General features: G+C 52.3%; 106 protein-coding genes, 8 tRNA genes, 4 pseudogenes and 1 other annotated feature (1 of these 119 cut by a window edge). Of the genes and pseudogenes, 76 read left to right on the top strand and 42 right to left on the bottom strand.

Going from position 1 to position 115,343, the window contains the following annotated elements:
* The first annotated feature begins 614 nt into the window (after positions 1-614).
* Positions 615-1,588: pseudogene (gene galF, locus BHE81_RS10665) on the top strand (GalU regulator GalF).
* Between the two features lie 315 nt (positions 1,589-1,903).
* Positions 1,904-2,533 (top strand): phosphatase PAP2 family protein, encoded by a 630-nt coding sequence (locus tag BHE81_RS10660; RefSeq protein WP_019705210.1) that lies wholly within the window; start codon positions 1,904-1,906, stop codon positions 2,531-2,533.
* Positions 2,534-3,080: 547 nt separating this feature from the next.
* Here BHE81_RS10660 and BHE81_RS28205 read toward each other — a convergent pair.
* Positions 3,081-3,206: a hypothetical protein gene (locus BHE81_RS28205; RefSeq protein WP_369744290.1), complete on the bottom strand. Its 126-nt coding sequence runs from the start codon at positions 3,204-3,206 to the stop codon at positions 3,081-3,083.
* 286 nt (positions 3,207-3,492) lie between these two features.
* On the opposite strand from BHE81_RS28205, the gene BHE81_RS10655 reads away from it, so the two are divergent.
* The 18 genes from BHE81_RS10655 to ugd all read left to right on the top strand — a co-directional run bounded on the left by BHE81_RS10655 (position 3,493) and on the right by ugd (position 26,198).
* Complete coding sequence (locus tag BHE81_RS10655) at positions 3,493-4,926, top strand: capsule assembly Wzi family protein (protein ID WP_019705209.1); 1,434 nt, start codon at positions 3,493-3,495, stop codon at positions 4,924-4,926.
* A gap of 144 nt (positions 4,927-5,070) precedes the next feature.
* Complete coding sequence (locus BHE81_RS10650) at positions 5,071-6,207, top strand: polysaccharide export protein (RefSeq protein ID WP_019705208.1); 1,137 nt, start codon at positions 5,071-5,073, stop codon at positions 6,205-6,207.
* Position 6,208: 1 nt separating this feature from the next.
* Positions 6,209-6,643, top strand: a complete 435-nt coding sequence (locus tag BHE81_RS10645; RefSeq protein ID WP_001565664.1) for a phosphotyrosine protein phosphatase — start codon at positions 6,209-6,211, stop codon at positions 6,641-6,643.
* A gap of 18 nt (positions 6,644-6,661) precedes the next feature.
* Entirely contained in the window at positions 6,662-8,821 is a 2,160-nt protein-coding gene (locus BHE81_RS10640) for a polysaccharide biosynthesis tyrosine autokinase (RefSeq protein WP_019705207.1), read from the top strand.
* 68 nt (positions 8,822-8,889) lie between these two features.
* Positions 8,890-9,987: a hypothetical protein gene (locus tag BHE81_RS10635; RefSeq protein ID WP_019705206.1), complete on the top strand. Its 1,098-nt coding sequence runs from the start codon at positions 8,890-8,892 to the stop codon at positions 9,985-9,987.
* Entirely contained in the window at positions 9,977-11,188 is a 1,212-nt protein-coding gene (locus BHE81_RS10630; RefSeq protein ID WP_110246522.1) for an EpsG family protein, read from the top strand. Before BHE81_RS10635 ends, BHE81_RS10630 begins: the two co-directional genes overlap by 11 nt.
* A 16-nt stretch (positions 11,189-11,204) precedes the next feature.
* Positions 11,205-12,209: a glycosyltransferase family 4 protein gene (locus BHE81_RS10625; protein ID WP_077250752.1), complete on the top strand. Its 1,005-nt coding sequence runs from the start codon at positions 11,205-11,207 to the stop codon at positions 12,207-12,209.
* A 35-nt stretch (positions 12,210-12,244) separates the two neighbouring features.
* On the top strand, positions 12,245-13,102 hold the full coding sequence (locus tag BHE81_RS10620; protein WP_020723561.1) for a glycosyltransferase family 2 protein: 858 nt from the start codon (positions 12,245-12,247) through the stop codon (positions 13,100-13,102).
* 29 nt (positions 13,103-13,131) lie between these two features.
* Entirely contained in the window at positions 13,132-14,133 is a 1,002-nt protein-coding gene (locus BHE81_RS10615) for a glycosyltransferase (protein ID WP_130943308.1), read from the top strand.
* Positions 14,130-15,572 (top strand): lipopolysaccharide biosynthesis protein, encoded by a 1,443-nt coding sequence (locus BHE81_RS10610; RefSeq protein ID WP_019705203.1) that lies wholly within the window; start codon positions 14,130-14,132, stop codon positions 15,570-15,572. Before BHE81_RS10615 ends, BHE81_RS10610 begins: the two co-directional genes overlap by 4 nt.
* A 33-nt stretch (positions 15,573-15,605) precedes the next feature.
* On the top strand, positions 15,606-16,628 hold the full coding sequence (locus tag BHE81_RS10605; RefSeq protein ID WP_048816439.1) for a cellulase family glycosylhydrolase: 1,023 nt from the start codon (positions 15,606-15,608) through the stop codon (positions 16,626-16,628).
* Positions 16,625-17,602, top strand: a complete 978-nt coding sequence (locus tag BHE81_RS10600; RefSeq protein WP_149888801.1) for an acyltransferase family protein — start codon at positions 16,625-16,627, stop codon at positions 17,600-17,602. Before BHE81_RS10605 ends, BHE81_RS10600 begins: the two co-directional genes overlap by 4 nt.
* 23 nt (positions 17,603-17,625) lie before the next feature.
* On the top strand, positions 17,626-18,780 hold the full coding sequence (locus BHE81_RS10595; protein WP_026008350.1) for a glycosyltransferase family 4 protein: 1,155 nt from the start codon (positions 17,626-17,628) through the stop codon (positions 18,778-18,780).
* An 82-nt stretch (positions 18,781-18,862) separates the two neighbouring features.
* Positions 18,863-20,260: an undecaprenyl-phosphate glucose phosphotransferase gene (wcaJ, locus tag BHE81_RS10590; RefSeq protein ID WP_019705199.1), complete on the top strand. Its 1,398-nt coding sequence runs from the start codon at positions 18,863-18,865 to the stop codon at positions 20,258-20,260.
* 165 nt (positions 20,261-20,425) lie between these two features.
* Positions 20,426-21,832, top strand: coding sequence for an NADP-dependent phosphogluconate dehydrogenase (gene gndA / locus BHE81_RS10585; protein ID WP_000043543.1), 1,407 nt, complete (start codon positions 20,426-20,428; stop codon positions 21,830-21,832).
* Between the two features lie 227 nt (positions 21,833-22,059).
* Complete coding sequence (locus BHE81_RS10580; RefSeq protein ID WP_004180506.1) at positions 22,060-23,475, top strand: mannose-1-phosphate guanylyltransferase/mannose-6-phosphate isomerase; 1,416 nt, start codon at positions 22,060-22,062, stop codon at positions 23,473-23,475.
* Between the two features lie 22 nt (positions 23,476-23,497).
* The gene (rfbK, locus tag BHE81_RS10575) at positions 23,498-24,868 is read left to right on the top strand and encodes an O9 family phosphomannomutase RfbK (RefSeq protein ID WP_004899416.1); all 1,371 of its coding nucleotides are present in this window, start codon (positions 23,498-23,500) and stop codon (positions 24,866-24,868) included.
* Positions 24,869-25,031: 163 nt separating this feature from the next.
* The gene (gene ugd, locus BHE81_RS10570; protein ID WP_000704907.1) at positions 25,032-26,198 is read left to right on the top strand and encodes a UDP-glucose 6-dehydrogenase; all 1,167 of its coding nucleotides are present in this window, start codon (positions 25,032-25,034) and stop codon (positions 26,196-26,198) included.
* A 425-nt stretch (positions 26,199-26,623) separates the two neighbouring features.
* Here ugd and BHE81_RS28695 read toward each other — a convergent pair.
* The 3 genes and pseudogenes from BHE81_RS28695 to BHE81_RS10550 form a co-directional block, all read right to left on the bottom strand.
* Positions 26,624-26,704 (bottom strand): annotated as a pseudogene (locus BHE81_RS28695) (small membrane protein); the annotation flags it as partial.
* Positions 26,705-26,760: 56 nt separating this feature from the next.
* On the bottom strand, positions 26,761-27,729 hold the full coding sequence (locus BHE81_RS10560; RefSeq protein WP_172622142.1) for an IS5-like element IS903B family transposase: 969 nt from the start codon (positions 27,727-27,729) through the stop codon (positions 26,761-26,763).
* Positions 27,730-28,212: 483 nt separating this feature from the next.
* The gene (locus BHE81_RS10550) at positions 28,213-29,217 is read right to left on the bottom strand and encodes an NAD-dependent epimerase (RefSeq protein ID WP_009307461.1); all 1,005 of its coding nucleotides are present in this window, start codon (positions 29,215-29,217) and stop codon (positions 28,213-28,215) included.
* Between the two features lie 1,046 nt (positions 29,218-30,263).
* Here BHE81_RS10550 and rfbA point away from each other — a divergent pair.
* The 7 genes from rfbA (at position 30,264) to BHE81_RS10515 (ending at position 38,325) form a co-directional block, all read left to right on the top strand.
* On the top strand, positions 30,264-31,031 hold the full coding sequence (gene rfbA / locus BHE81_RS10545) for an O-antigen export ABC transporter permease RfbA (RefSeq protein WP_002912373.1): 768 nt from the start codon (positions 30,264-30,266) through the stop codon (positions 31,029-31,031).
* Positions 31,031-31,771 carry an O-antigen export ABC transporter ATP-binding protein RfbB gene (rfbB, locus tag BHE81_RS10540; protein ID WP_004175264.1) on the top strand — a complete coding sequence of 247 codons (741 nt, stop codon included), beginning with the start codon at positions 31,031-31,033 and terminating at the stop codon, positions 31,769-31,771. The genes rfbA and rfbB overlap by 1 nt, the downstream gene beginning before the upstream one ends.
* 15 nt (positions 31,772-31,786) lie before the next feature.
* Complete coding sequence (locus BHE81_RS10535) at positions 31,787-33,682, top strand: DUF4422 domain-containing protein (RefSeq protein WP_019705196.1); 1,896 nt, start codon at positions 31,787-31,789, stop codon at positions 33,680-33,682.
* Positions 33,683-33,697: 15 nt separating this feature from the next.
* On the top strand, positions 33,698-34,852 hold the full coding sequence (gene rfbD / locus BHE81_RS10530) for a UDP-galactopyranose mutase (protein ID WP_110246717.1): 1,155 nt from the start codon (positions 33,698-33,700) through the stop codon (positions 34,850-34,852).
* Positions 34,849-35,742: a glycosyltransferase gene (locus tag BHE81_RS10525; protein ID WP_004890862.1), complete on the top strand. Its 894-nt coding sequence runs from the start codon at positions 34,849-34,851 to the stop codon at positions 35,740-35,742. The genes rfbD and BHE81_RS10525 overlap by 4 nt, the downstream gene beginning before the upstream one ends.
* A complete protein-coding gene (locus BHE81_RS10520) occupies positions 35,743-36,888 on the top strand; it encodes a glycosyltransferase family 4 protein (RefSeq protein ID WP_025983080.1) in 1,146 nt (381 codons plus the stop codon).
* A 120-nt stretch (positions 36,889-37,008) separates the two neighbouring features.
* A complete protein-coding gene (locus BHE81_RS10515) occupies positions 37,009-38,325 on the top strand; it encodes a glycosyltransferase (protein WP_110246716.1) in 1,317 nt (438 codons plus the stop codon).
* A 103-nt stretch (positions 38,326-38,428) separates the two neighbouring features.
* On the opposite strand, the gene hisIE is transcribed toward BHE81_RS10515, so the two are convergent.
* The 9 genes from hisIE to hisL all read right to left on the bottom strand — a co-directional run bounded on the left by hisIE (position 38,429) and on the right by hisL (position 45,668).
* Positions 38,429-39,028, bottom strand: a complete 600-nt coding sequence (gene hisIE, locus BHE81_RS10510) for a bifunctional phosphoribosyl-AMP cyclohydrolase/phosphoribosyl-ATP diphosphatase HisIE (protein ID WP_004200374.1) — start codon at positions 39,026-39,028, stop codon at positions 38,429-38,431.
* A complete protein-coding gene (hisF, locus tag BHE81_RS10505; protein WP_004180497.1) occupies positions 39,022-39,798 on the bottom strand; it encodes an imidazole glycerol phosphate synthase subunit HisF in 777 nt (258 codons plus the stop codon). Before hisF ends, hisIE begins: the two co-directional genes overlap by 7 nt.
* Positions 39,780-40,517: a 1-(5-phosphoribosyl)-5-[(5-phosphoribosylamino)methylideneamino]imidazole-4-carboxamide isomerase gene (gene hisA / locus BHE81_RS10500; protein WP_004175272.1), complete on the bottom strand. Its 738-nt coding sequence runs from the start codon at positions 40,515-40,517 to the stop codon at positions 39,780-39,782. The genes hisF and hisA overlap by 19 nt, the downstream gene beginning before the upstream one ends.
* Positions 40,517-41,107, bottom strand: a complete 591-nt coding sequence (hisH, locus tag BHE81_RS10495) for an imidazole glycerol phosphate synthase subunit HisH (RefSeq protein ID WP_002912227.1) — start codon at positions 41,105-41,107, stop codon at positions 40,517-40,519. The genes hisA and hisH overlap by 1 nt, the downstream gene beginning before the upstream one ends.
* Complete coding sequence (gene hisB, locus BHE81_RS10490; protein WP_004200371.1) at positions 41,107-42,174, bottom strand: bifunctional histidinol-phosphatase/imidazoleglycerol-phosphate dehydratase HisB; 1,068 nt, start codon at positions 42,172-42,174, stop codon at positions 41,107-41,109. The genes hisH and hisB overlap by 1 nt, the downstream gene beginning before the upstream one ends.
* A complete protein-coding gene (gene hisC, locus BHE81_RS10485) occupies positions 42,171-43,232 on the bottom strand; it encodes a histidinol-phosphate transaminase (RefSeq protein WP_004149000.1) in 1,062 nt (353 codons plus the stop codon). Before hisC ends, hisB begins: the two co-directional genes overlap by 4 nt.
* A complete protein-coding gene (hisD, locus tag BHE81_RS10480; RefSeq protein WP_130943633.1) occupies positions 43,229-44,533 on the bottom strand; it encodes a histidinol dehydrogenase in 1,305 nt (434 codons plus the stop codon). The genes hisC and hisD overlap by 4 nt, the downstream gene beginning before the upstream one ends.
* A 39-nt stretch (positions 44,534-44,572) precedes the next feature.
* Entirely contained in the window at positions 44,573-45,472 is a 900-nt protein-coding gene (gene hisG / locus BHE81_RS10475; protein ID WP_002912152.1) for an ATP phosphoribosyltransferase, read from the bottom strand.
* 47 nt (positions 45,473-45,519) lie between these two features.
* Positions 45,520-45,642, bottom strand: a sequence feature (His leader region).
* Positions 45,618-45,668: a his operon leader peptide gene (gene hisL / locus BHE81_RS10470; RefSeq protein WP_004899375.1), complete on the bottom strand. Its 51-nt coding sequence runs from the start codon at positions 45,666-45,668 to the stop codon at positions 45,618-45,620. (Overlaps the previous feature by 25 nt.)
* Before the next feature lie 176 nt (positions 45,669-45,844).
* Between hisL and BHE81_RS10465 the strand changes: the two genes are divergently transcribed.
* From BHE81_RS10465 to plaP, 4 genes are all read left to right on the top strand, one after another.
* Positions 45,845-46,669 carry an SDR family oxidoreductase gene (locus BHE81_RS10465; RefSeq protein ID WP_004152513.1) on the top strand — a complete coding sequence of 275 codons (825 nt, stop codon included), beginning with the start codon at positions 45,845-45,847 and terminating at the stop codon, positions 46,667-46,669.
* 38 nt (positions 46,670-46,707) lie between these two features.
* Positions 46,708-47,598 (top strand): LysR family transcriptional regulator, encoded by an 891-nt coding sequence (locus BHE81_RS10460; protein WP_004175276.1) that lies wholly within the window; start codon positions 46,708-46,710, stop codon positions 47,596-47,598.
* 237 nt (positions 47,599-47,835) lie between these two features.
* Positions 47,836-47,898 (top strand): membrane protein YoeI, encoded by a 63-nt coding sequence (gene yoeI, locus BHE81_RS29125; protein WP_096335043.1) that lies wholly within the window; start codon positions 47,836-47,838, stop codon positions 47,896-47,898.
* Positions 47,888-49,246, top strand: a complete 1,359-nt coding sequence (gene plaP / locus BHE81_RS10450; RefSeq protein ID WP_004148994.1) for a putrescine/proton symporter PlaP — start codon at positions 47,888-47,890, stop codon at positions 49,244-49,246. Before yoeI ends, plaP begins: the two co-directional genes overlap by 11 nt.
* 181 nt (positions 49,247-49,427) lie before the next feature.
* Here the strand turns inward: plaP and BHE81_RS10445 are convergent, their stop codons facing one another.
* Positions 49,428-49,739, bottom strand: coding sequence for an ArsR/SmtB family transcription factor (locus BHE81_RS10445; protein WP_002912109.1), 312 nt, complete (start codon positions 49,737-49,739; stop codon positions 49,428-49,430).
* A 239-nt stretch (positions 49,740-49,978) separates the two neighbouring features.
* Here BHE81_RS10445 and fusA point away from each other — a divergent pair, with 239 nt between their 5' ends.
* The gene (gene fusA / locus BHE81_RS10440; RefSeq protein WP_110246714.1) at positions 49,979-52,081 is read left to right on the top strand and encodes an elongation factor G; all 2,103 of its coding nucleotides are present in this window, start codon (positions 49,979-49,981) and stop codon (positions 52,079-52,081) included.
* Positions 52,082-52,247: 166 nt separating this feature from the next.
* Here the strand turns inward: fusA and BHE81_RS10435 are convergent.
* Positions 52,248-53,611 (bottom strand): IS3-like element ISKpn1 family transposase gene (locus tag BHE81_RS10435; protein ID WP_110246713.1). Its coding sequence is split into 2 segments (ribosomal slippage): positions 52,248-53,143 and positions 53,143-53,611, totalling 1,365 coding nucleotides; the frame shifts between segments, so codons are not numbered across the junction.
* Positions 53,612-53,752: 141 nt separating this feature from the next.
* Positions 53,753-55,177, bottom strand: a complete 1,425-nt coding sequence (gene sbcB, locus BHE81_RS10430; RefSeq protein WP_019724958.1) for an exodeoxyribonuclease I — start codon at positions 55,175-55,177, stop codon at positions 53,753-53,755.
* 180 nt (positions 55,178-55,357) lie between these two features.
* Between sbcB and dacD the strand changes: the two genes are divergently transcribed.
* The 6 genes from dacD (at position 55,358) to cobT (ending at position 60,990) form a co-directional block, all read left to right on the top strand.
* Entirely contained in the window at positions 55,358-56,521 is a 1,164-nt protein-coding gene (gene dacD / locus BHE81_RS10425) for a serine-type D-Ala-D-Ala carboxypeptidase DacD (RefSeq protein WP_004153104.1), read from the top strand.
* A gap of 176 nt (positions 56,522-56,697) precedes the next feature.
* Entirely contained in the window at positions 56,698-57,171 is a 474-nt protein-coding gene (gene sbmC / locus BHE81_RS10420) for a DNA gyrase inhibitor SbmC (RefSeq protein ID WP_002911889.1), read from the top strand.
* Between the two features lie 98 nt (positions 57,172-57,269).
* Complete coding sequence (locus tag BHE81_RS10415; RefSeq protein ID WP_002911885.1) at positions 57,270-58,328, top strand: FUSC family protein; 1,059 nt, start codon at positions 57,270-57,272, stop codon at positions 58,326-58,328.
* A gap of 167 nt (positions 58,329-58,495) precedes the next feature.
* Positions 58,496-58,819 (top strand): DUF496 family protein, encoded by a 324-nt coding sequence (locus BHE81_RS10410; RefSeq protein ID WP_002911883.1) that lies wholly within the window; start codon positions 58,496-58,498, stop codon positions 58,817-58,819.
* A gap of 314 nt (positions 58,820-59,133) precedes the next feature.
* Entirely contained in the window at positions 59,134-59,874 is a 741-nt protein-coding gene (gene cobS / locus BHE81_RS10405; RefSeq protein ID WP_004180482.1) for an adenosylcobinamide-GDP ribazoletransferase, read from the top strand.
* Positions 59,875-59,901: 27 nt separating this feature from the next.
* The gene (gene cobT, locus BHE81_RS10400) at positions 59,902-60,990 is read left to right on the top strand and encodes a nicotinate-nucleotide--dimethylbenzimidazole phosphoribosyltransferase (RefSeq protein ID WP_110246380.1); all 1,089 of its coding nucleotides are present in this window, start codon (positions 59,902-59,904) and stop codon (positions 60,988-60,990) included.
* 42 nt (positions 60,991-61,032) lie between these two features.
* Here cobT and BHE81_RS10395 read toward each other — a convergent pair whose 3' ends face one another.
* Positions 61,033-62,142 carry an adenosylhomocysteinase gene (locus tag BHE81_RS10395; RefSeq protein ID WP_004200363.1) on the bottom strand — a complete coding sequence of 370 codons (1,110 nt, stop codon included), beginning with the start codon at positions 62,140-62,142 and terminating at the stop codon, positions 61,033-61,035.
* A gap of 198 nt (positions 62,143-62,340) precedes the next feature.
* Between BHE81_RS10395 and BHE81_RS10390 the strand changes: the two genes are divergently transcribed.
* A complete protein-coding gene (locus tag BHE81_RS10390) occupies positions 62,341-63,072 on the top strand; it encodes an HPP family protein (protein ID WP_002911879.1) in 732 nt (243 codons plus the stop codon).
* 21 nt (positions 63,073-63,093) lie between these two features.
* On the opposite strand, the gene BHE81_RS10385 is transcribed toward BHE81_RS10390, so the two are convergent.
* Complete coding sequence (locus BHE81_RS10385; RefSeq protein WP_004175282.1) at positions 63,094-63,483, bottom strand: tautomerase family protein; 390 nt, start codon at positions 63,481-63,483, stop codon at positions 63,094-63,096.
* Positions 63,484-63,598: 115 nt separating this feature from the next.
* Between BHE81_RS10385 and BHE81_RS10380 the strand changes: the two genes are divergently transcribed.
* Positions 63,599-64,555 (top strand): LysR family transcriptional regulator, encoded by a 957-nt coding sequence (locus BHE81_RS10380; RefSeq protein WP_020324281.1) that lies wholly within the window; start codon positions 63,599-63,601, stop codon positions 64,553-64,555.
* On the opposite strand, the gene BHE81_RS10375 is transcribed toward BHE81_RS10380, so the two are convergent.
* Both BHE81_RS10375 and shiA read right to left on the bottom strand, forming a co-directional pair.
* On the bottom strand, positions 64,515-65,255 hold the full coding sequence (locus BHE81_RS10375; protein ID WP_020801542.1) for a lipoate--protein ligase family protein: 741 nt from the start codon (positions 65,253-65,255) through the stop codon (positions 64,515-64,517). The genes BHE81_RS10380 and BHE81_RS10375 overlap by 41 nt on opposite strands.
* Positions 65,256-65,301: 46 nt before the next feature.
* Complete coding sequence (gene shiA, locus BHE81_RS10370; protein WP_029602885.1) at positions 65,302-66,621, bottom strand: shikimate transporter; 1,320 nt, start codon at positions 66,619-66,621, stop codon at positions 65,302-65,304.
* Positions 66,622-66,928: 307 nt separating this feature from the next.
* Here shiA and BHE81_RS10360 point away from each other — a divergent pair, with 307 nt between their 5' ends.
* Positions 66,929-67,426, top strand: a complete 498-nt coding sequence (locus BHE81_RS10360; RefSeq protein ID WP_004198821.1) for a molybdopterin-dependent oxidoreductase — start codon at positions 66,929-66,931, stop codon at positions 67,424-67,426.
* Positions 67,427-67,436: 10 nt separating this feature from the next.
* On the top strand, positions 67,437-69,347 hold the full coding sequence (locus BHE81_RS10355) for a putative bifunctional diguanylate cyclase/phosphodiesterase (protein WP_004196289.1): 1,911 nt from the start codon (positions 67,437-67,439) through the stop codon (positions 69,345-69,347).
* On the opposite strand, the gene BHE81_RS28200 is transcribed toward BHE81_RS10355, so the two are convergent.
* Positions 69,344-69,472 carry a hypothetical protein gene (locus tag BHE81_RS28200; protein WP_032444373.1) on the bottom strand — a complete coding sequence of 43 codons (129 nt, stop codon included), beginning with the start codon at positions 69,470-69,472 and terminating at the stop codon, positions 69,344-69,346. The genes BHE81_RS10355 and BHE81_RS28200 overlap by 4 nt on opposite strands.
* Before the next feature lie 97 nt (positions 69,473-69,569).
* Here BHE81_RS28200 and BHE81_RS10345 point away from each other — a divergent pair, with 97 nt between their 5' ends.
* Both BHE81_RS10345 and BHE81_RS10340 read left to right on the top strand, forming a co-directional pair.
* Positions 69,570-69,902, top strand: coding sequence for a DUF1971 domain-containing protein (locus BHE81_RS10345; protein ID WP_002911866.1), 333 nt, complete (start codon positions 69,570-69,572; stop codon positions 69,900-69,902).
* 6 nt (positions 69,903-69,908) lie between these two features.
* Positions 69,909-70,244: a DUF1869 domain-containing protein gene (locus tag BHE81_RS10340; RefSeq protein WP_002911862.1), complete on the top strand. Its 336-nt coding sequence runs from the start codon at positions 69,909-69,911 to the stop codon at positions 70,242-70,244.
* 5 nt (positions 70,245-70,249) lie between these two features.
* Here BHE81_RS10340 and BHE81_RS10335 read toward each other — a convergent pair whose 3' ends face one another.
* On the bottom strand, positions 70,250-71,164 hold the full coding sequence (locus BHE81_RS10335; protein WP_002911860.1) for a LysR substrate-binding domain-containing protein: 915 nt from the start codon (positions 71,162-71,164) through the stop codon (positions 70,250-70,252).
* 131 nt (positions 71,165-71,295) lie between these two features.
* Here BHE81_RS10335 and BHE81_RS10330 point away from each other — a divergent pair, with 131 nt between their 5' ends.
* The 3 genes from BHE81_RS10330 to BHE81_RS10320 all read left to right on the top strand — a co-directional run bounded on the left by BHE81_RS10330 (position 71,296) and on the right by BHE81_RS10320 (position 74,078).
* A complete protein-coding gene (locus BHE81_RS10330; protein WP_110246379.1) occupies positions 71,296-71,871 on the top strand; it encodes a hypothetical protein in 576 nt (191 codons plus the stop codon).
* 192 nt (positions 71,872-72,063) lie between these two features.
* A complete protein-coding gene (locus BHE81_RS10325; RefSeq protein ID WP_004180471.1) occupies positions 72,064-72,900 on the top strand; it encodes an alpha/beta fold hydrolase in 837 nt (278 codons plus the stop codon).
* 206 nt (positions 72,901-73,106) lie between these two features.
* Positions 73,107-74,078 (top strand): sensor domain-containing diguanylate cyclase, encoded by a 972-nt coding sequence (locus tag BHE81_RS10320; protein WP_002911798.1) that lies wholly within the window; start codon positions 73,107-73,109, stop codon positions 74,076-74,078.
* On the opposite strand, the gene BHE81_RS10315 is transcribed toward BHE81_RS10320, so the two are convergent.
* A complete protein-coding gene (locus BHE81_RS10315) occupies positions 74,075-75,178 on the bottom strand; it encodes an AarF/UbiB family protein (protein WP_004200358.1) in 1,104 nt (367 codons plus the stop codon). The two genes, BHE81_RS10320 and BHE81_RS10315, sit on opposite strands and share 4 nt — an antisense overlap.
* A gap of 141 nt (positions 75,179-75,319) precedes the next feature.
* Here BHE81_RS10315 and BHE81_RS28690 point away from each other — a divergent pair.
* A pseudogene (locus tag BHE81_RS28690) lies at positions 75,320-75,406 on the top strand (type II toxin-antitoxin system PemK/MazF family toxin); the annotation flags it as partial.
* A 53-nt stretch (positions 75,407-75,459) separates the two neighbouring features.
* Here the strand turns inward: BHE81_RS28690 and BHE81_RS10305 are convergent.
* A tRNA-Asn gene (locus tag BHE81_RS10305) sits at positions 75,460-75,535 on the bottom strand.
* A gap of 5 nt (positions 75,536-75,540) precedes the next feature.
* On the opposite strand from BHE81_RS10305, the gene BHE81_RS29120 reads away from it, so the two are divergent.
* The 3 genes from BHE81_RS29120 (at position 75,541) to BHE81_RS10295 (ending at position 77,368) form a co-directional block, all read left to right on the top strand.
* Positions 75,541-75,693: a DUF5951 family protein gene (locus tag BHE81_RS29120; protein WP_004225945.1), complete on the top strand. Its 153-nt coding sequence runs from the start codon at positions 75,541-75,543 to the stop codon at positions 75,691-75,693.
* Positions 75,694-75,727: 34 nt separating this feature from the next.
* Positions 75,728-77,164, top strand: a complete 1,437-nt coding sequence (locus BHE81_RS10300; protein ID WP_172622141.1) for an EmmdR/YeeO family multidrug/toxin efflux MATE transporter — start codon at positions 75,728-75,730, stop codon at positions 77,162-77,164.
* A 128-nt stretch (positions 77,165-77,292) separates the two neighbouring features.
* Positions 77,293-77,368, top strand: a tRNA-Asn gene (locus tag BHE81_RS10295).
* 161 nt (positions 77,369-77,529) lie between these two features.
* Here BHE81_RS10295 and BHE81_RS10290 read toward each other — a convergent pair.
* Both BHE81_RS10290 and pmrD read right to left on the bottom strand, forming a co-directional pair.
* Positions 77,530-78,984, bottom strand: coding sequence for an AMP nucleosidase (locus BHE81_RS10290; protein ID WP_004148975.1), 1,455 nt, complete (start codon positions 78,982-78,984; stop codon positions 77,530-77,532).
* A gap of 129 nt (positions 78,985-79,113) precedes the next feature.
* Positions 79,114-79,359 (bottom strand): signal transduction protein PmrD, encoded by a 246-nt coding sequence (gene pmrD, locus BHE81_RS10285; RefSeq protein WP_004141189.1) that lies wholly within the window; start codon positions 79,357-79,359, stop codon positions 79,114-79,116.
* A gap of 272 nt (positions 79,360-79,631) precedes the next feature.
* On the opposite strand from pmrD, the gene BHE81_RS10280 reads away from it, so the two are divergent.
* The gene (locus BHE81_RS10280) at positions 79,632-81,254 is read left to right on the top strand and encodes an alpha/beta hydrolase (protein WP_019705179.1); all 1,623 of its coding nucleotides are present in this window, start codon (positions 79,632-79,634) and stop codon (positions 81,252-81,254) included.
* On the opposite strand, the gene BHE81_RS10275 is transcribed toward BHE81_RS10280, so the two are convergent.
* From BHE81_RS10275 to BHE81_RS10265, 3 genes and pseudogenes are all read right to left on the bottom strand, one after another.
* Complete coding sequence (locus tag BHE81_RS10275) at positions 81,165-82,097, bottom strand: nucleoside recognition domain-containing protein (RefSeq protein ID WP_020723560.1); 933 nt, start codon at positions 82,095-82,097, stop codon at positions 81,165-81,167. The genes BHE81_RS10280 and BHE81_RS10275 overlap by 90 nt on opposite strands.
* 120 nt (positions 82,098-82,217) lie before the next feature.
* Entirely contained in the window at positions 82,218-83,138 is a 921-nt protein-coding gene (locus BHE81_RS10270) for an MDR family oxidoreductase (RefSeq protein WP_258316315.1), read from the bottom strand.
* Positions 83,071-83,896, bottom strand: a pseudogene (locus tag BHE81_RS10265) (TetR/AcrR family transcriptional regulator). The gene BHE81_RS10270 and the pseudogene BHE81_RS10265 overlap by 68 nt, the downstream one beginning before the upstream one ends.
* 591 nt (positions 83,897-84,487) lie before the next feature.
* Between BHE81_RS10265 and BHE81_RS10260 the strand changes: the two are divergent.
* The gene (locus BHE81_RS10260) at positions 84,488-86,122 is read left to right on the top strand and encodes a Na+/H+ antiporter (protein ID WP_004148971.1); all 1,635 of its coding nucleotides are present in this window, start codon (positions 84,488-84,490) and stop codon (positions 86,120-86,122) included.
* Between the two features lie 93 nt (positions 86,123-86,215).
* Here the strand turns inward: BHE81_RS10260 and BHE81_RS10255 are convergent.
* Positions 86,216-86,291: transfer RNA gene (locus BHE81_RS10255), tRNA-Asn, on the bottom strand.
* Positions 86,292-86,621: 330 nt separating this feature from the next.
* On the opposite strand from BHE81_RS10255, the gene nac reads away from it, so the two are divergent.
* The 3 genes from nac to ldtA all read left to right on the top strand — a co-directional run bounded on the left by nac (position 86,622) and on the right by ldtA (position 89,616).
* Positions 86,622-87,539, top strand: coding sequence for a nitrogen assimilation transcriptional regulator NAC (gene nac / locus BHE81_RS10250; protein ID WP_002911729.1), 918 nt, complete (start codon positions 86,622-86,624; stop codon positions 87,537-87,539).
* Between the two features lie 106 nt (positions 87,540-87,645).
* Positions 87,646-88,596, top strand: coding sequence for an HTH-type transcriptional regulator Cbl (gene cbl, locus BHE81_RS10245; protein ID WP_016946075.1), 951 nt, complete (start codon positions 87,646-87,648; stop codon positions 88,594-88,596).
* 78 nt (positions 88,597-88,674) lie between these two features.
* Positions 88,675-89,616, top strand: a complete 942-nt coding sequence (gene ldtA / locus BHE81_RS10240; protein WP_016946076.1) for a L,D-transpeptidase — start codon at positions 88,675-88,677, stop codon at positions 89,614-89,616.
* A gap of 198 nt (positions 89,617-89,814) precedes the next feature.
* Here ldtA and BHE81_RS10235 read toward each other — a convergent pair whose 3' ends face one another.
* The 4 genes from BHE81_RS10235 to mtfA form a co-directional block, all read right to left on the bottom strand.
* The gene (locus tag BHE81_RS10235) at positions 89,815-90,051 is read right to left on the bottom strand and encodes a hypothetical protein (RefSeq protein ID WP_004212965.1); all 237 of its coding nucleotides are present in this window, start codon (positions 90,049-90,051) and stop codon (positions 89,815-89,817) included.
* 300 nt (positions 90,052-90,351) lie between these two features.
* A complete protein-coding gene (locus BHE81_RS10230) occupies positions 90,352-91,104 on the bottom strand; it encodes a LysR substrate-binding domain-containing protein (protein WP_224709691.1) in 753 nt (250 codons plus the stop codon).
* Positions 91,105-91,456: 352 nt separating this feature from the next.
* Positions 91,457-91,532 (bottom strand) — tRNA-Asn (locus BHE81_RS10225).
* A 100-nt stretch (positions 91,533-91,632) separates the two neighbouring features.
* The gene (mtfA, locus tag BHE81_RS10220) at positions 91,633-92,433 is read right to left on the bottom strand and encodes a DgsA anti-repressor MtfA (protein ID WP_004227143.1); all 801 of its coding nucleotides are present in this window, start codon (positions 92,431-92,433) and stop codon (positions 91,633-91,635) included.
* Between the two features lie 90 nt (positions 92,434-92,523).
* Between mtfA and BHE81_RS10215 the strand changes: the two genes are divergently transcribed.
* Positions 92,524-92,613, top strand: a tRNA-Ser gene (locus BHE81_RS10215).
* 272 nt (positions 92,614-92,885) lie between these two features.
* On the opposite strand, the gene ompC is transcribed toward BHE81_RS10215, so the two are convergent.
* The gene (ompC, locus tag BHE81_RS10210; protein WP_002911596.1) at positions 92,886-94,031 is read right to left on the bottom strand and encodes a porin OmpC; all 1,146 of its coding nucleotides are present in this window, start codon (positions 94,029-94,031) and stop codon (positions 92,886-92,888) included.
* Positions 94,032-94,569: 538 nt separating this feature from the next.
* Between ompC and drpB the strand changes: the two genes are divergently transcribed.
* The 4 genes from drpB to BHE81_RS10185 all read left to right on the top strand — a co-directional run bounded on the left by drpB (position 94,570) and on the right by BHE81_RS10185 (position 97,553).
* Positions 94,570-94,851: a cell division protein DrpB gene (gene drpB, locus BHE81_RS10200; RefSeq protein ID WP_019705175.1), complete on the top strand. Its 282-nt coding sequence runs from the start codon at positions 94,570-94,572 to the stop codon at positions 94,849-94,851.
* Positions 94,852-94,893: 42 nt separating this feature from the next.
* A complete protein-coding gene (locus tag BHE81_RS10195) occupies positions 94,894-95,601 on the top strand; it encodes a phosphohydrolase (RefSeq protein ID WP_149888800.1) in 708 nt (235 codons plus the stop codon).
* 76 nt (positions 95,602-95,677) lie between these two features.
* The gene (locus tag BHE81_RS10190) at positions 95,678-97,078 is read left to right on the top strand and encodes a DNA cytosine methyltransferase (RefSeq protein ID WP_074185334.1); all 1,401 of its coding nucleotides are present in this window, start codon (positions 95,678-95,680) and stop codon (positions 97,076-97,078) included.
* Positions 97,059-97,553 (top strand): very short patch repair endonuclease, encoded by a 495-nt coding sequence (locus tag BHE81_RS10185; protein WP_004200342.1) that lies wholly within the window; start codon positions 97,059-97,061, stop codon positions 97,551-97,553. The genes BHE81_RS10190 and BHE81_RS10185 overlap by 20 nt, the downstream gene beginning before the upstream one ends.
* On the opposite strand, the gene yedA is transcribed toward BHE81_RS10185, so the two are convergent.
* Positions 97,528-98,439, bottom strand: a complete 912-nt coding sequence (gene yedA, locus BHE81_RS10180; protein ID WP_004184683.1) for a drug/metabolite exporter YedA — start codon at positions 98,437-98,439, stop codon at positions 97,528-97,530. The genes BHE81_RS10185 and yedA overlap by 26 nt on opposite strands.
* Before the next feature lie 183 nt (positions 98,440-98,622).
* Here yedA and BHE81_RS10175 point away from each other — a divergent pair, with 183 nt between their 5' ends.
* Together BHE81_RS10175 and dgcQ are read left to right on the top strand one after the other, a co-directional pair.
* Positions 98,623-99,534 (top strand): DUF808 domain-containing protein, encoded by a 912-nt coding sequence (locus BHE81_RS10175; protein ID WP_040251752.1) that lies wholly within the window; start codon positions 98,623-98,625, stop codon positions 99,532-99,534.
* A gap of 115 nt (positions 99,535-99,649) precedes the next feature.
* Positions 99,650-101,329, top strand: coding sequence for a cellulose biosynthesis regulator diguanylate cyclase DgcQ (gene dgcQ / locus BHE81_RS10170; RefSeq protein WP_064839217.1), 1,680 nt, complete (start codon positions 99,650-99,652; stop codon positions 101,327-101,329).
* 299 nt (positions 101,330-101,628) lie between these two features.
* Here the strand turns inward: dgcQ and BHE81_RS10165 are convergent, their stop codons facing one another.
* Positions 101,629-101,850: a YodD family protein gene (locus tag BHE81_RS10165; protein WP_002911589.1), complete on the bottom strand. Its 222-nt coding sequence runs from the start codon at positions 101,848-101,850 to the stop codon at positions 101,629-101,631.
* Between the two features lie 133 nt (positions 101,851-101,983).
* Here BHE81_RS10165 and dsrB point away from each other — a divergent pair, with 133 nt between their 5' ends.
* Entirely contained in the window at positions 101,984-102,175 is a 192-nt protein-coding gene (gene dsrB / locus BHE81_RS10160) for a protein DsrB (protein WP_002911586.1), read from the top strand.
* 32 nt (positions 102,176-102,207) lie between these two features.
* Here the strand turns inward: dsrB and rcsA are convergent, their stop codons facing one another.
* Positions 102,208-102,831: a transcriptional regulator RcsA gene (rcsA, locus tag BHE81_RS10155; protein ID WP_023316165.1), complete on the bottom strand. Its 624-nt coding sequence runs from the start codon at positions 102,829-102,831 to the stop codon at positions 102,208-102,210.
* Positions 102,832-103,203: 372 nt separating this feature from the next.
* Here rcsA and yedD point away from each other — a divergent pair, with 372 nt between their 5' ends.
* Positions 103,204-103,638, top strand: a complete 435-nt coding sequence (gene yedD, locus BHE81_RS10150; protein ID WP_004189223.1) for a lipoprotein YedD — start codon at positions 103,204-103,206, stop codon at positions 103,636-103,638.
* Between the two features lie 41 nt (positions 103,639-103,679).
* Here yedD and amyA read toward each other — a convergent pair whose 3' ends face one another.
* A complete protein-coding gene (amyA, locus tag BHE81_RS10145; RefSeq protein ID WP_004189225.1) occupies positions 103,680-105,167 on the bottom strand; it encodes an alpha-amylase in 1,488 nt (495 codons plus the stop codon).
* A 200-nt stretch (positions 105,168-105,367) separates the two neighbouring features.
* On the opposite strand from amyA, the gene tcyJ reads away from it, so the two are divergent.
* From tcyJ to sdiA, 5 genes are all read left to right on the top strand, one after another.
* A complete protein-coding gene (tcyJ, locus tag BHE81_RS10140; protein ID WP_004141135.1) occupies positions 105,368-106,168 on the top strand; it encodes a cystine ABC transporter substrate-binding protein in 801 nt (266 codons plus the stop codon).
* A 95-nt stretch (positions 106,169-106,263) separates the two neighbouring features.
* Positions 106,264-107,250, top strand: a complete 987-nt coding sequence (gene dcyD / locus BHE81_RS10135) for a D-cysteine desulfhydrase (protein WP_004180445.1) — start codon at positions 106,264-106,266, stop codon at positions 107,248-107,250.
* 15 nt (positions 107,251-107,265) lie between these two features.
* Positions 107,266-107,934 (top strand): cystine ABC transporter permease, encoded by a 669-nt coding sequence (tcyL, locus tag BHE81_RS10130; protein WP_002911547.1) that lies wholly within the window; start codon positions 107,266-107,268, stop codon positions 107,932-107,934.
* Complete coding sequence (tcyN, locus tag BHE81_RS10125) at positions 107,931-108,683, top strand: L-cystine ABC transporter ATP-binding protein TcyN (protein ID WP_004151455.1); 753 nt, start codon at positions 107,931-107,933, stop codon at positions 108,681-108,683. The genes tcyL and tcyN overlap by 4 nt, the downstream gene beginning before the upstream one ends.
* 317 nt (positions 108,684-109,000) lie before the next feature.
* Entirely contained in the window at positions 109,001-109,723 is a 723-nt protein-coding gene (gene sdiA / locus BHE81_RS10120) for a transcriptional regulator SdiA (RefSeq protein WP_002911542.1), read from the top strand.
* A gap of 67 nt (positions 109,724-109,790) precedes the next feature.
* Here the strand turns inward: sdiA and BHE81_RS10115 are convergent, their stop codons facing one another.
* Positions 109,791-110,015, bottom strand: a complete 225-nt coding sequence (locus BHE81_RS10115) for a DUF2594 family protein (RefSeq protein WP_002911541.1) — start codon at positions 110,013-110,015, stop codon at positions 109,791-109,793.
* A gap of 461 nt (positions 110,016-110,476) precedes the next feature.
* On the opposite strand from BHE81_RS10115, the gene uvrY reads away from it, so the two are divergent.
* The 6 genes from uvrY to BHE81_RS10085 all read left to right on the top strand — a co-directional run bounded on the left by uvrY (position 110,477) and on the right by BHE81_RS10085 (position 114,008).
* Positions 110,477-111,133 carry a UvrY/SirA/GacA family response regulator transcription factor gene (gene uvrY, locus BHE81_RS10110; protein ID WP_002911539.1) on the top strand — a complete coding sequence of 219 codons (657 nt, stop codon included), beginning with the start codon at positions 110,477-110,479 and terminating at the stop codon, positions 111,131-111,133.
* Positions 111,130-112,962: an excinuclease ABC subunit UvrC gene (uvrC, locus tag BHE81_RS10105; protein ID WP_002911538.1), complete on the top strand. Its 1,833-nt coding sequence runs from the start codon at positions 111,130-111,132 to the stop codon at positions 112,960-112,962. Before uvrY ends, uvrC begins: the two co-directional genes overlap by 4 nt.
* Positions 112,963-113,019: 57 nt before the next feature.
* On the top strand, positions 113,020-113,568 hold the full coding sequence (gene pgsA / locus BHE81_RS10100) for a CDP-diacylglycerol--glycerol-3-phosphate 3-phosphatidyltransferase (protein ID WP_004141115.1): 549 nt from the start codon (positions 113,020-113,022) through the stop codon (positions 113,566-113,568).
* A gap of 150 nt (positions 113,569-113,718) precedes the next feature.
* Positions 113,719-113,794, top strand: a tRNA-Gly gene (locus tag BHE81_RS10095).
* A gap of 40 nt (positions 113,795-113,834) precedes the next feature.
* Positions 113,835-113,908: transfer RNA gene (locus tag BHE81_RS10090), tRNA-Cys, on the top strand.
* Between the two features lie 13 nt (positions 113,909-113,921).
* Positions 113,922-114,008: transfer RNA gene (locus tag BHE81_RS10085), tRNA-Leu, on the top strand.
* Positions 114,009-114,101: 93 nt separating this feature from the next.
* Here BHE81_RS10085 and BHE81_RS10080 read toward each other — a convergent pair.
* Positions 114,102-115,136, bottom strand: coding sequence for a tyrosine-type recombinase/integrase (locus BHE81_RS10080; RefSeq protein ID WP_074385153.1), 1,035 nt, complete (start codon positions 115,134-115,136; stop codon positions 114,102-114,104).
* Positions 115,136-115,343: the 3' portion of a DUF4224 domain-containing protein gene (locus BHE81_RS10075; protein WP_072071868.1), read on the bottom strand. It continues 23 nt past the right edge of the window; only the last 208 of its 231 coding nucleotides appear in the window; the start codon falls outside the window, past its right edge; its stop codon occupies positions 115,136-115,138. The genes BHE81_RS10080 and BHE81_RS10075 overlap by 1 nt, the downstream gene beginning before the upstream one ends.

The following is a 115,343-nucleotide window of genomic DNA, read 5'->3' as shown; positions in this document are numbered from 1 at the left end:
GGAAAAGAACAGTGAAAAAATAACACCATGGCGGCGACCATGGAATAAGCTTGCCGATATCAGAACTTTTTCCGCTGCGTTTCAGCGAGGGCGGCGAAAGGGCTTCCTCCCGCGGTTCGTCACGGCGAGCGCGGATGCGCAGAGCAGAAGCGAAGCGCGAAGCCCGCTCACAAAACCGGCATAATTCATATTATGAAGTGAGTGCAGAATAGGGCGGATCGCAGTTCACCGCCGCGGATTCAGGCTAATATGTCGTCATATCCGGCTGTTTATGCTGAAATATATTGCCTGGCGAAATTTATTATCTATATCTATTCTTTCCAGGCTTACGCGCGGCGCGGCGGGGCCGGCGGCCAACAGACCCCGATAGACGGGCCTCTCAGCCACATCGCGCGGCGCAAAGGAACGAGCCGCTGAATAACCTGAACGAAAATAAGATTATTCTCACTTCTGACTGTTGGTAAAAGGGAGTTGTGTGTATTCTTTTACGTGACAGTGAATTTAAGAATTTGGCGGGCAGATGCCCGGGCAGTATCCGTGTATTATCAGTTCCAATGGATTTGTGACATGTACAATTTTGCAAAACCGCGTGTTTTGCAACCAAACAGGTGAAGATGAATATGGCGAATTTGAAAGCGGTTATTCCGGTCGCAGGACTAGGCATGCATATGCTGCCGGCCACAAAGGCAATTCCAAAGGAGATGCTGCCGATCGTTGATAAGCCAATGATTCAGTACATCGTTGACGAAATCGTCGCCGCCGGGATCAAAGAGATTGTTCTGGTGACGCACTCCTCGAAGAACGCGGTGGAAAACCACTTCGACACCTCCTACGAGCTGGAAGCCCTGCTGGAACAGCGCGTGAAGCGCCAGCTGCTGGCGGAAGTGCAGGCCATTTGCCCGCCGGGCGTGACCATCATGAACGTGCGTCAGGCGCAGCCGCTGGGCCTGGGCCACTCCATCCTCTGCGCCCGCCCGGTAGTCGGCGACAACCCGTTTGTGGTGGTCCTGCCGGATATCATCCTTGACGGCGGCACCGCTGACCCGCTGCGCTATAACCTCGCCGCTATGATCGCCCGCTTTAACGAGACCGGCCGCAGCCAGGTGCTGGCGAAACGCATGCCGGGCGATCTCTCCGAATACTCCGTCATCCAGACCAAAGAGCCGATGGTGGCTGAAGGCCAGGTGGCGCGTATCGTCGAGTTTATTGAAAAACCGGACGAGCCGCAGACTCTGGACTCCGATCTGATGGCGGTGGGGCGCTACGTGCTGTCGGCGGATATCTGGGCCGAACTGGAACGTACCGAGCCGGGCGCATGGGGCCGTATCCAGCTGACCGACGCCATTGCCGAACTGGCGAAGAAGCAGTCCGTCGACGCGATGCTGATGACCGGCGAAAGCTACGACTGCGGGAAGAAAATGGGCTACATGCAGGCCTTCGTCACCTACGGGATGCGTAACCTGAAAGAAGGCGCCAAATTCCGCGAAAGCATTAAAAAACTGCTGGCCTGAGCGCCAGCCTGAAACCGAGCGGCAAGGCTGAAGCATTCGTCCTGCCGCTCATAACGTTATGCAGAAATTATTCATAACGCGAATGTTATAACGATTGTAAAGAAACGTATGGCTTCGGAGACTTCTGGTAGTTTGTCTCTGGCCTCTGTGGTGCAATGGTCGGAGTAGCGGCAATAATGCTTTATGAATAGTCACTTAGTGCGACAATTCCTAAAGCGCAGGAAAAGCGGTCAACGACAGCCAAAAATAAAACTTGACTGCGATCATGTTTCCGCTTTAAACATCTCACTTGCATGCATAAAAATGTGAAATGAATTGGCATGCGAGCTGGTACAGACATTACGGATAATCCCTGAGCACGGCAGTGGACATCATCGAAGGATCACAGGTATATGAACTGGCAACTCATCTCATTTTTTGGCGATAGCACCGTTTTGCTGCCCAGCGCAGCGGCGCTGTTTATTGTCCTGATGCTGCGTAAAACGTCGCGTTTGCTGGCGTGGCAGTGGAGTTTGCTGTTCGGCATCACCGGCGCTATCGTCTGCGCCTCCAAACTGGCCTTTATGGGCTGGGGTCTGGGTATTCGCGAGCTGGATTACACCGGCTTCAGCGGTCACTCCGCGCTCTCCGCGGCCTTCTGGCCTATCTTCCTGTGGCTGCTCAGCGCCCGTTTCTCCGTCGGTCTGCGTAAAGCGGCCGTTATTACCGGCTATGTTCTGGCCGCCGTGGTGGGCTATTCGCGGCTGGTCATCCATGCGCATTCCGTCTCGGAAGTGATTGCCGGCCTGCTGCTGGGCGCTGCTGGCAGCGCTTTGTTCCTAGTGTTGCAAAAACGCACTTCTGACTGCGATTATAAGACAGTACCCTGGGGTGGAATTGCATGCCTGGTAATGATCCCACTGATACTGTTGCATAGCGGCAGTAAAGCGCCGACACAGACCCTGCTTGGGCAAATCGCCACCGCAATTGGGCCGCTGGATAAACCTTTTACCAGAGAGGACCTGCACAAGCAGGCCTGGTAATCGCCATTTGTTTTACAGGGGAAATTAAGTTTTCGCCGGTTAATTAGACAAATAAGAAAATAATCTACTATATACCCGGTAATTGATAATTCATATTTATGAAATAATGAAGTGCTACTACATTGTTATTGCTTATTTGCCTGGATATAGCTTTGATCAGACGTTTCTTAAATGCGCTGAGATGTCACCTGATGCACATTCAATGAATATCCGGACACTGGAAACTATTAGAAATTGTAGTTGACTATAACGCCATCATCTGATTTTTGCATGAAGATGAGCTATAGAAAAAGACGTTTTTTTACAGTCAGTTAGCTGCATATGTGATGTTGTAGCAGAACCGGGAAGATCCCTAACCCTGGAAATCAGTGAATAATCTTAATTGGTGACCCGCTTATTTTTTGTCAGTAGAACGACAGGCGGCATTAATTGGCAGATATTCGGTAACAACACTCCCAATTGTGACCGAAATCCCGTAAACTTAACGCCGCCAAAAATAATGGCCTGACCAATTATTCATCCACAGGTCGATAAAAAATTAAGTCGTTCAGGTAGTCAGTGCGCTGGTAGCTGTTAAGCCAGGGGCGGTAGCGTCGCTGAAGCCGCTTGCTGCTGCACAGAGGTTCTCTTCAACGGCTGAAAAATCGTCCCGGTCAGGATGATCGCCCTCAATAGATATCTATCAATTTTCTACGGATATCCTCAGAAGTTGGCCAGGAGCGGCTGCTGATATCGCCTGGACATTAACTTTCCTGTCTCATCGATAGCCTGTAGGGTAAAATTCGCCTACATTGTGAGCTGAGTGGATGTTATAAGGCTAACAAGCAGCTTAGGGTAAATGTACTTGCCTCGCCGGTGTTGCACAGCGAAGTCAGCTGGTGCCGCGAGCGCTTTCTATCTTGGTATTCCCCTCATTCTCATTGAGATACGACAGCGGGGCTGAAAATGGATCTTGTACAATGATAAAAATTGCGCGCATTGCCGTGACGTTGGGTTTGCTTTCCTCCCTGGGAGCCGAGGCTTACGCGGCCGGGTTAGTGGTAAATGACAACGACTTGCGTAACGACCTGGCCTGGCTTTCCGATCGCGGGGTCATCCATCTGAGCCTGTCGACCTGGCCGCTGAGCCAGGAAGAGATCGCCCGGGCGCTGAAAAAGGCCAAACCTTCCTACTCTTCTGAGCAAGTGGTGCTGGCGCGTATCAACCAGCGACTGTCTGCCTTAAAAGCGGATTTCCGGGTCACCGGCTACACTTCAACCGATCAGCCGGGCACTCCGCAGGGGTTTGGTCAGACGCAGCCGGCGGATAACTCGTTAGGCCTGGCATTCAACAACAGCGGCGAGTGGTGGGATATCCATCTCCAGGGCAACGTTGAAGGGGGAGAGCGGATCAGCAACGGATCGCGCTTCAACGCCAACGGCGCATACGGCGCGGTGAAGTTCTGGAACCAGTGGCTCTCTTTTGGCCAGGTACCACAGTGGTGGGGGCCTGGCTATGAAGGTAGCCTGATTCGCGGGGATGCCATGCGGCCAATGACCGGTTTCCTGATGCAGCGCGCCGAGCAGGCGGCGCCAGAGACCTGGTGGTTGCGCTGGGTGGGGCCATGGCAGTACCAGATCTCCGCCAGCCAGATGAATCAATATACCGCAGTACCTCATGCCAAAATTATCGGCGGACGTTTTACCTTTTCACCATTCCAGTCATTAGAATTAGGCGCGTCGCGCATTATGCAGTGGGGCGGGGAAGGCCGACCACAATCATTTAGCAGTTTCTGGGATGGCTTTACCGGGAAAGACAATACTGGGACAGATAACGAACCTGGTAACCAGCTAGCTGGTTTTGACTTTAAGTTTAAACTCGAGCCAACTCTCGGCTGGCCGGTCAGTTTCTACGGACAGATGATTGGCGAAGATGAGTCAGGCTACCTGCCTTCGGCAAATATGTTCCTCGGCGGGGTCGAAGGGCACCACGGCTGGGGTAAGGATGCAGTGAACTGGTATCTGGAAGCGCATGATACTCGTACCAATATGAGCCGAACCAATTACAGCTATACCCACCACATCTATAAAGATGGTTATTACCAACAAGGGTATCCACTGGGGGATGCGATGGGTGGGGATGGTCAACTCATTGCCGGGAAGGTTGAGCTGATTACCGAAGATAACCAGCGTTGGAGTACACGCCTCGTTTACGCCAAAGTTAACCCTGAGAACCAGTCGATCAATAAAGCATTCCCCCATGCCGATACTTTGAAAGGTGTACAGCTCGGTTGGAGCGGGGATGTGTATCAGTCGGTACGTTTGAGTACATCACTGTGGTACACCAACGCGAACAACAGCGACAGCGACGACGTTGGGGCCAGCGCAGGGATAGAAATACCATTTAGTTTATAAGGCTGAATGCTGAAAACAGGGAGAGAGGGTGGTAGCGCTGCAGGACGCAGTCAGTTTTCATCTCTCCACAAGCCGGCAGGTAAGCAACGGCTATGACAGCTGCTCAGGAATTGGCAAATTTTGATTTACTGATGATGTGACATTATGAAGAAAAAACTTGTTAGATTTTCGGCATTAGCATTGGCAATTGGGTTTTTATCGGGTTGTACAATCATCCCTGGTCAGGGATTAAACAGTCTGCGTAAGAACGTGGTTGAACTCCCAGATAGTGATTACGATTTGGATAAGTTGGTCAATGTATATCCGATGACACCAGGATTGATTGATCAACTTCGCCCAGAAACCGTTCTGGCTCGTCCCAATCCGCAACTGGATAACTTACTCCGTAGTTATGAATATCGTATTGGGGTAGGTGACGTACTGATGGTTACCGTATGGGACCACCCTGAACTAACTACTCCTGCAGGCCAATACCGCAGCGCCAGCGACACCGGTAACTGGGTCAACTCCGATGGCACCATTTTCTATCCTTATATCGGTAAGGTACAGGTGGCGGGAAAAACCTTGAGCCAGGTACGCCAGGAAATAGCGAGTCGTTTGACTACCTATATTGAAAGTCCACAGGTTGATGTTAGCGTTGCTGCATTCCGTTCGCAAAAAGCATATGTTACTGGTGAAGTTGCAAAATCAGGACAACAGCCCATCACGAATATCCCACTAACAGTCATGGATGCGATTAATAATGCTGGTGGATTGGCACCAGACGCAGACTGGCGTAACGTGGTGCTGACTCATAATGGTAAAGATACAAAAATCTCACTTTACGCATTAATGCAGAAAGGGGACTTGACGCAGAATCATCTGCTTTATCCCGGCGATATACTTTTTGTACCACGTAATGATGATTTGAAAGTTTTTGTCATGGGTGAGGTGGGCAAACAAAGTACCTTAAAAATGGACCGCAGCGGTATGACCGTTGCTGAAGCATTAGGAAATGCTGAAGGAATGTCGCAGGCGTTCAGTGACGCAACAGGTGTGTTTGTAATTCGCCAGTTGAAAGGTGATAAACAAGGTAAAATAGCTAACATTTATCAACTTAATGCGCAAGATGCTTCGGCAATGGTACTGGGAACAGAATTTCAGTTACAACCATACGATATCGTTTATGTCACAACTGCTCCTTTAGTACGTTGGAATCGTGTGATTTCTCAGCTTGTGCCGACTATTACCGGTGTTCATGACATGACGGAAACTGCGAAATTTATTAAGGATTGGCCATAGTATGTTTAATTCAATATTAATTGTTTGCACAGGTAATATTTGCCGTTCCCCTATGGGGGAACGCTATTTACGGAAGGTACTTCCTGGAAAAATAATTGACTCAGCCGGCACAGGGGCTTTGATCGATCATAGTGCCGATGAAACTGCTAAATATGTGGCTTCAAGTAATGGTGTTAGTCTCGAGGGGCATAAAGGTAAGCAATTTACATCATCAATGGGACGACAGTATGACCTAATTCTAGTAATGGAAAAAAAACATATCGAAGAAATTGGTCATATGGCTCCAGAAGTAAGAGGTAAAGTTATGCTTTTCGGACATTGGTTAGGTCAGAGAGAAATTCCAGATCCATACAAGAAAAGCCAAGAAGCATTTGAATTGGTTTATAAGTTAATTGAACAAGCTGGTAATCTCTGGGCTGAAAAGTTGAGTAACTAACACATCAGGAATTAATGAATGTCACCAAATATTAAAAAGATTGCCGAAAAGGGAAATGATAATTTCGATTTAGGCAAACTCCTTGGCGAGTTGATCGATCATCGAAAATTGATAATTTCATTAACGTCTTTATTCACTCTTATTGCTCTGGTTTATGCTATTTTTGCTACCCCAATCTACCAAGCTGATGCCTTGATTCAGGTAGAACAGAAGCAAGCTAACGCAATATTAAGTAATTTGAGTCAGATGTTACCTGACTCACAACCGCAGTCAGCGCCAGAAATTGCGCTAATGCAATCTAGAATGATATTGGGAAAAACAGTCGATGACTTAAACTTACAGGCGAGAGTTAAAGAAAATCACTTTCCTATATTAGGTAAAGGTTGGGCTAGGTTATCTGGTGAAAAAAAAGGATCATTAGAAGTTTCGCATCTGTATATAGATTCAAATAACGATGAAACGCCAGAAATTTCTTTAACAGTGAGAGATAATACTCATTTTATAGTTGAGAATGGAAATGACAAAATACTAGGTACCGTAGGGGAATTAATTAATAAAGATGGGTTCTCAATAAAAATTAATAAAGTAGATGCTCTTCCTGGTACGGTATTCACGATATCTTATGTGACAAAATTGCGTGCGATAACAGACTTGCAGGAGTCTCTTTCCATCAGTGACCAAGGGAAAGACACTGGTATGCTAACTATATCGCTTACAGGTGAAGATCCAGTATTAATAAAAAAAATAATTGATAGTGTTAGTGGTAACTATTTGGCGCAAAATATCGCTAGACAAGCTGCGCAGGATGCAAAAAGTCTTGATTTTTTAAATCAACAATTACCAAAGGTCAGGGCTGAACTAGATGTTGCTGAAGATAAACTAAATCAATACAGACGACAAAATGATTCAGTAGATCTTTCATTAGAAGCTAAATCCGTCCTTGATCAAATTGTTAATGCTGACAATCAATTAAATGAACTAACTTTTAGAGAGTCTGAAATATCACAGCTTTATACAAAAGAGCACCCCACATACAAGGCTCTGTTAGAGAAAAGGAAAACGCTTCAAGATGAAAAGAATAAGTTAAATAAGCGAGTTGCGTCAATGCCAGAAACTCAACAAGAAGTTTTGAGGTTGAGCCGTGATGTTGAATCTGGCCGCGCGGTTTATATGCAATTATTGAACCGACAGCAAGAATTAAATATATCCAAATCAAGTGCTATAGGTAATGTTAGGATTATTGATGACGCTGTCACTCAAACCAAACCAGTTAAGCCTAAGAAAGTTTTAATTGTGCTTTTGGGTATAGTGGCTGGCTCAATGTTATCTATTGGCTTGGTTTTATTAAAAGTCTTTTTAAGACGTGGAATAGAGTCACCCGAGCAATTAGAAGAACTGGGGATTAATGTATATGCGAGCATTCCTGTTTCAGAGGATTTCGCTGCAAAATCTTCTAAGAAAAAACAATGGGCAAAAGTAGAGCATACGGATATTGATTTTCTTGCTATTCAAAATCCTGCGGACCTAGCCATTGAATCAATTAGAGGATTGCGAACTAGTCTACATTTTGCAATGATGGAGGCTAGAAATAATATATTAATGATTTCCGGTGCAAGTCCTAATGCAGGTAAAACATTCGTAAGTACAAATTTAGCAGCCGTAATATCACAAAGCGGTAAAAAAGTACTTTTCATAGATGCAGATATGCGTAAGGGATATACCCATAAACTGTTCAATACAGAAAATTCGAATGGGCTATCTGATTACTTGTCAGGGAAAATTGAACTCAAAGCCCTTATTAAAAACGTAAAAAATATCAATTTTGATTTTATATCAAGAGGTATTGTGCCTCCAAATCCAGCCGAATTACTTATGCACAAGCGCTTACAAGAACTATTGACTTGGGCTAATCAAAATTATGATTTGGTTATTATGGATACTCCACCTATATTAGCTGTCACAGATGCCGCTATTATTGGAAACTATGTAGGAACAACACTATTAGTTGCAAGATTCGAGCAAAACACTACAAAGGAAATTGAAGTTAGTTTTAAAAGATTCGAGCAAAGTGGTGTGATTGTTAAAGGGTGTATTTTGAATGGTGTAGTTAAAAAAGCCAGCAGTTATTATAGCTATGGCTACACACATTACGGATATTCTTATAAAGATAAGCATTGAGGAATATATGAGACTCATATGAGTCTCATATTATTATATTGTTACCAACACCCATTGTAAGGACTCTTATGAAAAAAATATTAATCATCAGTCATACGGGTGATATATCTTTTTTCAAAATAGGTAGTCATCATTATGCTAACGGTTTAGCTCAAAACAATTTAGTCTCCTATATAGGTACACCTAGTTCGTTGATACATAAAATGATGAGGAAAACAGTTAAAGGGCAAAAGAAACTTGATGATAGTGTAAATGTTATCAAGCCTGTTACAATCTTTCCTATTACGTTAAAATACAATAAAATATGCTCATCAATAAATAAATTATTTTGGCAATTATCTCTTTTACATTTAAAAAAAAATTACTTTGATGTTGTAATTTGTGACTATCCATATTTTGAACCTTTGTTAGGCATTCTCAGTTATAAAATGCTGATATATAGACCTACCGATAATTACTTGCAAATGTCAGGAGATAAAGTCAAATATTATGAAAGAAAAATTATTGCTAAAAGTGATATCGTAATTGGCACTTCTCAAGATGTAATTGCGAGTATAAAAAAACAATATCCAGATGAATTTAAGGCAAAAAAATATTTTGTTATTAGCAATGGCTTTGACCACTTACATTTCGATAGTAGAACTAAAGACTCAGTAAGAACTGGCAGCGTGTATATTGGCTCGTTAGATTATCGTTTTGATTTTGATGCTTTAGAACTATTATGCAAAAATTTTTCAGATCATTTTTTTGATATCTATGGTCCAATCGAGAAAAATAGTGAAGATAAAGTAACGGCATTAAAAGAAAAATATAAGAATTTAAATTTCTACGGTGCCATCTCTTATAATGACGTACCAATTAAACTAAGCAAATATAAGGTGGGGCTTCTTCTATTAAATGATCATTTATCTAATAAAGGTAGAAGTCCAATGAAATTATGGGAATATGCGGCGTCAGGGTTACAGGTATTGTATTCGCAAGTGGAGCATGAATGTACTTATGATTTTCTTTTTAAGTATGATAAATGTAATCTTGTAGAAAAATATCTTTTAGCGTATCAAGCGCCTTGTAACCGAGATATTAAAACTTCCCTTATGCAATACTCTTGGCAAAACAAAGTTCGTGAAATTGAAAATATAATTAGCGAGTTTATTAATGACCAATGACTTACAAAGCGCTTCTATAAAGTTATATATTGTATTACTCATAACTATATGTGGCCTAATACTTTGCTATTCTCCGTTGTTAGGATTCTGCATTCCTATATTTTTTTTAATATTAGGGTTAGGGAGCAATTTCGGCGCAAGGGTAGGTTTTACTCTAATTTCCATTCTAGGTGCTGCATTCACTTTCGCATCGCGAAACTATGTATCTGGGACAATTAAAGATGACTTCGCTAATATATATCTCCCAGCTTTTTATGATGTGAATAAAGGTGGGACTATTTTTTATGAGTCATTTTCAAATGGTGTGGAATTTTTTATTACATTGTATTTTAAGGTGATAGGGGGCATCTTTGGTATTAAAGAACCCTTTATGATCATGTTTGCTGTTCTGTTATTTGTACTACTATTATATTACATATGGTTAGAGGTATTTGTATTAGTTAATATTGAAAAGAAACACAGATCGATATGTGTAGCTGCTTGTTTTTCATTGTTATCATGTATAATAATTACACAAAATATGCGACAAGCAATTTCTTGTGTTTTTTTATTGTATGCAATAAGTCTTCTTTTAAATAAAAAATACATTTCTTGTTTAGTCTTCGCATTTCTGGCAGTTATTTCTCATATGACTGCTTTGATTATTTTGCCTTTGTTTTATTTTATTATGGAAGGTTCAAAGAAAACAAGGTTAATAATCATTATAGTAAGCCTTGGCTTTTTATTAGCATTTAATATAGCAATAGGCATTATCATTTCTTATAATCTATTAGGTGCCTCGACATATAAGTTATTGTATTACGCTGACACAAGTGGACGAAGTGTTGATATTGGTTATTTAAAATTCTTGATAATTTCATTTTTTGCTGGTTTGTTTTTATGTAAAAATGATAGTCTCCAAGCTGATAGATTTAGAAATTTATTATTTTGCGGTACAATTTTGTATTTGATTTTCATGCCAATTCCAACGCTTTCATTTCGGTTCTTAATGCTATTGGTTGTATTTTATAATGGATTAATAATGTTTTATGCTTTTAAAAAGCAACTAACTATACTTGGGTTTTTATTAATAGCTTATAATCTATATAAGATTTATAGTTTAGGTCCTAATAAAGATTTATTGACTGGCCCTGAAGCATATATGAATTTATGGTATAGCTACCCGTGGGCTGGAACGGAATTCTTATATTATTTTAATTAAAATAGTAGGTATTGAAATGAATTACAGTAGAAAGATAATTTTTGATGCCCGATGGCTCGGGCCACATGGTATTGGTCGGTTTGCAAAAGAAATTTATGATAACAATGAATCCTTTAAGCCATTGAAATTGAGATCAAATCCAGCGAGTCCATTAGATCCTTTTAAGTTGTCACTGTATTTAGCATTTAATCATAAAAATGATATTTTTTTGACACCGGGTTACAACCCTCCCTTATTTAACTTTAAAAAAACAATAATTACTGTTCATGATTTAAACCATATAGACGTAGAGCATAATAGTAGTTACTTAAAAAAAATATATTATAATCTAATATTAAAGAGAGCTTGTAAAAAAGTTCCAATTATTCTTACGGTTTCTGAATTTACTAAGCAAAGAATTGTCGAATGGGCGAATATAAAACCTACAAAAGTCTATGTCGTAGGAAATGGGGTGTCGAAAGAATTTAATAGAGATGTTAAACCTTTTATATATAGCAAACCATATTTTTTAATTGTAGGAAATAGAAAAAAACATAAGAATGAGATTTCCAGCCTAAAAGCGTTTAAATTATTAAAAACTGATGAATATAAAGTATTGATAACAGGAAGTGCTAGTCCAGAATTAATGGATTATATCAACAACGAGTCGCTAAATGATAATGTCCATTTTATAGGACCTCAAACTGATAGTGAATTAGCATCATTATATAAAGGTGCCGCTGCATTAGTTTTCCCTTCACTTTATGAAGGATTTGGACTGCCAGTCGTTGAAGCTATGTCTTGCGGTACTCCAGTAATAACATCAAATGTAAGCTCTCTGCCAGAGATATCAGGGGATGCTGCCATATTAGTAAATCCTCTTAATATAAATGAGATCGCAAGTGCAATGAATTCGATAATAAATGATAATTCACTAAAGAGTGAGCTTATTGAAAAAGGATATAAAGTTAGTAAGCATTATAATTGGGATATAGTTAGAGCAAAAGTGAAAGATGCCATAACTAAAATGCACAATAAGTAGCTTATATATATTACTATGCCAACAGGAAGCATTTCATGGACAAGTTATTATTCACTGTTATAGTACCTACCTTTAATGATGTACCGCGTACAATTAAATGTATTCATTCTTTAATTGAACAGACAATTTCTCCAAGTTTATTCGAAGTCATTATTGTGGATAATAACCCACAGTTATTAGAATATTGTGAAGTACCCTCGAACTTCAAAATAATACATGAACCAACGCCAGGTTCTTATGCTGCACGAAATACAGCTTTAAAACTAGCAAACGGTAAATATATTGCTTTTACCGATGCTGATTGTCTTGTATCTCCAAAATGGTTAGAATCTGCACTAAAATATTTAGATAATAAAACTGATCGAGTGGCTGGAAATATTAAGCTATTTGATGAAACCGGTTCCAAAAAAATGACCTTTTCGGCTTGTTATGAAAAAGCGTATGCGTTTGATCAAAAAACAAATGCAAGTCGTGGAGAATGTGTAACAGCGAATTTATTTATACATAAGAGTTTCATTGATAGGGTTGGTTATTTTGATAGTAATCTTTTCTCTGGAGGTGATATAGAGTGGAATCTGCGTGCAACCAAAGAGAATATTGGCATAGTTTATGCGGATGACGTTATTGTTATGCACCCTATTAGGGCGTCTTTAAAAGAGATTGTCTCCAAAAGGGTTAGGGTTATTGGTGGACAGTATAAAAAATTATCCATAATCGGTACTTTAAAATTTCTTCTTCCCCCCATAAAAGATGTTGCGTATTTATCTTCGAGAGCAGAATTAACAAGATTTGAAAAAATCAGTGCCTTTCTTATAAGATATTATTTGAAAATCATTTCATTTATTATGGTTATATTGCTTAAGCTAAATATTCAGAAACCCAAGCGAGCCTAGAAGCGATAATGGCTTAATGAGAGGTTAAATTGAAAATCGTTAGTTTCGTAATCCCTTTATATAATACTGAAAAATATATTGTAGATTGCATAGATTCAATATTGGAACAAAAAGCCATCGATTTAACATTTATTGAAATTATAGTGGTTGATGATGGTTCAACAGATAACAGTCTTTCTGTTTTAGAAAAATATAATGAAAATGAAAGCATTACTATCATAAAAAAAAGTAATAGTGGTATTTCATTAACAAGAAACTTAGGAGTAGAAAGAGCAAAAGGGGATTACATATTCTTTTTAGATAGTGATGATAAAATAGCTCCAGGTTCCTTAGCTAAAATTTTCAATATCTTAAATAATGGCAATATCGATATACTGTTTTTTGCTGGCTCAGTGTTTTATGATATTGATACAACTAACTCTTTTATGCCGATATATGAAAGAGCGAGACAAACATGTAATTCTATCATGTCAAGCAGTGACTTTTTCATTAAATCAATAAAATATAGGTCTTTTTTTGTTCAGCCATGCATGTACGTGTTTAAAAAATATTTATTTGAAGGAAATGAATTCATTCCTAATATTCTACATGAGGATAATCTATTCACCCTAGGATTGCTACTGAATAAAGATGTAAATGTATTTTGTATAAATGATAAAATTTACCAAAGACGTATCCGCAGTAATTCTATAATGACATCCGCGCACTCAGAAAAAAACGCCGATGGATATCTTTATTCTGTTAAGAATATTTATTACAGATATTATGACAAAGCTGGATCATCGAGTAAATTTAAAGCGCTCCGTTTTTTTATATTAAAACTGATAAAATGTGGCTACGTCATTAGTGATGAGATTAATTCTAATTATCATAAAACAGAGCTTGCAAAGATATATAATCAACTGAATCCTAATTGGATTGAGAGATGGAGATTTAATTCTGGTTCCGTATATAGGATAGCCAGATTTATAAAGGTAAGATATTATTATCTCAGTGGTAGGTTTTTATCACTAACTAGGTTTTTAAAATGAATTTACTTTCTAACGCTAAATGGAATGCCTTCTCGCAATTTTTTAAGATTTGTGTACAACTAGTTAACGTTATTTATCTCGCAAAAATCATTCCTCCTTCGGAATATGGTTTAATGGCTATGGCCTTAGTTATTATTAACTTAGGTATGCTGTTGAGAGACTTAGGTACTTCTTCAGCAATCATAAGACAAAAAGAACTTACTAATGACTTGATTAACACTGTTTTTTGGGTCAATGTTTTGATGGGCTGTATATTTGCACTTCTGGTCATTTTGGGATCGCCTGTTATATCAGAGATATATAAACAACCAAGATTGATAGAAGTACTGATCAGCATGAGTATTATCTTTCCACTTTCGAGTAGTGCTAGTGCCCATTTGGCATTATTGCAACGAGAATCAAAGTTCAAAGTCATTTCATTTATTGAGATATTCTCGTCTACAGTTTCAGTAATTTTGGCGTTAATTACGGCTAAGATGGGCTTTGGTGTCTATAGCTTAGTAATACAAGCTGTTTCATTAAATTTAATCTCAGCGATTCAGTTTTGGATTTGTTCTAAATGGCATCCCTCTTTCTCAAAAATAATAGTATATCATGAGTTAAAGAAAATTTTTGGGTTTAGTGCAAACGTTTCATTATTTAATATTATTAACTACTTTGCTAGGAATGCTGATAGTTTTATTATAGGTCGATATATGTCGATTGTGGTGTTGGGAAGTTATAATTTGGCATATAGGATTATGTTGTTTCCATTGCAAAGCCTAACCTTTGTAGCAACTAGGTCTTTGTATCCCGTACTTAGCCATCACCAAGATGATAATAAAAAAATTGCGTCAATATACTTGAATTGTACATTTTTTGTTCTTTTTCTTTCAGCGCCATTAATGTCTGGAATAGCAGTTTTAAGCGTTCCATTTGTAAATTGGGTTTTTGGCCCACAATGGCATATTACTGCAAATATACTAACTTGGTTAGCCCCTATTGGCATTATGCAATCTGTTCTAAGCACTACTGGTTCTGTTTTCATGGCAAAAAACAAAACAAGAACTCTTCTATATTTAGGCATATTCGGTACATTACTTCAGTTGACGTCATTCATCATTGGAGCCAAATTAGACATTGTCAGCTTCGTTAAACTCTACTTCATTGCTAATGTTATTAATTTTTTTCCTGCAATGTATTTTGTTTTTAAAATTCTTGATTCAAGTATTGTTGTTTTCCTTAAGAAAATTCTCCCAATTATACTTTCAACTTTATTAATGGTGTCAGCCATTTATATATATCTACAAAGTTTAGTTGCGAGAAGTGACGTATTTATAGTTTTGACTTCAACATGTATTGGTGTGGTTGTGTATTTCTTGGCTAGTTTTTTTTCGTCATCTGATATCAGAGAATTAATCATAAAGAAGATTTCAAAAAAACAGCATCAATCGTTTTAATCCTTAAGGTACTTTTGACAACTAGGATAATTTATGCGCTATATATGTTTTATCTTTATGCTTTTTTTCTCCATCACAAGCGCTGCAGAAGAAAAGTTTCTACTAGGAGCTGGTGTTCACCCTTCTAAATACTCTCTTACACCTCAGCAATTAGTTAGCTTATTAGTAAAATATAAAATCAAAGTGATACGATATGATTATCCTTGGTCACAAGTTGAATTAATTAAAGGCCAATACACCCCTCCAAACTATAAGTTGGATGAGCTGGTGAAGGTTGCCAACGATAATGGTATTAAGGTAATTTTAATATTAAACTATAGAAATAAGTTATATGGGAATGGTAAACCTGTTACTCATCAAGAACAAGTTGCTTTTTCTAAATATGCAGCTTGGGTTGCAAATAGATTTAAAGATTTAAACGTTATTTATGAAATTTGGAATGAATGGCCTTATTTAGAGGATGAAAGATTAGGACCGCCATTTAGCAAAGAATCAGCAATAGCATATGTTGAGTTAGTTAAAAACGCTTCACTAGCTATACATGACGCTGTACCAAACGCATATATTATAGCGGGAAGTTATAACCCTTTAAATGATAGATTTGATGGATGGTCTGAAGAAATAATCAAAGCAGGAATCTTTAATTATATCAATGCACTTTCTGTACATCCTTATTCATATCAAAAATTAAAATTTTCGGATCCAAATTATGGAATAGCCGTTCTAGATAAATTACATAGCAAGATAAAAAGGATGATAAATAGAGATGTTCAATTTTACGTAACAGAGTTCGGTTTCCCTGATTATCAGGCAAGCAATAATCTGACGAAAATTCAACGATTCAATTTTACTAAACAATATATCCTAAAAGCTAAAGAGCGTGGTTATATCTTAGGGTTGGTATGGTATGATCTCATAAATGATGGTAATGATAGTAGTGTTAAGGAACATAATTTTGGTCTTTTAGATTCATCATTAAATGAAAGGGAAAATATGAGTGGATTTTCCGCCGCAGAGAAATCCTTGTTAAATAATAATAAGGTAAATGACCAATGAAAAATGAACTTAATCAAATTCAATGGTTACGTGCTATTGCAGCAATACTAGTTGTTATAACACATTTTACTGGCAAGCCATATTCAGTTAAACTTTTTGATCATGAGTTCTCAAGCGGAGCTATAGGCGTTGATATTTTCTTCATTATATCTGGTTTCATAATGATGTATGTTTCGGATTTAAAAAAACAATACCCTATAAAATTTATATTGAATAGATTCATAAGAATTTTACCTGTGCATTATTTTTTTCTTTTTATTCTCATTATTATCTTCCTTATTAAGCCAGATATGATAAATAGTAGTGTTTCTAAAACATATGTATGGGAGTCATTCCTGTTAGTTCCTGCATTACGTAACGACGCTGAGTACCTTAATCCTGTTATATGGACTCTGTGTTACGAAATGATGTTTTACCTTATCTTTTGTGTTTCTCTTAATTTAAAAAATCTAACTACTTCTGCCATCGCAACCACTTTGGTTATATCTGCAATAGTATTTAGCGGGTTTTTCTATAAAGGAGACAATATTTATATCAGTGCAGCTACAGATAGTATTTCTTTGGAGTTTTGCTATGGTATGTTATTATATGTTTTCTATAAAAAGGGATTCTTAACTTTTCACTGGTTGTTGCCACTTATGTTAAGTATAATTTTATATTTTGTGCTTAAACAATTCGATTTTTATAGATTTATTAAGTTAGGTATCCCTAGTGCTTTAATCTTTATATCTTTTCTTAATATGAAAAATAGTAAAATTACATTCTTGAATTTCTTAGGTAAGATATCCTATGAAATATATATTTGTCATATTATGGTAATTTCTGCTTCTTATTTAATTTTGTTCCGCTTAGGTGTTTTCAATATATTTGCATATGCGACTCTAACTTCGGTTTTGATCTTGATTAGCGCTTATTTAATTAATATTTTTATTTCGAATAAAGCGCTTTCGCTAAAAAAGAAATTTGGGTTATAAATTAATTAACATTAGGGTAGATAATGAAAGATAAAATTAATATCGGTGTTGTAGCAGATTGGTTGGTAACCTATGCCGGTGCTGAACGTGTATTGAGTGAGATGTTTGATATTTTTCCTGATGCAGAGTTATATTCTATTGTTGATTTTTTGTCTGATGAAGCGCGTGAGTATTTCCATAATAAAAAGGCTAAGACAACATTTATTCAAAATTTACCATTTGCTAAGAGCAAATATCAAAACTATTTACCATTAATGCCTCTTGCAATTGAGCAGTTAGATGTTTCGGGGCATGATATAATCTTATCGAGTAGCCATGCTGTATCAAAAGGCGTATTGACTGGTCCAGATCAATTACATATAAGTTATGTACATTCTCCAATTAGATACGCATGGGACTTACAACATCAATATTTAAAAGAATCTGGTCTTGATCATGGTGTTAAAGGGATAATTGCTAAATGGTTACTACATAAAATTAGAATATGGGATTATCGTACAGCTTCAGGAGTAAACCATTTTGTTGCGAATTCTAAGTTTATTGCCAGAAGAATTAATAAAGTTTATGGAAGAACCGCTGATGTTATATATCCCCCTGTTGATGTGAAAAGATTCACTTTAAATGAAAATAAAAAAGACTATTTCGTTACAGCTTCCAGATTAGTACCATATAAAAGAGTTGATCTCATTGTTGAGGCGTTTAGTCATATGCCCGATAAACAATTAGTTGTTATAGGCGATGGTTCTGATATGAAAAAAATTAAAGCTAAAGCAACTGCTAATATAGAAATATTGGGATATCAACCCAACTCTGTAATGGAGGAGTATATGAGAAATGCAAAAGCATTTATCTTTGCTGCTGAGGAGGATTTTGGAATCACTCCGGTGGAGGCTCAAGCTTGTGGAACTCCAGTAATCGCTTTCGGAAAAGGAGGGTCATTGGAGACGGTTAGACCGCTTGGTGTTAATATGCCGACAGGTATGTTTTTCGAACAGCAAAATATCTCATCTTTGATATCTGCGGTTAATTTATTCACTGAAAATCAGGAGTTATTTGAACCTGCTAATTGTAGAGCTAATGCTCTTAAATTTTCAGTTGAACGCTTTAAGAATGAAATGAATAATTATGTTAGCCAGAAATGGACGGATTTCCAAAAGTTCAAAGCCGTTACATACTAATTATCAATTGGCATGTTCAGTTAATTTAAAAACTCGCACTGCTTCAAAGTTATTTATTGTGCACAATTAGAGAGAAATAAGCATGACTACTTTCTCACATCGAGTTCGAGCTAATGCCAATGCTTCGATTATATCAATGGTTCAACGTTTTTCAGATATATCCATAATTTTTATTGGCCTCTTCGTCGCTTGTATATTAAATGGTGTTAATTTCCAAAATAAACATGTTTTGCTTGTTTTGACAGTTCTTGTTATTTTTCAAATGATTGGCGGCATTACTGATTTTTATCGTTCATGGCGCGGAGTAAAACTATCATCTGAATTAGTATTAATTCTTAAAAACTGGACCTTAAGTATTTTATTAAGTCTGGGTATTTTTTCTCTTTTTTCTTCTTTCGATATAAGTTTAGCAATATTTCTTCTGTGGTATTGTAGTGTAACCGTTGGTTTTATTACTTGTCGTTCTTCAATACGCTTGGGGGCAGGGTTGCTCAGAAAGTTTGGATATAACACACGACGAGTTGCTGTTGTTGGGTCTACCCCCGCAGGGATTAGTTTATTAAAAGGATTTTTGGATGAACCATGGCTTGGTTTCATTGTTTTAGGTATTTATGATGATCATAACTCAAATGATTATCAAGGTATTACCTATGCGGGTAATGTTTCACAATTAGTTCAAGATGCTCGTGAAGGTAAAATTGACCGTATTTATATCGCACTTGGAATGAAAGATGAGAACCTTATAAAGAGCATTGTAAGTCAATTAACTGATACTACGTGCTCTGTTTTATTGATTCCTGATATTTTTACATTTAATATTCTGCAATCTAGGACGGAAGAAATTAATGGAGTGCCTGTTGTACCATTATTTGATACACCCTTAAGTGGAATCAACATGGTTTTTAAACGTCTGGAAGATATTATTGTTTCTTCTATTATTTTACTTTTCATTTCTCCTATACTAGTTGCCATTTCTTTAGCCGTGAAACTGTCTTCCCCTGGTCCGGTTATTTTTAGACAAATTCGTTATGGGATGGATGGAAAACCTATCAAAGTTTGGAAATTTCGCTCGATGACAGTGATGGAAAATGATGATAGGGTTATTCAAGCTACTAAAAATGATACTCGAGTAACTAAAGTCGGTAAGTTTTTACGCAGTACCTCTTTAGATGAACTCCCACAGTTCTTTAATGTTCTTTTTGGACAGATGTCTGTCGTGGGACCTCGACCTCATGCTGTTTCACACAATGAACAGTATCGTTCATTGATTCATGGTTATATGCTAAGACATAAAGTAAAACCGGGAATTACTGGCTTAGCTCAAATAAACGGTTGGCGTGGGGAAACGGACACTTTAGAAAAAATGGAAAAACGAATAGAATATGACTTGTTATACATCCGAGGATGGAGCATCTGGTTGGATCTAAAGATAATATTCCTCACGGTCTTCAAAGGTTTTATAAATAAATCTGCTTATTAGCTACAGCCGCTGTGTAAGATAGTTATTGTACATTTATGATCCAATTTTTTTATCTTGTGCCAATTAACAAATTTTCACTATGAGCCCTTTCTACTTTGGGCTAACATAATCATCACATTTAAGCTGCGAACATGTCGCAGTGACCACACCTGACAGGAGTATGTAATGTCTAAGCAACAGATCGGGGTTGTCGGTATGGCAGTGATGGGGCGTAACCTTGCGCTGAACATCGAAAGCCGTGGTTATACCGTCTCCGTTTTCAACCGCTCCCGTGAAAAGACCGAAGAAGTTATTGCCGAAAATCCAGGCAAGAAGCTGGTTCCTTACTATACAGTACAAGAGTTCGTTGAATCCCTCGAAACACCACGCCGTATCCTGTTGATGGTGAAGGCCGGGGCTGGCACCGACAGCGCCATCGATTCCCTGAAGCCTTACCTCGATAAAGGCGACATCATCATTGATGGCGGTAACACCTTCTTCCAGGACACCATCCGTCGTAACCGTGAGCTGTCTGCCGAAGGTTTCAACTTTATCGGTACCGGTGTTTCCGGTGGTGAAGAGGGCGCTCTGAAAGGGCCTTCTATCATGCCTGGTGGTCAGAAAGAAGCCTATGAGTTAGTTGCTCCGATTCTGAAGCAGATTGCTGCGGTTGCTGAAGACGGTGAGCCGTGTGTGACTTATATCGGTGCTGACGGTGCAGGCCATTATGTGAAGATGGTTCATAATGGCATCGAGTATGGCGATATGCAGCTGATTGCCGAGGCCTATGCGCTACTGAAAGGTGGTCTGGCACTTTCCAACGAAGAGCTGGCGCAAACCTTCACCGAATGGAACGAAGGTGAGTTAAGCAGCTACCTAATCGACATTACCAAAGATATCTTCACCAAGAAGGATGAAGAAGGTAAGTACCTCGTTGATGTCATTCTTGATGAAGCAGCAAACAAAGGTACCGGTAAGTGGACCAGCCAGAGCTCACTGGATCTCGGCGAACCTCTGTCTCTGATCACCGAGTCTGTATTTGCTCGCTATATTTCTTCGCTTAAAGACCAGCGTGTAGCCGCGTCGAAGGTGCTGAGTGGTCCGCAGGCCCAGCCGGCCGGTGATAAAGCTGAATTTATCGAAAAAGTGCGTCGCGCGTTGTACCTCGGTAAAATCGTTTCCTATGCTCAGGGCTTCTCCCAGCTGCGTGCTGCTTCTGATGAATACAACTGGGATCTTAACTACGGCGAAATCGCTAAGATTTTCCGCGCTGGCTGCATCATTCGTGCGCAGTTTCTGCAAAAGATCACTGATGCTTATGCGCAAAACGCTGGCATTGCTAACCTCCTGCTGGCACCATACTTCAAACAGATCGCTGATGACTATCAGCAGGCGCTGCGTGATGTCGTGGCTTATGCCGTGCAGAATGGTATTCCGGTACCGACGTTCTCTGCCGCAATAGCTTACTACGATAGTTATCGTTCCGCAGTTCTGCCAGCTAACCTGATTCAGGCTCAGCGTGATTACTTTGGTGCGCATACCTATAAACGTACGGATAAAGAAGGTGTATTCCATACCGAGTGGCTGGAATAAATTTATTCAAACAGTCAGGCCATTTGGCCTGACTGTTTTTCATTTTATATTTAATGTTGCAACCTGACCTTAAGCATTTCCTTTCTAAAAATATTTCTAATATCTAATTTTTTAATCTTTTTAAGAATTTGCCATATTTATTATCTTGTACGCCTATATTAATCTACTTCTGGCCTCAGTAAATTACTGGGTGTTAAATAACAGGGTTTTAATTAAAGGAAATTAATATGTTACTTCCTGTGATAATGGCTGGCGGTACCGGCAGTCGTCTCTGGCCGATGTCTCGCGAGCTTTACCCGAAACAGTTCCTCCGCCTGTTCGGGCAGAACTCCATGCTGCAGGAAACCATCACCCGACTCTCGGGCCTTGAAATCCATGAACCGATGGTCATCTGTAACGAAGAGCACCGCTTCCTGGTGGCCGAACAGCTGCGCCAGCTCAACAAGCTGTCGAACAACATTATTCTTGAGCCGGTCGGGCGCAACACCGCCCCGGCCATCGCCCTGGCGGCCCTCCAGGCCACCCGCCACGGCGACGACCCGCTGATGCTGGTCCTCGCCGCCGACCATATCATCAATAACCAGCCGGTCTTCCACGACGCCATCCGCGTCGCCGAGCAGTATGCCGATGAAGGCCATCTGGTCACCTTCGGTATCGTGCCGAACGCCCCGGAAACCGGCTACGGCTACATCCAGCGCGGCGTGGCCCTCACCGACAGCGCCCATACTCCGTACCAGGTGGCCCGCTTCGTGGAGAAGCCGGACCGCGAGCGCGCCGAGGCCTACCTCGCCTCCGGGGAGTACTACTGGAACAGCGGCATGTTTATGTTCCGCGCCAAAAAATACCTTTCCGAGCTGGCCAAATTCCGCCCGGATATCCTCGAAGCCTGCCAGGCCGCGGTCAATGCCGCCGACAACGGCAGCGACTTCATCAGCATTCCGCATGACATTTTCTGCGAGTGCCCGGACGAGTCCGTGGACTACGCGGTGATGGAGAAAACCGCCGACGCGGTGGTGGTCGGTCTCGATGCCGACTGGAGCGACGTCGGCTCCTGGTCCGCCCTGTGGGAGGTCAGCCCGAAAGATGAGCAGGGTAACGTCCTCAGCGGCGACGCGTGGGTGCACAACAGCGAAAACTGCTACATCAACAGCGACGAGAAGCTGGTGGCGGCTATCGGCGTGGAGAACCTGGTGATTGTCAGCACCAAGGACGCCGTGCTGGTGATGAACCGCGAGCGTTCCCAGGACGTGAAGAAGGCGGTCGAGTTCCTCAAGCAGAACCAGCGCAGCGAGTACAAGCGCCACCGCGAGATTTACCGTCCCTGGGGCCGCTGCGACGTGGTGGTCCAGACCCCGCGCTTCAACGTCAACCGCATCACCGTGAAACCGGGCGGCGCCTTCTCGATGCAGATGCACCACCACCGCGCCGAGCACTGGGTCATTCTCGCCGGCACCGGCCAGGTGACGGTGAACGGCAAGCAGTTCCTGCTGACCGAGAACCAGTCCACCTTTATTCCGATTGGCGCCGAGCACAGTCTGGAAAACCCGGGCCGCATTCCGCTGGAAGTGCTGGAGATCCAGTCGGGGTCGTACCTCGGCGAGGACGACATTATTCGTATTAAAGACCAGTATGGTCGTTGCTAATTTTTTCGGGACAAAACGCAGAATGACACAGTTAACATGCTTTAAGGCTTATGACATCCGTGGTGAACTGGGCGAGGAGCTGAACGAGGACATCGCCTACCGTATCGGCCGCGCCTACGGCGAATTTCTGAAACCCGGGAAGATAGTGGTGGGGGGCGATGTGCGCCTCACCAGCGAGTCGCTGAAGCTGGCGCTGGCCCGCGGGCTGATGGACGCCGGCACCGACGTGCTGGATATCGGCCTGAGCGGCACGGAAGAGATTTACTTCGCCACTTTCCACCTCGGGGTGGACGGCGGTATCGAGGTGACGGCGAGCCATAACCCGATGAACTACAACGGCATGAAGCTGGTGCGCGAGAACGCGAAGCCCATCAGCGGCGACACCGGCCTGCGGGATATCCAGCGCCTGGCGGAGGAGAACCAGTTCCCGCCGGTGGACCCGGCGCGTCGCGGGACCCTGCGCCAGATTTCGGTGCTGAAGGAGTACGTCGACCACCTGATGGGCTACGTGGACCTGGCGAACTTTACCCGTCCGCTGAAGCTGGTGGTGAACTCCGGCAACGGGGCGGCGGGGCACGTGATTGATGAAGTGGAGAAACGCTTCGCGGCGGCCGGGGCGCCGGTGACCTTTATCAAGGTGCATCACCAGCCGGACGGCCATTTCCCGAACGGTATCCCGAACCCGCTGCTGCCGGAGTGCCGCCAGGACACCGCCGACGCGGTGCGTGCGCATCAGGCGGACATGGGGATCGCCTTTGACGGCGACTTCGACCGCTGCTTCCTGTTCGATGACGAGGCGTCGTTTATCGAGGGGTACTACATTGTCGGCCTGCTGGCGGAGGCGTTCCTGCAGAAGCAGCCGGGGGCGAAAATCATTCACGACCCGCGTCTGACGTGGAACACGGTGGACATCGTGACCCGCAGCGGCGGCCAGCCGGTGATGTCGAAGACGGGGCATGCGTTCATCAAGGAGCGGATGCGCCAGGAAGACGCCATCTACGGCGGGGAGATGAGCGCGCACCATTACTTCCGCGACTTCGCCTACTGCGACAGCGGGATGATCCCGTGGCTGCTGGTGGCGGAGCTGCTGTGCCTGAAGAACAGTTCGCTGAAATCGCTGGTGGCGGACCGCCAGGCGGCGTTCCCGGCGTCGGGGGAGATCAACCGCAAGCTGGGGAATGCGGCGGAGGCGATAGCGCGCATCCGGGCGCAGTATGAGCCGGCGGCCGCACACATCGACACAACGGACGGTATCAGTATTGAATACCCTGAGTGGCGCTTTAACCTGCGCACGTCCAACACGGAGCCGGTGGTGCGTCTGAACGTTGAGTCCAGAGCGGATACGGCGTTAATGAATGCAAAAACCGAAGAGATTTTAGCTCTTCTCAAGTAATGCATTATCCATAATGGAAGCCATAGGGTCAGATTTTAATCGTATTATTGACCTTATGGCTTATTCTTGACATCCCACTGGTCAAAGCGTAAAACCGCCCACAGAATTATTTAATTTCGTGGCTATCCGCCATTATCCAGTTAACTGATTAAAGTGTAATCTCATGAAAATTACTATTTCCGGTACAGGTTATGTTGGTTTATCGAACGGTGTCCTGATTGCGCAAAACCACGAAGTGGTGGCCCTGGATATCGTGCAGGCCAAAGTGGATATGCTTAACCAGAAGATCTCTCCGATTGTCGATAAAGAGATTCAGGAATATCTGGCAGAAAAACCGTTAAATTTCCGTGCCACCACGGATAAGCACGACGCATACCGTAATGCCGACTACGTGATCATTGCGACGCCGACCGATTACGATCCCAAAACCAACTACTTCAACACCTCTACGGTGGAAGCGGTTATTCGCGATGTAACAGAGATCAACCCGAACGCGGTGATGATCATTAAATCGACCATCCCGGTGGGGTTCACCCGCGACATCAAAGAACGTTTAGGGATTGATAATGTTATTTTCTCTCCGGAGTTCCTGCGTGAAGGACGTGCGCTGTACGACAACCTGCACCCGTCGCGTATTGTCATCGGTGAGCGCTCTGCGCGTGCCGAACGTTTTGCTGATCTGCTGAAAGAAGGCGCGATCAAGCAGGATATCCCAACCCTGTTTACCGACTCCACCGAAGCGGAAGCGATCAAACTGTTCGCTAACACCTATCTGGCGCTGCGCGTTGCCTATTTCAACGAGCTCGACAGCTATGCTGAAAGCCAGGGGCTGAACAGCAAGCAGATTATCGAAGGGGTATGCCTGGATCCGCGTATCGGCAACCACTACAACAACCCGTCCTTTGGTTATGGCGGCTACTGCCTGCCGAAAGATACCAAGCAGCTGCTGGCGAACTACGAATCGGTCCCGAACAATATCATCGCGGCTATCGTCGATGCCAACCGTACCCGTAAAGACTTTATCGCGGATTCTATTCTCGCTCGTAAGCCGAAAGTAGTGGGTGTGTATCGCCTGATCATGAAGAGTGGTTCGGACAACTTCCGCGCCTCTTCTATTCAGGGCATTATGAAGCGCATCAAGGCGAAAGGTATTCCGGTTATTATCTATGAACCGGTGATGCAGGAAGATGAGTTCTTCAACTCCCGCGTCGTGCGCGACCTGGATGCCTTCAAACAAGAGGCGGATGTGATCATCTCTAACCGTATGGCGGAAGAACTGGCAGATGTGGCGGACAAGGTTTACACCCGCGATCTGTTTGGCAACGATTAATCCTGTTTGTCTGTCACTGGCGGCCTGCCGCCGCCAGTGTGTTCCTTTATCCCTTCCTCATTTCTCCTACCCCGAGCCTATTTTCCGCTCATTCAGATTAACCTCAATAAATTGTGATGGACATTACGATCCTGCTCAAAAGCCGTTGCGGGTTGAAAACAGGTCCGATAAGTTAAACTTACCTTGTGAAGAGCTACCGTCACTGTGATGTAGATGCCGGAGATAAGCGCCGGGAGGTAAAACAAAGCCTGCAACGCAGGCTTTTGTTATTTATGTCCTATGAAAAAACGCGGGATAGGGCGCGAGTAGCGTTATTTTTTTCTTGCCTTAAGGCCATGCCAAAACGCAGAATGAATAGTCATTCTGTCATATCATTTTTTTATCTCTTAATATTATCTTAATCTAATTGCAATATGAAGCGGGCCTTACCACTTGCGTTTATTAAACGTCAGTTTCGTTTTCTTTCTGTCTTTTAAATAAGAAATTAAGAAATAAACGGAAACAGCGGCTTTGTTGAATAAATCAGATTTCGGGTAAGTCTCCCCCGTAGCGGGTTGTGTTTTCAGGCAATACGCACGCTTTCAGGCATACCTGCTTTCGTCATTTTGTTCAGCGCTCGTACCAGGGCCATAGCCTCCGCAACCTGACCATCGTAGTCACGCAGCGTCAGTGAACCCCCGAACAGCTGTTTTACCCGGTACATCGCCGTTTCCGCTATCGAGCGACGGTTGTAATCTGTTGTCCATTTCCACCGCGCATTACTCCCGGTCATTCGCTGATTAGCCACTGCACGGTTACGGTCTGCATATTCACCGGGCCAGTAACCCGCACCTTTTCGGGGTGGGATAAGCGCGCTGATTTTCTTACGCCGCAGTTCATCGTGACAGAGCCGGGTGTCGTAAGCGCCGTCTGCCGATGCTGCCCTGATTTTTCTGTGAGTCTGCCGGATAAGACCCGGGAAGGCTTCTGAGTCCGTCACATTGTTCAGCGACAGGTCTGCACAGATGATTTCATGTGTGTTGCTGTCAACTGCCAGATGCAACTTTCGCCATATACGACGGCGTTCCTGGCCATGCTTTTTGACTTTACACTCGCCTTCACCGAAGACCTTCAGCCCGGTGGAATCAATTACCAGGTGTGCGATTTCACCCTGGGTGGGCGTTTTGAAACTGACATTAACCGACTTTGCCCGCCTGCTGACACAGCTGTAATCCGGGCAGCGTAGCGGAACGTTCATCAGAGAAAAAATGGAATCAATAAAGCCCTGCGCAGCGCGCAGGGTCAGCCTGAATACGCGTTTAATGACCAGCACAGTCGTGATGGCAAGGTCAGAATAGCGCTGAGGTCTGCCTCGTGAAGAAGGTGTTGCTGACTCATACCAGGCCTGAATAGCTTCATCATCCAGCCAGAAAGTTATGGAGCCACGGTTGATGAGGGCTTTATTGTAGGTGGGCCAGTTGGTGATTTTGAACTTTTGCTTTGCCACGGAACGGTCTGCGTTGTCGGGAAGATACGTGATCTGATCCTTCAACTCAGCAAAAGTTCGATTTATTCAACAAAGCCGGAAACAGCAAGTAGTATGGCAGCGACCACTAAGAAAAATAGGTTTTCCATAATATCTACCACAGGGCGTATGTTGATTGAATTATTAGTTTGATAAGCAATACATCAGTTTTATGCTGTTGCATGGCTTGCTCTAACATATCCTGGATTTAGGAAAATTCCTACAGATAGTAATGTTTTTTATCAATCAGCATATAATGCTGTTTCCGCTAACCAAATTGGTCTGGACACCAGAAAAGTTTCAGTGCCTGGCGCGCGGATATTTGCTTTTCTGAAAAAGGCTGGATGAAACTGGTTTCAGGCGGGCGAGTAAAAAGGCAAAAATAGCGTCTATAGCACAAAATATTATATAAAAAATAATGAATGTGCATTCCGTCGACACATAGTCAGGACAACGGAGGTTACATAGAAGGGGTTGCCGCAATCAGATGATTGCGGCAGGGCAGGGGGATTAGATCTGATAGTAATCCTTGTACCACTCCACGAAGTTCTTCACGCCTTCCTTCACTGACGTTTGCGGCTTAAAACCCACCAGGTCATACAGCGGTTGGGTGTCTGCGCTGGTGTCCAGCACATCTCCCGGCTGGATCGGCATCATATTCTTCTTCGCTTCCATCCCCAGCGCCTCTTCCAGGGCGGTGATGTAGTCCATCAGTTCCACTGGTGAGCTGTTGCCAATGTTATATACCCGATACGGCGCGGAACTGGTGGCCGGGGAACCGCTCTCAACGGTCCAGTCGGCATTGGCCTGCGGGATCACATCCTGCACCCGAACCACCGCCTCGACGATGTCGTCGATATAGGTGAAGTCGCGCTTCATTTTGCCGTAGTTGTAAACGTCGATGCTTTTTCCTTCCAGCATCGCTTTCGTGAACTTGAACAGCGCCATATCCGGGCGACCCCACGGACCATACACTGTAAAGAAGCGCAGCCCGGTGGTCGGGATACCGTACAGGTGGGAATAGGTGTGCGCCATCAGCTCATTAGCTTTCTTGGTGGCGGCATACAGGGAGACCGGATGATCGACGGAATCTTCGGTGGAGAACGGCATTTTACGGTTAAGGCCGTAAACCGAGCTGGAGGAGGCGTACACCAGGTGTTTCACCTTGGTATGACGGCAGCCTTCCAGAATGTTCAGATACCCCATCAGGTTAGCGTCTGCGTAGGCATACGGGTTTTCCAGCGAGTAGCGCACGCCGGCCTGGGCGGCCAGGTGGATCACTCGGTCAAATTGCTCTGTGGCGAACAGCTTTGCCATACCTTCACGGTCGGCCAAATCCAGCTGCTGGAAATGGAATGCCGGAGATGCCAGGCGATCCAGACGTGCCTGCTTCAGGCTGACGTCATAATAGTCGTTCATGTTGTCGATTCCGACAACATCATGCCCTTCATTCAGCAGGCGCTGCGCGATATGGAAGCCGATAAAACCTGCGGCACCAGTGACCAAAAACTTCATATTTTTCCTCCGGGGTGTGGATATCCCGTTCTACATAAGTGCCGATTTTACACTGGCTTGCGGTTGGGATCACTTGCTTTGCCATGACAAGATATGCAAGTAACTGTAAACAGCGGCGTCTGAGAGTAAATGCCTTGTAATTAATTATCATTCGTGAAAAGTATTAAGCCATTCAGAAGATGAAAAGCACTATAGAAACCAATATAAACAATGGGTTATCTGTTTGTTGCGGTTTTATCGAGTATTGCTAGGTTTTAGACGCGGTCTGGCCTCGTAGAGTAAAGATTGTTACTTTGGTTTGCCCGGTGTGTTTGTTTCCCGAGAGCTCATTTAGCGATAATGCCATCATATCGTCTAAAGTGTGTCCATTTTTACATTGAGAAAGCCATGCACCGAATTTTTACTTTTATTCCTTACTTGCAGAGTTATAATACGCTGCCGTTCTATTTGGCAGACTTAGGTATTGCTTGATAAATCATCACCAAAAGTTGTTATTAATATGCAAGAAATTATTTCAGAATTTCATGCTGTCCTTAGATGGTTCTTTTGCATGTAAGGGCGTGATGAGCAGGTGAGGGCAGTGCTACGCCAGGCATGCTGCTTGCGGAAATGAGAAAGTCCTGATAGCTAACGGAGAAGGGAAACGCCAGAGTAAAGCCTTTTTGTAGCTAAGGTAACGAGATGCATGGCTGTACTGAACAGTAATGCCATCTGCAGTGCGGTTTGAACGGATGTGAGTGCTAAAAACTCGGTGGATCACGCATTTTGGTTGCGATAGCCAATGGCGGTAGCGTGGAAGAAAACATAAGGTGATTTTTTAATTTATTGAATTAAAAGGGTTTTTATCGTTTTATTGCTGGGGTGTCGCTTGCGCTTCCGTTCAAATCATTGGTTGCAGTCGATGAATGGCAGCTGACCTGATAAACTTTGCCCGCAGCACAAAGCAGTCAGTTTCTCGATTGTTGAGCCTGACAGGATCGGCGAGGTAGACCTGGTATGACTAACTCATTCAGTGGATATTTGCAGAATAATTTATGAGTATAAAGATGAAGTACAATTTAGGGTATTTATTTGATTTACTTGTTGTGATAACAAATAAAGATCTAAAAGTGCGCTATAAGAGCAGCATGCTAGGCTATTTATGGTCAGTAGCAAATCCATTGCTTTTTGCCATGATTTATTATTTTATATTTAAGCTGGTAATGAGAGTACAAATTCCAAATTATACAGTTTTCCTCATTACCGGCTTGTTTCCGTGGCAATGGTTTGCCAGTTCGGCCACTAACTCATTATTTTCATTCATCGCTAACGCTCAAATTATCAAGAAGACAGTTTTTCCCCGGTCCGTGATTCCGCTAAGTAATGTGATGATGGAAGGCTTGCATTTTCTTTGCACTATCCCGGTTATTGTTGTCTTTCTTTTTGTTTATGGCATGACGCCGTCCTTGTCCTGGGTTTGGGGTATACCTCTCATTGCTATTGGCCAGGTGATTTTCACCTTTGGTGTTTCAATCATCTTTTCAACGCTGAACCTGTTTTTCCGTGACCTGGAGCGCTTTGTCAGTCTGGGGATTATGCTGATGTTTTATTGTACGCCGATTTTATATGCGTCTGATATGATTCCGGAAAAATTTAGCTGGATAATTACCTACAATCCGCTAGCGAGTATGATTCTTAGTTGGCGTGATTTATTCATGAATGGGACTCTTAATTATGAGTATATTTCTATACTCTATTTTACGGGAATCATTTTGACGGTTGTCGGTTTGTCTATTTTCAATAAATTAAAATATCGATTTGCAGAGATCTTGTAATGCACCCAGTTATTAACTTCAGTCATGTTACAAAAGAGTATCCTCTGTACCATCATATTGGCTCAGGAATCAAAGATTTAATTTTCCATCCAAAACGCGCTTTTCAGTTGCTGAAGGGGCGGAAATATTTAGCTATCGAAGACGTATCCTTTACAGTTGGCAAAGGTGAGGCTGTTGCCCTGATTGGACGTAATGGGGCAGGAAAGAGTACCTCGCTTGGCCTGGTTGCCGGCGTGATTAAGCCAACTAAGGGAACCGTCACCACTGAAGGACGGGTGGCATCGATGCTTGAACTCGGCGGAGGCTTTCATCCGGAACTTACCGGGCGTGAGAATATTTACCTGAATGCTACTCTGCTGGGCCTTCGGCGTAAAGAGGTCCAGCAACGTATGGAACGTATTATTGAATTTTCGGAACTGGGAGAATTCATAGACGAGCCAATCAGAGTGTACTCAAGCGGAATGCTAGCTAAGTTAGGTTTTTCGGTCATCAGTCAGGTTGAACCGGATATTTTAATTATTGATGAAGTTCTTGCAGTAGGTGATATCGCTTTTCAGGCAAAATGTATTCAGACCATCAGAGATTTTAAGAAAAGAGGCGTGACAATATTGTTTGTTAGCCACAATATGAGTGACGTTGAAAAAATCTGCGACAGAGTCATCTGGATCGAAAATCATAGGCTCAGAGAAGTGGGGTCTGCAGAGCGAATCATTGAACTGTACAAGCAAGCAATGGCTTAATCAGTGGGTAATATAATGAACAATAGCGTTAAAATCTATACCAGCCACCATAAGCCTAGTGCTTTTCTTAATGCTGCAATTATCAAACCTCTGCATGTCGGCAAAGCTAATTCTTGTAATGAAATTGGTTGTCCAGGAGATGACACTGGCGATAATATTTCCTTTAAGAATCCGTTTTATTGCGAACTAACTGCGCATTATTGGGTTTGGAAAAACGAAGAGCTGGCAGACTATGTCGGTTTCATGCACTATCGCCGTCATCTTAATTTTTCCGAAAAACAAACTTTTTCTGAGGATACCTGGGGGGTCGTGAACCATCCATGCATTGATGAAGAATATGAGAAGATCTTTGGATTAAACGAAGAAACAATTCAACGCTGTGTCGAAGGTATTGACATCTTGCTGCCCAAAAAATGGTCTGTCACTGCGGCGGGAAGTAAAAATAATTACGATCACTATGAACGAGGTGAATACTTACACATTCGTGATTATCAGGCTGCCATTGCCATCGTTGAAAAACTATATCCAGAGTATAGCACGGCAATAAAATCGTTTAATGATGCCAGTGATGGCTATTACACAAATATGTTTGTCATGCGCAAAGATATTTTTGTTGACTATTCTGAGTGGCTCTTTTCCATTCTGGATAATCTCGAAGATGCCATCTCGATGAACAATTATAATGCTCAGGAAAAACGCGTTATTGGGCATATAGCTGAACGGCTGTTTAATATTTACATAATTAAGCTGCAACAAGATGGTGAGCTTAAGGTAAAAGAATTACAGCGTACCTTTGTCAGCAATGAAACATTCAATGGTGCACTGAATCCAGTTTTTGATTCTGCGGTTCCAGTGGTTATCAGTTTCGATGATAATTACGCAATCAGCGGTGGCGCATTAATTAATTCCATTATCCGACATGCGGACAAAAATAAAAATTATGATATCGTCGTACTCGAAAACAAAGTTAGCTATTTGAATAAAACGCGGTTGGTAAATCTAACCTCTGCTCATCCGAATATTTCTCTTCGTTTTTTTGACGTTAATGCCTTCACTGAAATTAACGGTGTGCATACCCGAGCGCATTTTAGCGCATCAACGTATGCCCGTCTTTTTATTCCTCAACTGTTCAGACGATACGATAAAGTCGTATTTATTGATTCGGATACCGTTGTAAAGGCTGACCTGGGTGAACTGCTTGATGTCCCTCTGGGCAACAATTTAGTTGCAGCGGTTAAGGATATCGTCATGGAAGGTTTTGTAAAATTTTCTGCAATGTCGGCATCAGATGATGGCGTTATGCCGGCAGGCGAATATTTACAGAAAACCTTAAACATGAATAACCCTGATGAATATTTTCAGGCAGGGATTATTGTTTTTAATGTCAAACAAATGGTCGAAGAAAATACTTTTGCTGAATTGATGCGGGTATTAAAGGCAAAAAAATACTGGTTCCTCGACCAGGATATCATGAATAAAGTATTCTACTCTCGAGTCACATTTCTGCCATTAGAGTGGAACGTTTATCATGGTAATGGCAATACGGATGATTTCTTCCCTAATCTTAAGTTTGCAACGTATATGAAATTTTTAGCAGCTCGCAAGAAGCCTAAAATGATTCATTATGCGGGTGAGAACAAACCATGGAATACCGAAAAAGTCGATTTTTATGATGACTTTATTGAAAACATCGCTAACACTCCATGGGAGATGGAAATCTATAAACGTCAGATGTCGTTAGCGGCTTCGATTGGTTTAACCCATAGCGAGCCGCAACAACAAATCTTGTTCCAGACCAAAATCAAGAACGTACTGATGCCTTATGTTAATAAATATGCACCAATAGGCACGCCAAGAAGAAACATGATGACTAAATATTATTACAAAGTACGCCGTGCTATTCTTGGATAATAAAAGAGACAACAGATGAAAAGAAAAAAAATATTGATCGTAGGCACTGGTTTCTCTGGTGCAGTTATCGGTCGCCAACTTGCTGAGAAGGGACATCAAGTCCATATTATCGATCAGCGTGATCATATTGGGGGGAATTCCTATGATGCACGCGACTCTGAAACGAATGTGATGGTACATGTTTATGGACCCCATATTTTCCATACTGACAATGAAACAGTGTGGAACTATGTCAACAAGCATGCAGAGATGATGCCCTATGTGAACCGGGTTAAAGCGACAGTTAATGGTCAGGTATTTTCCCTGCCTATTAATTTGCATACTATCAATCAGTTTTTCTCAAAAACTTGTTCGCCTGATGAGGCCAGAGCGCTCATTGCTGAGAAAGGGGACAGCACTATTGCTGATCCACAAACTTTTGAAGAGCAAGCGTTACGCTTTATTGGTAAAGAGTTATATGAGGCCTTTTTTAAAGGATATACGATTAAACAGTGGGGGATGCAACCCTCGGAACTGCCCGCATCTATTCTTAAACGTCTTCCTGTTCGTTTTAACTATGATGATAATTATTTTAACCACAAATTTCAGGGCATGCCGAAATCTGGTTATACGCAGATGATTAAGTCAATTCTCAATCATGAGAATATCAAGGTTGACTTACAGCGGGAATTTATCGTTGACGAGCGAACTCATTACGATCACGTATTCTATAGCGGTCCATTAGATGCGTTTTATGGCTACCAATATGGCCGTCTGGGCTATCGAACATTAGATTTTAAAAAGTTTATCTATCAGGGTGATTACCAGGGATGCGCAGTGATGAACTATTGTTCTGTGGATGTGCCCTATACTCGCATCACTGAACATAAATATTTTTCTCCCTGGGAACAACACGACGGCTCTGTTTGTTATAAAGAGTATAGCCGTGCTTGTGAAGAAAATGATATTCCTTACTATCCTATTCGCCAGATGGGAGAGATGGCTCTTCTTGAAAAATATTTGTCATTGGCCGAGAATGAAACCAACATCACTTTTGTCGGTCGTCTTGGAACCTACCGTTACCTTGATATGGATGTGACCATCGCCGAAGCATTGAAAACGGCAGAAGTCTATTTAAATTCACTCACTGAAAATCAGCCAATGCCTGTGTTTACGGTTTCTGTACGATGAAATATACGGCATTGATAGTGACATTCAATCGTCTCGGCAAACTGAAAAAAACGGTTGAAGAGACCCTCAAACTTGAATTCACTAATATTGTTATTGTCAATAACGGGTCCACGGATGGGACCCAAGCCTGGCTTTCGTCAATTGTTGATACACGAGTCATTGTATTAACCCTCACCGAGAATACCGGTGGGGCGGGGGGCTTTAAAACCGGTAGTCAGTATATCTGTGAACAGCTGGCAAGTGATTGGGTATTTTTCTACGATGACGATGCTTACCCCTATCCAGACACGTTGAAGTCCTTTTCACAGCTGGATAAGCAGGGATGTCGGGTATTTAGTGGACTGGTGAAAGATCCGCAAGGAAAACCGTGTCCGATGAATATGCCGTTCTCGCGTGTGCCAACTTCACTTGGCGACACTGTACGCTATTTACGCTACCCTGGAGAGTTTATCCCGGCAGCTAATCGTTCTATGTTCGTACAAACGGTTTCATTTGTTGGGATGGTCATACATCGTGATCTGCTCACGACCAGCCTTGACCACATCCATGAACAGCTTTTTATCTACTTTGATGATCTTTACTTTGGCTATCAGCTATCACTAGCTGGTGAGAAAATTATGTATAGCCCAGAGTTGCTTTTTTATCATGATGTGAGTATTCAGGGCAAACTTATTGCACCTGAATGGAAGGTTTACTATCTATGCCGTAATTTGATCCTGTCGAAGAAAATATTCCAGAAAAATGGCGTGTATAGCAATTCAGCGATAGCGATACGCATCCTAAAATATATATTAATCCTGCCATGGCAACGTCAAAAATATTCCTATATGAAATTTATTCTTCGTGGAATTTCACATGGCATAAAAGGTATTAGTGGTAAGTATCATTAAGTGGGCATAGCAATGAGAAAATTGTGTTATTTCATAAATTCGGATTGGTACTTCGATTTACACTGGATCGATCGTGCCATCGCCTCCCGTGATGCAGGTTATGAGATTCACATCATCAGCCATTTTATTGATGACAACATAATAAATAAATTCAAAACATTCGGCTTTATTTGCCATAATGTTACTCTTGATGCTCAATCTTTTAATGCATTAGTTTTCTTTCGTACTTACCATGATGTGCAAAAAATTATTAAAAATATAAAACCGGATCTCTTGCATTGCATCACTATCAAGCCATGTTTGATTGGTGGTGTGCTCGCGAAGAAATTTAATCTGCCGGTCATCGTAAGTTTTGTTGGGCTTGGAAGAGTATTTTCTTCAGACAGCATGCCTTTAAAATTATTGCGGCAGTTTACTATTGCTGCATATAAATATATTGCCAGTAATAAGCGCTGTATATTTATGTTTGAACATGACCGCGACAGAAAAAAACTGGCTAAGTTGGTTGGACTCGAAGAACAACAGACTATTGTTATTGATGGTGCAGGCATTAATCCAGAGATATACAAATATTCTCTTGAACAGAATCACGATGTCCCTGTTGTATTGTTTGCCAGCCGTATGTTGTGGAGTAAAGGACTGGGCGACTTAATTGAAGCGAAGAAAATATTACGCAGTAAGAATATTCACTTTACTTTGAATGTTGCTGGAATTTTGGTTGAAAATGATAAAGATGCGATTTCCCTTCAGGTCATTGAGAATTGGCATCAGCAAGGATTAATTAACTGGTTAGGTCGTTCGAATAACGTTTGCGATCTTATTGAGCAATCAAATATCGTTGCTTTGCCGTCAGTTTATTCTGAAGGTGTTCCGCGAATTCTTCTGGAAGCATCTTCTGTGGGTCGCGCTTGTATTGCTTATGATGTCGGTGGTTGTGATAGCCTTATTATTGATAACGATAATGGAATTATTGTTAAAAGCAATTCACCTGAAGAGTTGGCTGATAAACTTGCCTTTTTGCTTAGCAATCCTAAAGCACGCGTTGAAATGGGTATTAAAGGACGTAAGCGTATTCAGGATAAATTCTCGAGCGGGATGATTATTAGTAAGACGCTAAAGACTTATCATGATGTGGTCGAGGGATAGTTGTCGATCAAACGGTTAACCGTTTTTATTAGTTGCCAGATTCTGTTTCTTTACCTTCAAATTTTTTAAAGTATATTATTAACTAAAATTACTGTAACGTGTCACTTGGGAGGCGATCAAATGTCTGAAAGATCTTCAAGTGCACTGGTCTCTGTTGTGATACCTGTGCACGATGCTGCAGAATATATATCTGATACGCTTAGTTCCATTTTATCGCAATCGTTACAGGATATTGAAGTCGTCATTATTGATGACAATTCGGCTGATGATACGTTAAAGCTACTGCAGTCCTTTGCCGCTAATGACTCGCGGATACGTCTTTTGAATAATTCGCAGAATATCGGTGCAGGTGCATCACGTAACATGGGATTAAAAATAGCAAGTGGCGAATATATCATTTTTCTTGATGATGACGATTACCCCGATGCTAATATGCTCAAACGGATGTATGATCATGCTGTATTGCTGCAAGCCGATGCGGTTATCTGCCGATGCCAGTCTTTAGATCTACAAACCCATTCATATGCACCAATGCCATGGTCTGTGCGCGTAGATTTACTCCCCCAAAAAGAACTCTTTTCATCAGATGAGATCACTCATAATTTCTTTGGTGCATTTATCTGGTGGCCCTGGGATAAGCTTTTCCGGCGCCAGGCTATACTGGATACTGGTTTACAATTCCAGGATTTAAGAACGACTAATGATTTATTTTTTGTTAGCGCTTTTATGCTACTTGCCAAAAGAATGGCGTTCCTGGATGAGATCTTGATTTCTCATTCCATTAACCGCAGTGGTTCATTATCGGTGACCAGAGAGAAATCCTGGCACTGTGCTCTTGATGCGTTACGTGCCCTCTATTCCTTTATTGACTCACAGCACTTGTTGCCTTCACTTGGTAGAGACTTTAATAATTATGCAGTGACTTTTCTTGAGTGGAATTTAAATACGATTTCTGGTCCGGCGTTTGATTCTTTATTCACTGCTTCACGCGAATTCATCGCCTCATTGGATATTGATGAAAGCGATTTTTATGATGATTTTATCAAAGCGGCACACTATCGCCTGATTCGGTTAACGCCGGAAGAGTATCTTTTCTCGTTAAAAGATCGGGTATTACATGAGCTTGAATCCTCTAATTTATCTTCAGAGAAGTTGCAAGCCAGTATTGCTTCTCAGGATCAAGTTCTTAAAGCCAGGGAAGAAGAAATTGATGAGCTAAGAGCGTCCGTTGCACAGAAAAAAGAACGTATTGATAGGTTGGTCCAGCGAAATGCATATTTAGAGACTGAGTATCAGAAACAGCAAGATCAATTAACTAAACTACAAAATGAATTAAATAACGCTGCTCAACGTTATTCAGCCCTTATTTCATCATTGTCATGGAAAGTTACAAGACCTTTAAGGTTAATCAAAGCGTTAATCGTGAAGAAAATGTAATATTTTTATCAATAATTCATGCTTATTTTAGATGCAGAGAGATACTCCTGATTAACGAGAAAAGTTTTGCAGGGAGGTATATTAACACCTCCCTTTGTTATTATTACTTATGCCGTGCTCTTAAATTATCAATCACTTCCCCGAGATCCAGCCCCTGGTCCTGCAGCAGCACCAGCAGGTGATACATCAGGTCCGACGCCTCATTCTTTAGCTCGAAGCGGTCGTTCACGGTGGCGGCCAGCGCGGTCTCCACGCCTTCTTCCCCCACTTTCTGCGCAATACGCTTGGTGCCGCTGGCATACAGCTTCGCCGTATAGGAGCTCTCCGGGTCGGCGTGTTTACGCTCGGCCAGCAGCTGCTCCAGCTGATAGAGGAACAGCCACTGGTGGCCGGTTTCGCCGAAGCAGCTGGTGGTGCCTTTGTGGCAGGTCGGCCCGATCGGGTTTACCAGCACCAGCAGCGTATCGTTGTCACAGTCCGGCGTGATGCTCACTACATTGAGGACATGGCCCGAGGTTTCACCCTTGGTCCACAGCCGCTGCTTGGTGCGCGAGTAAAAGGTGACCTTGCCGGTGGCTTCGGTTTTCTCCAGCGCCTCCTTGTTCATGTAGCCGTGCATCAGCACTTCGCCGGATACGGCGTGCTGCACGATGGCCGGCATCATGCCGTCCGTTTTTTCCCAGTCCAGCTGTTCAGTCAACATACCCTTATCTCCACGCCCTGTGCCGCCAGGTACGCTTTCAGTTCGCCAATATTAATAATCTGTTTGTGGAATACCGAGGCCGCCAGCGCGCCGTCAACGTCGGCGTCGCGGAAGGCTTCGAGGAAGTGTTCCATAGTGCCCGCGCCGCCGGAGGCGATCAGCGGGACGTGGCACACCGCGCGAACCTTTGCCAGCTGCTGCAGGTCGTAGCCGTTGCGTACCCCGTCCTGGTTCATCATATTGAGAACGATCTCGCCTGCGCCGCGCTTCTGCACTTCCTCCACCCAGTCGAGGGTTTCCCACTGCGTCACCCGGGTGCGGCTCTCGTCGCCGGTATACTGGTTGACGTGATACTTGCCGGTCTCTGCGTCAAACCAGGTATCAATCCCCACCACGATACACTGCACGCCAAAGCGGTCGGCAAGGCGGGTGATCAGCGTCGGGTCGGCGAGAGCAGGGGAGTTAATCGAGATCTTATCGGCGCCGAAGGAGAGGATCTGCGCCGCGTCTTCCAGCGACTTGATCCCGCCCGCCACGCAGAAAGGAATATCGATTACTTCCGCTACCCGCGACACCCAGCTCTTGTCGACCACCCGACCATCGCTGGAGGCGGTGATATCATAGAACACCAGTTCGTCGGCCCCTTCGTCGGCATAGCGCTTGGCCAGCGGGACGATGTCGCCAATGATCTCGTGATTACGGAACTGCACGCCTTTCACTACCTGGCCGTCGCGGACGTCGAGGCAGGGGATTATCCGTTTTGCCAGCATTGAATGGCCTCCGTTACGTTGAATTTACCTTCCAGCAGCGCGCGACCGACAATCACGCCGCGCACCCCGGTGCCGCGCAGGGCGGCAATATCATTGAGATCGCCGATGCCGCCGGATGACTGAAACGCCACCTGCGGGTAGCGGGCGCAGACTTCCTCGTACAGCGAGACGTTAGAGCCTGCCAGCGTGCCGTCGCGGGAGATATCGGTGCACAGCACGTGCTGCAGGCCGACCGGCAGATAACTTTCCACCAGCTCCTCCAGCGTCACGCCGGAGTTTTCCTGCCAGCCGCTGACCGCCACCTGCTTATTGCCGTCGGCGTCGATACGCACGTCGAGGGCGAGCACCAGCCGTTCTGGGCCAAAGCGTTTGAACCAGCCTTTCACTTCCTCCGGGGATTTCACCGCGGTGGAGCCGACCACCACGCGGGCGACGCCGGCCTCAAGCAGGGCCGCGACATCCGCTTCGGTCCGCACGCCGCCGCCGACCTGCACCGGGACGTCAACCCCGGCGACCAGCGATTTCAGCAGCGGGATCTGGCGTTTCGCCGGATCCTTCGCCCCGGTCAGGTCGACCAGGTGCAGGACTTCCGCCCCCTGAGCGGCATAGGCCTGCAGGCGCGGCAGCGGATCGCTGCCATAGTCGCGCTGCTGGCCGTAATCGCCCTGATGGAGACGAACGACGGTGCCGTCGATTAAATCTAAAGCAGGAATAATCATCACATCTCCAGGAAGTTTTTCAGCAGCTGCGCCCCGGCGCTCCCGGAGCGCTCCGGGTGAAACTGCACGCCAAAGAAGTTATCTTTCTGCACCGCGGCGGTGAACGCCTCGCCGTAATTGCACTGGGCGATGGTGTACGGGTTGACCGGCATGGCGTAGCTGTGCACGAAGTAGAAATACGCGCCTTCTTCAATGCCGCGGAACAGACGATCGCCTGCTTTGGCATATACCCGGTTCCAGCCCATGTGCGGCAATGGCAGACCGTGGTCGGTCATCTTCGGCACCTCTTCTTCGATAATGCCCAGCAGATCGACGCCGTTGTTCTCCTCGCTGCGCTTGCCGAGCAGCTGCATGCCCAGGCAAATCCCCAGCACCGGCTGGGTACAGGCTTTGATCAGGTCGATCAGCTCGCGGTCGCGCAGCTGATCCATCGCCGCCTGGGCGGTGCCGACGCCGGGAAGAAACAGTTTATCGGCACGCAATACCACTTCCGGATCGCGGCTGACCACTGGCTCATAGCCGTGGCGGCCAATCGCCGATTTCACCGAATTGAGGTTGGCGCAGCCGGTATCAAGGATCACCACATTCATTACAGCACCCCTTTGGAAGACGGCAGGGCATCGCCCTGGACGCGGATCGCCTGGCGCAGCGTACGGCCAAAGGCTTTGAACAGGCTCTCCACGCGGTGGTGATCGTTCTTGCCCTTGGTTTTCAGGTGCAGGGTCACCGCCATGGTGTAGGAGAGCGAGCGGAAGAAGTGTTCCACCATCTCGGTGCTCAGATCGCCGACGCGCTGATAGGTGAAGTCCGCCTTATACTCCAGGTGCGGACGGCCGGAGATATCCAGCGCGCAGCGGGCGAGACACTCGTCCATCGGCAGCACGAAGCCGAAGCGGTTGATGCCGCGCTTGTCGCCAAGGGCCAGCTTCAGGGCTTCGCCGAGGGCCAGGCCGGTATCCTCCACCGTGTGGTGGTCGTCGATGTACAGATCGCCGCCGACGTTAACCTCCATGCGGAAGCCGCCGTGGGTGGCGATTTGGTCGAGCATATGGTCAAAAAAGCCGACGCCGGTGTGGATCTTGCTGCCGCCTTCGCGGTCCAGCCACACTTTCACATCCACCTGGGTCTCTTTGGTGATGCGCTCGACGTGGGCATAGCGGTCGCGGCGGGTCAGCTGCTCGCAGATGGTCGGCCAGTCGAGCGTCTCGCGGTCATAGCGCAGACCGGTAATTCCCATGTTATCCGCCAGCTCAAGGTCGGTGGCCCGGTCGCCAATCACATAGCTGTGGGATTTATCCAGCACGCCCTCTTCCAGCCACGGCAGCACCAGCTGCGTTTTTGGCTTGCGGCAGGCGCAGTTGTCGCCCGGGAAGTGCGGACAAATCAGCACCTCTTCAAAGTTAACGCCCTGCGAGGCGAAGATCTGCATCATCAGGTTGTGCGGGCCATCAAACGCTTCCTGCGGCAGACTGTCGGTTCCCAGGCCATCCTGATTGGTGATCATCACCAGCTTATAGCCTTCCTGCTGCAGCTTCAGCAGCGCCGGGATCACCTGCGGCTCAAACGCCAGCTTGTCGAACCGGTCCACCTGGAAATCCTCCGGCGGTTCGGAAATCAGGGTGCCGTCACGGTCAATAAAGAGATACTTCTGGGTCATACATTCTCCGCAGTCAAGGCGTCAATCACGCGCTGGCTCTCGGCACGGGTACCGATAGTGATACGCAAACAGCCGCTTAATGAAGGTTGTTTATTCTGGTCACGTAAGATAATGCCCTGATCCCACAAAGATTTAAACACTGCGCTGGAGGCGGTTATCCGCGCCAGCACATAGTTGGTCTCGGAATCGAAGACCTGCTCCACGCAGGCGATGCCGCGCAGCTGTTCCACCAGGTAGCGGCGCTCGTCAAGGATCTGCGCCACGCGCTGGCGCATCGCGGCGATCCCCTCCGGGCTCAGGGCCTGGGCGGCGATATCGGCCACCGGCGTGGAGAGCGGGTACGGGGCGATCACTTTAAGCAGCACGTTGATCACCTCGGCGTTGGCGAGGGTGAAACCGCAGCGCAGGCCGGCGAGGGCGAAGGCTTTGGACAGCGTGCGCAGCACCACCAGGTGCGGATAGTCGCTGAGCCAGCCGGCCAGCGTCGCCTGCGGGCAGAATTCAATATAGGCTTCGTCGGCCACCACGATGGCTTTGCCGCGGGTCATCTCCAGCAGGTCGCGCATCGACTGCGGGTCGATAATCTGCCCGGTCGGGTTGTTCGGGCTGCAGACGAAGACCACCTTCACGCCGTCCAGCCGCGCTTCGATGCCCGGCAGGTCGAGCTGCCAATCGGCCAGCGTCGGCACGGTGCGGCACTCGACGCCGATGGTCTCGGCGCTGACACTGTACATGCCGTAGGTCGGCGGGCAGTAGAGCACCGCGTCTTCGCCGGGCTCACAGAAGGCGCGGATCAGCAGCTCGATGCCTTCGTCGGCGCCGCGGCTGACCAGCACCTGCTCCGGTTTGACCTCGGCGTAGCGGGCGTAGCTCTCAATCACGGCCTTCGGCTGCGGCTCCGGATAGCGGTTCAGCGTCTGTTCGGTAAGCTGGAAGGCTACGGCGGTAGGGAATTCGTTGGCGTTGAGCCAGACGTCGCCTTTGCCGCCCAGCCGGCGAGCGGATTGATACGGGGTCAGCGCGCGGACGTTGGCGCGGGCTAAATCTTCAATGCTCATGCTTGCTCCTTCAGGGCGGCAACGCGCAGCGTTACGGCGTTTTTGTGGGCGTCAAGGCGCTCGGCGGCGGCCAGGATCTCAATCGTTGAGGCGAGGGCGGCAAAGCCGTCGCGCGACAGCTCCTGCACGGTCATCCGCTTCTGGAAGTCGGCCAGACCGAGGCTTGAGCAGGTGGCGGTATAACCATAGGTCGGCAGGACGTGGTTGGTGCCCGAGGCGTAGTCGCCCGCGGATTCCGGTGACCAGTCGCCAAGGAAAACGGAACCGGCGCTGGTGATGCTATCCACCAGCTCGCGGGCCTGACGGGTCTGAATGATCAGGTGCTCCGGGCCGTACAGGTTGGAAATAGCCACGCACTGCGCCAGATCGCGGGCCACGATGATCCGGCTGGCGGAGAGCGCCACGCGGGCAGTTTCGGCGCGCGGAAGGGCGGCCAGCTGGCGCTCCACGGCTTCGGCGACGCGGCTGCCCATGTCGGCGTCCGGGGTCAGGAGGATCACCTGCGAGTCCGGGCCGTGTTCCGCCTGCGACAGCAGGTCGGAAGCGACAAAGTCCGGGTTGGCGCCGCTGTCGGCGATCACCAGCACTTCCGACGGGCCGGCCGGCATGTCGATGGCTGCGCCGTCCAGACGCTGGCTGACCTGGCGTTTGGCTTCCGTGACGTAAGCGTTGCCCGGGCCAAAGATTTTATCTACCTTCGGCACCGACTCGGTACCGAGGGCGAGGGCGGCGATGGCCTGGGCGCCGCCGACGTTAAAGATGGTTTTTACGCCGCACAGCTGTGCGGCATAGAGGATCTCATCGGCAATCGGCGGCGGCGAGCAGAGCACCACCTGCTGACAGCCGGCGATGCGCGCCGGCGTCGCCAGCATCAGCACTGTGGAGAACAGCGGCGCTGAGCCGCCCGGAATGTACAGTCCGACGGAGGCGATAGGGCGGGTGACCTGCTGGCAGCGCACCCCCGGCAGCGTTTCGACATCCACCGCCTGTAGCTGTTGCGCGTTGTGGAAGGTCTCGATGTTTTTCACCGCCACCGCCATCGCCTGCTTCAGCTCATCGCTGAGGCGCTCGCCGGCGGCGGCGATCTCCGCCTCGCTCACCTGCAGCGCGGCGACGGTGGTTTTATCAAACTTCGCGCTGTATTCGCGCAGCGTCGCGTCGCCGTTGGCTTTGACGTTATTCAGGATCTCCGTCACCGTTTTACTGATGCTGTCGGAGGCGGAAATCGCCGGGCGCGTTAAGAGTTGCTGTTGTTGGTCTGCGCTACAGCCGTTCCAGTCGATGATTGTGTTGAAGCTCATGATTGTATTCCCCTGTGTGTCCCGTGACCGGCTGGCCGATTACTCCATCATTTTCTCAATCGGCAGCACCAGAATGGAGCTGGCGCCCAGCGCCTTCAGTTTTTCCATGGTCTCCCAGAACAGGGTTTCGCTGCTGACCATGTGCATCGCCACGCGCTGCTTGTCGCCTGCCAGCGGCAGAATAGTCGGCCGCTCGGCGCCCGGCAGCAGGGCAACCACTTCTTCCAGGCGTTCGGTCGGGGCGTGCATCATGATGTATTTCGACTCGCGGGCCTGAATCACGCCCTGAATACGGGTCAGCAGGCGGTCAATCAGCTGCTGTTTGGCGTCGGCCATTTCGCCGTCGCGCTGGATCAGACAGGCTTTGGAGCGGTAGATCACTTCCACTTCGCGCAGGCCGTTAGCTTCCAGGGTGGCGCCGGTGGAGACGAGGTCGCAGATAGCGTCGGCGAGGCCGGCGCGCGGCGCCACTTCCACGGAGCCGTTCAGCAGACAGGACTTAAAGGAGATACCTTTTTGATCGAGGTAGCGCTTCAGCAGGTGAGGGTAAGAGGTGGCGATGCGTTTGCCGTCCAGCGCCGCCGGGCCGTTCCAGGCTTCATCCACCGGAGTCGCCAGCGACAGGCGGCAGCCGCCGAAGTCGAGACGGCGCAGGGTGAAGTAGCGCGGGTCTTCGCCCTGGGCGCGGCGGCTGAGCAGCTCTTCTTCCAGCACGTTTTCGCCGATAATACCGAGGTCGACAACACCGTCCATCACCAGGCCCGGGATATCGTCATCACGCACGCGCAGAATATCGATTGGCATATTTTCCGCCAGCGCAATCAGACGCTGGGTGTGCAAATTGACTTTAATGCCGCAGCGGCTGAGTAATTCGCGTGAATCTTCGCTTAAACGGCCTGATTTCTGAATAGCTATGCGTAAACGGGTGTTGTCTAACATTGTTCTTTTCCTCTGAATACCTGTCTGAATCTGTCCGAATTTGGTCCAAAAAAAAGCCCCCGGAAGTGAATCTTCCGGGGGCTCTCTGCGCGTTCATGCACCACTGGAAGATCCAAACGTCTTCCAGCACACATCGCCTGAAAGACTAGTCAGGATGATGGTGATGATGGTGGTGTTTAAATTGAACGCGGTTCATAAAAATTCTCTGTGAATGACTATGCATTTGATGTCCTTTAACCTAAACCACTTCCGCCGCAGAAAGCAAGGGCTTTTTTCTATCATTAATTCATTTCATATTGAGCGAAGAAATTGTCAGTTGCCGCTGGCTGGCGTAGCCTGTAATCAGCACAGCGAAAGAGTCAGGAGCCTGGGATGAAAAAGGTCGCGATAGTCGGTTTGGGATGGCTGGGGATGCCGCTGGCGCTGTCGTTGACGGCGCGAGGCTGGCAGGTTACCGGCAGTAAAACTACGCAGGATGGCGTGGAGGCGGCGCGGATGTGCGGGATCGACAGCTATCCGCTGCGCCTGGAGCCGCAGCTGGTCTGTGATACCGAGGACCTCGACGCGCTGATGAACGTCGATGCGCTGGTGATCACCCTGCCGGCCCGGCGTACCGGGGCAGGGGAAGGGTTTTATCTACAGGCGGTGCAGGAGATCGTCGATACCGCGCTGGCGTACCATATTCCGCGGATCGTCTTCACCAGCTCCACCTCGGTGTATGGCAACGTCAACGGTACAGTGAAGGAGAATTCCCCGCGTCTGCCGCAAACCGCCAGCGGACAGGTGCTCAAGGAGCTGGAGGACTGGCTGCACAACCTGCCGGGGACATCGGTGGATATTCTGCGCCTGGCCGGGCTGGTGGGGCCTTCCCGCCATCCGGGACGTTTTTTCGCCGGCAAGTCGGCGCCGGATGGCCAGCACGTGGTCAATCTGGTGCATTTGCAGGATGTGGTGGCCGCTATCGAACTGCTGCTGCAGGCCCCGAAGGGCGGGCACATCTATAATCTATGTGCGCCCCGCCACCCTGCGCGCGGCCTCTTTTATCCGCAGATGGCCCGCGAGCTCGGTCTGCCGCCGCCGGTGTTCAGCGACAGCCCGGACGGCGGCCAGGGCAAGATTGTGGATGGCAATCGTATCTGCAATGAGCTGGGGTTTGAGTACCAGTACCCCGATCCGCTGGTGATGCCGATGGAGTGATCCGCCAGCGGTGATTCGCATACCGTAAGGGGGTAGCGATGAAACCACTGCTGGATGTCCTCGTGATCCTGGATGCTCTGGAAAAAGAGGGGAGCTTTGCCGCGGCGTCGGCAAAGCTCTTTAAAACGCCCTCGGCGCTGAGCTACACCATTCACCGCCTGGAAAGCGATCTCAATATTCAGCTGCTCGACCGCAGCGGCCATCGCGCGCGCTTTACCCCCAGCGGACAGATGCTGCTGGAGAAAGGGCGGGAGGTGCTGCATATCGCCCGAGAACTGGAGATCCGGGCGGTTAAGCTGCAGCAGGGGTGGGAGAATAGCCTTCGTCTGGCGGTGGACAGCACCTTTCCCGTGGCGCTGCTCTCGCCGCCAATCGCGGCATTTTATCAACAACAGCCGCTGACCCGGCTGCACTTTACGCTGAACCCCTCCCTGCTGGACTGGCGGCCGCTGACTGACGGGCAGGCCGATCTGCTGCTGGGGGCGCTCGGCGAGCCGCCGCCGCTGAGCGGTTATGACTATCTCCCCCTCGGCGAGCTGGAGCTGCTGCTGGTCGTTGCCCCACAGCATCCGCTGGCGCGACACCGCGCACCGCTAAGCTGGCGAACCCTGCGCCGTTACCGGGCGGTGGCCACTGGCGAGGGCGGGGCGCTACTCAGCGATCAGGAGACCCTGACGGTGTGTGACGCCGCGGGGCAGCTGGCGCTGCTGCGCCTGGGGCTGGGCTGGGGGTGCCTGCCGCGCTATCAGGTGCAGGGTTTGCTGGACAGCGGCGAGCTGGTCTGCATGACCGTGCGCGGGCTGTCGCCTCGTCAACGCGCGTGGATCGCCTGGAATGACGCCACCTGCGGTTTGGCTGGCAAATGGTGGCGGGAAACGCTATTAGCAAATAGTGCTATTTTTACAATTTATCATACGGAAACCGTATAGATATTAGCACGTTAAAAATTATGCTTACGCAATGAACTTCATAACATCTTGTCAACGCCGTTGAATTTGTTGCAAAATATGCGGCCTGAAAACCAGAGACTAGCCGACGCTTTTTTTTAAAGTGTCGGTTATTTTTTTGGTCGAAAGACACATCATTCAATACCAAGAGGCCGGGCTTCGTACCGGATAGATATTTACTAAAAACCGACAGTCGTTGTCGCTGAGGAATAGAAAGAAATGGGGCAATTTTTTGCTTACGCGCTGGCGTTCACCGTAAAAGGGGATAACTATGTCGCATAACGCTACTCCAAATACCTCTCGCGTGGAATTACGTAAAACGCTTACGTTAGTTCCGGTTGTAATGATGGGCCTGGCCTATATGCAGCCGATGACGCTGTTCGATACGTTTGGTATCGTCTCTGGTATGACCGACGGTCACGTGCCGACGGCCTACGCCTTTGCGTTAATCGCTATCCTGTTTACTGCCCTGAGCTATGGCAAGCTGGTACGTCGTTACCCTTCTGCCGGCTCGGCGTATACCTATGCGCAGAAATCCATCAGCCCGACCGTTGGCTTTATGGTGGGTTGGTCCTCGCTGCTCGACTACCTGTTCGCGCCGATGATCAACATTCTGCTGGCGAAAATCTATTTTGAAGCGCTGGTGCCTTCGATTCCGTCGTGGGTGTTTGTTATCGCGCTGGTCGCCTTTATGACCGCCTTTAACCTGCGCAGCATTAAATCCGTGGCCAACTTCAACACCGTGATCGTGGTGCTGCAGGTGGTGCTGATTGCCGTTATCCTCGGCATGGTGATTTATGGCGTGTTTGAAGGCGAGGGCGCCGGTACGCTGGCCAGCAGCCGTCCGTTCTGGTCCGGTGACGCGCACGTGATCCCGATGATTACCGGGGCGACGATCCTGTGCTTCTCGTTTACCGGTTTCGACGGCATCAGCAACCTGTCTGAAGAGACCAAAGATGCAGAGCGCGTCATTCCGCGGGCGATCTTCCTGACCGCGCTGATCGGCGGCCTGATCTTCATCTTTGCCACCTACTTCCTGCAGCTGTACTTCCCGGATATCTCGCGCTTTAAAGATCCGGATGCGTCACAGCCGGAAATTATGCTCTACGTGGCAGGTAAAGCTTTCCAGGTTGGCGCGCTGATCTTCTCCACCATCACCGTACTGGCGTCCGGTATGGCGGCGCACGCTGGCGTGGCGCGTCTGATGTACGTGATGGGCCGCGACGGCGTGTTCCCGAAAAGCTTCTTCGGCTACGTGCACCCGACCTGGCGCACTCCGGCGATGAACATCATCCTGGTCGGCGCGATTGCGCTGCTGGCGATTAACTTCGACCTGGTGATGGCGACGGCGCTGATTAACTTTGGTGCGCTGGTGGCGTTTACCTTCGTTAACCTGTCGGTGATTTCCCAGTTCTGGATCCGTGAGAAACGCAACAAGACGCTGAAAGACCACTTCCAGTATCTGTTCCTGCCGATGTGCGGCGCCCTGACCGTCGGCGCGCTGTGGGTCAACCTGGAAGAGAGCTCGATGATTCTGGGCCTGATCTGGGCCGGTATCGGTCTGGTCTACCTGGCCTGCGTGACCAAAAGCTTCCGCAACCCGGTGCCGCAGTACGAAGATGTGGCCTAAGGCATAGCGTGATGTAAATAAGAAAAGCCGGAGGGAAACCTCCGGCTTTTTTTTGTCTGCGCCGGTTCGACATCGAGGCCTGATTTTTTTGCAGGGCGGCGCTTGCCGGGCCTGGGGGACATAAGCTGACGGGAGGCCGCCGTAGGCCGGGTCAGGCGCAGCCGCCGCCCGGCAGAAGAGCTTATCCTGCCTGCACCATAACTTTCAGCAGCGTATCCAGCAGGCCGGGAAAACGGGCGTCCAGATCTTCCCGGCGCAGCGAAATCATGTTCTCCCGTCCCTGAGGCCGTTGCCAGATCACACCGCTGTCGCGCAGGACGCGCCAGTGGTGGGTCATGGTGGACTTGGCCACCTCCTCCTGGCGCAGGGCGTTGCAGCTCAGCTCGCTGCCGTCGGCCAGCGTACGAATGATCTCCAGTCGCAGCGGGTTTCCGAGCGCGGAAAGGACATTTTCCAGGCGAATTTGTTCTCGTTCGGGGTGATTGGCGATCATAATAATCCTGTGTCGGCGGTGGCGCGGCGCATGGTAGCCGCAGCCCATATCGGCGGCTGGCGGCTACTATACCCAAACTCCGGTTCTGATACCACGCGCGCCGCCGCAACCTGCCCAATCGTAATGATAGCAAAAATAGTTCGAATATACTCGTACAATTGTACTAAGATAGACGCAGTTAAATGAACTGCGGATCATTCCGACCGCAGACTGACCGTCAAAACGACTAAGGACGCATCATGCCCCGACCCATCCCTCTCGAACGTTATCGCAACATCGGTATCTCCGCGCATATCGATGCCGGTAAAACCACCACCACCGAGCGCATCCTGTTTTATACCGGGATGAGCCATAAGCTGGGTGAAGTACACGATGGCGCGGCAACCACCGACTGGATGGCCCAGGAGCAAGAGCGCGGGATCACCATTACCTCGGCGGCGGTAAGCTGCTTCTGGCCGGGGATGGACCGCAGCTTCGAGCCGCACCGGATCAATATCATCGACACCCCGGGGCACGTGGATTTCACCATTGAGGTGGAGCGTTCCATGCGCGTGCTCGACGGCGCGGTGATGGTGTATGACTCCGTCGGCGGGGTGCAGCCCCAGTCGGAGACCGTCTGGCGCCAGGCGAATAAATACCACGTTCCGCGGCTGGCCTTCGTCAACAAGATGGACCGCCCCGGCGCGGACTTCTTCCGCGTGGTGCAGATGATGATCGACCGTCTGAAGGCTAACCCGGTGCCGATTGTGATACCTATTGGCGCCGAAGAGCATTTCACCGGCGTCGTCGATCTGGTGAAAATGCGCGCCATCCTGTGGGATGACGCCACCCAGGGCATGACCTTTAGCTATGGGCCAGTCCCAGACGATCTGCTGGCGACGGCGCAGCAGTGGCGGGAGAAAATGGTCTCGGCGGCGGCGGAAGCCAGCGATGAGCTGATGGATAAATACCTGGAAACCGGTGAGCTGGACGAGGCGGAGATCGTCGCCGGTCTGCGCCAGCGCACGGTGAAGGGGGAGATCCAGGCGGTGCTCTGCGGGAGCGCCTTTAAAAACAAAGGCGTGCAGCGCATGCTCGATGCGGTGGTGGAGCTGATGCCGTCGCCGCTGGATATTCCGGCGATACAGGGCGTTGATGAGCAAGGCCAGCCGGCGGAACGCCATCCGAGCGACGATGAGCCGCTGTCGGCGCTGGCGTTCAAACTGATGACCGACCCCTACGTCGGCCAGCTGACCTTTATCCGCGTCTACTCCGGGACGCTGAAGAAAGGCGATGCGGTGTGGAACCCGGTGAAGGGTAAGAAAGAGCGCATCGGGCGTATCGTGCTGATGCAGGCCAACGACCGTCACGAAGTTGACGAACTGCACGCCGGGGATATCGCGGCCTGCGTCGGTCTGAAGGATGTGACCACCGGCGATACGTTATGCGATCCGGATGCGGTGATTACCCTCGAACGGATGGAGTTTCCGGAGCCGGTGATTTCGCTGGCCATCGAGCCGAAGACCAAAGCGGACCAGGAGAAAATGAGCATCGCGCTGCAGCGGCTGGCGGCGGAAGATCCGTCGTTCCGTCTGCATACCGATGAAGAGTCCGGCCAGACGATTATCTCCGGCATGGGTGAGCTGCATCTGGAGATCATTGTCGACCGGATGAAGCGCGAGTTTGGCGTCGAGGCCAACATTGGCCGTCCGCAGGTCACCTACCGCGAAACCCTGCGCAAGAAAGTGACGGACGTGGAAGGCAAATTTGTGCGCCAGTCCGGCGGCAAAGGGCAGTATGGCCACGTCGTACTGACCCTGGAGCCGCTGGCGCCGGGCAGCGGTTTCGTCTTCGAGGACGCCACCAAAGGCGGGGTAGTGCCGCGCGAGTACATCCCTTCCGTGGAGAAAGGGCTGCGCGAAGCGATGGGCACCGGCGTGCTGGCGGGTTATCCGGTGGTTGACGTGAAAGCGACCCTGACCTTTGGGTCGTACCACGACGTGGACTCCTCGGAGATGGCGTTCCGCATGGCGGCGATCTTCGGCTTCCGGGAGGGCGCGCGCAAAGCGGATCCGGTGATCCTTGAGCCGGTGATGCACGTCGAGGTGGAGACGCCGGAAGAGTACGCCGGGAATATTATGGGCGATCTCTCTTCCCGTCGCGGGATGGTGCAGGGGATGGAAGAGCGCTTCGGCAGCCAGATCATCCGCGCCGACGTGCCGCTGGCGGAGATGTTTGGTTATTCCACCACGCTGCGCTCGATGTCGCAGGGACGGGCAACCTACAGCATGGAGTTCCACCATTACGCGGAAGCGCCGCGTAATGTGGCGGATGAAATCATCGCCAGCCGCGCGAAAAGCTAAGCAACGTTCCCGGGTGCGACGCGAGGCGTCTTACCCGGGCTACTCTGGTACCAGCGCCCAGGCCCGGTAAGGCGAAGCCGCCACCGGGCAAAAAGGTAAGCACGAACTGGGGACGCAATGCCCGGCGGCGCTGCTGGACTGACCCCATAAAGTTGGATGGTTCATATTAAGCGGCTCTCAGAGCCTGGGTTCGGTACTCTACCGGACTCAGGCCTTTTAATTTCAGGCTTATCCGCTCGTTGTTGTAGTAATGGATATAGTCCTCTACGGCTTTTCTTAGCGCACTGACACTCCTGAACTCCCTCAGATAAAAACACTCCGATTTCAGGGTACCGAAGAAGTTTTCCATCACTGCATTATCCAGGCAGTTTCCTTTACGCGACATACTCTGCGTCATCCCATGCGCCTTTAAACGTTCCTGATAGCTCCTCATCCTGTAATGCCAGCCCTGATCCGAGTGCAGCAGCGGAGCATCTCCCGGTCTGAGCTTCGGGAACGCACCGTCCAGCATCGTATTCACCATCTCCATCACCGGCCTTTCCGACAGGCTGTAGGCGATAACCTCCCGGTTAAACAGATCGAGAACTGACGACAGGTAAAGCTTTTTTCCCTGTACCGGGAACTCTGTCACATCTGTTACCCATTTTTCGTTGGCTTTTGACGCACCGAAGTTCCGGCTCAGGATATTGGGCGCGGCCTCGCCCGTTCTCCCTTTCCAGGCACGATATTTTTTCGCCCTTATCACAGACCGGAGTGACAGTTCTGCCATCAGCCGCTGCCCTGTTTTATGGTTTATCCGCAGCCCCTGTTTTCTCAGTGCGAGCGTGATCCTGCGGTAGCCATAACGACCTTTGTGATAGTGGTATATCTTCCTGATGTTCTCTTTAAGACCCGCATACCTGTCCCCTTGCTTCAGTGCATTCATATTGTAATACCACGTGCTACGGGACATACCGGCCGCCCGCAGAAGGTCCCGCAGAGCGTGTTCATGCCTTAGTTCACTGATTATCAGGGCTTTTTGCCATTTTTTTCGCTCTGAACCAAGGCTTTCAACTTTTTTAGATAGGCATTCTCTGCCCGCAGATAACGCAGTTCGGCCCTGAGCTCTTCGGGGGAGAGTTTTTCCAGCTCTTTATCTGTCAGTGGTGGGATATTTTTTGGCTTTGTCATTTGTCCGGGCCGTCCGCATTGCATGTTTAAAAGACCTTCCGCTCCGGCATCGTTGTACACGTCGAGCCAGCGCCGGACAAGTATTTCTGCGGAGAGATTAAACCGGGCAGCCGCTTCACGCATCGTCAGGCGGTCACTGATAACCGCCCGGACGACCACGAGTTTAAATTCATCGGAATAATGATTATTTTTTGCAGTCAGGCCTTCTGCACCGTGGAACTGCCATGCCCTGACCCAGCGACGGACAGATGTTCTTTCAATACCAAAAAGGTCGGCTGTACTCTGTTCTCCGTCTTTACCGGACAAATAATGATTAACCACAGCCAGTTTTGTTTCAGGGGAATACTTTGGTTTAGCCATAAAACTGCACCTTACTCAGTTGGGTGTCCAACTTTTGGGGTGCAGTCCATGCGCTTGCGCGGGCCTACGGTCAGGCGTCCTCCCCGGTCATCGTTTGTAGTCCGGGTAAGGCGTTAGCCGCAACCCGGGAATTTCAGCCAATCAGACAATATCCTGCACGTACTGCCACAGCGCCTTCAGCTGCGCCAGCTTCTCTTTATCATCCGCATACTGCTGATACAGCATTTGCAGCTCATCGGCATAGGCCTGCAAAAACGCCGGCGTAAACACCTGACGACGATGCTCTAACCAGCGCTGCTGCTCATGTTCATCGAGCGTGCCGGGGAAGTTGCGCGCCCGGTAGTTAAACAGCAGGCGTTCGATACGCTGGTCGGCGAAGGTGATATCCAGCGCCGGCAGATTGCGCGGTTCGGTTTCCAGCACGATTTTCATCGCCGCGCGGTCGGCATCGCTAAAGAACCCATTGTACAGCTGGGCGTCGACGTTTTCGGACGGCACGAAGGGTTCGGCTTCGGCATAGACCGCCACTACCTTCTCGCGCACCTGCGGATTCGCCCGCAGCAGCTGGGCGTTCTCCAGACAGCGCTGAATAGAGATCCCCAGCCGGTCGGCATCCTGCGGGCGCAGGGTATTGGCCTGGGCCAGTACCGGACATTTATTTAAATGCACCAGCTTGATCGGCGCCGCCGGCAGATCGCCAAGCTCGGCGCGCGGGGTGTAGAGCCGCTCGCGCAGGGCATCGGCATCCAGTTCCAGCAGCGGCGCCATATCGCCCGCCAGATCGACCATAATCACCGCATTGCGGTTTTCCGGATGCCAGGCCAGGGGCGCCACCAGGCTGGTGTTGCCGCGCGCGGCGCCAAACATGCCGGAGACATGCACCAGGGGCTTCATCTGCGGCACGTCGATAAGCGTCGCCAGCTTGCGCTTATTGCGGTGGCTGTAGAGATAATCAAACAGCCGCGGCTGCCGGGTTTTCACCAGCTTCGCCATGGCGATGGTGGCGTACACATCGGCCATCGCGTCATGGGCGTTCTGGTGTTCAATACCGTTGGCGACGGTCAGATGTTCAAGCCGGAAGCTCGGCAACCCTTCGTCATTCTCCGGCCAGGCGATCCCTTCCGGGCGCAGGGCATAGCAGGCGCGCATTACGTCGAGCAGATCCCAGCGCGAGTTATCGTGCTGCCAGCTCCAGGCATAAGGGTCATAGAAGTTGCGATAGAAGATATTCCGCGTCACTTCGTCATCAAAGCGCACGTTGTTATAGCCGACGATACAGGTTTGCGGCACCGTGAACAGATCGTGGATGCGGCGGGCAAACGCGGCCTCATTATCCCCTTTGGCCAGCGCTTCCTGCGGCGTGATCCCGGTGATCATCACCGCCTGCGGCTGCGGCAGGTAATCGTCAGCGGGTTTGCAGTAAAACACTTCGGGCTCGCCGAGCACATTCAGCTCCGCGTCGGTGCGGATGGCGGCGAACTGCGCCGGCCGGTCGAGGGAAGGGCTGGTGCCGAAGGTTTCATAATCGTGGAATAAAAATCCGGGCTGGTTGACGCTATCTTGCATAGTCTGTTCATTATCCGTGGTGGCGTGCGACCGGTATGGTAAACGATTTGCCCGGTCATCAGAAGGGGCGCGGCAAGCAACTTCCTCTGCTGTGTCATATTTTCTTGCAATTAAACCCTGATATGAAACGCGAAGTTCCGTAAAAAGGACGGCGGATCTGTAAATCTAGAGGATATGCCGTTGAAAGGCCGTTTGTTTATTGCTGTATCTTTGCTCGCTTCGAGCGTTTCCTGCGCATTTGCCGTCGACTTACCTGCTACGGTCGCGCCGCCTTCCATTCAGGCTGGCTCCTGGGTGCTGATGGATTACACCACCGGTCAGGTGCTGACCGCGGGTAACGAACATCAGCAGCGCAATCCTGCCAGTCTGACCAAACTGATGACCGGCTACGTGGTCGATCGCGCCATCGACAGCCATCGTATCACCTTTGACGATATCGTCACCGTGGGTAAAGACGCCTGGGCGAAGGGCAACCCGGTGTTCGACGGGTCATCGCTGATGTTCTTAAAGCCAGGGGATCGCGTCAGCGTCCGCGACCTCAGCCGTGGGCTGATTGTCGACTCCGGTAACGACGCCTGCGTCGCGCTGGCCGACTATGTCGCCGGCGGCCAGCCGCAGTTTGTCGCCCTGATGAATCAGTATGTCGAAAAACTGCACCTGCGGGACACCCATTTCGAAACCGTCCACGGCCTCGACGCCCCGGGCCAGCACAGTTCGGCCTATGACCTCGCGGTGCTCTCGCGGGCGATTATTCATGGCGAACCAGACGTCTACCACATGTACAGCCAGAAAAGCCTGACGTGGAACGGGATCACCCAGCAAAACCGTAACGGTCTGCTGTGGGATAAAACCATGAACGTTGATGGCCTGAAAACCGGCCACACCTCGGGGGCCGGGTTCAACCTGATCGCCTCGGCGGTGGATGGCCAGCGCCGGCTGATCGCCGTGGTGATGGGGGCGGACAGTCCGAAAGGCCGCGAGCAGCAGGCCGCTAAACTGCTGCACTGGGGGCAGCAGAACTTCGACACCGTGCAGGTGCTGCAGAAGGGGCAGAAGGTCGGCACCGAGCGTATCTGGTACGGCGATAAAGAGCAGATTAAGCTCGGCACCGATCAGGATTTCTGGTTAGCCCTGCCGAAGGCAGAAGTGTCGCGCATTAAAGCGAAATATGTGCTGGATAAGAAGGACCTTGAGGCGCCAATCGCCGCCAATCAGCGGGTTGGCGAGATTTCACTGTATGACGGCGACAAGGTGGTGGGGCACTATCCGCTGGTCACCCTCGAAAGCATCAATAAAGGCGGAGTGTTCTCGCGAATGAGCGATTACCTGCATCACGAGCTGTAACCACGCCAACCGCCTCTTTGCAGGCGGTTTTTTTTCGCCTGTCGCTCGTGCTGGCGGGGCGCCTGTTTTTACAGCGGTGTGGTGGCGACTCTGTGAATTCGCGCACATACTGAAGGGGGATCTCCTGTTAAATTAACTGTATATTCATACAGTGATTTATCTCCAAAGGAGGCAAGATGAACTACAGCATCACCACCCTCGGCAAGAAAACCATCGCCGGTTTCCATCTGGTCGGGCCCTGGGATCACACGGTCAAGCAGGGGTTTGAGCAACTGATGATGTGGGTTGAGAACCACCAGGTGCCCGCCCGCGAATGGGTGGCCGTCTACTACGATAACCCGGAGGAAGTGCCGGCGGAAAAACTGCGCTGCGCGACGGCAGTCACCGTGGATGAGGATTATGTCATTCCCGCCAACAGCGAAGGGGTGATCCTGGCGGCGATTGCCGGCGGGGATTACGCCTGCGCCCGCGCGCGGGTGGTGGATTACGACTTCGCCACCCCGTGGATGCAGTTTTTTGACAGCCTGCAGCAGAGCACGGCGTATCGCATCGCCCCCCAGCCCTGCTTTGAGGTCTATCTTAACGACGGCAACCACGACGGCTACTGGGATATCGACATGTATGTTCCCGTTGAGCGCGTCGCGTCGTAGCGGCTTACCCCTGTTCCGGACAAGGTTTTTTACATTCCCGGCATGCTCCGGGCGAAAAAGCAGTTACAATTGGCCTTTTCGTTTTGCCGGAGAGGGTTGTGCGCGCTGATAAATCACTCAAGCCATTTGAGATCCGCTTGTATCGCCATTATCGGGTGGTGCATGGTGTGCGGATTGCGCTGGCCTTTGTGCTCACCTTTTTGCTGGTGCGGCTGCTGAACGTGCCTGAGGGAACCTGGCCTCTCATCACTCTGGTGGTGGTGATGGGGCCGATCTCCTTCTGGGGTAACGTCGTGCCGCGGGCGTTTCAGCGTATCGGCGGCACGATCCTCGGTTCGGCGCTGGGGCTGGTGGCGCTGAAGCTTGAGCTCATCTCCCTGCCGCTGATGGTCCTCTGGTGCGCGGCGGCGATGTTCCTCTGCGGCTGGCTGGCGCTGGGCAAGAAACCCTATCAGGCGCTGCTGATCGGCATCACTCTGTCGGTGGTGGTCGGGGCGCCGCCCGGCGATATGCATACCGCGCTGTGGCGAAGCGGCGATGTGATCTTCGGCTCGCTGCTGGCGATGCTGTTTACCGGCATCTGGCCGCAGCGGGCGTTCATCCACTGGCGCATCCAGATGGCCAGCTATGTCACCAACTTTAACCGCCTCTACCAGGCCGGCTTCTCGCCAAATCTGGTGGATCGACCGCGGCTGGAAAAGCATCTCCAGCAGGCGCTGAACGACGTGGTTAAAATGCGCGGGCTGATCACCCCCGCCAGCAAAGAGACGCACATCCAGAAGGCGATCTTCGAGGCTATCCAGACCGTCAGCCGCAACCTCGTCTGCATGCTGGAGCTGCAGATCAACGCCTGGTGGGCAACGCGTCCGGGTCACTTCGTGATGCTCAATGCGCACACCCTGCGGGAGACGCAGCAGATGACCCAGCAGACGCTGTTGTCCATCGCCCACGCGCTGTACGAAGGGAACCCTCAGCCTGTGCGCGCCAACAATGAAAAGCTGACTGAGATCGTCCTCGAACTGCGCCAGCTGCTGAAAGAGCAGGGTGATGACGGCCTGGCGGAAACCCCGGTCCATGGCTATGTTTGGCTCTCAATCGAACTGGCGCGCCAGCTGGAGCTGCTCTCGCATCTGATCTGCCGCGCGTTGCGCAAATAAACATCAGATGCACCGGGTAACCACATGGGTTGTTTCGATTCAGCAGCGTTTAGGGTTATGATAAACGCAAAGGAAAAAACATTGTCATCAGCGGCTGCTAGCAGTTATGTTAGCCCTATAACGCAGTCGCTTTACGAATCCGAATCTCAATTATTAGGGGTGTAAAAATGGAAACAACTAAGCCTTCTTTCCAGGACGTACTGGAGTTTGTTCGTCTGTACCGTCGTAAGAACAAACTGCAGCGTGAAATTCAGGACGTTGAGAAAAAGATCCGTGATAACCAGAAGCGCGTTCTGCTGCTGGACAACCTCAGCGACTACATCAAACCGGGCATGAGCGTGGAAGCCATCCAGGGCATCATCGCCAGCATGAAGAGCGATTACGAAGATCGCGTTGATGATTACATCATCAAAAATGCCGAGCTGTCCAAAGAGCGCCGCGACATCTCGAAAAAACTGAAAGTGATGGGCGAAGCCAAAGTCGAAGGCTAATCCCTGCCGGTCCGGCGGCGGTAAGCGTCGCCGGGCTGTTCCGCGTTTCCCTCTCTTCCCTGCTTTTTTCTGCGAAAACTTTGTTCCGGCAACTGCTTCTCCTCACCGACACTTTGCTATACTGGCCCGCGAAAAACGTATTGATATCGGAAAGGTTTCTCTCATCCTGGCCGGGCATCTGACGCAGCGGCGTCAGGGCGATATCTCAACACCTCTCACCTCTCCGACGATCGATTCGCCAGAAGACAAACTCAGGTGCTGACCGGGCGCGACAGAACTCTTCCGCTGCTTTCGCCGACAGGAGTCAACCTCACGTGATTAAGTCATTCTTTGCTGCACTCTCGTTTATCAGCCGCCTGCCGGTCCCGGCGCGGTTATCTCAGGGCCTGGAGATCGAACAGTACCAGCGCAGTATCGTCACCTTTCCGCTGGTCGGTTTACTGCTCGGCGCCATCGCCGGCGCGGTGGCGCTCCTCCTGCAGCCGTGGTGCGGCGTCCCGCTGGCGGCGCTGTTCGGCGTGCTGGCGCTGGCGCTGCTCACCGGCGGATTCCATCTTGACGGGCTGGCTGATACCTGCGACGGCATTTTCTCCGCCCGCACCCGCGATCGGATGCTGGAGATCATGCGCGACAGCCGGCTGGGCACCCACGGCGGGCTGGCGCTGATCTTCGTGCTGGTGGCGAAAGTGCTGGTGGTTGGCGAGCTGCTGCTGCGTGATATCCACCCCATCGCAGCCCTGGCGGCGGCCTGCGCCGTCGGTCGCGGGATGGCGGTGCTGCTGATGTATCGTCATCGCTATGCGCGGGAAAAGGGGCTGGGCAATCTGTTTATCGGCAAAATTAGCCTGCAGCAGACGCTGGTGACGATGGCGATGGCGATCGCGCTGGCCACCGCCCTGCTGGGGCTGCAGGGGCTGCGCGCCGCGCTGATCACCCTGGTGCTGATTTGGGGTCTGGGATGGGCGCTGAAGCGAACCCTCGGCGGGCAGACCGGGGATACCCTCGGGGCGGCGATTGAGCTGGGCGAATTACTCTTTTTACTGGCGCTGCTGTAAGGCCTGACGCCAACGGTGAGGAACAGAATGGAAACACTTTCGGCGTTACTGGCTGCCATTCCGCAGCCCGATGTGGCGGCCATGGCGCGCGCTCAGCAGCATATTGATGGCCTGTTAAAGCCGCCCGGCAGCCTTGGCCGTCTGGAGGCGCTGGCGGTGCAGCTGGCCGGTCTGCCTGGCTTGCAGGGGCAGCTGGCGCTGGCGGAGAAAGCGATTGTGGTCATGTGCGCCGACCATGGCGTCTGGCATGAAGGCGTGACCCCTTCGCCGCAGGTGGTGACGGCCATTCATGCCGGCAATATGGTGCGGGGCAACACCGGCGTCTGCGTGCTGGCGGCGCAGGCCGGGGCCAGGGTGCAGGTGGTGGATGTCGGCATCGATGCCGACCCGCTGCCGGGCCTGATTAACCTCAAGGTGGCCCGCGGTAGCGGGAATATCGCCCGGACGGCGGCCATGAGCCGCCAGCAGGCGGCCATGAGCCGCCAGCAGGCGGAGACGGTGCTGCTGGCCAGCATGCATCTCACCCGCCAGCTCGCTGCCGACGGGGTGAAAGCCTTCGGCGTCGGCGAATTGGGAATGGCCAATACCACCCCGGCCGCAGCGACGATCAGTGTCCTGACGGGCAGCGACCCTGACGCGGTGGTGGGCTGTGGGGCTAATCTGCCGCTGGCGCAGCGGGGCCATAAGGTGGCGGTGGTGCGCCAGGCGATAGCCCATAATCAGCCGAACCCGGCGGACGGGCTGGATGTCCTGGCGAAGGTGGGGGGGTACGATCTGGTGGGCATGACCGGGGTGATCCTCGGGGCGGCCTCCTGTGGCCTGCCGGTGGTGCTGGATGGCTTCCTCTCCTATGCCTCTGCCCTGGCCGCATGCCGCATGGCCCCGTCGGCGCACCCTTATCTTATTCCTTCACACCTGTCGGCGGAGAAAGGAGCGCAGATCGCCCTCGACGCGCTGGGTCTGCGGCCGTATCTCGATATGGACATGCGCCTGGGAGAGGGCAGCGGCGCCGCGCTGGCGATGCACCTGCTGGATGCCGCCAGCGTGATGTACAACCAGATGGGAACGCTGGCGCAGAGCAATATTGTGTTGCCCGATAGCGCGCCGTCGTCCTGATGGTAAAACGCATCGTCCCGCGATGGGGGCGATGCGCCGGGTTTACAGGGCCTGCTGCCAGACCGCCTGGGGCAGGAGATAAACCTTCGCCGGGGCGCGCATGCCGTCGGTGACAATATGGCGGATGCCGCTGGCCATCACCGCGAGGGTGACGTCAAAGGCGTTCAGGCTGTCGCCGAAGCCAGCGGTCAGATTGAGCATTGAACCATTGGCCAGCAGATAGACGGTTTTGTCGGCCATGCGGTAGGCATTGATATACGGCATCACCTCTTCCTGGGGGTACTGGCGCAGGTAATCGCCGTCGATCTCTTCCGCCACGTGGCCGACGTTAAGGATAAATACTCCCGCTTTCGCCCGGTCCAGCGCCTGGCGATTAACCACGTTTTTACCGCCTGTCGCTGTGGCCACCACGTCCGCCGAGGCGATAGCCTCCTGGAGGTCCACCACGTGCCAGCCGTCGTAGGCCGCCTGCAGACGGCGGGCAGGATCGATCTCCGCCACCATCACCTGACCGCCAAAAGCTTTTGCCGCCGCCGCGACGCCCTGGCCAACCAGGCCGTAGCCGATCACCAGCACTTTTTTCTCATGCAGGGTGAGGTGAGTGGTCTGGAAGAAGGTGTGCCAGGCAGTGAGACCGACCATATGGCGGTTGTGCAGCCCCTCTTTGACCGGCAGATCGTCCCAGTTAAAGATCGGATAGCCTGGCTGAATATCCCCCAGCCGATTGACGCCCGAGCCGGTGGCTTCCAGACCCGCCACGATGTTCCCAAACTCGCCGCGCTGGTGGAGCAGGGTGGTGATATCGGCGCCCATCTCGCACAGGTGAGTGGGCTGCCAGGCAATCGCTTTTTCCCATGACTGTTGCCAGTCGGCATCGCTCATATTGCGCCACGCGCAGGCCTCGGCGCCGCGCTCCACCAGCCAGGCCACCACGTCGTCCTGCACGGTGGTGGGGTTACAGGTGGTTAAAAAGACCTGAGCGCCCTTGTCGAGGATCCCCTGCACCAGCGGGATCATTTTCATGTCGAGGTGCATACAGCAGGCCAGACGCACGCCGCTGAGGTCGGGCAGCGCGGCGACCTGACGCAGGGTACGCGGCATATTCTGGCTGGCCCATGCCACTTCTTTCGCTAAAGAGATTTTATTATTCACTGGGTTATGACCTTCAATTCGCAAAAGGGGTATCCCCCTGACCGAAAAGGGATTCTATCAGCCCCCGCGAGAATTCACAGTACAATGCCGTCGGACATCGCCGCCCGCGCTATCCCCTGCGAAAGACAGGGTTGTTAATTTAAGGTTAAAAAAAGAAAATAAAATATAAGTAATTCCTATGATTTGAGCGATGAAGCGATGTTGAGTGTTATTCCTGCGGGGATATTTTCACGGCTGCGGATTTTCCTTGGCCGCCTGAAGCCGCACGCGCTGCCGGTGGCCCGCCGGCATATCGTGCTGGGATCCATTGGCGCCGGCACCGGACTGGCGGTGACCAGCATGTTCAGCCACTGGCTGCTCGGCGAAGTCAATCTGTGGTTTATTGCCCCGATGGGGGCCTCGGCGGTACTCCTGTTTGGCGTACCGAGCAGCCCGCTGGCGCAGCCGTGGTCGATTGTCGGCGGCAACGTGCTGTCGGCGCTGATCGGCGTCACGGTCGGTATGCTGGTCCCCGATGCGGCGCTGGCCTGCGGTCTGGCGGCGGCTCTGGCCATCGCCGGGATGTATTTTCTGCGCTGTCTGCATCCCCCCGGCGGCGCGGTGGCCCTGACGGCGATCCTCGGCGGCGCCGGGGTGCACAGCGAAGGCTATCACTTTGTGCTGACCCCGGTGCTCCTCAACTCGCTGATGCTGGCGCTGCTGGCTATTGTGTTTAATAACCTGGTTGGCCGCCGTTATCCGCATCCGCTGGCGGCGGAGGAGGTCAAATCCAGGGCGGTGCCGCTGGGTATTTCGGTCACCCGGGAAGATATTCACGCCGCGCTGCTGGAAGGCCAGTTCCTCGACATTGATGAAGACGATGTCCAGGAGTTGCTGGAGAATATCGAGCAGCAGGCGCGGCAGCGTATCGCGACGGCAGCCCGCCGCTAAGGGCGTACTGCGGGCTGCGGGTTACAGATCGCCGGTAAGATACTGCGCGACCCCGCGGCCAAAGCTCCAGTCGCCTTTCTGGTTACTGATAATCGACACCATCAGATCATCGCCGCTCAGGCCGCAGTGTTCCGCCAGCTCCTCCTGCAAAATGGCGAAGAAGCGCTGCTTCTGCGCCTCGCTGCGCGGGCTGGTATAGACCCGCACCACCACCAGATCCCGCGTGCGGGTCAATCCGAGGCCGGTATCTTCAATCACCATATGATGGGCTTTGTTTTCATGAACAATCTGGTAACGGTCGCGTTCTGGTACCTCGAAGGCGCGCAGCACGGCGCGATGGGCGGCATCCAGCAGGGTTTTGACCTCCTGTTCCGTACGGCCTTCAATCAGGTCAAATGTCAGTAATGGCATGCAGGTGCTCCTTATCGTTAGGGAATAATGATGGGCTCAACAAGATGCTAGCCGATGCCGCCGCCGGCAAAAACCGCTATAGTTGAATACATTGTTTTTACTGGTGAACAATCACATGAGCGAGAGTCGTCCGGAGAGTTACTGGCTCCATCTGTACTGGCTGACGGTGCTGGAAGAACAAAAAAGCTATACCCGGGCCGCGGAAAAGCTGGGGATCAGCAAGTCGGCTATCAGCCAGAAAATCAGCGAGCTGGAGCGGGTGACCGGTAAAACCCTCGTCCATCGCACCACCCGCAGCGTGAGCCTCAGCGACGACGGACTGCGGCTGGTGGCGGAGCTCAACGAGCCGTTTGGTCAGCTGCGGGATATTTTCACCGGCGCCTGCGATGAAGGCGGGCCGCTGCGGGGAACGCTGCGCCTGACCGCGCCGGTGGCCTTTTCCCGCCAGCAGCTGGTCCCGGCAATCGCGCCTTTTTTGCATCAGCATCCCCAGCTGCATCTGCAGCTTGAGGTCACCGACCGGCTGGTCTCTCTGGCCAGCGAAGGGTTCGATCTCGCCATCCGCCACTGTCGGCGCGAGGCGCTCCCGGATACCCATGTCGCCTGGCCGCTGTGTCACACCGCGACGCTTACCGTCGCGTCCGCCGACTATATTCGCCGCCATGGCCGCCCGGAGACCCCCGAAGATCTGCGCCACCACCAATGCCTGACCTATCCTCGTGGGCCACAGCGCCCGCAGTGGACGTTCGCCTCCCGTCAGTCGCCCGATGCTCGGGTGACCATCAACGTGCAGGGGCCATTCGCCACCAATAACAGCGAGTCGCTACGTGATGCGGTGCTGGCGGGGCTTGGGGTGGCGCTGTTGCCGGATTTCAGCGCCCGGGAGGCCATTGGCCGCGGGCTGGTGCAGGAGCTGCTGCCGGCGTGGCAGCCAGTAGAGGTGTTTGCCGATCGGCTGTACGTCATCCGGCCCTATACCCCGCGCGTGTCGCGCGCGGTGGAAACCTTCAGCCGCTACCTGAAAGCGACCTTCAGCGAGCCGCGTCCAGCTCCTGCGCCAGCGTCTCGCTAAAGCGGGGCAGCAGATGGCGCTCGCCGGGAAGCAGCTGCGCGAGAGTAACGGTCTTGTCAGCGCAATAGACCCGCTCGCTGCCGAGCTGCGCTTCGAAGGCGTTCGCCGCCTGATGCGCCGCGCTCAGATCGGCGTCAACAAGGATCACCGCATGGGCCAGCACCACGTGGCCGCCGCCCGCCGCCAGCGGCCGCCAGTACTGGGCGGTACCGACAATCTTGCGCGCCTCCGCGCCTTCTCCGCAGGCAAGATTATACCGTCCATCGCAAAAGGAACCGCTCACCGCCCGGGGGTGGCTGGCAACGCCGAAGCGCGCGAGGGTGCGCTGCAGCACAGCGCACAGCGAATGATAGATCGGTTCGGCGGCTTCGCCGAGCGGCTGCTGCACCGGCCAGGCGAGGCTAAGGTTGATAATGCCCGGCCCCTGGGGCACCAGACCGCCGCCGGAGCGGCGAAGCCATACCGGCCAGCCGCGCGCGGCAAAATGCGCGCTGACCGCCGGCAGATCCGTAAACTGACGATAGCTCCCCGGCACCACCAATCCCTGCGGCGCCTGCCAGAGCTGGGCGACGGCCTCGCCGGCGCTGGCTTTAGCAAACAGCGGCTGTTCGGCCTGGGTGGGATCCTCGCAAAACTGCAGCGCCAGCGAGGAGGGGGAAAAACGGCGAGGCCAGCAGTCGGCCAGGGTTAACTGAGACATGTATTCTCCTTACCGGAGGGCGCGGGTTACGCCCTCCGCTGGTGGGTCAGTCGACGGGGTGCTTTTTCATCATCAGCGCGGTGAGCGCTGACAGCAGGCATCCTGCGGTCAGATAGAGGGCCACGCTGTGCCACGATCCGCCGGAGAAGGTGACCAGCGCCGCGGCAATAAACGGGGTAAAGCCGCCGCCGACCACGCTCGCCACCTGGTAGCCGACGCCGGCGCCGCTATAGCGATAGCTGGCGCCGAACAGCTCGGTAAACATCGGCTGCTGGACGCAGACCACCATATCATGGGCGATATTGGCCAGCATCAGGGCGAAGAACAGGATCCAGAAAACGGACTGACTCTCCAGCGCCATAAAGAACGGGAAACCGCTCAAAGTGCCGATCAGCGCCCCGGTGATATAGATCCGCCGACGGCCAAAGCGGTCTGCCAGCCAGGCGAAGCAGGGGATAGTCAGGCAGCTAAGACCGCCCACCAGCAGGCCAATGTTGAGAAACAGCTCGCGCGGCAGGCCGAGGTTTTGCGTGGAGTAGTTGAGGGCGAAGGCGGTGACGATATACATCGTCAGCAGTTCACACAGCCGCAGGGCGATAATCAGTAAAAACGCTCCCGGATGGCGAAGCAGCGCTTCCACTACCGGCAGCCGCTTTTTCATCTGCGGCGCGTTGTCCTGGCTCTGCTGCGCTTCAAACTCCTGCGATTCCGCCATGCCGTTACGGATCCACAGCGCAATAAGGACCAACACCACGCTGAACAGGAACGGTAAGCGCCAGCCCCAGCTGAGGAACTGCTGGTCGCTGGTCAGGCTGCTAATCAGCGATACCAGCCCGGTAGAGAGCAGGAGGCCGACGCCGTAGCCCACCTGCACCCCGCTGCTGTAAAAGGCTTTTTTCCCCTGTGGGGCATTCTCCACCGAGAGCAGCGCCGCGCCGCCCCATTCGCCGCCGACGGCGAATCCCTGAACCGCTCGCAGGAACACCAGCAGCACCGGCGCCCACCAGCCGATCTGGTTGAACGAGGGGAGCAGGCCGATGCAGGCAGTGGCGATACCCATCATCCAGACGGTCATCATCAGCATCCGTTTCCGCCCGAGGCGATCGCCGAAGTGGCCAAAAATAATTCCGCCGAGCGGGCGAAAAAGAAACCCAACGCCGAAGGTGGCAAAGGCGGCAAGCGTTCCCATCGCCGGGCCGATTTGCGGGAAAAATTCGCGGTTGAACACCAGCGCGGCGGTAATGCCATAGAGAAGAAAATCGTACCAGTCGACCACCGCGCCGGCAAAACTACCCCAGGCCGCCCGCCGGGCCCGATGTAGTGAATCTGGCGCCTCGCCGGGCTGCACGCTTATTGTTGAATCCATACCCTGTCCTGTCAGTCACGTACTTCATTGTTATTGGAATGAGACGCTTTTACCGTTGCGTCTGCTCTGAGACTACCGCGCAGCGGCCGTGGAGGAAAGTAGTTTGCCTGCTAAGCGGGGGAGATGGCGCAAAAAAGAATCGATGGGAAAGGCGGTCGAAATCACACCCTGGACTTAACATTCTGGCAATTTGCCATCCAGCTTATACTTTTAATTAAATCAACGGATAACAAAGATGGACACCTTTTAAGAATCGACGTAAATGGTTTACACTTAACGTGTCTCCCTCTCTGGAATGGTGAGTAAAATGCGTCTACTTCTTGCAGTTTTATTTTGTTCTGTCATGTTGCCTTCTGCTTATGCTGAAAAACTGCCTGCGCCGACAGGAAAACCTGTACTGACCATTTCCGGAAAAATCGGAAATATGAATGTCGGCGACAAGGCCGTTTTTGATCTCGCAATGCTGGAAAAACTGGGGATGAAGACGATAGAAACCACCACCCCCTGGTACACCGGCAAGGTTCGTTTTGACGGTATTCCCCTTAGTAAACTCATGGATTTAGTCGGCGCGAAAGGCACATCGGCCCGCGTGCTGGCGCTGAACGACTACACCACCATTATCCCGATTGATGATTTTTATAAATTCCCGGTCATTATGGCGTTAAAAATGAACGGTCAATATATGCGCATTCGTGATAAAGGCCCGTTATTTATTGTCTACCCTTACGACAGCAGTGCTGAATTACAGAACCAGATCTATTATTCCCGATCGGCCTGGCAAGTTTCAAAGATGATTATAGAATAAGGGTTGGATCTTGAATCGAATACTCACGGCTATTATTTTGTCGTTATTTGTTGTCACCGGATATATTACTTATCTGGTGCATGAGCGACAAAGTGAGTTGCAAAAATTTACCCGCTATACGGACTCGTGGTCAATGTCGCAGATGGTGTCGGAATATATGCGGCTGGAGTCTCGTCTGGCGGGAATGGCGATTGGGGCCGAAGGGGCGGACCACGATGAGGTGCGCCTGCGTCTTGAGATCATGATGAGCCAGATCGAGCTTCTGCAGGAGGGCGATCTGGGTAAATTTATCAATAAAAGCGAGCAGCGGAAGACGGTGGTTGCGACGCTGATTCGTAATCTTCATCTGCTCGATAAACAAGTTGATACCATGACGCCGGAGCAGGTCAGACAGATCCTGCCGGTGTTAAGCGAGCTGGATGGTCCGCTGACCTCAATGGCCGCCGCCACCCTGACGCAAGATATCAATATCGTTAATATCACCCATGATAAAATCCAGCATCTCTATTATATCTACTCGGTGATCTCCATTCTGCTGATCGCCATGTGTATAACTCTCGGTCTGCTGATGCTCCGACAGAATAATAATCTGCGTCGCGCCCATGTTCGTATGAAAACGCTGGCCAACGATCTGCAGGCCTCGAAAGAGAAGCTGCAGGTGCAGAACCGCCGACTGCAGTACGATGCCTACCATGATTCGCTGACCGGTATGCCCAACCGTCTCTCTTTCTGGCAGCGGCTGCAGGAGATCGTCAACCAGGTGCGTCCCTATAAGGGATGCGCCGTGGTGATGCTTTTCGACCTCGACAGCTTTAAGGATGTGAACGATACCCTTGGCCATGATGCTGGCGATAAGCTGCTGCAGGATCTGGCCAGTCGCCTCTCTTTTTTCCGCAAAACCTCCGAGACGCTGTATCGCCTTGGCGGTGATGAGTTTGCGATGCTCTCCTACGATCTCACTGAAGAGATGGCCCTTGAGCGGGCCAATGTTATCCGGGAGAAGATCAGCCAGCCCTATCAGATCTACGATGCGCAGATTAATATCGACGCCTGCATTGGGATCGTGATCTCTGACGGTGAAAGCCGTACCGATTATCTGTACAAGTGCGCCGACCTCGCGCTGTATGAGGCGAAAAAAGAGGGTAGCGGCCATGTGCAAATCTTCCGGCCGGGGATGCTGCAGCGCCTGCAGGAGAACAAATCGTTTGAAGACGATCTGCTGCAGGCCCTGGCCCATGACGAATTCAAAGTCTACTATCAGCCGATCGCCGATACCGTCACGCGCGAAATCTACGGCTATGAAGCGCTGGTTCGCTGGTTCCATCCGGTGCGCGGCGCCGTGCCGCCGACGGTGTTTATTCCGGTGGCAGAGAAAATCGGTCTTATTAATGCCCTTGGCGAATGGGTGCTGAAAACCGCCTGTGCCGAAGCGGCCAGCTGGGCGACGCCGCTGAAGGTCTCGGTCAACGTTTCACCAATTCAGTTGATGAATACATCGCTGACCGACACCATTATCGAGGTGCTGCATCAGACCGGCCTCGATCCGCGACGTCTTGATCTGGAGATCACCGAGTCGGACGTATTCAATGAGAACACCCGTTCGCTGGAAATTCTCAGCCAGCTGCGCGAGCAGGGCATTCAGATCTCCATCGATGACTTTGGTACCGGCTATTCTTCCCTGTCCCGTTTAAGCTACTTCCCGTTCGATAAAATTAAAATCGACCGCTCGTTTGTCATCAATATTCCGGAGCAAAAAGACGATCTGGATATCGTCCGCCTGATTATCAGCATGGGAAAGAGCCTGCATATGCGCATTGTGGCGGAAGGTGTAGAGACCGAAGAGCAGTTGGCTTCGCTGCAGGCGCTGGGCTGTGACCTGGTTCAGGGATATTTAATCGGCAAACCGAGTCCGCTGCGCTAACAAATTTTTAACGTGTCTACTTTTATTCTCCCGGGCGATTTCAGGATACTGAAATCGCCTTTTTTATTTTCTCTTAGCGCTAATCCCTGCGAGGTATAAAAGGGAGTAGGCGTAAAATTCCACAACAAAATAATATCCTTAACGTTTAAAAGGGGTATATGATATGCATCATATAGGCTATTTCTGAACGTCGCGTTTGAGACGGTAAAGTGAGGCACAATTATGCAGCGAATCATTATTCCCACCCATTACGTTCACACCCGCAGCACGCCGCTGTGGACCAAAGAGACCGCCCCGGCCTCTATCTGGCGCCGCCATCTGGATGCCGGCACCCGGCAGGGCGTCTACCCTCGTCTCTCAGTGATGCAGGGGGCGATCCGCTATCTCGGCTATGCCGATGAAACCAGCCCCGAGCCCGTTGAAACCCTGACTATTGAAGCCGGCCAGTTTGGCGTCTTTCCGCCGGAGAAGTGGCACTGTATTGAGGCCCTCTCAGAGGACACGGTTTTTAATGTCGACTTTTATGTTGATCCAAAAATTCTTATTGAGGGATAACAAGAGATGACCAGTGAAAATAAAGGTTATACCTTAGCGCTAGAGAATGGCCGACTTCACCAGAAGCAGGAAAAAATATTTCTCAAACCAATGGTGTTGTATATTCCACAGCAGGCGGTGGAGGCCGTTAATGACCTGCTGAGCAAGTTGCCGGACGACAGGGAAGAGGGGGAGTTTCTGTTGACGGTCACCAATAATAATAACGGCGTCTCGGTTGATAAAACCTTTTCCTCGCTGGCGGCGCTGCGCGACCCACTCACCGCGGCTGATGCGGTGAAGGATCTGATCAATATCGTTCGCGGCTACGAGTCCGATGAAGAGACCAACGTCTGCGGCTGGTAAGCCCGCTATCCCGCAGTCGGATGGCCGCCGTCGCCCGACGCCATCTGACTGAGCAGCCACTCCCGCAGAGCGATAATATCCGCCCGCTGCGCTACCGCTTCGGTAGTGACCAGGTAGTAGCGGGCGCCAGGCAATGCGTTGCTGAACGGCGCGGACAATACGCCGCGCTGCAGCAGATCCCGCGCCAGCAGTTCGCTGGCGATCACCACTCCCTGACCGGCCACCGCCGCCTGTAGGGCATGGGTTTCATCGCTAAAGGTTAACCCCGCATCAATATTCAGCGTCGGCGGTCCATAGCGCCGACGCCAGTTCTCCCAGCTCGGCGAATCAGCTGGCACGCGCCGGTTGGCAACGTGAAACAGCGTCACCCGCTGCAGATCTTCAGGCCGGCTGAGGCCCAGAGTCGGGCTGGCGACCACGATAAAGCGATCTTCATACAGCAGCGTGCAGTACAGGTCCGGCTCCGGCGTTTCACGATAGCGAATCGCGGCGTCCACCGTGCCCAGATGCAGATCCACTCGTTCGACGCTGGTGTGTAGCCGCAGGTCGATAGCCGGAAATCGGGCGGTGAAATCCGCCAGCCGCGGCACCAGCCAGTGGGTGAGAAAATTGGAGGTGGTGGTGACGGTTAAGGATGGCGGCTGACGGGCATGAGCGATCTGGACGACGGCCTGTTCCAGGGCGCTAAAGGCGCGTTGGGTGGCGGCGTAAAGGATCTCGCCATCAGCGGTCAGACTGACGCCCTGCGCGCTGCGTTCGCAGACCCGGCACTCCAGCACCGACTCCAGCAGTTTAATCTGATGGCTGACCGCCGTCGCGCTGACGCCGAGCGCCTCGGCGGCCTGTTTAAAACTGCGGTGGCGGGCGACGGCATGAAAAGCGCGTAGCGCCCCCAGCGGCGGCAGACGGGGTGGTCTCATGGCTGAGTTTTTCTCATCTATGGCTGAAAACTATGCGTTTGTGTAAGGCAATATAGTGGCGATAGGCTACGGGCATGTAAAGACAATGACATGAATTAAATTCATGCAGCTTCGCCTGTCAGGAGTCAACTATGCACGTTGTAAGCCGCTACACCGCCGCGGAAGCCGCGGCAACGATCGACCCCCGCGGCCGCGCTATCGCCCTTAGCGTGGTCATCGCCGCCGGGGCCTTGCTGTTAATCATGCCCCCGGTTATCGGGGTGACCGGCACGCTGAGTCTGCTGACGGCGCTGATTGCGGCCTTTAGCGTCGGGTGGGGATTCACATGCGGACAATCCTGGCTTTATCGCTCACCCCTGGCGGCGATGCGCTGGGCCTTTCTGCTGTCAGCGGCCGGCTGGCTGTTGGCGCTGGTGGCCTGGTATGGCGGGCAGGACTGGCCGGCACTGCTGTCGGGCGTGGCGTGCGGTGGGGCGGGAGCGGCTGTCGCCTGGCGTATTGCGGCGGGTAGGACGGCGCTGCCGGGGATGCGGGTCAGCGGCGCCACGGTGCTGAGCGTAGCTATCGCCATCGCGGCGACGCTGCTGACCTGGCATACTGCGGGAGGAGGACGCCATGGCGTCTGCTTTGCCTTCGCCGTGCTGCTTGACTGGGCGCTGCTCGGCGCGCTGATGGTGCGGATCCGCCAGCAGGAGAGTGCGGCCTGATACCAGACGCGGTCTGGTCCAGGATCGGCGAATCAAGCGAGACAGGGTAAGTTGTCCCGCCCGGCGTTAAATATCTTCTACACTGTTACAGGCATCACATTCCTGTGCGGTCGGCACTCCTGCCGGCCGCCGTCGGCGTTCAGCCCAGGCACGGGCCTGCGGGCTGGTTATCCTGAAAGAGGAGTCTGTAATATGGCATTTGTCACCACCCAAGACGGCGTCAACATTTACTTTAAAGACTGGGGTCCAAAGGAAGCTCAGCCGATTGTTTTTCATCACGGCTGGCCGTTAAGCGCTGACGACTGGGATAACCAGATGTTATTTTTCCTTGCCGAAGGGTTCCGGGTCATCGCTATCGATCGTCGGGGTCATGGCCGCTCCGATCAGGTTAGCGAGGGGCACGATATGGACCATTACGCGGCGGACGTCTCGGCGGTGGTGGAGCATCTGGATCTGCACAATGCGGTCCACGTCGGGCACTCCACCGGCGGCGGCCAGGTCGCACGCTACGTCGCCCGCTATGGTCAGCCGCAGGGGCGGGTGGCGAAGGCGGTGTTAATTAGCGCCGTCCCGCCGCTAATGGTGAAAACCGAGCAGAATCCGGGCGGGACGCCGATCGAGGTGTTTGACGGTTTCCGCAAAGCGCTGGCGGCGAACCGCGCCCAGTTCTATCTCGACGTCGCCTCTGGCCCGTTCTATGGCTTCAATCGTGATGGAGCAGAGATATCCCAGGGGACGATCCAGAACTGGTGGCGACAGGGGATGATCGGCAGCGCCAAAGCCCATTATGAAGGCATTAAGGCGTTTTCAGAGACCGACCAGACGGAAGACCTTAAGTCGATCACTTTGCCGGTGCTGGTGATGCAGGGAGATGACGACCAGGTGGTGCCCTATAAAAATGCGGCCATCCTGCAGGACAAGCTGCTGCCGAACAGCCAGCTGAAAATTTATCCTGGCTTCCCGCACGGGATGCATACCTCCCACGCCGATACTATCAACGCCGATCTGCTGGCGTTTATCCGCGCCTGATCTGCCCTATTTGCCGGGCAGAGTGCCGTTAATGGCATTCCGCCAGCGCCCTGGGCGCCAGTCGCCTGGGGCGCGCCGGTTGACGTGCAGAGGAAATCTGCTTAACTCATGGGGTACCTGACGACTATTTTCCCCTCGCAGGATAAAACGCCGGGTTTCTCTGCGGAAACCCGGCGGAATTCTGCGCAAGAGACAAGTGAGAGACAATGAAATTAGCCGGACTTCATCCCGACGAGCAGCGTCGCCTGCAATCGCTACGCTCTTCCGGGCTGTTGAATAGCGGAAAAGAAGAACGCTTCGATCGCCTGACCAGGCTTGCCCGTTCGCTGTATAACCTGCCGGTGGCGTCCATCAGTCTGGTGGGGGAAGATCTCCTGCATATCAAGTCCTGTGCCGGTCTCGATGTGGACACGGTGCCGAGAGATATTTCATTTTGCGCCCATACCATTCTGCAAACCGACCCGCTTATCGTCAACGACATGCAGCAGGACGAGCGCTTTCACGATAACCCGCTGGTCATTGAGGCGCCGTTTATCCGCTTTTACGCCGGGTATCCGGTGCAACTGCCGGATGGCGCGACCGTCGGGTCGTTCTGTCTGATGGATCACCAGCCGCGATCGTTTTCCGCCCATGAAATGCAGATCTTAAGCGATCTGGCGGCGATCGTGGAGGATGAGTTCAAGGTGCTGGATGCGGCAACCTCGGATGAGCTGACGGGACTGTTTAATCGCCGGGGGTTCCTCACCCTGGCAGAGTATGCCCTGCTGACGGCCCAGCGCCGCCATGAGCCGGTGAGCCTGGCGTTTGTCGACCTCGATCGCTTCAAGCACATCAATGATACCTGGGGGCATGAAGAGGGCGATCGCGCGCTGATCGCCATCGCCGACTTGATGAAAGCGGCCTTCCGCGAGTCCGATATCCTCGCGAGGCAGGGGGGGGACGAATTTATCATTCTGTTCGCCAATACCAGCCGCCATGATGCCGCGACGGCGATGGAGACGCTCAGCCACAACGTGGCGCGTTTCAACCAGCAGGCGGCCAATCCCTGGCAGCTGGCGTTCTCCTGGGGCTGCGTCGAATATGATCCCGCCAGCCATCCCAGTCTCAACGCGCTGGTGGCCACCGCTGACCGCCTGATGTACCAGGCGAAGCAGAAGCAGGGACGCGAGCGCCGTTAATCCTTTGCGGCGGTGGCATTCAACAGGTACTGCTGCGCCTGCTGCCGCTTCTGCGCATAGCTGCTGAGCAGCGCCTGCTGCGATTTCCCTTCGTTATCGTAAAACAGGCCGCCTTCGTCGGCGATAAAGCGATAATGCTGTTCCAGCTGGTTTATCACCCAGTCAATGCGTTGCAGGGTGAGTAAGGTACAGGACTGACCATGCAGGTCGTCTTCAATATCCAGCACATGTGAGCGAAAGGCCTCTACGGCAAACAGCCGGCTCAGCGCGGCAGGGTCCGCCAGCGCCGACTCCCAGCGCGCCGTCAACTGCTGAAAGTGAGCCAGCACCTGCGGGTCAGCGCGCCGGGCGCGAAGCCAGACGAGCTTCCGGCGGTAGCTTTCGACCGCCAGCCGCTTCATCTCGCGATAGTGCGCCAGCTGCTGTTCGGCGCCAGGGATCCGGGTCATCAGCCAGCTAAAAAAAAAGCGAGTCTCAAAACGTTCGACAAAGTGGAACAGCGGGTCGGCCAGACCATTGCTGTTGAATTCTCTCAGCGGGTCGAAGGGATACATATAGCCAAAATCGAACAGCCACAGCTGCTCCTGCCGGTCCACCAGCAGATTCCCGCTACAGAGATCCCACTCCATCAGCCCCTGCTCTTCGCAGGCTTCCAGAGTAGTAAATAGCTGGGCGATCAGCGACGGGGTTAACTGGTGTATCGGCTCGCCGTCGATCCAGGGGGAGAGCAGGATGCCGAGGCGATAATCGGCATACAGCGTTGGGACGATGTGGGTGAAGCGCGGCGCGGTGACCGGGTCATCCTTCAGCTGTTGCAATGCCTGCCGACGCTGTACCTCATTTAAAAACGACAGCTGGCCGTTGAGGTTGGCAACGCCGGCGACGGCGCGACGTTTCTTTAAATTGTACTCCTTGCCGGCGATGCGCAGACGATAAACCTCGCCGGTCAGGCCTGAGCCGTATACCTGCACCACATAGGGGGAATCGGGGCCCAGTGCGGCGAGGGTCTCCGGCGGCAGCGGGCAGTGGCTGACGTTGCCGACGATAAGAGGTTCTCCGCTGCGATCGAACGCCTGCTGTTGCTGTTGTCTGAGGTTCATTTTGCCTCCGGGTATAACGTTAGACAGAGTGGATAATCCACGCTATCTCACCCGCAAACGGTAGTGAATTCATCCTACTGGCAGGCGCTTTTTCAGGCTGAGCTGGGGTGCGTTCACGGAGGACACGCGGGGCGTAGGGCGGCGGTAGGGAAAGGCAAGCGTCTGGAACGCATACCTGACGTCGTTGTCAACGAGGTGCTTGCCAGGCTGGATGCGATGCTGAGTTAACGTCAGCGACGCAAAAAAGCAAAAAGCCTGCTCGAAAGCAGGCTTCTTAAATTTGGCTCCTCTGACTGGACTCGAACCAGTGACATACGGATTAACAGTCCGCCGTTCTACCGACTGAACTACAGAGGAATCGTGTGGAGTCGTATCTTAGCGGCGAAAAAACTTTTGTCAAACATCAATTCGCCTGTTCAGGTGCAACTGCCGCTTCCATCGACAATTTGTTGTCATTTCCGACAATTATTACGGAAAATACTTTGCAGGATATCCATTTCTCAATCATCATTTGAAATGTTGTTTCAACATCTCTCACTAAGGTCTCTCTTGAACGTCACCTCCGCCGTACGCCAGGCTGTCGAACGGACATCCTGGTTTAAAAAACGTCAGCGTTATCGTGTGCTGTACTGGCGCGAAATCAGCCCTCTCGCTGTGCCCATTCTGCTGGAAAATGCCTGTGTGCTGCTGATGGGGGTGTTGAGCACCTTCCTTGTCAGCTGGCTGGGAAAAGAGGCCATGGCCGGTGTGGGGCTGGCCGATAGCTTTAACATGGTCATCATGTCCTTCTTTGCCGCCATCGATCTGGGTACCACGGTGGTGGTGGCCTTTAGCCTCGGCAAGCGCGATCGGCGGCGGGCGAGGGCGGCCGCGCGCCAGTCGCTGGCCATTATGACCCTGTTTTCCATTTTGCTGGCGGGGGTGATCCATGCCTTTGGCCAGGAGATTATTGATTTTGTCGCCGGCGATGCCACCGCCCAGGTCAAGGACCTGGCGCTGACCTATCTGGAACTGACGGCGCTGAGCTACCCGGCGGCGGCGATTGCGCTGATCGGCAGCGGGGCGCTGCGCGGCGCCGGCACCACCAAAATCCCGCTGCTGATCAACGGCGGGATGAACATCCTCAATATCTTAATCAGCAGCGTGCTCATCTACGGCATCTTCTCCTGGCCGGGGCTGGGGTTCGTCGGCGCCGGGCTTGGGCTGACCATTGCCCGCTATATTGGCGCGATAGCCACGATCTGGGTGCTGATGGTGGGCCTCAATCCGGCGCTGCGGCTGTCGCTGAAGGGCTACTTCAAACCCTTTAACTTCGCCATTATCTGGGAGGTGATGGGGATCGGCATTCCGGCCAGTATCGAATCGGTCCTGTTCAATGGCGGCAAGCTGCTGACCCAGATGTTTGTCGCCGGGATGGGCACCAACGTTATCGCCGGCAACTTTATCGCCTTTTCGGTGGCCTCGCTAATTAACCTGCCGGGCAACGCCCTCGGCTCTGCCTCGACGATCATTACCGGCAAGCGGCTGGGAAAAGGGCAGATTGGTCAGGCTGAATTCCAGGCCTGGCACGTATTTTGGCTGTCGACGATTATTCTGACGCTGATCGCCTGGGGCAGCGCCCCCTTCGCCGGCTTTATCGCCTCGTTCTACACCCATGAAGAAGATGTAAAAGAAGTGGTTAAACAGCTGCTGTGGCTCAACGCCCTGTTTATGCCGATCTGGTCGCTGTCGTGGACTTTACCCTGCGCTTTTAAAGGCGCCCGTGACGTACGCTTCACCATGTGGGTGTCGATGCTCGGCATGTGGGGCTGCCGGGTGGTGGCGGGCTATACCCTGGGCATCGTGCTGGGGATGGGGGTGATTGGCGTCTGGTTAGGGATGGTGCTCGACTGGGCGGTGCGCGGCGTGCTGTTTTATTTCCGCATGGTGAGCGGCCGCTGGCTGTGGAAATACCCGCGCGTGAAGGCTTCGTCGGAGGAAAGCTGAGCCGTATGCGAGGCTAAACGCCATTTTTTGCGCAAAGTGAAGAATAATTCGGCAAACGATTCATTTTATTGAAAACAGGCTTTGACAGCGCCGGGCGTCATCGATAATATGCGCCCCGTTCACACGATTCCTCTGTAGTTCAGTCGGTAGAACGGCGGACTGTTAATCCGTATGTCACTGGTTCGAGTCCAGTCAGAGGAGCCAAATTTAAGAAGCCTGCTTTCGAGCAGGCTTTTTGCTTTTCTGTCTACCACCTTTCTTCCGTGGACAAACACCGCCGGGTCGTTTGTTTCGCTTATCCGGACGCTGACGCTCCCCAGCGGGTAACGTCAGCGTTTATCTCACGATTCCCACGTCATCGACGATTAACGGAACGGCGGCTCGTTGAAGGTGCGCAGCTTACGCGAGTGCATGTGATCTCCCTCGGCGCGCAGCAGGTCAATCGCCCGGATGCCTATCTGCAGATGCTCGGAGATAGCGCCCTCGTAAAAGCGGTTAGCCTGGCCGGGGAGCTTGATCTCACCGTGCAGCGGTTTGTCCGAGACGCAGAGCAGCGTGCCGTAGGGGACGCGGAAGCGATAGCCCTGGGCGGCGATGGTCGCGCTCTCCATATCGATAGCTACCGCGCGGCTGAGATTAAAGCGCAGCGCCGAAGCGGAATAGCGCAGCTCCCAGTTACGGTCGTCGGTGGTGACCACCGTCCCGGTACGCAGCCGCTGCTTAACCTCTTCGCCGGGCATCCCGCTCACCTGCTTGGTGGCATCGTAGAGGGCGCGCTGCACTTCGGCAATGCTGGGGATCGGAATATCTGGCGGCAGCACCGCATCCAGTACATGATCGTCACGCAGATAGGCGTGGGCCAGCACATAGTCGCCGATGGCCTGGCTTTCGCGCAGGCCGCCGCAGTGGCCGATCATTAACCACACGTCCGGCCGCAGTACCGCGAGATGATCGCAGATGGTTTTGGCGTTGGCCGGGCCGACGCCAATGTTAATCAGGGTGATCCCTTTGCCGTCGTGGGTGATCAGATGCCAGGCCGGCATCTGATGCTTCTTCCACGCCAGATCGGAAATGGCCTGTTCCGGCGCTTCGGTCTCGGCGGTGATCCAGATCCCGCCGGCGCAGGAGAGAGCGATATAGGGGCTGTCGGGATCGAGGATCTGGCTGCAGCCCCAGCTGACGAACTCATCCACGTAGCGGGTATAGTTGGTGAACAGCACGTAGGGCTGGAAGTGTTCCGCCGGCGTGCCGGTGTAGTGACGCAGACGCGCCAGCGAAAAATCGACGCGGCGGGCGTCAAAGTGCGACAGCGGATAGAACTCGGTGGGATGGAACAGGCCATCCGCGGTCTCATCGCCAATTTGTGACAGCTCGGTGGTAGGGAAATAGCGCGTCAGACCGGCGCTCATCGAGCGGTCGAGTGTCAGGGTGGAACCATCTATCACGTAAGGATAGGGGATCTCATGCTGCGACAGCTCGACGCTGATATGCGCGCCATAGTCCTGATACAGCAGGGTCAGCTGTTCCAGCAAATAGTTGCGGAACAGTTTCGGATTCGTAATGGTGGTGGTATAGCAACCGGCATGGGTGAAACGTCCCCACGCGCGCGTTTTGAGGGCTTTATGATCGGCGCCGTCCCAGGAGACCGACAGCTGCGGATAGACAAAAAGACCTTCCGCGCGGGCTTCGGTATCGGGGAGCGTATTATGGTCGATATAGTCGCCGATGGCTTTGCGTAACGCCGTGACCGAGGCTTCATAGCGCGCTTCCAGCTCGGCAAGCGCTTGTTCCGGGGTCAGACTGGCGGCCTTGATATTCATGATTCGCTCCTTGTTTCAGGTCTGCTGACATTCCCGATAGTATGTCACAGCGGGAAAAGGGCGAAGGAGAATTTATCTGTCAAATGCGACGATACTCAGACCATAACCAGTAAAGGGAGCGGGCTCGTGTTATTTGCCGGCGTTTGTCCAACGCTCGCTGCTATAATGAGTGGCGTTGCGGATCTTCAAAGTTTGCGTCGGATTATTATTCAGACAATAGCGCGCATCGGCCAGCGGAGTGAGTTTATCCCCTTCCCGCAGGCGGAGGCGACAGGCTTCAATCTCTGCGATCATCTCCAGCGCACCGCTTTGAAGCACGACGCGGCAGAGGCTGGCCGAAGCGTTGTCCTGTACTTTTTTTACCCACCACTCCATCTGTTTTTTATCCTCTCATAGCGACATGTGCGTCGATAATTCATGTTTCTTAAAAATCTGACAATAAGATTATCCCCTTGGTTTATGCAGTGTTTAAAAATACGCAATCGATTGTTGATCTGTGCGCTAGGTTTTTTTATGCCGGGGGGCAATGATCTGCCGGGTTTAATTTGCAGGAAGCGATGACTATGCTGAAAAGCAGACCGTGAGAATAGCCTGTCAGGAAGAGGGCTGATAAGTCCGGCTACGCAATAAATATAAGAGAGAGCGTCATGAAGCATCTATTTCGACACTGGCGAACGTCCGGCGCCGTTATCGGCTCACTGCTGAAAAAAGGGAGCATTGCGGTACTGGCGCTGCTGGTGGTCTTTCTCGCCGGGCGGATCTATGAGTCCCAGCGCGGCCCGGCCCTGCATCGCTGGCATACCTGGAGTGGCAACGAGATGTCGGCCGAAGAGATCGACCAGGCGACCTTTGCCCAGTATCTGGCGCGGGAGAAGACGATTTTCGCCGATCTCCAGCGTGAGGTGACAGAGGCTTTGCCGGAGGAAGATAAAACCCCGGTCAACCGCTTTTATCGTCACAGCCGGGTCTGGCCGGGGCAGTTTAAGCAGGACTGGAACCGTTCTTTTGTGCTGCTGCCGCTGGGCAAGCCGCGCGGCGGCGTGGTGCTCCTCCATGGCCTGACCGATTCGCCCTACAGCGTTCGCTATCTGGCGCAACTCTGGCAGCAGCGGGGTTATGTGGCGGTGGTGCCGCGTTTGCCGGGACACGGCACCGCGCCGGGGGCGTTAACGGCGGTTGACTGGGAGACCTGGCTGGCGGCGACGCGTCTGGCGGTACGCGAAGCGACCCGCCTTGCCGGGGCGGACGTGCCGCTGCATCTGGTCGGCTACTCTAACGGCGGCGCGCTGGCGCTCAAGTATGCCCTCGATAGCCTCGAGGATAGCCACCTGCGTCAGCCGCAGCAGATTATTCTGCTGTCGCCGATGATCGGCGTGACCGCGTTTGCCCGTTTCGCCGGCCTCGCCGGGCTACCGTCCGTCTTCCCGGCGTTCGCCCGCGCGGCCTGGCTGAACGTGGCGCCTGAGTTTAATCCGTTCAAGTACAACTCCTTTCCGGTCAAGGCGGCGAGACAATCGTGGTTATTGAGCCAGGCGCTGCAGCAGCAGATTATCCGCGCGGCCCGGCAGGGCGAGCTGAAAGCGCTGCCGCCGATCCTCACCTTTCAGTCGGTGATGGATTCCACGGTCAGCACCCGCGCGGTGGTGGAGTCCCTGTATCGCTATCTGCCGGATAACGGCAGCGAGCTGGTGGTGTTCGATATTAACCAGGCGGCGGATCTCCGGGTCCTGTTTCGCCCTGCGCTCTATGCGGCGGTGAATACGCTGCTGCCCCCGGCGCCGCGGGCCTATACCACCACGGTGGTGACCAACGCGACGGCGCACACGCTGCAGACCGTCGCCCGGACCACGCTGGCCCAGGAACGGGAAGAGCATCGTTATCCTTTACACCTGGCCTGGCCGGCGGATATGTACTCTTTGTCGCATGTGGCGGTGCCGTTTCCCCTGAGCGACTCGCTGTATGGTCGCGAGCCGGACGAGAAGAACCGCTACGGCATTAGCCTGGGCACCATTTCACTGCGCGGAGAGACCGGGACGCTGAGCGTGGGGCTGGAGACGTTAATGCGCGTCACCTCCAATCCATTCTTTCCATGGATGATGACGCGCGTCGATGAGCGCATCGCCTGCGGCGAACAGGCGGCGGTGGCGGCCTGCCTGAAAGCGCAGGCCAGAGCAGAGGCGTTAAAACAGGATCAGGTGCAGAACGGTACGCAGCAGGATGCCGACGATCGCCGCGGGAGCCACGAAGCGGAACAGGCGGACAAACCGTGAGCTGATGCCAAGAAAAATGCCGATACCGGGAAGATCAAAGGTCTGGATCAGTAGACCTGCCGAGGCGTTGACCTGGCCGACGGTGACTTTGCCCTGCTGGATCAGCTCGGAAATGACGCCAAAGTAGGCGGTGCCCCCGGCAACGCACTTCACCAGCGCCGGCAGCACAAAGTTCTGGGGGATGTGCAGCCAGCTGAGAAGCGGCTTCAGCAGCTGCTGCAGCAGGTCGATAGCCCCGGCGCCCTGCAGCAGCCCGACGATGGTTAACGACAGGATCAGCATTGGCACCGCGCCGAGCGCCAGGCGGATGGCGTCGGAGCCGGCGCTATTAATCACGGCCAGAATTCCCTGGCTGTTCTGCTCGGCGTTCGGCAGCGCTTCCGCGCGGGGGTTCTCGGCGACCGATAAGCGCCGTCCGGTGACGTGCCAGGCGACGGCGGCCGCGCACAGGCCGCCGACCACCGAGATAACGATCGAGGCCAGCCAGTGCAGACCAAAAGGGGTAAGAGGATAGAAGACGTTGCCTTGCCCCATGGCGAACACCATGGCCAGCGTGGCGGCCATTTGTCGGTCCGAGACGCCGCGTTTATCCATAATCGACAGCGTGGCGAGCGGGGCGGCAAAGCTGACAAAGTTAATCTGGATCAGGGCGAAGGCGCTCATCCCGGTTAAGCCGAAGGGCTTCAGCAGAGGGGCCACCCAGCGAACAATCACATCGAGGATACCGCGGACCTCAAGGTATTTCATGATGATCAGCATGATCACCATGATCGGCAACAGCGTATACAGCGCGACGTCAACGGATGACTTGCCCGCCGCCATAATGATGCTTATGACATCCATTTACTTTTTTTACCACTCGCAGAGCTATTCGTTCGCGTCATCATAATCCCGTGGGGAAGGAAATGATATGCCTTGATCCCTCTCGGGATCCGGCGCCGCACGGGCGCCGGGAGAAGAGGATTACTGACCGATATTGACCAGCGTCCGACCATGAATATTATTGCTGAGGAAATCTGCGGCATACGCTGGCGCCTGCTCCAGCGTGATTTCAGTGGCCGCCTGCTGGTAGTAGCTCTCCGGCAGAAGCTGGGCCAGACGCTGCCAGACGGCGTCGCGTTCAGCGGTCGGCACCATCACCGAATCCACCCCCTGCAGACGCACATTGCGCAGAATAAACGGCATCACGGTGGTCGGCAGATCGAAGCCCCCGGCCAGACCGCAGGCGGCGACGCAGCCGCGATATTGCGTTTGCGCCAGCACTTTGGCCAACACCGGGCCGCCAACGGTATCCACCGCGCCCGCCCACAGCTGTTTCTCCAGCGGACGGGTCTCCGCGAAGTCGCTGCGCGGCAGGATCGTATCGGCGCCCAGCTGGCGAAGGTAATCGTGTGTCGATTCCCGGCCCGATACGGCCGTCACCCGGTAGCCAAGGGCTTTCAGCAACACCACGGCGGTGCTGCCGACCCCGCCGCTGGCGCCGGTGACCAGGATATCCCCGCTATCAGGGGTGACACCCGCACTAACGAGAGCATCAACGCATAGCATCGCGGTAAAGCCGGCGGTGCCGATGATCATTGCCTGGCTCGCGCTGAGCGTCTCCGGCAGAGCAACCAGCCAGTCGCCTTTAACGCAGGCGTCGGTGGCCAGGCCACCCCAGTGGTTTTCACCGACGCCCCAGCCGGTAAGGATCACGGCCTGGCCGGGAACAAAGCGCGGATCGCGGCTTTCTTTCACCTGACCGGCAAAATCAATGCCCGGCACCATCGGAAACTGACGGATAATTTTGCCTTTGCCGGTGATCGCCAGGGCGTCTTTATAATTGAGACTCGACCAGTCGATGGCGACCCGGACGTCGCCTTCGGCAAGAGCGGGCAGGTCGATATCTTTGACGGTGGCGACGGTGCGGTTGTCGATCTGGTCCAGAACTAATGCTTTCATGACAGAGTATTCCTCGTCGGAAGGGGGTTATCGGCGCTAGCGCCGTCCTGTGCAGGTGTTTTTGTTGTCATACTGTGCGCAAAAAAATCCCAGTACTGGTTAAGCGGTGCGGCAGACTGGACTAGCCTGGCGCGCATCACCGCGCCTTCCCAGCCGATCCAGAACACCTGGGCCAGCGCCTGCGGTGAGGCGTCGCTGGCGATGGCCCCGGCTGCCTGCGCTTCGCGCAGGCAGCGCGCCACGCGCGACTCCCATGCCGCCAGGATAGCCATCAACCGTTGGGGAAACGTCTCGGGTAACAACGGGGCTTCCTGCAGCAGGTTGCCCACCAGGCAGCCGCGGCGAAACTGGAATTTCTCCATTCCCTGACCGGCATGACGCACAAAGGCCGCCATTCGTTCCAGCGGCGGCACGGAGTCGTCCAGCAGAAATTTATCTAATTTATGCGCAAAGAAGTCGCCATAGGCGGCAAGCACGGCGAGGCCAAAAGCCTCTTTGCTTTTAAAGCAATGATAAAACGACCCCTTTGGCACGGCGATATTCTTGATCACCGCATCAATACCCGCCGCGAGATAGCCCGTTTCGGTCAGCACTTCAAGGCCTGAGCGAATCAGCGCCTGACGCGTATCGTCAAACTGGCGATCGACCTTGGGTGGACGGCCGCGGCGGGGCTTCAGGACGGTGGAGGTATTGGGATTCATGATTTAGACCGTGTGGTTTAATTGTTTGTCAGGGTACGCCCAATTCAGGGGGAGGGCAAGCATTGCGCGTAGCGTAAGGCTGGCTGTCCAATCATCCTGAAATGGGGGGGCGTTAAGAATTATTTATCGCAAATACGTGGTTCGCACTGCCGGCGGGGGCACGAAATATAACTCTGCCGGGTATATTAGACTGGTCATTAATATCCATATTCACAATGCATAATACGAATTAATAATATTGGGAATATATAAACAGCGGAGGGCTGGAGCGGTTGAGTGGTTTTGTCCATGTGAAGAGGCTAATTTGCGAAGTCCCCGGTCGACAGTCCTGTGAGGACTTCTCCCCGGAATGCCGGCCGGCGATGATTTGCAGACGATAGCGGATTGACAAACGCGGCTTGATAAAAGACATTGTCACCCCTGATCCGGCACCGGTTGCCACCTCAGTTTAAATATTATCGCCGGCAGACAATGACGTCTGTCTTAAATTATCGGTGACTGGGTAAATAATCTGTTACCGAAACAACACCTGCGAAAAAGGATTAACAGCCTGATGTACAGAATGAATATTGCCGTCAGAGGAGGGGATGAATGTCGCTAATTGCTATCGTGCTGGTCTTTATCATGGCCATCGTGGTGACCGTGTTCCTGTCCCATCTTCTGCCCGTTAAAGTGCCGCTACCGCTTATCCAAATCGCCGCGGGCGCCGCGCTGGCCGCCAGTGGCTTTCAGGTCGATTTTGACCCGCATATTTTTTTACTGCTGTTTATCCCGCCGCTGCTGTTCCTCGATGGCTGGCGCATCCCCAAAGACGCTTTTTTCCGCGATATGAAGCCGATTTTATCGCTGGCGATAGGCCTTGTGATGGTGACTATTCTCGGTATTGGCCTGTTTATTCACTGGCTGATCCCGGCTATCACCGTGGCGGCAGGGTTCGCCCTCGCGGCTATTCTGTCGCCTACCGATCCGGTGGCGGTATCGGCAATGACCGCCAGCTCGCCGCTTCCCTCAAGGATGGCGCATATTCTCGAAGGGGAGTCGTTGTTAAACGATGCTTCAGGCCTCGTCGCCTTTAACTTCGCCATCGCCGCGGTGCTGACCGGCAGCTTCTCCCCGGGAGACGCGGTGGTGAAATTTTTCCTGATGGCCTTCGGGGGCATCCTCAGTGGCCTCGTGGTGGTGTGGGTCACCGGCAAATGTAATAACTTTCTGGTTCGGCGCACCCGCGAGGAGCCAGCCATCCAGATCCTGATTAGCCTGCTTATCCCTTTCGCCGCCTATTTGCTGGCCGAGGCGTTCCATGTCTCGGGCATTCTTGCCGCCGTCGCCGCCGGCATTGCGATGCATTATGAGCAGCTGTCGGGGCCCCGGCTTCCGGCGACGCGCATGAAAAGCAGCGCGGTATGGTCCATGCTGCAGACCACCCTCAACGGGATGATCTTTCTGATGCTGGGCGAGCAACTGCCGCGCATGCTCAGGACGCTGCCGGCGGTAGCCAGCCAGGCCGGCGTCTCTTCGCCCTGGTATCTGCTGCTGTACGCCGTGGCCATCACCCTGGCGCTCGGTCTGATGCGCTTCGCCTGGGTATGGCTGTCGATGAAGCTGACAATTTTTCGCCGCAAACGTCGAGGCAAGGCCATCACCGTCCGTCCACGATTCAGTATCCTCGCCGTCATGGCGCTGGCGGGAGTGAAGGGCTCTGTGACCCTCGCCGGTATTCTGACGCTGCCGGTGGTGCTGGCAGATGGTTCGCCGTTCCCGGGCCGTGAACTACTGATCTTTCTTTCGATGGCAGTGATCCTGATGTCGCTGGTGGTGGCGGCTATCGGTCTGCCGTTTATGACCCGTTATCTTGCCGATGATCTACCGCATGACACCGGTAAGGACGACATTGGCGCCGTGATGACCGAGGTGGCCATTAACCGTCTTAACGCGCTACTGGACGAGCCGGTGGAGGATCCCAGTGAGCAGGCCCTGCGGGCCGATGCCGGCAATATGCTGCTCGAAACCTATCAGCGGCGGCTTCACTATAACGACAATGACGAGGGGCAGGATGTCGGGCTGGAGCTGGCTAAGCGCGCCAGGCTGGAGAAATATATGCAACGAGAGGTCATTATCGCCCAGCGTCAGGAACTGTTCCGGCTGCGCCGCGCCCATAACATCAGCGATATCACTTTTTATGAGGTGCTGCGGGAGATAGATCTGAAGGAAGAGAGTTTACGCTAAAGCCGCAATCGCCGGAGGGTGGCCATTCGCCTTCCGGCAGAAGTACCGGCGCTGAAAAGCAAAAAGCCTGCTCGAAAGCAGGCTTTTTAAATTTGGCTCCTCTGACTGGACTCGAACCAGTGACATACGGATTAACAGTCCGCCGTTCTACCGACTGAACTACAGAGGAATCGTGTGAACGGGGCGCATATTAACGATGCCATCCGGCCTTGTCAAAGCCTGATTCAAAGAATTGCGTTCGACTGCTGACAATTTCAGCAATCGCCATCCATGCGCTGTTTTTTTCACCATGTTGCACCGTTGTAGTGCGAATGTACCCCTAATGGGGCATACCACAATCTGCTTACCGGGCAAATAAAAACCGAATTGCTATCACTATCCCTTATAACACTGCCTGCGGCGGGCGACAGCCGAGGAAATGCAAAGCTGGCAAGCAAATTGCAAAAGCCAGTGCATCATACTCCCAGCGTTGACGCTGGCGTTCCTTACAGGAGGCAAAATGAACTTAAGACGACTGAAATATTTTGTAAAAATCGTCGATATCGGCAGTCTGACCCAGGCCGCTGAAGTCTTGCATATCGCCCAACCGGCCCTCAGCCAACAGGTCGCGACCCTGGAAGGTGAAATGGACCAGCAGTTGCTGATACGCACCAAGCGAGGGGTCACGCCAACGGAAGCCGGTAAAATTCTCTACACCCATGCGCGCACTATCCTGCGCCAGTGCGAGCAGGCGCAGCTGGCGGTCAATAACGTCGGCCAGACGCTGCGTGGTCAGGTGTCGATCGGCCTGGCGCCGGGCACCGCGGCCTCCGCCATTACCATGCCGTTGCTGCAAACGGTGCGCAATGAGTTGCCTGAGGTGATGGTCTATCTGCAGGAGAGCAGCGGCACAGCGCTAAATGACAAGCTGCTGGCGGGCCAGCTGGATATGGCGGTGCTCTATGAGCGTTCGCCGGTGGCAGGCATCGTCAGCCAGCCGCTGCTGAAAGAAGACCTTTACCTGGTCGGCACCCGCGACTGCCCGGGGCAGAGCGTGGATCTCACGGCGGTGGCGGAGATGAACCTGTTCCTGCCGCGCGATTACAGCGCAGTGCGGGCGCGGGTCACTGAGGCATTCACCCTGCGTCGTCTATCGGCGAAAATTATCGGCGAGATCGAATCCATTACCACCCTGACCGCGGCCATCGCCAGCGGCATGGGGGCGACGGTGTTACCGGAATCCGCTGCTCGTTCCCTATGCGGGGCGGCGAACGGCTGGATGGCGCGGATCAGCACGCCTTCAATGAGCCTGTCGCTGTCGCTGAACATGTCGGCTCGCGGCAGTCTGTCGCCGCAGGCGCAGGCGGTGAAAGAGATCCTGCTGTCTCTGGTGAGCCGCCCATCGCTGGAAAACCGTGAACTGCAGCTGGTCAGTTAGGGTATATTCTCTTAAGGAATAAGTTGCTGGTTTTTATTATTTGTTACCTGGGACAACAGACTTTAACAATAGCAGATACGTTAAGTCCATTGGCCCGGAGGAAAGGGTGAACTTCCAGCAGCTGAAAATTATCCGTGAGGCGGCCCGTCAGGATTACAACCTGACGGAAGTCGCGAATATGCTCTATACCTCGCAGTCAGGCGTCAGTCGCCATATCCGGGAACTGGAAGAGGAGCTGGGGATTGAGATCTTTATCCGCCGCGGCAAACGCCTGTTAGGCATGACCGAGCCGGGTAAAGCGCTGTTATCGATTGCCGAGCGGATCCTCAATGAAGCCAGTAACGTTCGGCGGCTGGCGGATCTCTTCACTAACGATGCGTCAGGCGTCTTAACTATCGCCACCACCCATACTCAGGCGCGCTACAGCCTGCCGCCGGTCATTAAAGCTTTCCGCGAGCTGTTCTCAGAGGTTCGCGTCGAGCTGGTGCAGGGTACCCCGCAGGAAATCGAAGCGCTGCTGCATAACGGCGGAGCGGATATCGGCATCGCCAGCGAGCGCCTGAGCAACGATCCGACGCTGGCGGCTTTCCCCTGGTTCCGCTGGCATCACAGCCTGCTGGTGCCGAAGGATCATCCTTTGACGCAGGTTTCCCCCCTGACGCTGGAGGCGATCGCCCGCTGGCCGTTAATCACCTACCGCCAGGGGATCACTGGCCGTTCGCGCATTGATGAGGCGTTCAACCGCAAGGGGTTGATGCCGGATATCGTGCTGAGCGCGCAGGATTCCGATGTGATCAAGACCTATGTGGAGCTGGGGCTGGGCGTCGGGCTGGTCGCCGAGCAGTCCGGTGATGCCCGGGAAGCGGACACCTTTACGCGTCTTGATACCCGCCATCTGTTCGATGCCAATACCGTGTGGTTGGGACTGAAGCGGGGCCAGCTGCAGCGGAATTACGTTTGGCGCTTTATCGAATTGTGCAATGCCGGACTGTCGCTGGATGAGATTAAGCGTCAGGCGATGGAGCCGGAAGAGGTCGCAATCGACTATCAGATTTAAGGAAATGCTGGCCAGCGGGTCGGGGAGTGGAAATAACGCTATAATTCACACACGTGAGTCGCGACTGAGGAAGGGAAAATGACGATGCGGCGTGTGAAATTACTCTGTACGGCGCTGATGCTGCTTGCCAGCCACGGCGCGCTGGCCGTCAGCTATCCGCTGCCGCCGGAGGGGAGCCGTTTGGTGGGCAGCGCATTTACCATTGCCGTTCCGGACAATAACACCCAGCCGCTGGAAAGTTTTGCCGCCCAGTACGGCCAGGGGTTAAGCAATATGCTGGAAGCCAACCCCGGGGTCGATGTCTATTTGCCACGCTCCGGTTCGACGCTGACCATTCCGCAACAGCTGATCCTGCCCGACACCGTGCGCGAAGGGATCGTGATCAACGTTGCCGAAATGCGTCTCTATTATTACCCGCCGCTGGGCAATAGCGTCGAAGTCCTGCCAATCGGCATTGGTCAGGCGGGACGCGAAACGCCGCGTAACTGGGTGACGGCAGTAGAGCGTAAGCAGGAAGGCCCCACCTGGGTGCCAACCGCCAATACCCGCCGCGAGTATGCGAAAGAGGGCAAAACGCTGCCGGCGATGGTGCCCCCCGGGCCCGATAATCCGATGGGGCTGTATGCGATCTACATCGGCAGGCTCTACGCCATCCACGGTACCAATGCCAACTTTGGTATTGGGCTGCGCGTCAGCCAGGGATGCATCCGCCTGCGCAATGACGATATTAAATTCCTGTTTGATAACGTGCCGGTTGGGACGCGGGTTCAGCTGATCGATCAGCCGGTGAAGTACAGCGTGGAGCCGGACGGCAGTCACTGGCTGGAGGTGCACGAGCCGCTGTCGCGCAACCGCGCGGAGTTTGAATCCGACAGAAAAGTCCCCTTGCCGATGACCTCGGCGCTGCGCGACTTTACCCAGGGGCCGGGAGTGAGCCCTGCCCAGGTCGAGCAGACCCTGCAGCGCCGCTCCGGCATGCCGGTGAATATCAGCGCCACAGCGGCGCAGGGAAGTTTGTAGCGGGTCGTTTAGTCTGATTAACGGCTATTGTAAGAAGGCTCTTTTGCTGACGATGCATTCAACGTTGTTGGGAATAAGGATCGGGAAACCGATCCTTAACTTATCAATAGTGGCGGTGATGGCGTTTTAATGAGGGCGCCAGGAGATGCTCAGGAGGGGATGATAAAGTCTGCAAATATATCTATGGACTTAATATTGTTACTGAGGATCTTTTTTTTGGCTGCCATTGTCCATGAAAGCGAAGATACCGCTTATGATAGCCAATATCCAGAATATAATACTAATGAATTTTGCAGAATCCATATTATCAAAACACTCCTGACCACAGCCACTACCGCTGACCCCCATCCCGACGATCATGAAGCTCATCATGCCGCTCAACAATGCCAGAATCACGAAGACTACAGTGATGAAAATTTTTATACCTTTTGTCATAAATTAATATCCTTATTTTATTAAATGCAATTTCCTATCATTATAATGAATGATACGGGAATGACGATATTAAAGAGAAAGTGTACCTCATCGGTAATCCCATGAATACTGTAATTAGGTAAACAGGCTAGTGTTAGGGAAATATTTACAGCGAATCCCGAATAGGACGGCAATTCCGCATTATAGTTCTTGGATTCGTTATAAATATTTAAATTGGGAAAACGATTTCTATTATTCACTTTCGTTCAAAACAACGGGAATGACCCCCATCGCCGCTGATAAGCGAATCAGGGGATGTCGTTACTTATTGTTGGTAATGGGGACATGCTGCAGCATCACTTCAACGATCCAGTCAATAAAAACGCGCAGCTTGGCGTTGACATGGCGGTTCGGTGGAAACGCCAGGTACAGAGACATTGGGCTAATCCGCCATTGTGTAAATAATGGAATCAAAGCGCCAACGGCCTGATGCGCTGCCGCCATATAGTTGGGCAGCGCAATCACGCCTAAGCCAACTAACCCAGCTTCGAGGTAAGCATTGCCATCATCCACGGCAAGTACGTAGTTGCCCGTGATATCAATACGTTCATTCTCACTGCACAGTACCAAAGGATCAATCTTACTGGTGCGTGAGGACAAGAATCCCACTATGCAATGGTCAGTATTTTGCAGCTCGCGCGGGTGTGCGGGAGCGCCAAGGCGTTCCACATAGCTGGGGGCGACGTAGACGCCGATTTGCAAATCGCCGACATGGCGTGCGATTAGGGACTGGTCGGTGATTTGACCACCGCGCAGAACGCAATCCACGTTGTCGCCGATCAGATCCACTACCCGGTCGCTCACACCCATGTCGATCTGGATATCAGGGTAGCGGGCGTGGAAAGCCGGTAGCGCCGGCACCAGAATAAGACGGGCCAGCGGACTCGGTACATCCACCCGTAGCCGTCCCCTGGGCGTCATCGCCGCACTGGACAGGCTGTTTTCAGCATCCTCCATGTCTGCTACGCAGCGGCAGACCCAGCGGTTACCGCCGGATCGAAAGTCTGTAGCCATAAGGTTGGGAGCAGCATCGCTGCTTTTCACCTGCGGGGATCACATACGGAACCTTGGACGGTACCTACGGTACGATGCTGCTTATACCCGCTGGCGGAGAGATGTCAGAAGCGGCGGTGTTGCCGATCTTTTTTGGAACCGCGCATTATTGCCTTACACCCAGGTATGGTCCGGCACGGTTAAACCGCCTTTATTTAAGCCTTTGCGGGAGCGTGGGGCTCACGGCCGTTCAGCTTGCCTCATAGCAAGAAAATAGCACCTACACCAGGATAAGATTGCATGCTTGGGGAGCGGAGAGGATCACGGAAAGCAAAAATCCCGCTCAGGTTTCCCTGAGCGGGATTTTTAAATTTGGCTCCTCTGACTGGACTCGAACCAGTGACATACGGATTAACAGTCCGCCGTTCTACCGACTGAACTACAGAGGAATCGTGTGAACGAGGCGCATACTACTGGCCTCGCATTTTTGTGTCAACACTAAAATTAACCTGCTGATTCAAATGGCTAAATTTAGCTCAACACGTTGTTTTAGTGAACAATGCGCCGATCGCCTTCGTCCTGCAGGCCATTCTCACGTCTACGCGCCAGCGGATCCTGGCGGTAAAAGTGGCAAAAACGCTGCCACAGGGCCGGGAAGCGAGGCGCGAACAGTTCAGGCGCACTGAAAAAATATTCCGAGAGGACAGCAAAGCATTCTGCGGGATCGGTGGCGGCATAGGCGTCAATACTGGCGGCGCTTTCGCCTACCAGATCGATCTCATCCTGAATGTTGTTCATCGCGGCGTGGAGATCATGCTCCCAGCCGGCAACTTCACGCAACGGGATAAGCGGCACGCCGCTGGCCCGGTCGCCGTTCCGCGTATCAAGCTTATGCGCCACTTCATGCACCACAAGGTTAAAGCCTGACGCATCAAAAGAGTCTTGAATATCCAGCCAGTTCAGCACTACAGGACCCTGTTGCCAGCTTTGTCCCGACTGTACCACCCGCTGGTTGTGGACCAGACCAATATCATCCTCCCATTCATCATCGACGATGAAAGGGGCAGGGTAGATCAGCACTTCATGGAAGCCATCCAGCCACTCAATGCCCAGCTCAAGCACCGGCAGACAAAAGAGCATAGCAATGCGCGCCTGATGCAGCGGGGTCAGCTCCAGCCCCTGCAATGCCACCAGCCGCTTTTGCTGTAAAAAACGGGCAGCCATCTGCGTGAGCTTGTGCTGCTCAGTGGACGAAAGATGGGCTAAAACCGGAATGGCAAGCGCTTGCTCCCAGGGCATCTCTGCGTTGCCGGACTCATCATCTGCTTTCCAGGGCCATTTAAACATCATATTGCTCGCAAAGTCGTCACTTGAACACAATTACCGAAACGGGAGCTATTAAAATGCCAAAGATCCTGGCATTATAGCAACCATCACAGCGGAGAGATGCCGGAGCGGCTGAACGGACCGGTCTCGAAAACCGGAGTAGGGGCAACTCTACCGGGGGTTCAAATCCCCCTCTCTCCGCCACTTTTCTTGCTCTAACCTTCCCTTCAATAACACCGTTAGCTTCAGGTATAACGCCTGCGCTGGGGTATCACCATCATCATCGTCCTGGTTTCAGCGTAGAGTCGCGGTAGCGCGCTTTATCCTTTTGGCACCTTATCGCCGCTTTTAGCCCGAACGAGCTTAAACGCATCATAAAGAGGGAAGGTACGCCTGGAAAGCGGCAATGTCGAAAAGAGTGATCTCAACGGAGCGGGAACATAAAAAAGCCCGCTGAACGCGGGCTTTGACGGGGATCAGAACTGATAGACCAGGCCGAGGGCGACGATATCGTCGGTCGCGATACCGCTGTTTTTGTAGAAGCGGTCGTCTTCATCCAGCAGGTTGATTTTATAATCCACATAGGTGGACATATTTTTGTTGAAGTAGTAGGTCATGCCCACGTCGACATACTTGACCAGATCCTTGTCGCCGTAGCGAGAATAGGCGTAGAGATCTTTACCCTTCGACTGCAGATAGGCCACCGACGGACGCAGCGGTAAATTAAAGTCGTCGAACTGATACTGCGCGACCACTTCGAAGTTCTGCGTTTTGTTGGCAATTCCGCCAAAACTATCGTTGCCATAGAAGGTCATGTTGCGGGTCTCAGCATACATGGCGGCCAGATAGATGTTATTGGCGTCATATTTCGCGCCGACGGTCCAGGCATCGGCTTTATCGCCGTTGGCATAACGCTGGCTGCTACGCGCGGCCGCCAGCTGGTTATGGGTACGGTCAGAAGACGAATACGCTGCCCCGAAGCTGATGCCCATATCGAGATCGTAGTAGCTGGAGATACCAAAACCGTCGCCATTTTCCCGCGCCAGCTTACGTTTCCCACCGTTATTAGTGCCTTCGCCAGAACCGGCGTTTTCATTATTACCCTGATACTGCAGGGCGAAATGCAGGCCGTCGACGAGGCCGAAGAAATCGCTGTTACGGTAGGTGGCCACGCCGTTAGTACGGCCGGTCATGTAAACGTCGGTCTGGGTGTAGGTATCGCCGCCGAATTCCGGCAGCATATCGGTCCAGGATTCAATGTCGTAGACCACGCCGTAGTTACGGCCATAGTCCAGCGACCCGCAGTCGGCAAACTTCAGGCCGGCAAAGCCGAGACGGGTCCAGGAATTCGCGCCTTCTTTTTCGCTGGTGTTCGCCTGAATGTTGTATTCCCACTGACCGTAGCCGGTTAACTCGGAAGTAATCTGCGTTTCGCCTTTCAGACCAAAGCGAACATAGGTCTGGTCGCCGTCCTCTGAAGCGTCGTCAGAGAAGTAATGCAGGCCGTCAACTTTCCCGTAGAGGTCCAGTTTATTACCGTTTTTGTTATAGATTTCGGCGGCATTAGCGGCGCTAGCCATTAATAATGCCGGAACCATGAGTGCCAGTACTTTTCTTTTCATTATATATTCCCTTTTAATAATAATTTCTATGAATTATGACAATCCCTCCGGAATGACGATCCGATACTAACGACTAAGTTCATCTTTATTTAAAATAAAATATGTAAATAAATAATGTTAAACATTTCAAAATATTTCTAAGTGGTTCTTTATATTAAATTTTGATGTTTGTGCAAAATTCATTATTTTATTATATAGCAACGCTTTATTGTATATTTTGCAGGTCGTTGTTAATTTTATGAAATAAATTGCACAAATAATAATCAAGTACATTATTCATTATGGGAATTTATTTTGTGTGAATGTAAATATCCAGGGGATTATCAACCCAGCTTGCGATAATTAAGGAATGAATAGCTTTAAGCGTACGGGAGATAATAAGGACATCTCTTCAGCCTGTGCGCATTGGCAGCATAAGTCGCGAGAAGGCGCAGAAGACGAAGATGAAACTGCTGCCTGTGACGCAGGTTAGCGGTATAATGTGATGCATGTCACGTTTTGAGTGACAGTAGTCTGTTGTGTCACGGAGAGGAATGAGATGGAAGTGCAGGCAAAACGCAGCCCGGGAGGGAAACTTGCGCTCTGGGCGTTGTATGCTTTTTGCGGATATTGTGTCTGGGTCATTGTGCGTTACTGGTGGGTAGTGGGAAAAATTCACAGCGTTCCCGGCGCCAGCGTGGAGGGTGATTTTGGAACAACGGCCGGGAAATGGCTTGGCGCCCTGTTGGGTATGCTGGTCCTCGGCGGCATTGGCTCTATTCTCGGCGCGGTCGTCTGGTATACGCGTCCATCCCGCGGCGAGCAGGATCATCAGCGCTAAAATTGCTATGCTCGAGGCTGACCCTCAGAAAAAGGAAAGCCTATGGACCTGGTTGACTGGCAGCAACGATTTGAGCGCTGGATACTGACGCACCATGCGCAGGATGACGCCGCAAACGATCTGTCCCATTTTCGTCGCGTCTGGGCGACCGCCACTCAGCTGGCCGCGGGGGAGGAAGTCGACCGGCTGGTACTCCTCACGGCCTGCTATTTTCATGACATCGTCAGCTTGCCAAAAAATCATCCGGAGCGAAGTCGATCCTCGATGATGGCCGCCGAGAAAACCCTCGCCATTCTGCAGTCGGCCTTTGCTGATTTTCCTGCGGATCGTTACCCGGCGGTCAGCCATGCCATCGAGGCGCACAGCTTCAGCGCGGCGATCCCACCGCGCACGCTGGAGGCGAAAATAGTTCAGGATGCCGATCGACTCGAGTCGCTGGGAGCCATTGGTCTGGCGAGGGTCTTCGCTGTCGCCGGCGCTCTGAATACCATCTTGTTTGATGCCGAAGATCCTTTTGCTGATCGGCGGGCGCTGGATGACCGCAAATATGCCCTCGACCATTTCCAGTGCAAACTTCTGCGCCTGCCGGAAACCATGCAAACTGACAAGGGGAAAGCGATGGCGCAGCATAATGCCCGTTTTCTCGTCGAATTTATGGCTAAGCTCAGCGCGGAGCTGCAGGGGGAGCCGCTGGCGCTGGATGAAGCGGTTTTGCGCCGCTTTGCACCGCAGGCGTCAACCGACCGGTGATTTATGGTACTCTCTGCCAAAATCGTCCGCGTTGGTTGAGGATATGCCGCAAAAGTTAAGCAAGGAACACAGGTCGTTGTCGTTGGCTGAACAGGCCGGGGAAGACGCTGAGGCGCTGCTGCGTCAGCTGATGACGATCTACGATGTAAAAACGCTGGTTGCCGAACTGGTGAGCGTCGGCGAACAGCACTGGAGCGCGGCGATCCTCAAGCGCGTGGCGGCGCTTGGCCGCGCGGCGGAGCGTTTGCGCCCGCAGGAAGTTGCTCATCTGGCGACGCTCCTGCCTTCGCCGCCGGCCCATCATCCGCACTATGGGTTCCGTTTTATCGATCTGTTTGCCGGTATTGGCGGGATCCGCAGTGGTTTTGAAGCCATCGGCGGACAGTGCGTTTTCACCAGCGAGTGGAACAAGCACGCGGTACGCACCTATAAGGCCAACTGGTACTGTGATCCGCAGCAGCACCGTTTTAATGAAGATATCCGCGATATTACCCTCAGCCAACGCTCTGACGTTAGCGACGAGGAGGCGGCGCGGCATATTCGTGAATCTATCCCTCAGCATGATGTGCTGCTGGCTGGCTTCCCCTGCCAGCCTTTCTCGCTTGCCGGCGTCTCTAAGAAAAATGCGATGGGCCGTGCGCATGGCTTTGCCTGCGAAACCCAGGGAACGCTGTTTTTTGACGTGGTGAGAATTATCGCGGCTCGTCAGCCAGCGATTTTTGTGCTGGAGAATGTCAAAAACCTCAAAAGCCACGATCAGGGGCGCACCTTCCGTATCATCATGCAGACGCTGGATGAGCTGGGATATGAAGTAGCTGACGCGGAGCATACCGGGCCGGATGACCCGAAGGTGATTGACGGGCGCCATTTCTTGCCTCAGCACCGGGAGCGCATCGTGCTGGTGGGTTTCCGTCGCGATCTGCAGCTGCATGCTGGATTTACGCTGCGCGACATCGCGGCGCAGTACCCGGCGGTGCGGCCAACATTTGGCGAGCTACTGGAGCCGACGGTCGATGCGAAATTTATTCTTACGCCGGTGCTGTGGAAATATCTTTATCGTTATGCCCGCAAGCATCAGGCGCGGGGCAATGGCTTTGGTTATGGCCTGGTTGACCCCGCCAATCCCCACAGCGTGGCCCGGACGCTTTCTGCCCGCTACTATAAAGATGGTGCCGAAATTCTCGTCGATCGCGGCTGGGACCGGCCGCTCGGTGAGAAGCATTTTGACGATCCGCTGAATCAACAGCGGCGCCCTCGCCGGTTAACGCCGCGCGAATGCGCCCGGCTGATGGGCTTTGAATCCCCGCAGGGGGCGCGTTTTCGCATCCCGGTATCGGATACGCAGGCCTATCGTCAGTTTGGCAACTCGGTGGTGGTTCCGGTCTTCGCCGCGGTGGCGAAACTCCTGGCGCCGCGCATCGCTCAGGCGGTGGCGCGCCGCGAAGCGGATGATAATGATGGCGGATGTTCACGATAAAGCGACGCGCAGTAAAAATATGCGGGCGATCGCCACGCGCGATACGGCGATCGAAAAGCGGATAGCGGCGCTGCTGACCGGGGCGGGATTCACCTTTGTTGCCCAGGATCGCGCGCTGCCGGGACGTCCCGATTTCACTTTACCCGACTACCGTTGCGTTATCTTTACTCACGGCTGTTTCTGGCATCACCATGACTGCTATCTGTTTAAGGTGCCGGCCACCCGCACGGCATTCTGGCTGGACAAAATCGCCGGTAACGTGGCGCGCGACGCCCGCGACCGGCAAAAGCTGGCCGAAGAGGGCTGGCGGGTATTAATCATCTGGGAATGCGCCCTGCGCGGGCGCCTTAGGCTGAGTGATGCGGCGCTCACCGAACGTCTGGAAGAGTGGATCTGCGGCGCCGGACACGACGCGCAGATCGATACGCAGGGGATCCGCGAACTGACGACTACTTCGACGCCTTACAAGGAGTAGCCTCGCTGCGGACGGGGAAGAGATATTTCCCCAGCGTCACCAGCACTACGGCGAAAATAATCACCGCCAGCGCCAGCCACTCAATGAGCGACAGGCTCTCGCCGCCGAACCCAGTACCGAGGAGCACCGCGACCACCGGATTAACATAGGCGTAGCTGGTGGCGACCGCCGGGGTGACATTGCGGATTAAAAACATGTAGGCGTTAATGGCGATCAGCGAGCCAAAGATGGCCAGATAGGCCAGGGCGGCGATCCCGGACCAGGAAGGGACGCGGGTTAAGGTTTCACCGCTCAGCCATGAGGCCGCCAGCAGGACGATCCCGGCGGCGAGCATCTCGATTGCCCCCGCCATCATGCCGGTCGGCAGTACGATTCGCGAACCGTAAACCGAGCCGAAGGCCCAGCTTAGGGAACCAATCAGGATCAGCAGTGCGCCCCAGGGGTTGCCGTTCAGGTTGCCTCCGCTGTTGAGCATCACGATACCCGCAAGGCCAATGGCAATGCCCAGCCACTCCAGTTTACGGGTGGCGATGCCGAAAAAGCGGCTGAAGCATAAGGTGAACAGCGGTACGGTGGCGACCATCACCGCCGCGATCCCTGACGGAACGTGCTGATGTTCAGCCAGCGTCACGAAGCCGTTGCCAACCGCAAGCAGCAACACGCCGATCAGCGCAGCGTTAAGCAGCGGACGACGCGCCGGTAGCTTATGGCCGGTGGCCAGTAGCCACCCCAGCAACAGCACGCCGGCAGCGAGAAAACGAATGCCGGCCATCATTAGCGGCGGCCAGCTGGCGACCCCGACGGCGATAGCGAAATAGGTAGAGCCCCAGATGATATACAGCGCAAACAGCGCCCCGATGAGCGGTAAAAGCTGACGGGTAGACATACTTCCTCACGACGGTGCAGAGATAGAAAGGGGACATATAGTAAACGTGAAAACTATCGTGCTGGCGAGTGGTTAATTTGCGTCAGGTTGTTAAATTTATATTGACTAATTGTACCTTGGGCACCGGCCGTTTTTTAACGCATACTCGAGGGAGACATTGATGAAAAGAGAAGGAAAATCATTTTGGCAGGAAGTAGTCTTTTAACATTACTTGATGATATCGCCACGCTGCTGGACGATATTTCCGTGATGGGCAAGGTAGCGGCGAAAAAAACGGCGGGGGTGCTGGGCGACGATTTGTCTCTCAATGCCCAACAGGTTACCGGCGTGCGGGCGAATCGCGAGTTGCCCGTGGTCTGGGGAGTGGCGAAAGGGTCGTTCGTTAACAAAGTGATCCTCGTGCCACTGGCTTTGTTGATCAGCGCCTTCATCCCCTGGGCGATTACGCCATTGTTGATGCTGGGCGGCGCGTTTCTCTGTTTCGAAGGGGTGGAGAAGGTACTGCACAGTCTGGAAGCGCGGAAACACAAAGAGGATCCTGAACGGCGGCAGCAGCGTCTCGCCGCGCTGGCGGAGCGCGATCCGCTGGCCTTTGAGCGTGACAAAGTAAAAGGCGCGATTCGCACCGATTTTATTTTGTCCGCGGAAATTGTCGCCATTACCCTCGGCATCGTGGCGGAAGCTCCGCTGCTTAACCAAATCCTTATTCTTTCGGGGATTGCGATTCTGGTCACTGTCGGGGTGTATGGCCTGGTGGGGGTGATCGTCAAGCTGGACGACATGGGTTACTGGCTGGCGGAAAAACGTAGTGCGCTGGCGCAGTGGCTGGGTAAAGGGCTCCTGGCCGTCGCTCCCCGCCTGATGAAGGTGTTGTCCATCGTCGGGACGCTGGCCATGTTCCTCGTCGGCGGGGGGATTGTCGTTCACGGTATTGCGCCGCTGCATCATGCCATCGAGCACTGGAGCGCGGGGTTGGGTGGGGTGATGGCCTCCACGCTGCCGGTCGTCGCCAACCTGGTGCTGGGTTTTATCATCGGCGCGGTGGTGCTGGCGGGCGTTAAGGCGGTGAGCAGCCTGCGTGGCGCTGGAAAGTAGCATGGCGAAACGCAGCGTAACGGCGCCGCGTGTTCTACCCTGAAAACGCCCCGGGTATCGACAGAGACCGGGGCGCTGACGCCGCGAGGTTTGCGCAACGTATTGCGAGAGAAAGATGGATAAGCCACTGCGGTTGAAGTTAAAAAAGTGCTACCACCTGGCTCGCCCGGCGCATGTGGTTAACGCTTGTTTTATCGCAGTGCTGTTTTTCTCCACGCTGCTGATCTGGCGTGAAATCAATGTCCTGGAAGAGGCCTACGTGGCCAACCAGCGTAACAATCTGGCTAACGTCGCTCATGAAATGGATGGGCTGTTGCAGTTCAACATCGACAGAATGATGTTTTTTCGCCATGGGATGCAGGCGGCGCTCGAACAGCCGCTTGATATCGATGTATTGCGTAAGGCCAGCCAACGCTATCTGAGCCAGCGCCATCAGCAGGCCTGGCGGGTGGCGCTACCGAATCGGCGTACGCTGCCGGTGTTTGGCATCTCAGGCAGCGTCGCTGGCCACAACCCTATCCTGCTGGTGGACGATCCGCTGGCGGCTGATGAACTAATGGCGACGCTCGAGCTGGGTTATCTGCTAAATCTGACGCAGCACGATCGCGATTTCGCCGAGCGGATGCAGTATATCTCTCGTAGCGGCTTTTTTACCTCGACCCTGCCGCTGCGGGATGAGTCGCAGGTGATAACGCACTATTCCCAAGCCCTCGGCGCTCCGTGGTTTACCCGCCAGACCCAGCGAAATAATCCGGGGCGAGGCGTTATCTGGCAAACCTTTCCTGACGATGACCCGCAGCTGGAAGAGCAGGTGGTCACCGCTTCGATACCGTTGGATTTTGCCGGTTACTGGCGCGGCGTGCTGGCGATGGATTTCTCAGTCAGTGAAATCAAAGCGTTTTTGGTTAGCGCCATGCAGGGGGGACAAGAGGGAGAGTACCAACTTTATGATAGCCATTTGAACCTGCTGGCTTCTTCCGCGCCGGGGAATGTCCTGACCCTGCTGTCGCCGCGCGAGCAGGAGCTGCTGAGCCGCGCGTTTGTCCATGATAACCAGGGAGGGCTGCGTCTGCTGACGCGCTATATCAGCTGGGCCAAACTGCGCAATTTTGACGGCGTGCTGCTGCGGATCCACACTCTGCGGGAAGGCGTCCGCGGGAACTTTGGCACCATCACCATCGCCCTGACCCTGATGTGGGTCCTCTTCACCTTGATGCTGTTGCTCTCCTGGCTGGTGATCCGCCGCATGGTCCGCAACATGAGCGTTCTGCAAACCTCTCTGGAGTGGCAGGCATGGCACGATGCCTTGACCCGCCTGCTCAATCGCGGGGCGCTGTTTGAACAGGCGATGGCGGTAGCCAGCGACTGCCAGCGCAGCGGACGGCCGCTGGCGGTGATCCAGCTCGATCTGGATCATTTTAAGCACATCAACGATCGCTATGGTCATCAGGCGGGGGACAGGGTGCTGTCGATGGTGGCCAGTACGCTGTCCAGCGCGATTCGGCAGGGCGATCTGCTGGGCAGAGTGGGCGGAGAAGAGTTTTGTATCGTGATGCCGAATACCACCCTGCAGGAAGCGGCGGCGGTGGCGGAGCGATTGCGCCAGCGTATCCAGGGACGGGAAGTCTTTTTGCATAACAACGTGACGCTGCGGGTTAGCGCCTCGTTAGGGGTGAGCGCCAGCGAAGAGCGGGGGGAGTATCAGTTTGAAGCGCTGCAGTCGGTGGCCGATGGGCGACTCTATCTGGCCAAGCAAAATGGGCGTAACCAGGTCTGTTTTCGCAGCGCAGCGTGAGTAAAACGTTTCGATGTCGATTGGGAAAATGAGAATTATCTTAAAGTGATCGCAGGCGATCGCGCTATCGAATGAAACCGGTTTGCGGCTAAGCCTTCTCACATCAGCCTTGCAGCCCGGTCAGTCACCAGGCGCCAACATTCTCAATATTTTGCGTCATGAATATCTCTTGTCATGCAAAATAATTGAGGATAATGTTTCAACGCATCGGATTTCCCGGTGTAACGAATTTTCAAGTGCTTCTTGCATTAGCAAGTTTGATCCCGACTCCTGCGAGTCGGGATTTTTTTCGCCTGCCGCTAACGGTTGGCTTCACTGGCGCTGAAATCGTGAATATCGAGTTCGAATGCCTCCGCCAGCTCACGCCAGGTATGTGACCCGCGGCCATCGATGCTGGCGCGCTGCGGGTCGTCCAGCGTGCGATGGACTTCGCTTTCGCTGATCTCATTTATCGCCGCCAGCAGGGCATCTACGTTGACGTCAAGGTCGTCCCCGGTCTGGCCTGTTAATTGGTGCTTCATCATTACCCCCTCGCTGAGCGTTGCTCAAGCCTCTCTAAGTATAGCCGGTCTAAAAAAGCGCCAGTCACGTGCCGCGACGCTGCGAGTTGCGTGGTTTTGTTCTACACTGGCTGAAAATATAGAGGAGATGATTATGCAGGTGAACGATCGTGTCACGGTGAAGACCGACGGTGGCCCACGTCGATCGGGGGTAGTGCTGGCGATTGAGTCGTTTAGTGAAGGAACGATGTATCTGGTTTCACTGGAAGACTATCCTCTGGGGATCTGGTTTTTTAATGAAATAGGCCACCCGGATGGGATTTTCGTGGAAAAAGAGGTCTCGTAAAACTGAACTGGCGGGAGCGCCGCCAGTTTGTTTCAGCGCATATTTACCTGAATACCGGAGGTGATGTTTTCGGTCAGCCGAACGATATGATAAATCACCTGCTTATTATGCGTTTGTATTTTCTTTTTAATATTGCCTTTATGCGACGATACCGTCTTCGCTTTGATGTTCATTTGCGTTGAGATTTGCGAAGTACCATGCCCGGCCATCCACATTTGCAGCATATTTGATTCTGTTTTACTCAGTGACAATGTCGGTAAAGTTAACTGCCCTACACTGGTGTTTTTGTATTTAAGATAATTAACCAGAATAACATCAAGGTCTTTTGGGGTTATCGATTTTGAACTGATTAGCAGATTCTTCCGTACCCGCAAATAGCGGTCAAAATGGATGTTCGCCAGCGACATAAAGATAACAAACAGCGTCGCCGGGTTTTGCGTAATGATCTGGCGAATAATGCCATTACTTTCATCATCATGCACGAAACAGTCTTCATTCAGAAACACCACCGCCGGGCAACACGACGTACAGTGTTTCTGCAGATCCGCAGCACTGTTGACCTCAATGATTTCCTGTTTTTTAATTCCCCGACTGGTCAGATATCCCGTCAATCCCAACCGGGTATAGCTGCACAAATCCATAATCATCGTTGACATGACCCATCCTCAATCAACACGTAACGATATACACTTCGCACTGGCTGTGCGAAGCAGTCCTTGCGGGCGATAATAATAGTAGGTTTAGAAAGAACCCATTAGCTCCATTAAACTATTCCGCATCTATGCATATAATTTGCCAGGAAAACTCTTAAAGTAAAGTCAAGAACCGGTAGTGTGACCGAATTAAAAACAAAAAGTGCCCATAGATGCTATGGTTACGCCCCCAGTATTCTTTTACTTTCAGAATTTCCTTGCTTCAAATGAAACCCACGTTAGCGGTTGCTGGCTTGCTCGCTTATCCCTTTGCGGTGGGGGTGGAAGGCTTAACGCTTTAATGCCACAATACTTTTTTATCGGCTTGTGGGATGAATGATGAAAAAGTTATTTTTTGCTGGCATGGTGGTGGCGCTGGCCGGTTGCGTACAGGTTGATCGTTATGAGGACGTCGTTAAAGCGCCGGCGCCGGCTGGCCTTGCAGGTTTCTGGCAAACGAAAGGGCCGCAGAGCGCGATGATGAGTCCTGACGCCATTGCCAGCCTGATTGTCACCAAAGAAGGGGACACCTTCGACTGCCGCCAGTGGCAGCGCGTGATTGCGCAGCCGGGGAAACTGATGAATCGTGACAGTGAGATCTACAACGTGACCGCTTCCCTGGACATCTATCCTGTCGAGCGCGAGGGCAACACGATCTCCTACGATCGGATGACGTTGTCCCGTGTTGAACGTCTCACTCCGGAGTGCGAGAAGGCGTGGGCCAAAGCGCGAGCGACGGGGCCCGTCAGCGCGCCGGCCTCCACGCGCTGAGATTTTGGCGGGCCATAGCTGGCCCGCCCGGCGTCAGAGGACTACAATACCTCCTCTAACACCCACACGCTCACGCTCCCCCCGTTACATGTAAAGGTCGCGCAGCCTTCGCCATCGGTTTCGACAATCTCTTCCCGGTTACCGAGAAAATCCCGCCAGCGTTTGTTGCCATAGTTTTCGCCCAGCGTCAGCGTCTTTTCGCCCTCATCGCCATTGGACATGATCACCACGCAGCCTGGATCGTCGTCAGTACCGCTACGACTAAAGGCGATGCAGTTAGGATGATCGAACCAAAGGGTTTGCACGCCATGGGCAAAACGCTGACGGGCGTCGATCAGCTCGTGGAGTTGTTCGATAACGGGCATCTCAATGGCATAGGTCTCTCCGTCGCCGCCGGTATCCTCATAGGAAGCGCCGAAGAGATCGGCATAAAAGACCGAGGGCACGCCATTCTCCCGCAGCAGGATCAGCGCATAGGCGAGGGGCTTGAACCAGGGTTCAACCGGCGCCTCTAGGGCCTGCAGCGGCTGCGTATCATGATTGGTGACCAGAGTGACGGCATGGAAAGGGTCGGCTTCCACCAGCGTCCCGCTGAAAATCTGGCTCATGTCATAATCGCGGCCCTGGCGCGACGCTTCATGAAATTTCATCTGCAGTGGGGCATCAAACAGCATCGTTTTGCCCTCGACCAGGTCGATATACTGCTGGAGCTTCTCCACTTCATGGGACCAGTATTCCGCTACAATAAACAGCGGCTGCGGGGCCACCTCCTGAACATGCTCGATCCACGCTTTATAAAACCAGGCGGGGATATGCTTGACCGCGTCAAGACGAAAACCGTCGCAGCCGGTCTGCTCCATTACCCAGCGCGCCCAGTATTTGATCTCCTCGGTCACTGCATGATTGCGGAAATCGATATTGGCGCCCATCAGATAGTCAAAGTTGCCGAGCTCATCATCGACCTGTTCATTCCAGCCTTCGCCGGTGTAATCGTTGACGATTTTAAACACACCGTCTTCCGTCGGGTTCTCGATGTGGTCAATGCCGCTAAAACATTTGTAGTCCCAGACAAACTGCGAATACTGTCCGGCGCGCACCGGGAAGGTGTAGCGAGTCCATGCCTCGCACTCAATGATCTCCTCGTCAATTTGCGTACGATCCTGCTCATCGACGCGCTGAACGCGCAGAGCCTCTTTTTCATCAGCGCCCATTTTATGGTTGACCACCACATCCAGCAGCACGGCGATATTGTGCTCCTTCAGGGCGTTGATCGCCGCCAGCAACTGCGCTTTGTCGCCATATTTGGTGGCGACAGACCCTTTTTGATCAAACTCGCCGAGGTCAAAGAGATCGTAGGTATCATAGCCGACGGAGTAACCGCCCGAGGCGCCTTTGTAGGCGGGTGGCAACCAGACCATATTGATGCCGATTTCATTCAGGCTGGGCGCCAGCGCTTCGACTTCAGGCCACAGCTCGCCGCCGGTGGGGTAGTACCAGTGAAAACATTGCAATAAGGTGGGGTTTTTCATCTTCCATGCTCCAGACGTCAACAGGCTGACCTTTGCAGTATGGGAGATATCCAGCAAAAAGGGTGAGGAAAGCCCTGATTTTCGCTATACCCTAAAGCGGATCATATATAATAAATTTGCATAAGATGTAGCGTAACGATGTTGGTGTCAGGGCGTTAAGCGCCTTACACTACAGGAAAATCCTAACCTTCGGGGTATCTATGAAATTAGCACTTCTGGGTCGTCAGGCGATGATGGGCGCGATGGCCGTTGTTTTGATGGCTGGCGTCAGCGTGAAAACTTTTGCGGCGGAAAACCTGCTCAATCAGATTAAAGAGCGCGGCACCCTACGCGTGGGCCTCGAAGGCACCTACCCTCCCTTTAGTTTCCAGGGGGATGACGGCAAGCTGACCGGGTTTGAAGTGGAATTCGCTAACGAACTGGCGAAACATCTTGGCGTGAAGGCCGATCTCAAACCGACCAAGTGGGACGGTATGCTGGCCTCGCTGGACTCCAAACGTATCGACGTGGTGATTAACCAGGTCACTATCTCTGACGAACGTAAGAAGAAATACGATTTCTCCACCCCATATACCGTCTCCGGCGTGCAGGCGCTGGTGAAGAAGGGTAACGAAGGCGTGATTAAAACCGCGGCGGATCTGAAAGGCAAGAAAGTGGGCGTCGGACTGGGCACTAACTATGAAGAGTGGCTGCGTCAGAATGTCCAGGGCGTGGACGTCCGTACCTATGATGACGATCCCACCAAATACCAGGATCTGCGTGTAGGCCGTATTGACGCCATTCTGGTAGACCGTCTGGCGGCGTTGGATCTGGTGAAGAAAACCAACAATACGCTGGCGGTAACCGGCGAAGCCTTCTCTCGTCAGGAAGCTGGCGTTGCGCTGCGTAAAGGCAACGACGACCTGCTGAAAGCGGTAGATGGCGCGATTGCAGACATGCAGAAAGATGGCAGCCTGAAGGCGCTGTCCGAGAAATGGTTTGGCGCTGACGTGACGAAATAACGGACAGCGGTGAAAAAAGGCGCTCCTGGAAGCGCCTTTTTTTATTTAGCGCGTAACTGTGTGCATAATGAAGCATAACTGAGTCAGGAGGGGCCATGTCACTGCAAAACTTAACCCGCTTTCCGCGCCTGGAATTGATCGGCGCGCCGACGCCGCTGGAGTATCTCCCGCGTCTGTCCGATCACCTTGGGCGCGAAATTTTTATTAAACGTGATGATACGACGCCGCTGGCGATGGGGGGCAACAAACTGCGTAAGCTGGAGTTTCTCGCCGCCGATGCGCTGCGCGAGGGCGCGGATACCTTAATCACCGCCGGCGCGATCCAGTCTAACCATGTGCGTCAGACGGCGGCAGTCGCTGCGAAACTGGGACTGCATTGCGTGGCGCTACTGGAAAATCCCATCGGCACCCGGGCGGAGAACTATCTGAGCAATGGCAACCGTCTGCTGCTGGATCTCTTTAACACCCAGGTTGAGATGTGTGATGCCCTGACCGATCCCGCCGCCCAGCTCGATGAGCTGGCGACCCGCATTGAGGCGCAGGGGTATCGTCCGTATGTTATTCCGGTCGGCGGCTCCAATGCCCTCGGCGCGTTAGGCTATGTGGAAAGCGCACTGGAAATCAGCCAGCAGTGCGAAGACGCGGTGGCGATCTCGTCAGTCGTGGTCGCCTCCGGCAGCGCCGGCACCCATGCCGGATTGGCGGTCGGCCTTGAACAGCTGATGCCGCAGGCGGAACTGATTGGGGTGACCGTGTCGCGCTCGGTCGCTGACCAGTTGCCGAAAGTGGTGGCGCTGCAGCAGGCCGTGGCCAACAGTCTCGAGCTACAGGCGAAGGCTGAAATTATACTGTGGGATGACTACTTTGCCCCAGGATACGGTACGCCAAACGAAGATGGGATGGCCGCTGTGAAGCTGCTGGCGCAGCTGGAAGGTATTTTGCTCGACCCGGTCTATACCGGCAAAGCGATGGCCGGGCTTATCGACGGCATCACGCAGAAGCGCTTTAAGGATGAAGGGCCGATACTGTTCGTCCACACTGGCGGAGCGCCGGCGCTGTTTGCCTATCATCCTCACCTCTAATACAGAAACGACAGCATGCAAGAAAGTATCCAACTGGTCATTGATTCCGCCCCTTTTCTGCTGAAAGGGGCCGTCTTTACGCTGCAGCTGAGCATTGGCGGGATGTTTTTCGGCCTGGTGCTGGGCTTTATCCTGGCGCTGATGCGCATGTCGCCAGTCTGGCCGGTAAAATGGCTGGCGCGCATGTATATCTCTATTTTCCGCGGCACGCCGCTTATCGCCCAGCTGTTTATGATCTACTACGGCTTGCCGCAGTTCGGCATTGAGCTTGACCCGATCCCGGCGGCGATGATCGGCCTGTCGTTGAATACTGCGGCCTATGCGGCGGAAACGCTGCGCGCGGCCATCGCCTCGATTGATAAAGGGCAATGGGAAGCGGCGGCCAGTATCGGTATGACGCCCTGGCAGACGATGCGTCGGGCCATTTTACCCCAGGCGGCGCGGGTCGCTTTGCCGCCGCTGTCGAACAGTTTTATCAGCCTGGTAAAAGATACCTCGCTGGCGGCAACGATCCAGGTGCCGGAGCTGTTTCGTCAGGCGCAGCTAATCACCTCGCGAACCCTGGAGGTCTTCACCATGTATCTGGCGGCCTCCCTGATCTACTGGGTAATGGCGACAGTGCTCTCCTCGCTGCAGAATTATTTTGAAAACCAGCTGAACCGCCAGGAGCGTGATCCGAAATGAGTGCGATAGAAGTGAAAAGCCTGGTAAAAAAATTCCATGGCCAGACGGTGCTCCATGGTATCGACCTGGAGGTACAGAAAGGGGAAGTGGTGGCGATCATCGGCCCCAGCGGCTCGGGCAAAACCACCCTGCTGCGTAGCATCAACCTGCTGGAGCAACCGGAGAGCGGCACTATCCGCGTCGGCGATGTGACGATCGACGCCGGTCGCAGCCTCGGGCCGCAGAAAGGGCTCATTCGCCAGCTGCGCCAGCACGTCGGCTTTGTCTTCCAGAACTTTAATCTGTTTCCCCACCGTACGGTGCTGGAGAACATTATTGAAGGGCCGGTCATCGTAAAAGGTGAAGATAAGCAGGAGTCCATGGCGCGGGCGCGCGAACTGCTGGCGAAGGTGGGGCTCAGCGGAAAAGAGAATAGCTATCCGCGCCGTCTCTCCGGCGGGCAGCAGCAGCGAGTGGCTATTGCCCGCGCGCTGGCTATGCGTCCGGACGTGATCCTGTTTGATGAACCCACCTCGGCTCTCGATCCTGAGTTGGTGGGGGAGGTGCTCAACACCATCCGTCAGCTGGCGCAGGAAAAACGCACCATGGTGATCGTGACCCATGAAATGAGTTTCGCCCGCGACGTAGCCGATCGGGCGATATTTATGGATCAGGGACGCATTGTCGAACAAGGCGAGGCAAAAGCGTTGTTCGCTTCGCCCCAGCAGCCGCGTACCCGTCAGTTCCTTGAAAAATTCCTGATGCAGTAAAGCATGGGCTGGCGCGGCGGCTCAGCTTCGCGGGAGCCGCCGCGTTTAGCCCACTCTCGCGGCGGGGTAACGCCCCCGCGACACGTCTTTGCGCTATTGACTCCCACGGCCGTATACACCGCTTCCCATCGCCCTTGGCAGGGTGTAGAAAGTGATGGGAGAAAAGCGCTATGTTTCTGGGCGGCGAGCGGGAAAATGGCAAGCCTTCAGACTAATAAATGCGACAGCTACGATATTTTATACATATAAATAAGATTTATGTGTTAGTTTTCTGTATTTATAATAATGATTATCAATCAGGAGTTATTTGCACAGCTATGAGGGACAATGATTTTTTCAGCTGGCGGCGGGATATGCTGCACCAATTTCAGTCCATGGCCACTGGCGAGGAGGTTTATAATCTCCTGCAACGTGAAACCGAAGCGCTGGAATATGATTACTACACGCTTTGTGTGCGCCACCCGGTGCCTTTCACCCGCCCCCGCGTTACGTTCCAGTCGACTTACCCCCGCGCATGGATGTCGCACTATCAGGCAGAAAATTATTTCGCGATAGATCCTGTGTTACGGCCGGAGAATTTTATGCGTGGCCATCTGCCATGGAACGACAGCCTGTTTCGTGATGCGCCGGCACTGTGGGACGGGGCGCGTGACCATGGTCTGCAAAAGGGCGTGACGCAGTGCCTGACGTTGCCAAACCATGCTCAGGGATTTCTCTCTGTCTCCGCGAACAATCGTCTGCCGGGCGGCTACCCTGAAGATGAGCTTGAGCTGCGTCTGCGAACGCTGACTGAACTAAGCTTGCTGACGCTGCTGCGTCTGGAAGATGAGATGGTGATGCCGCCGGAGATGAAGTTCAGCCGCCGCGAACTGGAAATCCTCAAATGGACGGCGGAAGGAAAGACTTCGGCGGAGGTGGCGATGATTCTCTCGATTTCGGAAAATACGGTGAATTTCCATCAGAAGAATATGCAGCGGAAATTTAATGCGCCGAATAAAACGCAAATTGCCTGCTACGCCGTGGCGACTGGGCTAATCTGAATGCGCCTGCCGTTCTGCGTGTCAGACGTGATACCGGCTGTCAGTGATACTTTCAGCCGGCACAGGATTACTGCCGATAGGCTTGTTTAATCTGCTTAACGGTGCTGGAGAATACGGCGGCCTGAGCCTCATCTTCCATCTGTGAAATCTGCTTTTCCATTTTAATAATCACGCGCCCCGCATCCGCCTGGCCCATCGCCTGCAGCATCAGCGTAATCATCGCTTTCAGGCAGGAGACTTCCTGCGCCAGTTCCTGCTTATTTTCTGCAGTGGAAAAATCTGGTGTGCTCATCGATATCCTCGTTTACTCGCTGCGCTATTGCGCTCTAGTCAATGTGAAGGCCGCGCAGTATACCACAAGCGACAGAAAAAAAAGGTGTGATTAATTTCTGTTCTCTCATCTGAGCTGTGAATGTTTTGATGCTTCGGATAATACGTAATAGCCGTCGGCAAGCCAATAATTTCCCCCATCTATTTAGCTCGTTAATAATTGTTACATATTTTGCTTCGTATTTATGCGCTACGTAATCTGTTGTGTTTTTTGTGCCTTCTGTATGAGTATTGTTAAAAAATAAGAGCCGGGCAACTGACTGTTCTCAATGACTTTCCACTTAGTGTGCACAGACATTGCCATAAATGAGAGCCAAATCGAGGCGAGGGCATTTTTTTGCCTTTTAAAATAGCAATAAAACCCGGTAATATGTGGGAGATAAAGTATCAGTAGCGTTATCCCTCATTCTGGAGATTATTCCTTTGATCAACGTTCTTCTTGTTGATGACCACGAACTGGTGCGCGCAGGGATACGACGCATTCTGGAAGATATAAAAGGGATTAAAGTCGCTGGCGAAGCCTGCTGCGGCGAGGACGCCGTCAAGTGGTGCCGGGCTAATTCCGCAGATGTCGTCCTGATGGACATGAACATGCCTGGGATCGGTGGTCTTGAAGCGACGCGCAAAATCGCGCGCTCCGTGGCGGGCACCAAAGTGATCATGTTGACCGTGCATACCGAGAATCCTTTACCTGCCAAGGTCATGCAGGCGGGCGCGGCGGGCTATCTCAGTAAAGGCGCCGCGCCGCAGGAAGTGGTTAATGCCATCCGCTGCGTCGCGTCCGGGCAGCGCTATATTGCCTCCGATATTGCCCAGCAAATGGCGTTAAGTCAGATTGAACCCGAAAAGACAGAATCGCCGTTTGCCAGTTTGTCTGAACGCGAATTGCAGATTATGCTGATGATCACCAAAGGTCAGAAGGTGAATGAGATCTCAGAGCAGCTAAATCTGAGTCCTAAAACGGTTAACAGCTACCGCTATCGGATGTTCAGTAAATTAAACATTCATGGCGATGTCGAGCTGACCCACCTGGCAATTCGCCATGGCCTGTGTAATGCGGAGTCGTTAGCAAGCCAGTGAGTGATGTTTTTGACGCAAAAGCTTTCCTGAAAACGGTGACCAGCCAGCCCGGTGTGTATCGGATGTATGATGCTGGCGGAACCGTCATCTATGTTGGCAAAGCCAAAGATCTGAAAAAGCGGCTCAGTAGCTACTTCCGCAGCAACCTTGCGTCGCGTAAAACGGAAGCGCTGGTAGCGCTGATCGCGCAAATCGACGTGACCGTCACCCACACCGAGACGGAAGCGCTGCTGCTTGAGCACAACTATATTAAGCTGTACCAGCCACGTTACAACGTGCTGTTACGTGACGATAAATCGTATCCTTTTATTTTTCTCAGCGGCGATACTCATCCGCGTCTGGCGATGCATCGCGGCGCCAAACATGCGAAGGGCGAATATTTTGGTCCTTTTCCCAACGGCTATGCCGTGCGCGAGACCCTGGCGCTGCTGCAGAAAATCTTTCCCATCCGTCAGTGTGAAAACAGCGTCTACCGCAATCGCTCCCGCCCCTGTCTGCAGTATCAGATTGGTCGCTGCCTGGGGCCGTGCGTGGCCGGGCTGGTCAGCGAAGAAGAGTATGCTCAGCAGGTAGAGTATGTGCGGCTGTTTCTCGCCGGCAAGGATGACCAGGTGCTGACCCAGCTCATCGCGCGGATGGAGAAGGCGAGCCAGAACCTGGAGTTCGAAGAGGCCGCGCGCATCCGCGACCAGATTCAGGCCGTCCGCCGCGTGACGGAGAAACAGTTTGTCTCCAACACCGGTGACGACCTCGACGTGATCGGCGTCGCCTTCGATGCCGGCATGGCCTGCGTGCATGTGCTGTTTATCCGTCAGGGCAAAGTGCTGGGCAGCCGAAGCTACTTCCCGAAAGTGCCGGGCGGCACCGAGCTGGGAGAGGTCGTGGAGACCTTTGTCGGCCAGTTCTACCTGCAGGGCAGCCAAATGCGCACGCTGCCGGGGGAGATTTTGCTCGACTTTAACCTTGGGGATAAGACGCTGCTGGCCGACTCGCTGTCGGAGCTGGCGGGTCGTCGAATCAATGTGCAGACTAAGCCGCGCGGCGACAGAGCGCGTTATCTTAAGCTGGCGCGGACCAACGCCGCGACAGCGTTAACGACCAAATTGTCTCAGCAATCGACCATTCATCAGCGTTTGCAGGCGCTGGCCAGCGTACTGGAGCTGCCGGCCGTCAAGCGAATGGAGTGTTTTGACATCAGCCACACCATGGGCGAACAGACCGTAGCATCCTGTGTGGTGTTTGACAGCAATGGCCCACTGCGCGCGGAGTATCGGCGCTACAACATCACCGGCATTACCCCTGGCGATGACTATGCGGCGATGAATCAGGTCCTGCGCCGTCGCTATGGTAAAGCGATTGATGACAACAAGATCCCGGATGTGATCCTGATAGACGGCGGCAAGGGACAGCTGGCCCAGGCGAAAGCCGTGTTTGCTGAACTGGACGTCCCCTGGGATAAACATCATCCGCTGCTGCTGGGCGTGGCGAAAGGTAGCGATCGAAAAGCGGGTCTGGAAACGTTATTCTTTGAGCCGGAAGGGGAAGGGTTTAGCCTGCCGCCGGATTCGCCGGCCCTGCATGTGATCCAGCATATTCGCGATGAATCGCACGATCATGCGATCTCCGGGCATCGCAAAAAACGGGCGAAAGTGAAGAGCACCAGCTCGCTTGAGACTATCGAGGGGGTGGGGCCGAAGCGTCGTCAGATGCTGCTGAAGTATATGGGTGGGCTGCAGGGGCTACAGCAGGCCAGCGTCGAAGAAATTGCTAAAGTACCGGGCATCTCTCACGCTCTGGCAGAAAAGATCTTCTACTCGTTGAAACATTAGGGGCTCTGTAGCAACATAGGGCTAATTTTTACTTACAACAGATAGTTACCCGTCACTATGCAATTTAATATCCCTACGTTGCTTACTCTGTTTCGCGTCATCCTGATCCCGTTTTTTGTGCTGGCGTTTTATCTGCCCTTTAGCTGGGCGCCGTTTGCCTGCGCGCTGATCTTCTTTGTTGCCGCGGTAACCGACTGGTTTGATGGTTTCCTCGCTCGTCGCTGGAATCAGAGCACCCGTTTTGGCGCCTTCCTCGACCCGGTTGCCGATAAAGTCATGGTGGCTATCGCCATGGTGCTGGTTGCCGAACACTATCACACCTGGTGGGTCACGCTACCGGCGGCGACCATGATTGCCCGTGAGATCATTATCTCCGCGCTGCGTGAGTGGATGGCGGAGCTGGGGAAACGCAGCAGCGTGGCGGTCTCATGGATTGGCAAAGTGAAAACGACCGCCCAGATGACCGCCCTGGTATGGATGCTGTGGCGTCCTTATCCGTGGGTGGAGTGGGCCGGGATCGCGCTTTTCCTCGTGGCGGCGGTGCTGACGCTGTGGTCGATGCTGCAGTATTTGAACGCGGCGCGCGGCGATTTGCTTGATCAGTGATCGTTTCGCCGTTATTTTCAGCAAACGATACAAAGTTGCGAAAAATACCGTTGACTCACCGCGAGAGATAAGTAGAATGCAACGCATCGAACGGCGGCACAGTCTTCCAGACGATAACAAAATCAAGTGATTAGCAAATAACTTGATGATGCGGGAATAGCTCAGTTGGTAGAGCACGACCTTGCCAAGGTCGGGGTCGCGAGTTCGAGTCTCGTTTCCCGCTCCAGATTAACAGCATCGGCAGTTGCGGGTGCTTCAGTATTAAAGGCGCGTTAGCAAAGCGGTTATGTAGCGGATTGCAAATCCGTCTAGTCCGGTTCGACTCCGGAACGCGCCTCCACTTTATATCCCGAGCCCGGATGGTGGAATCGGTAGACACAAGGGATTTAAAATCCCTCGGCGTTCGCGCTGTGTGGGTTCAAGTCCCACTCCGGGTACCATTGGGATAAAAGCAGAATAATCAAAGCAATAAGCAGTGTCGTGAAACCACCTACGGGTGGTTTTTTTGTTCCAAAACCACCCATTTCATAATATCACTTCATAATATTTTTCCTTTCCACCTGTCCATCTACAACCGGAACTACCGCAATTTTTCTGTCATACCGGGCAGTTTGCTCAACGTTCTTATGCCCTGATATTGCCTGTTTCTCGTACAGATTGCCCTGGAGGTCAGATATCCCTTTTGCTTTGAGATCGTGGAACGTGAAGTCAAAGGAAAGGTGAGGGTACTGTTCCTGCGCCTCAATTTTTGCTTTTCTCCAGCGACTGTTAAAGCCGTCCCGTGTGTATTTTCCGCCTGCTGGCTGGTGGATGACATACAGACTGCTCATGCCAGCGTTAAGAGGTAAATTTTTTGCCAACTCAAGTGCAGCGTTCAAGCGCGGGCTCCATGCTTTTATCTGAGCAACAGACGTTTTACTTTGCTTTATCAGGATACCTTCTTCCATAAATTGGCTTTTTTTCATCTCCAGTACATCGTTTTGTCTGGCACAGCAGAGGTAAGCGAGTTCCATTGCGACTTTCACAATGTCTGGAGCTACAGAGTACAGCGCCAGGTATTCCTCATTAGTTATGTAGCGATCTCGGCTAACTTCTTTATACTGGCGGACACCCTTTGTAGGGTTCCCTTTAACGAAGCCGCGTTCATAAGCCCAGCGATACACGCGAGACATAAAAGCTTTTTCTCTGTTAGCTTGTGTCCTGCTTTTTATTCCCCGCTTGTCCATGTAACGCCGGATATGTTCAGGTTTGATAGCGTCCGGCGGCATTTTCCCAAATACATCTATAATTTTTTTTGAGTACTTTCTATAGTCCTTTTGGGTTTCCAGAGCCAGCTCGAAAAATTCACCAGATTTAAAGAAGCGTTCGATAAGTCCTTCCATCATGGAGTCGTCCGGGCGATCGTTCATTAGCGCTTCCCATGCACTCCATACCTGAGCTTGTGTACTGGTTTTGTCGCAGAGGCGAATATTGCCTCCTCCTTTAGGATGATATTCATATGCTGATCTCCCGAGGTAAACCCTCGGAGGCATCCAGGCATCGTCTTTATTTTTTCTCGGACGTGGCATTAATCAAGTGCTCCAAAGTTGGGCTGCAGCGAATTATCGACGTTGTTCTGTCGTGATCTCTGAGCTAAAGGATTATTGAAATGCGCCCAGGTAGTGCGTGGTCTTCCGTCTCGCCCTTCAACAAAGAAAATCCCGGCATCACGTAAACACTGTGATTGCTTTGAGGGGATCTTGTATCCAGTAATTCGTTCGAGGTCTGCGTTTGAA

The sequence above is a fragment of the Klebsiella sp. AqSCr genome (genome assembly GCF_008452795.1).
Classification (GTDB): domain Bacteria; phylum Pseudomonadota; class Gammaproteobacteria; order Enterobacterales; family Enterobacteriaceae; genus Klebsiella; species Klebsiella pneumoniae.
The sequence above is the reverse complement of the archived record's forward strand: the minus strand, read 5'-3'. Positions and strand labels throughout refer to the sequence as shown.

What these genes read in the sequence shown, in the direction of transcription:
- BHE81_RS10600 (WP_149888801.1), top strand. Translation starts at nt 16,625, where the DNA reads ATGAAAAATGAACTTAATCAAATTCAATGGTTACGTGCTATTGCAGCA.
- BHE81_RS10185 (WP_004200342.1), top strand. Translation starts at nt 97,059, where the DNA reads ATGGCGGATGTTCACGATAAAGCGACGCGCAGTAAAAATATGCGGGCG.
- BHE81_RS10410 (WP_002911883.1), top strand. Translation starts at nt 58,496, where the DNA reads ATGGAAACAACTAAGCCTTCTTTCCAGGACGTACTGGAGTTTGTTCGT.
- pmrD (WP_004141189.1), bottom strand. Translation starts at nt 79,359, where the DNA reads ATGGAGTGGTGGGTAAAAAAAGTACAGGACAACGCTTCGGCCAGCCTC.
- BHE81_RS10660 (WP_019705210.1), top strand. Translation starts at nt 1,904, where the DNA reads ATGAACTGGCAACTCATCTCATTTTTTGGCGATAGCACCGTTTTGCTG.
- BHE81_RS10360 (WP_004198821.1), top strand. Translation starts at nt 66,929, where the DNA reads ATGCGTCTACTTCTTGCAGTTTTATTTTGTTCTGTCATGTTGCCTTCT.
- BHE81_RS10375 (WP_020801542.1), bottom strand. Translation starts at nt 65,255, where the DNA reads ATGTCTCAGTTAACCCTGGCCGACTGCTGGCCTCGCCGTTTTTCCCCC.
- yedD (WP_004189223.1), top strand. Translation starts at nt 103,204, where the DNA reads ATGATGAAAAAGTTATTTTTTGCTGGCATGGTGGTGGCGCTGGCCGGT.
- BHE81_RS10525 (WP_004890862.1), top strand. Translation starts at nt 34,849, where the DNA reads ATGAAATATACGGCATTGATAGTGACATTCAATCGTCTCGGCAAACTG.
- wcaJ (WP_019705199.1), top strand. Translation starts at nt 18,863, where the DNA reads ATGACTACTTTCTCACATCGAGTTCGAGCTAATGCCAATGCTTCGATT.
- BHE81_RS10605 (WP_048816439.1), top strand. Translation starts at nt 15,606, where the DNA reads ATGCGCTATATATGTTTTATCTTTATGCTTTTTTTCTCCATCACAAGC.
- BHE81_RS10115 (WP_002911541.1), bottom strand. Translation starts at nt 110,015, where the DNA reads ATGAGCACACCAGATTTTTCCACTGCAGAAAATAAGCAGGAACTGGCG.
- yedA (WP_004184683.1), bottom strand. Translation starts at nt 98,439, where the DNA reads ATGTCTACCCGTCAGCTTTTACCGCTCATCGGGGCGCTGTTTGCGCTG.
- BHE81_RS10290 (WP_004148975.1), bottom strand. Translation starts at nt 78,984, where the DNA reads ATGAATATCAAGGCCGCCAGTCTGACCCCGGAACAAGCGCTTGCCGAG.
- BHE81_RS10260 (WP_004148971.1), top strand. Translation starts at nt 84,488, where the DNA reads ATGTCGCTAATTGCTATCGTGCTGGTCTTTATCATGGCCATCGTGGTG.
- BHE81_RS10380 (WP_020324281.1), top strand. Translation starts at nt 63,599, where the DNA reads ATGAGCGAGAGTCGTCCGGAGAGTTACTGGCTCCATCTGTACTGGCTG.
- BHE81_RS10235 (WP_004212965.1), bottom strand. Translation starts at nt 90,051, where the DNA reads ATGACAAAAGGTATAAAAATTTTCATCACTGTAGTCTTCGTGATTCTG.
- plaP (WP_004148994.1), top strand. Translation starts at nt 47,888, where the DNA reads ATGTCGCATAACGCTACTCCAAATACCTCTCGCGTGGAATTACGTAAA.
- dcyD (WP_004180445.1), top strand. Translation starts at nt 106,264, where the DNA reads ATGTCACTGCAAAACTTAACCCGCTTTCCGCGCCTGGAATTGATCGGC.
- sbmC (WP_002911889.1), top strand. Translation starts at nt 56,698, where the DNA reads ATGAACTACAGCATCACCACCCTCGGCAAGAAAACCATCGCCGGTTTC.
- BHE81_RS10330 (WP_110246379.1), top strand. Translation starts at nt 71,296, where the DNA reads ATGCACGTTGTAAGCCGCTACACCGCCGCGGAAGCCGCGGCAACGATC.
- sbcB (WP_019724958.1), bottom strand. Translation starts at nt 55,177, where the DNA reads ATGCAAGATAGCGTCAACCAGCCCGGATTTTTATTCCACGATTATGAA.
- hisB (WP_004200371.1), bottom strand. Translation starts at nt 42,174, where the DNA reads ATGACCCAGAAGTATCTCTTTATTGACCGTGACGGCACCCTGATTTCC.
- tcyN (WP_004151455.1), top strand. Translation starts at nt 107,931, where the DNA reads ATGAGTGCGATAGAAGTGAAAAGCCTGGTAAAAAAATTCCATGGCCAG.
- rfbD (WP_110246717.1), top strand. Translation starts at nt 33,698, where the DNA reads ATGAAAAGAAAAAAAATATTGATCGTAGGCACTGGTTTCTCTGGTGCA.
- BHE81_RS10165 (WP_002911589.1), bottom strand. Translation starts at nt 101,850, where the DNA reads ATGAAGCACCAATTAACAGGCCAGACCGGGGACGACCTTGACGTCAAC.
- BHE81_RS10630 (WP_110246522.1), top strand. Translation starts at nt 9,977, where the DNA reads ATGACCAATGACTTACAAAGCGCTTCTATAAAGTTATATATTGTATTA.
- rfbA (WP_002912373.1), top strand. Translation starts at nt 30,264, where the DNA reads ATGAAGTACAATTTAGGGTATTTATTTGATTTACTTGTTGTGATAACA.
- BHE81_RS10335 (WP_002911860.1), bottom strand. Translation starts at nt 71,164, where the DNA reads ATGAGACCACCCCGTCTGCCGCCGCTGGGGGCGCTACGCGCTTTTCAT.
- BHE81_RS10620 (WP_020723561.1), top strand. Translation starts at nt 12,245, where the DNA reads ATGGACAAGTTATTATTCACTGTTATAGTACCTACCTTTAATGATGTA.
- BHE81_RS10280 (WP_019705179.1), top strand. Translation starts at nt 79,632, where the DNA reads ATGAAGCATCTATTTCGACACTGGCGAACGTCCGGCGCCGTTATCGGC.
- BHE81_RS10385 (WP_004175282.1), bottom strand. Translation starts at nt 63,483, where the DNA reads ATGCCATTACTGACATTTGACCTGATTGAAGGCCGTACGGAACAGGAG.
- hisC (WP_004149000.1), bottom strand. Translation starts at nt 43,232, where the DNA reads ATGAGCATTGAAGATTTAGCCCGCGCCAACGTCCGCGCGCTGACCCCG.
- rfbB (WP_004175264.1), top strand. Translation starts at nt 31,031, where the DNA reads ATGCACCCAGTTATTAACTTCAGTCATGTTACAAAAGAGTATCCTCTG.
- mtfA (WP_004227143.1), bottom strand. Translation starts at nt 92,433, where the DNA reads ATGATGTTTAAATGGCCCTGGAAAGCAGATGATGAGTCCGGCAACGCA.
- ugd (WP_000704907.1), top strand. Translation starts at nt 25,032, where the DNA reads ATGAAAATTACTATTTCCGGTACAGGTTATGTTGGTTTATCGAACGGT.
- hisG (WP_002912152.1), bottom strand. Translation starts at nt 45,472, where the DNA reads ATGTTAGACAACACCCGTTTACGCATAGCTATTCAGAAATCAGGCCGT.
- hisD (WP_130943633.1), bottom strand. Translation starts at nt 44,533, where the DNA reads ATGAGCTTCAACACAATCATCGACTGGAACGGCTGTAGCGCAGACCAA.
- hisF (WP_004180497.1), bottom strand. Translation starts at nt 39,798, where the DNA reads ATGCTGGCAAAACGGATAATCCCCTGCCTCGACGTCCGCGACGGCCAG.
- pgsA (WP_004141115.1), top strand. Translation starts at nt 113,020, where the DNA reads ATGCAATTTAATATCCCTACGTTGCTTACTCTGTTTCGCGTCATCCTG.
- BHE81_RS10465 (WP_004152513.1), top strand. Translation starts at nt 45,845, where the DNA reads ATGAAAAAGGTCGCGATAGTCGGTTTGGGATGGCTGGGGATGCCGCTG.
- fusA (WP_110246714.1), top strand. Translation starts at nt 49,979, where the DNA reads ATGCCCCGACCCATCCCTCTCGAACGTTATCGCAACATCGGTATCTCC.
- BHE81_RS10610 (WP_019705203.1), top strand. Translation starts at nt 14,130, where the DNA reads ATGAATTTACTTTCTAACGCTAAATGGAATGCCTTCTCGCAATTTTTT.
- BHE81_RS10580 (WP_004180506.1), top strand. Translation starts at nt 22,060, where the DNA reads ATGTTACTTCCTGTGATAATGGCTGGCGGTACCGGCAGTCGTCTCTGG.
- BHE81_RS10325 (WP_004180471.1), top strand. Translation starts at nt 72,064, where the DNA reads ATGGCATTTGTCACCACCCAAGACGGCGTCAACATTTACTTTAAAGAC.
- amyA (WP_004189225.1), bottom strand. Translation starts at nt 105,167, where the DNA reads ATGAAAAACCCCACCTTATTGCAATGTTTTCACTGGTACTACCCCACC.
- rcsA (WP_023316165.1), bottom strand. Translation starts at nt 102,831, where the DNA reads ATGTCAACGATGATTATGGATTTGTGCAGCTATACCCGGTTGGGATTG.
- tcyL (WP_002911547.1), top strand. Translation starts at nt 107,266, where the DNA reads ATGCAAGAAAGTATCCAACTGGTCATTGATTCCGCCCCTTTTCTGCTG.
- BHE81_RS10080 (WP_074385153.1), bottom strand. Translation starts at nt 115,136, where the DNA reads ATGCCACGTCCGAGAAAAAATAAAGACGATGCCTGGATGCCTCCGAGG.
- BHE81_RS10640 (WP_019705207.1), top strand. Translation starts at nt 6,662, where the DNA reads ATGTCACCAAATATTAAAAAGATTGCCGAAAAGGGAAATGATAATTTC.
- BHE81_RS10655 (WP_019705209.1), top strand. Translation starts at nt 3,493, where the DNA reads ATGATAAAAATTGCGCGCATTGCCGTGACGTTGGGTTTGCTTTCCTCC.
- BHE81_RS10515 (WP_110246716.1), top strand. Translation starts at nt 37,009, where the DNA reads ATGTCTGAAAGATCTTCAAGTGCACTGGTCTCTGTTGTGATACCTGTG.
- BHE81_RS10645 (WP_001565664.1), top strand. Translation starts at nt 6,209, where the DNA reads ATGTTTAATTCAATATTAATTGTTTGCACAGGTAATATTTGCCGTTCC.
- hisA (WP_004175272.1), bottom strand. Translation starts at nt 40,517, where the DNA reads ATGATTATTCCTGCTTTAGATTTAATCGACGGCACCGTCGTTCGTCTC.
- ompC (WP_002911596.1), bottom strand. Translation starts at nt 94,031, where the DNA reads ATGAAAAGAAAAGTACTGGCACTCATGGTTCCGGCATTATTAATGGCT.
- BHE81_RS10445 (WP_002912109.1), bottom strand. Translation starts at nt 49,739, where the DNA reads ATGATCGCCAATCACCCCGAACGAGAACAAATTCGCCTGGAAAATGTC.
- BHE81_RS10230 (WP_224709691.1), bottom strand. Translation starts at nt 91,104, where the DNA reads ATGGCTACAGACTTTCGATCCGGCGGTAACCGCTGGGTCTGCCGCTGC.
- rfbK (WP_004899416.1), top strand. Translation starts at nt 23,498, where the DNA reads ATGACACAGTTAACATGCTTTAAGGCTTATGACATCCGTGGTGAACTG.
- hisIE (WP_004200374.1), bottom strand. Translation starts at nt 39,028, where the DNA reads ATGTTGACTGAACAGCTGGACTGGGAAAAAACGGACGGCATGATGCCG.
- BHE81_RS10595 (WP_026008350.1), top strand. Translation starts at nt 17,626, where the DNA reads ATGAAAGATAAAATTAATATCGGTGTTGTAGCAGATTGGTTGGTAACC.
- BHE81_RS10550 (WP_009307461.1), bottom strand. Translation starts at nt 29,217, where the DNA reads ATGAAGTTTTTGGTCACTGGTGCCGCAGGTTTTATCGGCTTCCATATC.
- nac (WP_002911729.1), top strand. Translation starts at nt 86,622, where the DNA reads ATGAACTTAAGACGACTGAAATATTTTGTAAAAATCGTCGATATCGGC.
- cobT (WP_110246380.1), top strand. Translation starts at nt 59,902, where the DNA reads ATGGAAACACTTTCGGCGTTACTGGCTGCCATTCCGCAGCCCGATGTG.
- hisH (WP_002912227.1), bottom strand. Translation starts at nt 41,107, where the DNA reads ATGAATGTGGTGATCCTTGATACCGGCTGCGCCAACCTCAATTCGGTG.
- BHE81_RS10535 (WP_019705196.1), top strand. Translation starts at nt 31,787, where the DNA reads ATGAACAATAGCGTTAAAATCTATACCAGCCACCATAAGCCTAGTGCT.
- sdiA (WP_002911542.1), top strand. Translation starts at nt 109,001, where the DNA reads ATGAGGGACAATGATTTTTTCAGCTGGCGGCGGGATATGCTGCACCAA.
- BHE81_RS10390 (WP_002911879.1), top strand. Translation starts at nt 62,341, where the DNA reads ATGTTGAGTGTTATTCCTGCGGGGATATTTTCACGGCTGCGGATTTTC.
- BHE81_RS10635 (WP_019705206.1), top strand. Translation starts at nt 8,890, where the DNA reads ATGAAAAAAATATTAATCATCAGTCATACGGGTGATATATCTTTTTTC.
- dgcQ (WP_064839217.1), top strand. Translation starts at nt 99,650, where the DNA reads ATGGATAAGCCACTGCGGTTGAAGTTAAAAAAGTGCTACCACCTGGCT.
- BHE81_RS10345 (WP_002911866.1), top strand. Translation starts at nt 69,570, where the DNA reads ATGCAGCGAATCATTATTCCCACCCATTACGTTCACACCCGCAGCACG.
- BHE81_RS10275 (WP_020723560.1), bottom strand. Translation starts at nt 82,097, where the DNA reads ATGGATGTCATAAGCATCATTATGGCGGCGGGCAAGTCATCCGTTGAC.
- shiA (WP_029602885.1), bottom strand. Translation starts at nt 66,621, where the DNA reads ATGGATTCAACAATAAGCGTGCAGCCCGGCGAGGCGCCAGATTCACTA.
- drpB (WP_019705175.1), top strand. Translation starts at nt 94,570, where the DNA reads ATGGAAGTGCAGGCAAAACGCAGCCCGGGAGGGAAACTTGCGCTCTGG.
- gndA (WP_000043543.1), top strand. Translation starts at nt 20,426, where the DNA reads ATGTCTAAGCAACAGATCGGGGTTGTCGGTATGGCAGTGATGGGGCGT.
- BHE81_RS10460 (WP_004175276.1), top strand. Translation starts at nt 46,708, where the DNA reads ATGAAACCACTGCTGGATGTCCTCGTGATCCTGGATGCTCTGGAAAAA.
- tcyJ (WP_004141135.1), top strand. Translation starts at nt 105,368, where the DNA reads ATGAAATTAGCACTTCTGGGTCGTCAGGCGATGATGGGCGCGATGGCC.
- BHE81_RS10340 (WP_002911862.1), top strand. Translation starts at nt 69,909, where the DNA reads ATGACCAGTGAAAATAAAGGTTATACCTTAGCGCTAGAGAATGGCCGA.
- BHE81_RS10195 (WP_149888800.1), top strand. Translation starts at nt 94,894, where the DNA reads ATGGACCTGGTTGACTGGCAGCAACGATTTGAGCGCTGGATACTGACG.
- dsrB (WP_002911586.1), top strand. Translation starts at nt 101,984, where the DNA reads ATGCAGGTGAACGATCGTGTCACGGTGAAGACCGACGGTGGCCCACGT.
- BHE81_RS10320 (WP_002911798.1), top strand. Translation starts at nt 73,107, where the DNA reads ATGAAATTAGCCGGACTTCATCCCGACGAGCAGCGTCGCCTGCAATCG.
- ldtA (WP_016946076.1), top strand. Translation starts at nt 88,675, where the DNA reads ATGACGATGCGGCGTGTGAAATTACTCTGTACGGCGCTGATGCTGCTT.
- BHE81_RS10650 (WP_019705208.1), top strand. Translation starts at nt 5,071, where the DNA reads ATGAAGAAAAAACTTGTTAGATTTTCGGCATTAGCATTGGCAATTGGG.
- BHE81_RS10315 (WP_004200358.1), bottom strand. Translation starts at nt 75,178, where the DNA reads ATGAACCTCAGACAACAGCAACAGCAGGCGTTCGATCGCAGCGGAGAA.
- BHE81_RS10625 (WP_077250752.1), top strand. Translation starts at nt 11,205, where the DNA reads ATGAATTACAGTAGAAAGATAATTTTTGATGCCCGATGGCTCGGGCCA.